Source organism: Pseudomonas sp. LBUM1658 (genome assembly GCF_059716055.1).
This window is the reverse complement of the sequence record NZ_CP166798.1, coordinates 2184405-2299747: the sequence shown is the minus strand read 5'-3', so window position 1 is coordinate 2299747 and position 115343 is coordinate 2184405. Positions and strand designations below refer to the sequence as shown.

99 protein-coding genes, 2 tRNA genes, 3 rRNA genes and 2 pseudogenes (2 of these 106 cut by a window edge) are annotated in these 115343 nt (G+C 59.9%); 48 read left to right on the top strand and 58 right to left on the bottom strand.

Translation table 11 applies throughout. The annotated features are described in order from the left end of the window. From ACA064_RS10505 to ACA064_RS10465, 9 genes are all read right to left on the bottom strand, one after another. Window positions 1–666, bottom strand: partial view of a ribonucleoside triphosphate reductase gene (locus ACA064_RS10505; protein WP_497673290.1) — the 5' portion only. 1350 nt of this gene lie to the left of the window's left edge; the window shows 666 of its 2016 coding nt (coding positions 1–666); its start codon is at window positions 664–666; the stop codon falls past the left edge of the window. A 180-nt stretch (window positions 667–846) separates the two neighbouring features. Further along, window positions 847–1839 carry a GTP 3',8-cyclase MoaA gene (gene moaA, locus ACA064_RS10500; protein WP_497673289.1) on the bottom strand — a complete coding sequence of 331 codons (993 nt, stop codon included), beginning with the start codon at window positions 1837–1839 and terminating at the stop codon, window positions 847–849. Between the two features lie 24 nt (window positions 1840–1863). Further along, window positions 1864–2838, bottom strand: coding sequence for a peptidylprolyl isomerase (locus tag ACA064_RS10495; protein ID WP_497673288.1), 975 nt, complete (start codon window positions 2836–2838; stop codon window positions 1864–1866). Between the two features lie 10 nt (window positions 2839–2848). Continuing rightward, window positions 2849–3529 (bottom strand): respiratory nitrate reductase subunit gamma, encoded by a 681-nt coding sequence (narI, locus tag ACA064_RS10490; protein WP_497673287.1) that lies wholly within the window; start codon window positions 3527–3529, stop codon window positions 2849–2851. Next, entirely contained in the window at window positions 3522–4277 is a 756-nt protein-coding gene (gene narJ / locus ACA064_RS10485) for a nitrate reductase molybdenum cofactor assembly chaperone (RefSeq protein ID WP_497673286.1), read from the bottom strand. Before narJ ends, narI begins: the two co-directional genes overlap by 8 nt. Before the next feature lie 2 nt (window positions 4278–4279). Further along, a complete protein-coding gene (narH, locus tag ACA064_RS10480) occupies window positions 4280–5818 on the bottom strand; it encodes a nitrate reductase subunit beta (RefSeq protein WP_497673285.1) in 1539 nt (512 codons plus the stop codon). A gap of 1 nt (window position 5819) precedes the next feature. Next, window positions 5820–9593, bottom strand: a complete 3774-nt coding sequence (locus tag ACA064_RS10475; protein WP_497673284.1) for a nitrate reductase subunit alpha — start codon at window positions 9591–9593, stop codon at window positions 5820–5822. 69 nt (window positions 9594–9662) lie between these two features. Beyond that, window positions 9663–11084, bottom strand: a complete 1422-nt coding sequence (locus tag ACA064_RS10470) for a NarK family nitrate/nitrite MFS transporter (RefSeq protein ID WP_497673283.1) — start codon at window positions 11082–11084, stop codon at window positions 9663–9665. Continuing rightward, complete coding sequence (locus tag ACA064_RS10465; protein WP_497673282.1) at window positions 11062–12366, bottom strand: MFS transporter; 1305 nt, start codon at window positions 12364–12366, stop codon at window positions 11062–11064. The genes ACA064_RS10470 and ACA064_RS10465 overlap by 23 nt, the downstream gene beginning before the upstream one ends. Before the next feature lie 326 nt (window positions 12367–12692). On the opposite strand from ACA064_RS10465, the gene ACA064_RS10460 reads away from it, so the two are divergent. From ACA064_RS10460 to ACA064_RS10445, 4 genes are all read left to right on the top strand, one after another. Beyond that, complete coding sequence (locus ACA064_RS10460; RefSeq protein ID WP_497673281.1) at window positions 12693–14495, top strand: HAMP domain-containing protein; 1803 nt, start codon at window positions 12693–12695, stop codon at window positions 14493–14495. Beyond that, entirely contained in the window at window positions 14492–15139 is a 648-nt protein-coding gene (narL, locus tag ACA064_RS10455) for a two-component system response regulator NarL (protein ID WP_497673280.1), read from the top strand. Before ACA064_RS10460 ends, narL begins: the two co-directional genes overlap by 4 nt. Before the next feature lie 86 nt (window positions 15140–15225). Next, window positions 15226–15903 carry a Crp/Fnr family transcriptional regulator gene (locus tag ACA064_RS10450; RefSeq protein ID WP_497673279.1) on the top strand — a complete coding sequence of 226 codons (678 nt, stop codon included), beginning with the start codon at window positions 15226–15228 and terminating at the stop codon, window positions 15901–15903. A gap of 86 nt (window positions 15904–15989) precedes the next feature. Beyond that, a complete protein-coding gene (locus ACA064_RS10445) occupies window positions 15990–16400 on the top strand; it encodes a putative zinc-binding protein (protein ID WP_497673278.1) in 411 nt (136 codons plus the stop codon). A 142-nt stretch (window positions 16401–16542) separates the two neighbouring features. Here the strand turns inward: ACA064_RS10445 and ubiT are convergent, their stop codons facing one another. The 7 genes from ubiT to norR all read right to left on the bottom strand — a co-directional run bounded on the left by ubiT (window position 16543) and on the right by norR (window position 23317). Further along, the gene (gene ubiT / locus ACA064_RS10440) at window positions 16543–17013 is read right to left on the bottom strand and encodes a ubiquinone anaerobic biosynthesis accessory factor UbiT (RefSeq protein ID WP_497673277.1); all 471 of its coding nucleotides are present in this window, start codon (window positions 17011–17013) and stop codon (window positions 16543–16545) included. Continuing rightward, on the bottom strand, window positions 17007–17897 hold the full coding sequence (locus ACA064_RS10435; protein WP_497673276.1) for a U32 family peptidase: 891 nt from the start codon (window positions 17895–17897) through the stop codon (window positions 17007–17009). Before ACA064_RS10435 ends, ubiT begins: the two co-directional genes overlap by 7 nt. 10 nt (window positions 17898–17907) lie before the next feature. Next, window positions 17908–18903, bottom strand: coding sequence for a ubiquinone anaerobic biosynthesis protein UbiU (gene ubiU, locus ACA064_RS10430; protein ID WP_497673275.1), 996 nt, complete (start codon window positions 18901–18903; stop codon window positions 17908–17910). A gap of 120 nt (window positions 18904–19023) precedes the next feature. After that, window positions 19024–20259, bottom strand: a complete 1236-nt coding sequence (locus ACA064_RS10425; protein WP_497673274.1) for a molybdopterin molybdotransferase MoeA — start codon at window positions 20257–20259, stop codon at window positions 19024–19026. After that, window positions 20256–20810 carry a molybdenum cofactor biosynthesis protein B gene (gene moaB / locus ACA064_RS10420; protein WP_497673273.1) on the bottom strand — a complete coding sequence of 185 codons (555 nt, stop codon included), beginning with the start codon at window positions 20808–20810 and terminating at the stop codon, window positions 20256–20258. Before moaB ends, ACA064_RS10425 begins: the two co-directional genes overlap by 4 nt. A 230-nt stretch (window positions 20811–21040) precedes the next feature. Next, window positions 21041–21688, bottom strand: coding sequence for a pyridoxamine 5'-phosphate oxidase (gene pdxH / locus ACA064_RS10415; RefSeq protein WP_497673272.1), 648 nt, complete (start codon window positions 21686–21688; stop codon window positions 21041–21043). 99 nt (window positions 21689–21787) lie between these two features. Next, window positions 21788–23317 carry a nitric oxide reductase transcriptional regulator NorR gene (norR, locus tag ACA064_RS10410; protein ID WP_497673271.1) on the bottom strand — a complete coding sequence of 510 codons (1530 nt, stop codon included), beginning with the start codon at window positions 23315–23317 and terminating at the stop codon, window positions 21788–21790. A 152-nt stretch (window positions 23318–23469) separates the two neighbouring features. Between norR and ytfE the strand changes: the two genes are divergently transcribed. Then, window positions 23470–24144 (top strand): iron-sulfur cluster repair protein YtfE, encoded by a 675-nt coding sequence (gene ytfE, locus ACA064_RS10405; RefSeq protein ID WP_497673270.1) that lies wholly within the window; start codon window positions 23470–23472, stop codon window positions 24142–24144. Window positions 24145–24221: 77 nt separating this feature from the next. Here the strand turns inward: ytfE and ACA064_RS10400 are convergent, their stop codons facing one another. Both ACA064_RS10400 and ACA064_RS10395 read right to left on the bottom strand, forming a co-directional pair. Continuing rightward, complete coding sequence (locus ACA064_RS10400) at window positions 24222–24659, bottom strand: hypothetical protein (protein WP_497674214.1); 438 nt, start codon at window positions 24657–24659, stop codon at window positions 24222–24224. Window positions 24660–24687: 28 nt separating this feature from the next. Further along, window positions 24688–25878, bottom strand: a complete 1191-nt coding sequence (locus tag ACA064_RS10395; RefSeq protein ID WP_497673269.1) for an NnrS family protein — start codon at window positions 25876–25878, stop codon at window positions 24688–24690. A gap of 635 nt (window positions 25879–26513) precedes the next feature. Between ACA064_RS10395 and ACA064_RS10390 the strand changes: the two genes are divergently transcribed. Then, window positions 26514–27197, top strand: coding sequence for a Crp/Fnr family transcriptional regulator (locus tag ACA064_RS10390; RefSeq protein WP_497673268.1), 684 nt, complete (start codon window positions 26514–26516; stop codon window positions 27195–27197). A gap of 5 nt (window positions 27198–27202) precedes the next feature. Next, the gene (locus ACA064_RS10385) at window positions 27203–27394 is read left to right on the top strand and encodes a protein DnrP (protein WP_497674213.1); all 192 of its coding nucleotides are present in this window, start codon (window positions 27203–27205) and stop codon (window positions 27392–27394) included. A gap of 55 nt (window positions 27395–27449) precedes the next feature. Here the strand turns inward: ACA064_RS10385 and ACA064_RS10380 are convergent, their stop codons facing one another. The 6 genes from ACA064_RS10380 to ACA064_RS10355 all read right to left on the bottom strand — a co-directional run bounded on the left by ACA064_RS10380 (window position 27450) and on the right by ACA064_RS10355 (window position 33016). Continuing rightward, window positions 27450–29297 carry a nitric oxide reductase activation protein NorD gene (locus ACA064_RS10380; RefSeq protein ID WP_497673267.1) on the bottom strand — a complete coding sequence of 616 codons (1848 nt, stop codon included), beginning with the start codon at window positions 29295–29297 and terminating at the stop codon, window positions 27450–27452. A 78-nt stretch (window positions 29298–29375) separates the two neighbouring features. Next, a complete protein-coding gene (locus ACA064_RS10375) occupies window positions 29376–30806 on the bottom strand; it encodes a cbb3-type cytochrome c oxidase subunit I (protein ID WP_497673266.1) in 1431 nt (476 codons plus the stop codon). Between the two features lie 3 nt (window positions 30807–30809). Continuing rightward, on the bottom strand, window positions 30810–31250 hold the full coding sequence (locus ACA064_RS10370) for a c-type cytochrome (RefSeq protein WP_497673265.1): 441 nt from the start codon (window positions 31248–31250) through the stop codon (window positions 30810–30812). 137 nt (window positions 31251–31387) lie between these two features. Next, on the bottom strand, window positions 31388–31642 hold the full coding sequence (locus ACA064_RS10365) for a cytochrome C oxidase subunit IV family protein (RefSeq protein ID WP_497673264.1): 255 nt from the start codon (window positions 31640–31642) through the stop codon (window positions 31388–31390). An 11-nt stretch (window positions 31643–31653) separates the two neighbouring features. Continuing rightward, window positions 31654–32241, bottom strand: a complete 588-nt coding sequence (locus ACA064_RS10360) for a cytochrome c oxidase subunit 3 (RefSeq protein ID WP_497673263.1) — start codon at window positions 32239–32241, stop codon at window positions 31654–31656. Then, window positions 32225–33016: a CbbQ/NirQ/NorQ/GpvN family protein gene (locus ACA064_RS10355; RefSeq protein WP_497673262.1), complete on the bottom strand. Its 792-nt coding sequence runs from the start codon at window positions 33014–33016 to the stop codon at window positions 32225–32227. The genes ACA064_RS10360 and ACA064_RS10355 overlap by 17 nt, the downstream gene beginning before the upstream one ends. 199 nt (window positions 33017–33215) lie before the next feature. Here ACA064_RS10355 and ACA064_RS10350 point away from each other — a divergent pair, with 199 nt between their 5' ends. From ACA064_RS10350 to ACA064_RS10300, 11 genes are all read left to right on the top strand, one after another. After that, window positions 33216–34907: a cytochrome D1 domain-containing protein gene (locus ACA064_RS10350; RefSeq protein ID WP_497673261.1), complete on the top strand. Its 1692-nt coding sequence runs from the start codon at window positions 33216–33218 to the stop codon at window positions 34905–34907. A 24-nt stretch (window positions 34908–34931) separates the two neighbouring features. Then, window positions 34932–35246: a c-type cytochrome gene (locus ACA064_RS10345; RefSeq protein ID WP_497673260.1), complete on the top strand. Its 315-nt coding sequence runs from the start codon at window positions 34932–34934 to the stop codon at window positions 35244–35246. Window positions 35247–35262: 16 nt separating this feature from the next. Then, window positions 35263–35601 (top strand): c-type cytochrome, encoded by a 339-nt coding sequence (locus tag ACA064_RS10340; RefSeq protein ID WP_497673259.1) that lies wholly within the window; start codon window positions 35263–35265, stop codon window positions 35599–35601. Continuing rightward, on the top strand, window positions 35598–36773 hold the full coding sequence (locus ACA064_RS10335; protein ID WP_497673258.1) for a cytochrome D1 domain-containing protein: 1176 nt from the start codon (window positions 35598–35600) through the stop codon (window positions 36771–36773). Before ACA064_RS10340 ends, ACA064_RS10335 begins: the two co-directional genes overlap by 4 nt. Before the next feature lies 1 nt (window position 36774). Continuing rightward, a complete protein-coding gene (locus ACA064_RS10330; protein ID WP_497673257.1) occupies window positions 36775–37233 on the top strand; it encodes an Lrp/AsnC family transcriptional regulator in 459 nt (152 codons plus the stop codon). Continuing rightward, entirely contained in the window at window positions 37230–37757 is a 528-nt protein-coding gene (gene ahbB / locus ACA064_RS10325; protein ID WP_497673256.1) for a siroheme decarboxylase subunit beta, read from the top strand. The genes ACA064_RS10330 and ahbB (ACA064_RS10325) overlap by 4 nt, the downstream gene beginning before the upstream one ends. Beyond that, window positions 37750–38193 carry an Lrp/AsnC family transcriptional regulator gene (locus ACA064_RS10320; RefSeq protein ID WP_497673255.1) on the top strand — a complete coding sequence of 148 codons (444 nt, stop codon included), beginning with the start codon at window positions 37750–37752 and terminating at the stop codon, window positions 38191–38193. Before ahbB (ACA064_RS10325) ends, ACA064_RS10320 begins: the two co-directional genes overlap by 8 nt. Continuing rightward, complete coding sequence (gene ahbB / locus ACA064_RS10315) at window positions 38168–38671, top strand: siroheme decarboxylase subunit beta (RefSeq protein WP_497673254.1); 504 nt, start codon at window positions 38168–38170, stop codon at window positions 38669–38671. The genes ACA064_RS10320 and ahbB (ACA064_RS10315) overlap by 26 nt, the downstream gene beginning before the upstream one ends. Window positions 38672–38697: 26 nt before the next feature. Beyond that, the gene (gene nirJ / locus ACA064_RS10310; protein ID WP_497673253.1) at window positions 38698–39876 is read left to right on the top strand and encodes a heme d1 biosynthesis radical SAM protein NirJ; all 1179 of its coding nucleotides are present in this window, start codon (window positions 38698–38700) and stop codon (window positions 39874–39876) included. Window positions 39877–39946: 70 nt separating this feature from the next. Then, the gene (cobA, locus tag ACA064_RS10305; protein WP_497673252.1) at window positions 39947–40786 is read left to right on the top strand and encodes a uroporphyrinogen-III C-methyltransferase; all 840 of its coding nucleotides are present in this window, start codon (window positions 39947–39949) and stop codon (window positions 40784–40786) included. Next, complete coding sequence (locus ACA064_RS10300) at window positions 40783–42276, top strand: cytochrome D1 domain-containing protein (RefSeq protein WP_497673251.1); 1494 nt, start codon at window positions 40783–40785, stop codon at window positions 42274–42276. Before cobA ends, ACA064_RS10300 begins: the two co-directional genes overlap by 4 nt. An 897-nt stretch (window positions 42277–43173) precedes the next feature. Here ACA064_RS10300 and ACA064_RS10295 read toward each other — a convergent pair. The 5 genes from ACA064_RS10295 to ACA064_RS10275 are packed head-to-tail and all read right to left on the bottom strand — an operon-like array spanning window position 43174 to window position 46178. Further along, window positions 43174–43314, bottom strand: coding sequence for a hypothetical protein (locus tag ACA064_RS10295; RefSeq protein WP_497673250.1), 141 nt, complete (start codon window positions 43312–43314; stop codon window positions 43174–43176). Beyond that, window positions 43299–43910 carry a hypothetical protein gene (locus ACA064_RS10290; protein WP_497673249.1) on the bottom strand — a complete coding sequence of 204 codons (612 nt, stop codon included), beginning with the start codon at window positions 43908–43910 and terminating at the stop codon, window positions 43299–43301. The genes ACA064_RS10295 and ACA064_RS10290 overlap by 16 nt, the downstream gene beginning before the upstream one ends. Next, window positions 43907–44113, bottom strand: a complete 207-nt coding sequence (locus ACA064_RS10285) for a hypothetical protein (protein WP_497673248.1) — start codon at window positions 44111–44113, stop codon at window positions 43907–43909. The genes ACA064_RS10290 and ACA064_RS10285 overlap by 4 nt, the downstream gene beginning before the upstream one ends. Further along, window positions 44098–44709, bottom strand: coding sequence for a hypothetical protein (locus tag ACA064_RS10280; protein ID WP_497673247.1), 612 nt, complete (start codon window positions 44707–44709; stop codon window positions 44098–44100). The genes ACA064_RS10285 and ACA064_RS10280 overlap by 16 nt, the downstream gene beginning before the upstream one ends. After that, on the bottom strand, window positions 44706–46178 hold the full coding sequence (locus ACA064_RS10275) for a PAAR domain-containing protein (RefSeq protein WP_497673246.1): 1473 nt from the start codon (window positions 46176–46178) through the stop codon (window positions 44706–44708). Before ACA064_RS10275 ends, ACA064_RS10280 begins: the two co-directional genes overlap by 4 nt. Before the next feature lie 848 nt (window positions 46179–47026). Here ACA064_RS10275 and ACA064_RS10270 point away from each other — a divergent pair. Then, window positions 47027–47392 (top strand): DUF6124 family protein, encoded by a 366-nt coding sequence (locus tag ACA064_RS10270; protein ID WP_497673245.1) that lies wholly within the window; start codon window positions 47027–47029, stop codon window positions 47390–47392. 827 nt (window positions 47393–48219) lie between these two features. On the opposite strand, the gene ACA064_RS10265 is transcribed toward ACA064_RS10270, so the two are convergent. The 10 genes from ACA064_RS10265 to ACA064_RS10220 form a co-directional block, all read right to left on the bottom strand. Then, a complete protein-coding gene (locus tag ACA064_RS10265) occupies window positions 48220–48963 on the bottom strand; it encodes an SDR family NAD(P)-dependent oxidoreductase (protein ID WP_497674212.1) in 744 nt (247 codons plus the stop codon). A gap of 128 nt (window positions 48964–49091) precedes the next feature. After that, window positions 49092–49619: a nitrous oxide reductase accessory protein NosL gene (locus tag ACA064_RS10260; protein WP_497674211.1), complete on the bottom strand. Its 528-nt coding sequence runs from the start codon at window positions 49617–49619 to the stop codon at window positions 49092–49094. A gap of 34 nt (window positions 49620–49653) precedes the next feature. Further along, entirely contained in the window at window positions 49654–50484 is an 831-nt protein-coding gene (locus ACA064_RS10255) for an ABC transporter permease (RefSeq protein ID WP_150644955.1), read from the bottom strand. After that, the gene (locus ACA064_RS10250) at window positions 50481–51404 is read right to left on the bottom strand and encodes an ABC transporter ATP-binding protein (protein ID WP_497673244.1); all 924 of its coding nucleotides are present in this window, start codon (window positions 51402–51404) and stop codon (window positions 50481–50483) included. Before ACA064_RS10250 ends, ACA064_RS10255 begins: the two co-directional genes overlap by 4 nt. Continuing rightward, entirely contained in the window at window positions 51401–52711 is a 1311-nt protein-coding gene (locus tag ACA064_RS10245; protein ID WP_497673243.1) for a nitrous oxide reductase family maturation protein NosD, read from the bottom strand. Before ACA064_RS10245 ends, ACA064_RS10250 begins: the two co-directional genes overlap by 4 nt. 28 nt (window positions 52712–52739) lie before the next feature. Continuing rightward, window positions 52740–54659: a TAT-dependent nitrous-oxide reductase gene (gene nosZ / locus ACA064_RS10240; RefSeq protein WP_497673242.1), complete on the bottom strand. Its 1920-nt coding sequence runs from the start codon at window positions 54657–54659 to the stop codon at window positions 52740–52742. Window positions 54660–54713: 54 nt separating this feature from the next. Beyond that, window positions 54714–56897, bottom strand: coding sequence for a transcriptional regulator NosR (gene nosR / locus ACA064_RS10235; protein WP_497673241.1), 2184 nt, complete (start codon window positions 56895–56897; stop codon window positions 54714–54716). A gap of 114 nt (window positions 56898–57011) precedes the next feature. Then, window positions 57012–58400: an oxygen-independent coproporphyrinogen III oxidase gene (gene hemN / locus ACA064_RS10230; protein ID WP_497673240.1), complete on the bottom strand. Its 1389-nt coding sequence runs from the start codon at window positions 58398–58400 to the stop codon at window positions 57012–57014. A gap of 23 nt (window positions 58401–58423) precedes the next feature. After that, on the bottom strand, window positions 58424–59770 hold the full coding sequence (locus ACA064_RS10225; protein WP_497673239.1) for an oxygen-independent coproporphyrinogen III oxidase: 1347 nt from the start codon (window positions 59768–59770) through the stop codon (window positions 58424–58426). Between the two features lie 107 nt (window positions 59771–59877). Next, window positions 59878–60321 carry a CopD family copper resistance protein gene (locus ACA064_RS10220; RefSeq protein WP_497673238.1) on the bottom strand — a complete coding sequence of 148 codons (444 nt, stop codon included), beginning with the start codon at window positions 60319–60321 and terminating at the stop codon, window positions 59878–59880. A 561-nt stretch (window positions 60322–60882) separates the two neighbouring features. Here ACA064_RS10220 and ACA064_RS10215 point away from each other — a divergent pair. Continuing rightward, window positions 60883–61578 (top strand): N-acetyltransferase, encoded by a 696-nt coding sequence (locus tag ACA064_RS10215; RefSeq protein ID WP_497673237.1) that lies wholly within the window; start codon window positions 60883–60885, stop codon window positions 61576–61578. 80 nt (window positions 61579–61658) lie between these two features. On the opposite strand, the gene ACA064_RS10210 is transcribed toward ACA064_RS10215, so the two are convergent. Both ACA064_RS10210 and ACA064_RS10205 read right to left on the bottom strand, forming a co-directional pair. Further along, the gene (locus tag ACA064_RS10210; RefSeq protein WP_497673236.1) at window positions 61659–62294 is read right to left on the bottom strand and encodes a response regulator transcription factor; all 636 of its coding nucleotides are present in this window, start codon (window positions 62292–62294) and stop codon (window positions 61659–61661) included. Between the two features lie 4 nt (window positions 62295–62298). Beyond that, window positions 62299–64575: a PAS domain-containing sensor histidine kinase gene (locus ACA064_RS10205; protein ID WP_497673235.1), complete on the bottom strand. Its 2277-nt coding sequence runs from the start codon at window positions 64573–64575 to the stop codon at window positions 62299–62301. A gap of 220 nt (window positions 64576–64795) precedes the next feature. On the opposite strand from ACA064_RS10205, the gene ACA064_RS10200 reads away from it, so the two are divergent. The 10 genes from ACA064_RS10200 to ACA064_RS10155 all read left to right on the top strand — a co-directional run bounded on the left by ACA064_RS10200 (window position 64796) and on the right by ACA064_RS10155 (window position 78246). Beyond that, window positions 64796–66418, top strand: coding sequence for an acyl-CoA synthetase (locus ACA064_RS10200; RefSeq protein WP_497673234.1), 1623 nt, complete (start codon window positions 64796–64798; stop codon window positions 66416–66418). A gap of 128 nt (window positions 66419–66546) precedes the next feature. Next, window positions 66547–66873, top strand: coding sequence for a DUF485 domain-containing protein (locus ACA064_RS10195; RefSeq protein WP_497673233.1), 327 nt, complete (start codon window positions 66547–66549; stop codon window positions 66871–66873). Further along, window positions 66873–68543, top strand: a complete 1671-nt coding sequence (locus ACA064_RS10190; protein WP_497673232.1) for a cation acetate symporter — start codon at window positions 66873–66875, stop codon at window positions 68541–68543. Before ACA064_RS10195 ends, ACA064_RS10190 begins: the two co-directional genes overlap by 1 nt. Before the next feature lie 68 nt (window positions 68544–68611). Continuing rightward, entirely contained in the window at window positions 68612–70384 is a 1773-nt protein-coding gene (locus ACA064_RS10185; protein ID WP_497673231.1) for an acyl-CoA dehydrogenase C-terminal domain-containing protein, read from the top strand. A gap of 178 nt (window positions 70385–70562) precedes the next feature. Then, window positions 70563–71831, top strand: a complete 1269-nt coding sequence (locus tag ACA064_RS10180; protein ID WP_497673230.1) for an OprD family porin — start codon at window positions 70563–70565, stop codon at window positions 71829–71831. A gap of 187 nt (window positions 71832–72018) precedes the next feature. Further along, window positions 72019–72540, top strand: a complete 522-nt coding sequence (gene phaR / locus ACA064_RS10175) for a polyhydroxyalkanoate synthesis repressor PhaR (RefSeq protein WP_497673229.1) — start codon at window positions 72019–72021, stop codon at window positions 72538–72540. Between the two features lie 592 nt (window positions 72541–73132). Beyond that, entirely contained in the window at window positions 73133–74002 is an 870-nt protein-coding gene (locus tag ACA064_RS10170; protein ID WP_497673228.1) for a c-type cytochrome, read from the top strand. Between the two features lie 15 nt (window positions 74003–74017). Further along, window positions 74018–75388, top strand: coding sequence for a cbb3-type cytochrome c oxidase subunit I (locus ACA064_RS10165; protein WP_497673227.1), 1371 nt, complete (start codon window positions 74018–74020; stop codon window positions 75386–75388). Beyond that, entirely contained in the window at window positions 75388–76218 is an 831-nt protein-coding gene (locus tag ACA064_RS10160; protein ID WP_497673226.1) for a CbbQ/NirQ/NorQ/GpvN family protein, read from the top strand. Before ACA064_RS10165 ends, ACA064_RS10160 begins: the two co-directional genes overlap by 1 nt. Further along, a complete protein-coding gene (locus ACA064_RS10155; protein WP_497673225.1) occupies window positions 76219–78246 on the top strand; it encodes a nitric oxide reductase activation protein NorD in 2028 nt (675 codons plus the stop codon). An 88-nt stretch (window positions 78247–78334) separates the two neighbouring features. Here the strand turns inward: ACA064_RS10155 and phaP are convergent, their stop codons facing one another. Further along, the gene (gene phaP / locus ACA064_RS10150; RefSeq protein ID WP_497673224.1) at window positions 78335–78922 is read right to left on the bottom strand and encodes a TIGR01841 family phasin; all 588 of its coding nucleotides are present in this window, start codon (window positions 78920–78922) and stop codon (window positions 78335–78337) included. 251 nt (window positions 78923–79173) lie between these two features. On the opposite strand from phaP, the gene ACA064_RS10145 reads away from it, so the two are divergent. Further along, complete coding sequence (locus tag ACA064_RS10145) at window positions 79174–82209, top strand: DUF3141 domain-containing protein (RefSeq protein WP_497673223.1); 3036 nt, start codon at window positions 79174–79176, stop codon at window positions 82207–82209. Window positions 82210–82232: 23 nt separating this feature from the next. Here the strand turns inward: ACA064_RS10145 and ACA064_RS10140 are convergent, their stop codons facing one another. Then, on the bottom strand, window positions 82233–83276 hold the full coding sequence (locus ACA064_RS10140) for an AraC family transcriptional regulator (protein WP_497673222.1): 1044 nt from the start codon (window positions 83274–83276) through the stop codon (window positions 82233–82235). A gap of 266 nt (window positions 83277–83542) precedes the next feature. Here ACA064_RS10140 and phbB point away from each other — a divergent pair, with 266 nt between their 5' ends. From phbB to phaC, 3 genes are all read left to right on the top strand, one after another. Further along, window positions 83543–84289: an acetoacetyl-CoA reductase gene (gene phbB, locus ACA064_RS10135; protein WP_150645161.1), complete on the top strand. Its 747-nt coding sequence runs from the start codon at window positions 83543–83545 to the stop codon at window positions 84287–84289. Between the two features lie 73 nt (window positions 84290–84362). Continuing rightward, a complete protein-coding gene (locus tag ACA064_RS10130; protein ID WP_497673221.1) occupies window positions 84363–85541 on the top strand; it encodes an acetyl-CoA C-acetyltransferase in 1179 nt (392 codons plus the stop codon). Between the two features lie 163 nt (window positions 85542–85704). After that, a complete protein-coding gene (gene phaC / locus ACA064_RS10125; protein ID WP_497673220.1) occupies window positions 85705–87414 on the top strand; it encodes a class I poly(R)-hydroxyalkanoic acid synthase in 1710 nt (569 codons plus the stop codon). Between the two features lie 224 nt (window positions 87415–87638). Here phaC and ACA064_RS10120 read toward each other — a convergent pair whose 3' ends face one another. Together ACA064_RS10120 and ACA064_RS10115 are read right to left on the bottom strand one after the other, a co-directional pair. Next, window positions 87639–88073, bottom strand: a complete 435-nt coding sequence (locus ACA064_RS10120; protein WP_497673219.1) for a DUF1810 domain-containing protein — start codon at window positions 88071–88073, stop codon at window positions 87639–87641. A gap of 28 nt (window positions 88074–88101) precedes the next feature. After that, complete coding sequence (locus tag ACA064_RS10115; RefSeq protein WP_497673218.1) at window positions 88102–88923, bottom strand: aldo/keto reductase; 822 nt, start codon at window positions 88921–88923, stop codon at window positions 88102–88104. A 188-nt stretch (window positions 88924–89111) separates the two neighbouring features. Here ACA064_RS10115 and ACA064_RS10110 point away from each other — a divergent pair, with 188 nt between their 5' ends. The 6 genes and pseudogenes from ACA064_RS10110 (at window position 89112) to ACA064_RS10085 (ending at window position 96005) form a co-directional block, all read left to right on the top strand. After that, the gene (locus tag ACA064_RS10110; protein WP_497673217.1) at window positions 89112–89525 is read left to right on the top strand and encodes a DoxX family protein; all 414 of its coding nucleotides are present in this window, start codon (window positions 89112–89114) and stop codon (window positions 89523–89525) included. Between the two features lie 367 nt (window positions 89526–89892). Then, entirely contained in the window at window positions 89893–90408 is a 516-nt protein-coding gene (locus tag ACA064_RS10105) for an HvfX family Cu-binding RiPP maturation protein (protein WP_497673216.1), read from the top strand. Window positions 90409–90454: 46 nt separating this feature from the next. Next, window positions 90455–91075 carry a glutathione S-transferase family protein gene (locus tag ACA064_RS10100; protein ID WP_497673215.1) on the top strand — a complete coding sequence of 207 codons (621 nt, stop codon included), beginning with the start codon at window positions 90455–90457 and terminating at the stop codon, window positions 91073–91075. A 313-nt stretch (window positions 91076–91388) separates the two neighbouring features. Then, a pseudogene (locus tag ACA064_RS10095) lies at window positions 91389–91529 on the top strand (zinc-ribbon domain-containing protein); the annotation flags it as partial. A gap of 123 nt (window positions 91530–91652) precedes the next feature. Then, window positions 91653–94838, top strand: coding sequence for an adenylate/guanylate cyclase domain-containing protein (locus tag ACA064_RS10090; RefSeq protein ID WP_497674210.1), 3186 nt, complete (start codon window positions 91653–91655; stop codon window positions 94836–94838). Between the two features lie 117 nt (window positions 94839–94955). Further along, the gene (locus ACA064_RS10085) at window positions 94956–96005 is read left to right on the top strand and encodes a patatin-like phospholipase family protein (RefSeq protein ID WP_497673214.1); all 1050 of its coding nucleotides are present in this window, start codon (window positions 94956–94958) and stop codon (window positions 96003–96005) included. Window positions 96006–96253: 248 nt separating this feature from the next. Here the strand turns inward: ACA064_RS10085 and ACA064_RS10080 are convergent, their stop codons facing one another. From ACA064_RS10080 to ACA064_RS10065, 4 genes and pseudogenes are all read right to left on the bottom strand, one after another. After that, window positions 96254–96469: a hypothetical protein gene (locus ACA064_RS10080; protein WP_497673213.1), complete on the bottom strand. Its 216-nt coding sequence runs from the start codon at window positions 96467–96469 to the stop codon at window positions 96254–96256. 54 nt (window positions 96470–96523) lie between these two features. Next, window positions 96524–96787 carry a DUF2790 domain-containing protein gene (locus ACA064_RS10075; protein ID WP_497673212.1) on the bottom strand — a complete coding sequence of 88 codons (264 nt, stop codon included), beginning with the start codon at window positions 96785–96787 and terminating at the stop codon, window positions 96524–96526. Window positions 96788–97139: 352 nt separating this feature from the next. Then, window positions 97140–97379 (bottom strand): annotated as a pseudogene (locus tag ACA064_RS10070) (acetamidase/formamidase family protein); the annotation flags it as partial. Between the two features lie 45 nt (window positions 97380–97424). Then, the gene (locus tag ACA064_RS10065) at window positions 97425–97898 is read right to left on the bottom strand and encodes an Lrp/AsnC family transcriptional regulator (RefSeq protein WP_150645577.1); all 474 of its coding nucleotides are present in this window, start codon (window positions 97896–97898) and stop codon (window positions 97425–97427) included. A gap of 123 nt (window positions 97899–98021) precedes the next feature. On the opposite strand from ACA064_RS10065, the gene ACA064_RS10060 reads away from it, so the two are divergent. Continuing rightward, window positions 98022–99365, top strand: coding sequence for a methionine gamma-lyase (locus ACA064_RS10060; protein ID WP_497673211.1), 1344 nt, complete (start codon window positions 98022–98024; stop codon window positions 99363–99365). Here ACA064_RS10060 and rrf read toward each other — a convergent pair. From rrf to ACA064_RS10015, 9 genes are all read right to left on the bottom strand, one after another. Beyond that, window positions 99366–99481 (bottom strand): 5S ribosomal RNA (rrf, locus tag ACA064_RS10055). It lies immediately after the preceding gene. Window positions 99482–99641: 160 nt separating this feature from the next. Beyond that, window positions 99642–102533, bottom strand: a 23S ribosomal RNA gene (locus ACA064_RS10050). 227 nt (window positions 102534–102760) lie between these two features. Further along, window positions 102761–102836, bottom strand: a tRNA-Ala gene (locus ACA064_RS10045). Between the two features lie 30 nt (window positions 102837–102866). After that, window positions 102867–102943, bottom strand: a tRNA-Ile gene (locus ACA064_RS10040). An 81-nt stretch (window positions 102944–103024) separates the two neighbouring features. After that, window positions 103025–104563 (bottom strand): 16S ribosomal RNA (locus ACA064_RS10035). The 16S, 23S and 5S rRNA genes sit together here with 2 tRNA genes alongside, the layout of an rRNA operon. A 692-nt stretch (window positions 104564–105255) precedes the next feature. After that, window positions 105256–105654, bottom strand: coding sequence for a hypothetical protein (locus ACA064_RS10030; protein WP_497673210.1), 399 nt, complete (start codon window positions 105652–105654; stop codon window positions 105256–105258). Between the two features lie 107 nt (window positions 105655–105761). Beyond that, window positions 105762–106517 (bottom strand): PAS domain-containing protein, encoded by a 756-nt coding sequence (locus ACA064_RS10025; protein WP_497673209.1) that lies wholly within the window; start codon window positions 106515–106517, stop codon window positions 105762–105764. Further along, window positions 106517–107176, bottom strand: coding sequence for a response regulator (locus tag ACA064_RS10020; protein ID WP_497673208.1), 660 nt, complete (start codon window positions 107174–107176; stop codon window positions 106517–106519). Before ACA064_RS10020 ends, ACA064_RS10025 begins: the two co-directional genes overlap by 1 nt. Further along, the gene (locus ACA064_RS10015; protein WP_497673207.1) at window positions 107145–108221 is read right to left on the bottom strand and encodes a sensor histidine kinase; all 1077 of its coding nucleotides are present in this window, start codon (window positions 108219–108221) and stop codon (window positions 107145–107147) included. Before ACA064_RS10015 ends, ACA064_RS10020 begins: the two co-directional genes overlap by 32 nt. Before the next feature lie 361 nt (window positions 108222–108582). Between ACA064_RS10015 and ACA064_RS10010 the strand changes: the two genes are divergently transcribed. The 7 genes in view from ACA064_RS10010 to ACA064_RS09980 are tightly spaced (at most 52 nt apart) and all read left to right on the top strand, a layout consistent with a single transcriptional unit that may run on beyond the window. After that, a complete protein-coding gene (locus ACA064_RS10010) occupies window positions 108583–109116 on the top strand; it encodes a dimethylamine monooxygenase subunit DmmA family protein (RefSeq protein WP_497673206.1) in 534 nt (177 codons plus the stop codon). Then, complete coding sequence (locus tag ACA064_RS10005; protein WP_497673205.1) at window positions 109113–110054, top strand: PDR/VanB family oxidoreductase; 942 nt, start codon at window positions 109113–109115, stop codon at window positions 110052–110054. Before ACA064_RS10010 ends, ACA064_RS10005 begins: the two co-directional genes overlap by 4 nt. Before the next feature lie 9 nt (window positions 110055–110063). Continuing rightward, the gene (locus tag ACA064_RS10000; RefSeq protein ID WP_497673204.1) at window positions 110064–111077 is read left to right on the top strand and encodes a heme-dependent oxidative N-demethylase family protein; all 1014 of its coding nucleotides are present in this window, start codon (window positions 110064–110066) and stop codon (window positions 111075–111077) included. Between the two features lie 31 nt (window positions 111078–111108). Continuing rightward, entirely contained in the window at window positions 111109–112239 is a 1131-nt protein-coding gene (locus ACA064_RS09995) for an aminomethyl transferase family protein (protein WP_497673203.1), read from the top strand. A 33-nt stretch (window positions 112240–112272) separates the two neighbouring features. After that, complete coding sequence (purU, locus tag ACA064_RS09990; protein WP_497673202.1) at window positions 112273–113139, top strand: formyltetrahydrofolate deformylase; 867 nt, start codon at window positions 112273–112275, stop codon at window positions 113137–113139. A gap of 52 nt (window positions 113140–113191) precedes the next feature. Next, the gene (locus ACA064_RS09985) at window positions 113192–114559 is read left to right on the top strand and encodes a trimethylamine monooxygenase (protein ID WP_497673201.1); all 1368 of its coding nucleotides are present in this window, start codon (window positions 113192–113194) and stop codon (window positions 114557–114559) included. A 45-nt stretch (window positions 114560–114604) separates the two neighbouring features. Then, on the top strand, window positions 114605–115343 hold the 5' end (the start) of the coding sequence (locus tag ACA064_RS09980) for a trimethylamine N-oxide demethylase (RefSeq protein ID WP_497673200.1). It continues 1604 nt past the right edge of the window; the window shows 739 of its 2343 coding nt (coding positions 1–739); the start codon lies at window positions 114605–114607; its stop codon lies beyond the right edge, outside the window.

The following is a 115343-nucleotide window of genomic DNA, read 5'->3' as shown; positions in this document are numbered from 1 at the left end:
CAGGGTGCCGAGGAAATTCACCATCTGCCCCAGGGCGCTGCTCAGGTGCTTCGGCGGGCCGGCTTCGACGCGCCCGGGAACCCCGTTCAGGCCCTCGTGCAACAGGGTGCGCAGCGACCAACCGGCACAGTAACCGGCGAGCATGTCCAGATCGTGCACATGCAAATCCGCTTCGCGGTGAGCCTGGCCGATCGCCTCGCTGTAGACCTCGTCCAGCCAATAGTTGGCGGTGACCTTGCCCGACACGTTCAGCACCAGTCCGCCCAAGGAATAACCCTGGTTGGCATTCGCCTGGACCCGCCAGTCATCACGGTCCAGGTACTCGTTCATCGAAGTCGCTACTTCGACCATGGTCCGGCGGTCACGGCGCAAGCGACCATGCTGTTCGCGGTAGACAATGTAAGCGCGCATGGCGAGGAAATAGCCGGCATCCATCAGCACCCGTTCGACCCGATCCTGGATCTGCTCGACATTCACTCGCGCCAGCCCTTCCAGACGGGCCAGTACCGCGTTGAGCAACCCCTCGGCCTCGGGTTCGGCGAATTCGCCGGTGGCCTTGCCGGCGGCGATCAACGCCTGGCGGATCTTGTCCGCATCAAAGGCAACCAGACTGCCATCGCGCTTGTGCAAGCGGTTACACCCTACTGAGATCAGCGTGCTCTGCATTTGGTCTCCAGACACTACATATAGATGTTTTAAAAGCTATAAACACAACATGCAGTAAAGACTACGGACAATGCACCGATCTGCAATTGATCGACGTCAAGAATTCGCGGACAAAAAAACCGCCCGAAGGCGGCAAAGGGAAATCATTGGAACGCCGGGGTTTTGCGGACCGCGTCCGGCTCAACCGCCACTGACACTCATGAACCGCAAGATCTGCACCGCCCCTTCCGGATTGAAATCGTGGCGCAATGGCTTGCCGCGCAAGGCCTTTTGCACTGCGTTGATCAGCGGTTGGTCATCCAGCGGGTAACGCCGCAGCAAGCCGCGCAAATCCAGCGAGTCTTCCTGCCCCAGGCACAGCAGCAACCGCCCTTCAACGGTCATCCGTATCCGGTTGCAGCTGCCGCAGAAGTTGTGGCTGTTGGGTGAAATGAAACCGATCCGGGTATCCGGATGGCGTTCCAGGCGCACATATCGCGCAGGTCCGCCGCTGCTCTCGGTGCTGTCGAGCAAGCCATGACGGCTGGCGATCAGCGCCCGCACTTCGTCACTGGAGCAAAACGACTCGCCCCGGGAACGCCCGACGTCGCCCAAGGGCATTTCTTCGATAAAGCTGATGTCGATCTTTTGCTCGATGGCGTACTGCACCAATGCAGGGACTTCATCGAAGTTGCGGCCTTTCATCACCACACAATTGAGTTTGATCCGCTCAAAGCCGGCACCGCGCGCTGCTTCGATGCCGCCTAGCACTTGATCGAGATCGCCGTTGCGGGTGATCGCGCGAAACTTCTGGCCGTCCAGGCTATCGAGGCTGATGTTCATCCGCTTGACTCCGGCTTCGACCAACGGCCGGGCCAGACGACCCAGCTGCGAGCCGTTGCTGGTCATCACCAGTTCGCGCAATCCCGGCAAGGCGGCGATGCTGCGGCACAGCCCGACGATACCCGGGCGGATCAGTGGCTCGCCTCCGGTCAGGCGGATCTTGCGCACCCCGAGGCCGACGAACAGCGTCGCCAAACGCTGCAGTTCTTCGAGCGTAAGGACCTGCTGACGCGGCAGGAAGGTCATGTTTTTCGCCATGCAATACACACAGCGAAAATCACAACGATCGGTCACCGACATCCGCAGATAATCGATCTGCCGCCCAAAACCATCCTGCATCACAGCGTTCATCACATCTCCCGATTTGCCAAAGGGTCACTGCACCAGCGGTGAGTCGGCGCCCTGCAAGTGGATACCGCGAATATCCGCGGCACCGATCAGGGTTTGCAGGTATTGCACCAGGGCTTTCTGCCAGACGCCCTGCTGCAACTGCGTACGAATCGCCGTCGACACCACCTCATAGGGCAGCGGCATGCCTTCGATGCGCTGATCGACGCTGACCACATGCCAGCCGTAACGGCTTTCCAGGGGTTTACTGGCCACTCCCGGCGCCAGGGTGAACAGCTGACGTTCCAGCTCGGGCACGGTCTGGCCCTTGCTGATCTGCCCCAGGGAGCCGCCTTGGGCCTTCGATGGACAAGCCGAGTAGTTCAGCGCCAGCTGGGAAAAGCTGCCGGGGAAATCCGTCAGGCGCTGCAGCAGGACTTCGGCCTGATCGTGGGCCAGGCCGCGGGCCTCGGCATCCTCCGGGTCACACTCGAGCAGAATGTGCCGGATCGCCAGCAACGGCGCACTGTGAAAGCGTGCGCGATTGTTTTCGTAGTAACGAAGACTGGTCTCCTCGTCGCACTGCGGGACCAGTACCTCCTGTTCAAGCAACAACCGGGTGGCCGCCTCCTCTTCGTTCTCACCGGCAGCAATCTGCAACGACAGGCCGAGTTCGGCGATTCGCTGCTGCAACAACTCGCGGATCACCAGCGCCCGGGCGGCCAGATAGACCGCCTCTTCGCGGCTTTCGGCCGGGTGATATTGCAGCTCCAGGGCCATGGCCTCAGGGCTGATCGATACCTCGTTGACGCTGATGATCGGCCACTCCTGCTCGCTGCTGGCGATCAGTTGCGCCGCAGCGCCGTCGCCAGTTGCCGCAGGTTCAACCGGCAGCGCTTCAAACTGCACTGCCCCTTGCGGCGCGATGTCGACCACTTCTGGCGCTACAGACTCCGCTTTTTTTGAAGAACCGCAGCCACCGCTGCCCCCTTTACCGCCGCCACATCCACATCCACCTGACATGATTGTCTCCTCAGATTTTCTGCCGAACGATTTGATAACGCCGTCCCAGGTACCAGATCGGTGCACTGACCATGTGTACAAGACGGGTGAAGGGGAACAGCACAAACAGGGTCAAGCCGAGAAACACGTGCAGCTTGTAGATCAAGCCGACCGGCGCGATGGCCGCTGCTGCTTCCACCGGACGCAACAGCACAGTGTTCTGCGCCCAATCGGCGAGCATCACCATCACCGAGCCGTCCATATGGCCGGTGGATGCGACGATGGTCAGCAGACCGAGCAGCAACTGCGCCAGCAGTACCAGCAGCACCACAATGTCCGAAGTACTGGAAGTGGCGCGGACCCGAGGGTCGCTCAGCCGCCGGTTGACCAGCATCAGCAGGCCGACCAGGCACAGCAGGCCGAATAAGCCGCCGGAGACCATCGCCATTAGCTGCTTGTTCTCGGTGCTGATCACATGGTGATAGATCGACGCCGGGGTCAGCAGGCCAACGAAGTGCCCGGCCAGCACAAACAAAATGCCGATATGGAAGAAGTTGCTCGCCACGCGCATCCCGCGCTGGTTGAGCATCTGGCTGGAACCAGCCTTCCAGGTGTACTGCGACAGATCGAAGCGCGCCCAGCTGCCGATCAGGCAAACCGCCAGAGCGACGTAGGGATAGACCCCGAATAACAACAGGTTCCATTTAGACATTGCCTACCTCCTTGGCTGGCACGGCGGCCGGCCCATCTTGCTGAAAATCCACCCAGTGCAACGGCACCGGGCTTTCCTCGCGGGCCTTGCCCGGGGCGCTTGGCAGCGAACTGCAGCGGTCCTGCTGTTCGGCCTGGAGAAAGTCCACGGCCTCCTCTTCCCAGATCTTGTCGAGGGCTTCGAGGGAGTCGTCGCGAGGTTCCGCGGCGACCTGTGCCCGCAGGTCGGCCACCGCTTGATGAGGCTCGGCCCCGGCGATCTGCAACAGCGCCCGGAAGCAGCTGGCGTATGCACTTTCGCGCTCCTCCAGACGTGCCGCGAGCAAGGCCAGCAGATGCGAAACATCCGCCAGGCCCTCGCGGGCCTCGAGGTCTTCGCGGGTGGAGAGGAACTCCAGGTACAGCGGGATATAGTCCGGCAGCTCCTTGACGCCGATGGCAAACCCGGCCTCTTCGTACTGCGCCATCATGTCGACCATCGCCTGGCCACGGTCGCGGGACTCACCATGGACATGCTCGAACAACAGCAGCGACAGCGAGCGCCCGCGGCCGAACAGCGCACCGTAGTGCTCCTGCCCGTCCATCAGGTCATTGGCGCAGATCAGCTCGAGCAACTCGAACAACGCGCCGCGTTGCGTTGGGCTGATTTCCCGGGACTGGATAATCGCCTGCTCCAGTTCGTCGCGACCGGCGATCAAGGTCTCGGTCGGGTAATCGAGCAGCAGCGAAATCACTTTGAGAATGCGCATGCTCATTCCTCCCACATCTTGACGGTTTTCGCGATGTCGCGGCGGTTGGCTTTCTTGGCGCCGAACATGTTGTTGTCGGAGCTGCCGCTACAGCCGCTGCCGAAACTGAAACCGCAGCCAGAGCGTTCGGCAAAGGCGTCGCTCATGGCGTCTTCACGGTGGGCGCTGGGCACCACGAAACGGTCTTCATAGTTGGCGATTGCCAGGTAGCGATACATCTCTTCGACCTGGGCCACGCTCAAGCCGACATCCTCCAGCACTTGCAGATCCTGGACGCCGTCGACTTGCTGGGAACGTTTGTAGGCGCGCATCGCCAGCAAGCGTTTGAGCGCACGTTTCACCGGTTTTTCATCGCCCGCGGTCAGCAGGTTGGCCAGATAACGCAGCGGAATCCGCAGGCTGTCGACATCCGGGATGACCCCGTTCATGCCCACGGTACCGGCGGTGGCGGCATTCTGGATCGGCGACAGTGGCGGCACGTACCAGACCATCGGCAAGGTGCGGTATTCCGGGTGCAACGGCAGTGCCAGCTTCCAGTCCACGGCCATTTTGTAGACCGGCGAACGTTGTGCGGAATCGATCACCGACTGCGGTACACCGTCGGCCAGGGCCTGGCGAATCACCGCCGGGTCATTTGGATCGAGGAAGATCTCCAGTTGTTTCTCATACAGATCCTGCTCGTTGGGGGTGCTCGCCACTTCGCTGATGCGGTCGGCGTCATATAGCAGCACACCGAGGTAGCGAATCCGCCCGACACAGGTTTCCGCGCAAACGGTCGGCATCCCGGCTTCGATACGCGGGTAGCAGAAGATGCACTTCTCGGATTTGCCGCTTTTCCAGTTGAAGTAGATCTTCTTGTACGGGCAGCCGCTGATGCACATCCGCCAGCCGCGGCATTTTTCCTGGTCGATCAGGACAATCCCGTCTTCCTCGCGCTTGTAGATCGCCCCGCTCGGGCAGGCCGCTGCGCAAGTCGGGTTGAGGCAGTGCTCGCACAGACGCGGCAAATACATCATGAAAGTATTTTCATACTCGCCGTAGATGTCGGCCTGGATCTTGTCGAAGTTCTTGTCCTTGCGGCGCTTGGCGAATTCGGTGCCGAGGATTTCTTCCCAGTTCGGGCCCCACTCGATTTTTTCCATGCGCTTGCCAGAGATCAGCGAGCGCGGCCGTGCGGTCGGCTGGTGTTCGCCCAGCGGCGCGGTGTGCAGATGCTGGTAGTCGAAGTCGAACGGTTCGTAGTAATCGTCGAGACTCGGCAGGTCCGGGTTGGCGAAAATATTCGCCAACACGCGGAATTTGCCGCCGATGCGCGGGTTGATCGTGCCGTTGGCATTGCGGATCCAGCCGCCTTTCCACTTGTCCTGGTTTTCCCATTCTTTCGGGTAACCGATCCCGGGTTTCGATTCGACGTTGTTGAACCAGGCGTATTCCATGCCTTCGCGGCTAGTCCAGACGTTCTTGCAGGTGATTGAGCAAGTGTGGCAACCGATGCACTTGTCCAGGTTCAGAACCATGCCGATCTGTGAGCGAATCTTCATCTCAGTTCTCCTCAATATCGGTCGGCAGGGGACGCGGCAGGTCATCGCCTGTCGAACCATCGAGCCAGTCGACTTTGGCCATCTTGCGCACCACGACGAATTCATCGCGGTTGCAACCGACCGTGCCGTAATAGTTGAAACCGTAGGCCTGCTGGGCGTAGCCGCCGATCATGTGGGTCGGTTTGAGCACCACGCGGGTGACCGAGTTGTGATGGCCGCCACGGGTCTTGGTGGTTTCCGAACCGGGCACGTTCACGATCCGTTCCTGGGCGTGGTACATCATCACCATGCCGTCCTTGACCCGCTGGCTGACCACCGCCCGGGCGGTCAGTGCACCGTTAATGTTGAAGCACTCGATCCAGTCGTTGTCCTCGATGCCGGCGCGTTTCGCGTCGTTCTCCGAGAGCCAGACAATCGGCCCGCCACGGCTGAGGGTGAGCATCAGCAGGTTGTCGCTGTAGGTGCTGTGGATGCCCCATTTCTGGTGCGGGGTGATCCAGTTCAGGACGATTTCGATCTCGCCGTTGCTGCGCTTGCCTTTCACGCCTTCGATGGTGCGGGTGTTGACCGGTGGCCGATAACTCATCAGCTGCTCGCCGAACGCCTGCATCCACGGGTGATCCTGGTAGAACTGCTGGCGACCGGTGATGGTGCGCCATGGGATCCCTTCGTGAACGTTGGTGTAGCCGGCGTTGTAGCTGACGTGATCGTCTTCCAGGCCCGACCAGGTCGGACTGGAAATGATCTTGCGCGGCTGTGCCTGGATGTCGCGGAAACGAATCGCTTCGTGGGCCTTGGACAGCGCCAGGTGGCTGTGGTCGATGCCGGTGAATTCCGACAGCGCGGCCCAGGCCTTGACGGCGACCTGGCCATTGGTTTCCGGCGCCAGGGACAGAATCACTTCAGCAGCATCGATTGCCGTGTCGATTTTCGGCCGGCCCTGGCTGATGCCAGCGTCGCCTTCATGGTGGTTGAGTTCACCGAGGAATTTCACTTCGTCGTCGGTGTTCCAGTTGATGCCCTTGCCGCCGTTGCCGTGTTTTTCCAGCATTGGCCCAAGGGAGGAGAACTGCTTGTAGATATTCGGGTAATCACGCTCCACCACATGCAGGTTCGGCGCGTTCTTGCCTGGCTCCGGTGCCACGCCGGCGCTTTTCCAGTCGGTGCCGCCAAATGGTTGGGCCAGTTCGCCGACGCTGTCGTGCATCAACGGGATGGTCACCAGATCCTGTTCAACCCCCAGGTGCCCGACCGCCATGCTGGAGAAGGCCTTGGCGATACCTTTGTAGATTTCCCAGTCGGAACGCGATTCCCAGGCCGGATCGATGGCCGCCGACAATGGGTGAATGAACGGGTGCATGTCCGAGGTGTTCATGTCGTCTTTTTCGTACCAGGTCGCCGTCGGCAACACGATGTCCGAATAGACGCAGGTCGAAGACATGCGGAAGTCCAGCGTGGTCACCAGATCGAGCTTGCCGATGGCGCCCTCCTCGACCCATTCGGCTTCTTGCGGCTTGCAATCACCAACCTTGCCGATGTCTTCGTTCATCACACCGTTCTTGGTGCCGAGCAGGTACTTGAGCATGTACTCGTGGCCTTTGCCCGAGGAGCCCAGCAGGTTGGAACGCCAGATAAACATGTTGCGCGGGAAGTTCACCGGGCTGTCCGGCTGTTCGCAGGAGAAGCGCAGGGAACCGTCCTGCAACGACTTGACCACGTAGTCCTTGGGGTCCATGCCGGCGGCGGCGGCATCGCGGCAGATATGCAGCGGGTTGGTATTGAGTTGCGGTGCGCTGGGCAACCAGCCGGCACGTTCGGCGCGGATGTTGTAGTCCAGGGCATGCTCGGGGAACTGGCTTTTGTCGGCCAGAGGCGAGAGCACGTCGTGCATGCTCATTTTCTCATGGCGCCATTGCGAGCTATGGGCATAGAAGAAGCTGGTGCCGTTCATTTGACGTGGCGGACGGTTCCAGTCCAGGCCGAACGCCAGTGGCAGCCAGCCGCATTGCGGACGGAGTTTTTCCTGCCCGACGTAGTGCGCCCAACCGCCACCGGTCTGGCCGACACAACCGCAGAGCATGAGCATGTTGATCAGCCCGCGGTAATTCATGTCCATGTGGTACCAGTGGTTCATCGCCGCGCCGACGATGATCATCGAGCGCCCCTTGGTCTTGTCGGCGTTATCAGCGAACTCACGGGCGATCTGGATGGCTTTCTCACGGCTGACGCCGGTGATCTGCTCCTGCCAGGCCGGGGTGCCGGGTACGCTGGCGTCGTTGTAATCCTTGGCGACGTTAGCGCCACCCAGGCCACGATCGATCGCCAGGTTGGCTGCCGACAGGTCGAACACGGTGGCGACTTTCGCCACGCTGCCGTCTGCCAGCACCACGTTGTGCACCGGTACGCGACGGTATTGCACGGCGTCGCCAGCGACGTGCTGGAAATGCTCGTGGGACTCGCCGGCAAAATACGGGAAGGCCACTTCGGCGACGTCGTCACCGATCAGGCTCAGCTTCAGATCGATCTCACGGCCTTCGCCGCCTTCACGGGGAAGAATGTTCCACTTGCCCTTCTCGCCCCAGCGATAACCGATGGAACCCTGGGGTGAAACCAGTTCACCGCTGACATCCAGGGCGATGGTTTTCCATTCCGGGTTGTTTTCCTGGCCGAGGTTATCGGTCAGGTCACTGGCACGCAGGAACCGATCCGGCTGGTAACCGGCACCGGGTGCCTTGTCGACCATTTGCTTGAGCAGCACCAGCACCGGCAAATCGGTGAAGCGCTTGGCGTAGTCGGTGAAATAGGCGCTCGGCTTGTCCAGGTGGAATTCTTTGAAGATCACATGGTTGAACGCCTGGGCCAGCGCCGCATCGGTGCCCTGCTTGGGGTTGAGCCACAGATCGGTGAGCTTGGCCACTTCCGAGTAGTCCGGAGTAATGGCGACGGTCTTGGTGCCCTTGTAGCGGACTTCGGTGAAAAAGTGCGCATCGGGGGTCCGGGTCTGCGGAACGTTGGAGCCCCAGGCAATGATGTAGTTGGAGTTGTACCAGTCGGCCGATTCCGGCACGTCGGTCTGCTCGCCCCAGACCATGGGCGATGCCGGTGGCAAGTCGCAGTACCAGTCATAAAAGCTCAGGCAGGCGCCGCCGATCAGCGACAGGTAACGCGAACCCGCGGCGTAGCTGACCATCGACATGGCCGGAATCGGCGAGAAGCCGACGATCCGGTCAGGGCCGTATTGCTTGATGGTGTAGACGTTGGAAGCGGCGATGATCTCGTTGACTTCCTCCCAGTTGGAACGAATGAAGCCACCCATACCGCGCTTGCTTTTATAGGAGTCGGCCTTGACCTTGTCCTCGACGATGCTGGCCCAGGCTTCCACCGGTGCCATGGTCTTGCGCGCGTCACGCCAGAGCTTGAGCAGCGGCTTGCGGATTTTCGGGTACTTGAGCCGGTTGGCGCTGTAGATGTACCAGCTGTAACTGGCACCACGGGGACAGCCACGGGGCTCATGGTTCGGCAGATCGTTACGGGTACGCGGGTAGTCGGTCTGCTGGGTTTCCCAGGTAATCAAACCGTTCTTGACGTAGATTTTCCAGGAGCAGGAACCGGTGCAGTTCACCCCATGGGTGGAGCGCACGATCTTGTCGTACTGCCAGCGGGAACGGTAGACGTTCTCCCAATCGCGGGACTCTTTGCGGGTTTCTCCATGCCCTTCGGAGAACTCGCCTTGCTTGCGATTGAAAAACCGCAACTGATCCAGTAAATGACTCACGGTGTATACCTCTCAGGCTTTGTCGCGGAGTCTGTGCCCCGCCCACGCAATAGTTGGATTCGGGTCGGCTTAGCAGGGTGTCGCGGCGCCTTTGCGCGCGTACCACCACCAGGTCACCACGATGCAGCTCAGGTAAAAGCCGACGAACATGTAGAAGGCCATCTCCGGGCCGCCGGTCAGGGCCATCGAAGTGCCGAAGGATTTGGGAATGAAGAACGCGCCGAAGGCACCCATCGCCGAGCTGAAGCCGAGCACTGCGGCCGACTCCTTGCCGGCGTTCTTCAGGGCTTGTTCACGAATGGCCGGCGATTGCCCGGCAGACTCTTTTTCATGCTGGGTGCGGAAGATCACCGGGATCATCCGGAAGGTGGAGCCGTTGCCGATGCCCGTGGTCACGAACAGCAGCATGAACATGCCGAGGTAGCCGTAGAAGTTGCCGGGTTCACCGTTCTGCGGCAGAACGCCGTGGCCGCTTTCTGGTAGAAAGTGCATCACCCCGAAGACCATCACGATCATCGCCACGAAGTTCCACAAGGTCACCTTGGCGCCGCCGAGCTTGTCCGCCAGCCAGCCGCCCAATGGACGCACCAGAGCACCGACCAGCGGGCCGAGGAAGGCAAACTTAAGGGCGATGACGTCCGGGAATGAGGTCTTGATCAGCAGCGGAAAGGCCGCGGAAAAGCCGATGAACGAACCGAAGGTCGCCAGGTACAACCAGCACATCAGCCAGTTGTGCTTGCGCTTGAAGATCACCGCCTGTTCGCCGAACGAGGCGCGGGCGCTGGAGAGGTCGTTCATGCCGAACCAGGCAATCAGCGTCACCGCGACAATGAACGGCACCCAGATGAACCCGGCGTTCTGCAGCCACAACTGACCACCATCCGGCAGCACTTGCGGCGATCCGCCCATGAAGCCGAACACACCGAAGGTAATCACCAGCGGCACACAGAACTGCATCACCGAGACGCCCAGGTTACCCAGCCCGGCATTCAGGCCAAGGGCCGTACCCTGCTGGGACTTGGGATAGAAGAAGCTGATGTTGGACATGCTCGAGGCGAAGTTGCCGCCGCCAAAACCGCAGAGCAAGGCAATCAGCACGAACACGCTATAAGAGGTGCTCGGGTCCTGTACCGCGAAGCCCATCCAGATCGATGGCAGCAACAGCGACGCGGTGCTCAGAGCGGTCCAGCGGCGGCCACCGAAGATCGGCACCATGAACGAATAGAAAATCCGCAAGGTCGCCCCGGACAACCCCGGCAACGCCGCCAGCCAGAACAACTGGTCGGTGGTGAAGCTGAAGCCGATGGCGTTCAAGCGCACAATCACCGTGCTCCAGACCATCCACACGGCAAAGGCCAGCAACAGCGCGGGAATGGAAATCCACAGGTTGCGCGTGGCGGTCTGTTTGCCGCTACGCCCCCAGAACGCTGGGTCTTCCGGGCGCCAGTCATGAATGACCGGGCCTGAATCAGGCTTTTGCAGAACGGACATGTTCTTCTCCTAGGGCAATGCTGGAAATCGGGGAAGGGGTCAGCAGCGGCTCTTTACCAAACACCGGGCTTTTGCGAATTTCGCTGAAGTACATCCAGGTGAGGGAGACCCAGACCACGCCGTACATCAACATGAAGCAGGAGGAGCGCACGCCGGTCAGGTCCACCAGGGCGCCGAACAGAATCGGTAAGATGAAACCGCCGAGGCCGCCGGCGAGGCCGACGATGCCGGACACCGCACCCATGTTTTTCGGGTAGTCGTTGGCGATGTATTTGAAAACCGAGGCTTTGCCGAAGGCGAAGGCGATGCCCATGATGAACAGCAGCACGGTGAACAGCGTGGCGTTCAGGCCGATATGGAAATCCATCGGGCCATTGATGGTCTGCACTTGCAGTTGGGTCTGGGGATAGGAGAGCAAGAACAGGCAGACCCAGCTCACCCACAACACCCACCAGGTCACGCTCTGCGCACCCCAGCGATCCGACATCCAGCCGCCGACGGCGCGCAGCACGCCGCCGGGCAGGGAAAAACAGGCCGCCAACAGCGCTGCGCTTTGCAGGTTGAAGCCGTATTCCTGCACGTAGTACTTGGTCATCCACAAGGCCAGACCGACGTAGCCACCGAAGACGATCGAGTAGTACTGGCAGTAGCGCCACACCGCCGGATCCTTCAGTGCGCTCAGTTGCTCACGCAAGCTGGCGCCGGTAGCACTGCGATGCCCTTTGTTTTCTGTGGTCAGGAACCAGAACAGCAGCGCGGTGATGAACAGGATCGCGCTGAAGACTTTCGGTACCAGCTGCCAGCTGCCGGCGGCGATCAGCGCCGGGGCGAGAAATTTGGTCACCGCCGCACCGGCATTACCGGCGCCGAAGATGCCCATGGCGAAGCCCTGGTTCTGCTTGTCGAACCATTTGGCGACGTAGGCAATCCCCACTGAAAACGAACCGCCGGCCAGGCCGACGAATAAGCCCAGTACCAGGAACTGCCAGTAGGCGGTGGCGTGGCTGATCAGGTACAGCGGCGCCACGCAGGCCAGCATCAGCAGGCAGAACACGCTGCGCCCGCCGAAGCGATCGGTCAGCAGGCCCAGCGGCAAACGCACCAGCGAGCCGGTCAGCACCGGGGTCGCGGCCAGCAGCCCGAACTGGGTTTCATTGAGCTGGAGAAGCTCCTTGATCGGCACGCCGAGCACGGCAAACATCATCCAGACCATAAAGCACACGGTGAAGGCCAGGGTACTCATACCCAGCACCAGACCTTGTTGTACGCGCGGTTCGGCCACAATGTTCTCCAGTCAGTTAGCCATGGCCGCAGACTAGAGAGGCGCCCCCTGCAAAAACTTGATCCACGTCAACGAAGCCCAAGGCGGTATAGGCCTATGCTGGCCCTGTCTACCTCTAAGGTGGTAGTCCTGAAAACCAGAAAAACCCTTTATTTATCAATGTATTAATCTTGTTTGCCGAAGCTTTTACTGACACGGAGCGGCCGACAACTCTTTAGAGGTAGTGCGCCCGGGATCGGCTGCAAAACCATTGCTCGCCTTAATCTGGAGCTGCACATGCTCTGCTTGCGCAACAACTTCCTGCTTATTGCACCGGATCGACACTGATGCTGAATTGGCTGCGCAGCTCCCTGCCCGCTCGCGCCGGGCTCGCGGTGATCCTGATCGCCGTGCTGGCGCTCGCCAGCTCGATGAGCGCCGGGCTGATCGCCTGGTTCAGCCAGGGCGACGCGGCCGCGATCAACACCGCCGGCTCCGTGCGCATGGAGACCTACCACCTGAGCTGGAAGCTGGCCTCGGGGGCAACCGCCGAAGAAATCGCCAGCGTCACCCAGAGTTTGCAGCAGCGACTCAACAGCCAGTCGCTCAAGGCGGTGCTGGAAGACGGCCCGAACACCTCGCTGCAGGCCAGCTACCAGCACATCCAGCAGCGCTGGAACGATGATTTGCGCCCGGCGCTGGAGCGCGGCGATTCGGCGCTGTTTCAGGCCAGAGCCCTGCCCTTCGTCGAACAACTGAACCAGTTCGTCAGCCTGTTGCAGCAACAAAGCGAACACAAACAAGGCTGGCAGCAGGCGATCCAGGGCATGGCCCTGTTCACCACCATGATCATTCTGCTGATCGGCTTGTACGAGTTGCAGAACGGCGTGGTCATGCCCCTGAAAGAGTTGGTGGATGCCACCCAGCGCTTTCGTGTTGGCGATTTCAAAGTGCGGGTCAACCATCGTTCGCAAGATGAGCTGGGGCAGCTGGCGCTGAGTTTTAACGCCATGGCCGAGACGATCGAAGACTCGCACCGCACCCTCGAGAGTCAGGTTCAGCAAAAGACCCTGAACCTGCAACAGGCCAATGCCGCCCTTGAGCTGCTGTATCAAAGCAGCCGCAGCCTGGCCACCCGCCTGGCCAATGCCGAAGGGCTGGACGAGTTGATCCGGCGCTTCCAGCAGCGCCTGCCGGGCCTGCGCCTGTTACTGTGCCTGCAAGGACAACTGCAGGCCCCGGCCCAGCAATTGCTCTCCCTGCATGGCGAGAACAGCCGCGAGGTCTGCGCCAGCAGCGAATGCGCTACTTGCGAGAAGCACCACAAAGCCAGCCCGCAAACCTTCAGCATCAGCAATCAGGGCAATGAACTGGGTGAGCTCAAGGCGCATTTTGTCGACGGTCATCAGGCGCAAACCTGGGAAACCGAACTGATCCAGGCGTTGGCCAACCTGATCGGCACCTCGCTCTCGCTCAAGCGCCAGCGCGAACAGGATCATCGTCTGCTGCTGCTTGAAGAGCGCACCATCATCGCCCGGGAACTGCACGACTCACTGGCCCAGGCGCTGTCTTACATGAAGCTGCAAGTCAGCCGCATGCAGACCCTGATGCGCCGTGGCGAACCGGTGGAAACCCTGGAAACCGTCACCGCCGAACTGCGCGAAGGGCTGAACAATGCCTACCGCCAATTGCGTGAACTGCTGACCACCTTTCGCCTGCAGATTCACGACGCGGGGCTGGTGCAGGAGCTCAAGGACACCGCCCAGGAGTTCTCCCGCCGGGGCGATTTCCAGGTGCACCTGCACGTCGATACGCTGGCCTTCGAGCTGTCGGCCAGCGAGCAAATCCATATTCTGCAAATCACCCGCGAGGCGCTCTCCAATTGCCTGCGCCACGCCCATGCGCAAAACGCCTGGCTGCAACTGCGTCAGGACGGCGAAACCGTCAGGCTCTCGATCGAAGATGACGGCCGGGGATTTGGCGGCGATGTCGACCAACGCGAACACCATGGCTTGAACATCATGAGTGAGCGTGCTCGCAGCCTGCGTGGGCAGCTGCAGATAGTTTCCCGGACGCCCCAGGGCACCCTCGTCCAACTGGAATTTCAGCCGGAGTTTCTCGGCCAGCAAACACAAGGTAGCGTGTCATGACCACTCCCCTGCAACACAGAATCCTGCTGGTAGACGATCATCCGATGATGCGTCACGGCATCCGCCAGATGCTCGAACTGGAAGAGGATTTCCTGATCGTCGGTGAAGCCGGTAACGGCGAAGAAGCACTGAGCCTCATCGAACCGCTGCAGCCGGACCTGGTGCTGCTCGATAACAACATGCCGCAGATGAATGGCCTGGAAACCCTGCGCCACTTGCGAGCCATGAACTACCGGGGAAAAGTGCTGCTGTTCACCGTGTCGGACGCCGAAGACGATATTCGCGATGCGCTGCGTCTGGACGCCGACGGCTATCTGCTCAAGGACATGGAGCCCGAATTGTTGATTCAGTACATCCACGATGCCCTGAACGGCGCACTGGTGATCAGCCCCGGCCTGACCCAGGTCATGGCCCAGGCCCTGCGTTCGCCGCCACGGCTGGCGGTGGTCGAACTGACCGAGCGCGAGCGCCAGGTGCTGAAAACCATTGCCAGCGGTTTCAGCAACAAAGTCATCGGGCACAAGCTCGGTATCACCGAAGGCACGGTCAAGGTTCATGTGAAAAACCTGCTGCACAAACTCGGTTTGCGTTCACGGGTAGAGGCTGCAGTGTGGGCCATGGAGCATCTGCGCAGTGCGAACTGACAGGCATCCCTCTTTCGAGGTAGACCGGCGGAGGCATAGGCCTCGCGGTCCGCACTCTCTACTATGATCGTCAGCGGAGGTACGCCATGCTGACCCACCCTTCCATCGTTTTAATCTTGCGCCGGCACCACCTGTTCAGCCAATTGCCGGAAAAGGTCTTCCAGGACGTCTGCGCCCTGGCCAATCTGAAGCGCCTGAGCTGTCACGCCACACTCATGCATCAAGGCGATCCGGCCAAGCGTTTTTTCCTGCTGGTCAGCGGTCAGATCAAGCTGCACCGGGTCACCGGTGAAGGCCAGGAAAATCTGGTGGAGATCATCCACGCCGGACAAACCTTCGCCGAAGCCTTGCTGTTCAGTCAGGCCCGGCTCTACCCGGTGAGTGCCACGGCGCTGAAGGACAGTGTGCTGGTCAGTATCGAAGGCGCTCACTACCGCAGCGCCCTGGAGGACCAGCCGAAAATCTGCCTGGCGATCCTCGCGAGCATGAGCATTCACTTGCACCAGCGACTCAAGGACATCGATACCCTGACCCTCGCCAACGCCAGCCGCCGGGTCATCAACTTCCTGTTCCAGGAACGCGATCCCGTCAGCGGGCATATTGTCCTGCAGGTATCCAAACGCCTGGTCGCCTCGAAACTGGGGATTCAGCCGGAAACCTTCTCGCGGATATTGCATCGCCTGGTCGAAGGCGGCCTGATCGCGATGGAGCGGCGCAATATCAGCATCCTCGCCGAAGAGGACCTGGCCGCTTACCAGCAGTAGCCGGGCGACCTACAGCCTTGACCATGGTCAAGGCGCGATGCAGCCAGCCACGCACACTGACAGAGTCCGCTCTGTGGAGAACCCTCATGTCCGATTCGAACCTGCCTCTGGTCTACTCCTGTTCCGGTTGCTCGAACGTCGCGCAGCTGGCCAACACCCTGGCCCTGCGCCTGGATCGCGCCGGTCTGGCGGAAATGTCATGCATCGTCGGGGTCGGCGGGCATGTTGCATCGCTGGTCAATAAAGCGCGCTCGGGACGCCTGATCCTCGCGCTGGACGGCTGCCCGCTGCAGTGCGTCGAAGGCTGTCTGAACCAGCACGACCTGCACGCCGATGTACACCTGATTCTGAGCGAGCATGGACTGCGCAAGCGCTATGGCGAGGACTGCAGCGAGGAGCAGAGTGATGAGTTGTTTGAAGAGGTCAGGCGGTTGATTGGTGGGGAGGATCTGGAGGAGGAACAGCAAGCTGTTTATGCCGCTTCGACACAGGCCTGAGCTTGGCATGAATACTGTGCCGGCCGCCAAAAGATCGCAGCCTTCGGCAGCTCCTACACCGATCCGGTTCACCCCCAATATTGCGGGTGCTCACCGTACTGTAGGAGCTGCCGGAGGCTGCGATCTTTTGATCTTAATAGGGCTACCCCGCCGCCAACCCCTTCCCCGCCCGCTCCAGATTACGCCACAGCCAAACAGGCAATACATCCGGATCAAGGCTGTCGATCAGATTCTTCAACCCCAGCCCCAGCTCAGTATCACCCTCGATCACCAGACGCCGACGAAAAAACAGCGTATCGGGATCTTCCTGGCGACTGGCCAGAAGCAAAAACTCCCGCCAATTGCCGCTGATAGTCACCTGCGCCTGAGCATGCTCGGCGATCTGCAAACCGTTATGCCCCAGAGTCAGATACCAGGACAGGCCCAGGTCGGGAATCCGCAGGCACAGCCAGCGCCCGCGCAACAGCTCGAAGCCGCCATCACGCAACGGCTCGGCGAGGCAGCGATTGAGCCCCTGCTGCAATGCCAGGCGCTGCACCGCAAAGGGTACCCGGCGTACCAGCGGCAACAGCCGGTCGGCACCTTTCAACAGCCATTTTTTTCGGTTCAACACAGGCCGACCTCCTCGACTCGCAGCATGCCGGCCTGGCCATGCCAGTAACCATTGCAACCTTCGACGAACAGCGGCGGCGTCTCGCCCAGACGCACCCGTTGAAACGCCGCGACCACCTCGGCCATGCCCTGGGCACGCGGACTCAGGCGCAAAATATCGGCACCGCAGGCCACCAGCCCGGAATAATCCGCCAGCAGATTGGTCACCTCGGCGGACATCGTCTGGATGCCGTTCAAGGTGAACAGTGGCTGGCCTTCCTGACTGGTCAGGGCCATGCCGTCGGGGTAGTTGATGCAGCAAAACTGACAGTCATCCTTCGGCCGGTTTTCCGCCCGGGCGGTGAAGCAGCGCGCAGAATAGGCCAGGGGCAAATGCCCATAAGCAAAAATCTCGACCTCCGGCACCGTACGACCCAGTTCGCGCACCTGCTCGATCACATCGGCAATCAGCGCCGCCGAACATTCCACCGGCGGCACCCAGCGAGTCATTCCACTGTCCATCAACTGGCTCAGCGAGTGACCGTTGTACAAATTCAATGCCGGGCCACCGACAAAAGGCAATTTACGTTCGGCCATCAGCTGCACCGCGCCCATGTCGTTGGCCTCCACCAGCAACTGGCCGTTGTCACACAGACGGCGCAGGCTGGAGAGTTCGGACGCCGCTTCGATCAGTGTCAGGCTGGAAAGCACCAGCTGCGCCTGACTGCACTGTTGCAGCTCGCGACCCAGGCCAAGCCACTGATCCAGGGAAAACGCCCGGCGTTTCGAGCACACGGTCTCCCCCAGATAAATCACATCCAGGGGCAAGGCCGACATCTCGGCGTAAAAGTTGCTGAGTTGCTGTTTGTCCCAGTAAAACAGGACCGGTCCCAGACTGAGCTTCATGTCCCGTCCCTCATTGCCATGATCGATGATAAGCACCCAGAGTGGTCTGGCTGCCTTCGGACAAGCCGGCCAGCACTTGACGCCATTCATCCTTGACCCGAAAACTGCCGGGCGAGCCGCGATGGGCATCCAGGGCGGCGCGCCAGACGCGGGTGACTTGTTCCACATAGGCCGGGCTGCGCTGGCGACCCTCGATTTTCACTGCTGCGACGCCGATCGCCGCCAGTTCCGGCAGCAGGTCCAGGGTGTCGAGGCTGGTGGGTTCTTCCAGTGCATGAAAGCGCTTGCCATCGACCAGGAAACGACCCTTGCACAGGGTCGGATACCCGGCCGGTTCGTCCGGGGTGTAGCGGTCGATCAGCACCTCACTGAGGCGCGCAGTCAAACCTTGAGCGTCCTCGCTCCAGCGCACCGCCTTGGCCGGCGAACAGACGCCACAGAGGTTCGGCGATTCGCCGGTGATGTAGGAGGAAAGATGGCAACGCCCTTCGGCCATGATGCACAAGCTGCCGAAGCCGAAGACTTCAATCGGTACCGGGCTGCTGGCGGCGACATGGCGCACCTGGGCCAACGACAGCACCCGCGGCAACACGGCGCGGCGAATACCGTAGCGCTGCGCATAGAAACCCAACGCCGCGGCATGGGTCGCCGAGCCCTGGACAGACAAGTGCAAGGCCAGTTTCGGGAATCGCTGACTGGCGTAGTTGAGCACTCCAGGGTCGGCGGCGATCAGCGCATCAACACCGAAATCGGCGGCGCGATCGACCGCTCGTTGCCAGCGCTCCCAGCCTTTGGGCTGAGGGTAGGTGTTGACTGCGACATAGAGTTTGCGTTGATGTTGGCGAATGAACGCGACTGCGGCGTCGAACTGTTTGTCGTCCATATTCAACCCGGCGAAATGCCGGGCATTGGTGTCATCACGAAAACCGACGTAGACGGCATCGGCGCCTTGGCGTACTGCCGCCTTGAGCGCAGGCAGGTTCCCTGCCGGGCAGACCAGTTGCATGGGTAATCCTCATCAAAGAACTCGTCTCGACCATCGGTAGACAGCTGTCGCGCACGAGCGAAAATCCGCTGCCAGTCTAGCGAGACGGACAGCCACGACCTTGACGGCAATCAATTGCGCTCAATGCATCAACTCGGCAAAGGACAGGAACCTGACCTTGTCGTGCTGGAGCACTCGCTGCTCGCACTCGACCACCGCAAGCCCGTCGGCCCAGCAGGCGGCGGTCAACATCGCCGAGCTTTGCTGAGGGTGCAGCTCCACGCGCAATTGCCCGTCGGCGCCCGGGCTCAGTCTGGCTCGCAGGTACTGCCGACGCTTGTTGCGCTGCAGCCAGTCGAACCCCGCCGGCACGGTCAATGGCACCGGCAGCACCTCTTCAACCCCCTGGGCCCTGAGCAGGAACGGACGCACCACCACCAGGGCGGTGACCAGCGCCGCCGACGGATTGCCCGGCATGCCGATCCAGGGTTTGCCGACCACCTCGCCAAAGGCCAGGGGTTTGCCCGGCTGGATCGCCAGCCGCCAGAAGTCCAGGCTACCGAGTTCCTCGATCGCCTGTTTGAGATGGTCTTCCTCGCCCACCGATACGCCGCCGGAGGTCAGCAGCAAATCACATTCAGAAGAGGCCAGGGTCAAGGCATCGCGGCTGGCCGCCAATTCATCGGCCATGACCCCGTAGTCATGCACCTCGACGCCCCAGCCGCGCAACAATGCGGCGAGACAGTAACGATTGCTGTTGTAAATCTGCCCCGGCGCCAATGGCTCGCCCGGCTCACGCAATTCATCGCCACTGCTGAGCAGGCACACCCGCAGCGCTCGATAGACCTCGACCTGCGCCACCCCTGCCCCGGCCAGTAGCCCTAGTTCCTGTGCGCGCAAGCGCTTGCCGGCCTTGAGCAGCAGATGCCCGCGACGGACCTCTTCGCCCTCCTTGCGCACATGCTCGCCAACGCTTGCCGGCGGACACCAGACGCGTTCGCCCTCGACCCGGCAACGCTCTTGCGGGACCATGGTATCGGCACCCGGTGGCAGCGGCGCGCCAGTAAAGATTCGCACCGACTGCTGCGCCTGCAACGCTAAAACTTCGCCATCCCCCGCGGCAATCCGCCCCACCACCGACAGATAACCTCCCGCCTGGGGTAGATCAGCCGCCTTGAATGCGTAGCCGTCCATGGCACTGTTGTCCCATGCCGGCAGGTTTACCGGCGAATGAATGTCCGCCGCCAGCACCCGTCCCAGGCATTGCTCCAGGGGGATTTTTTGCACTGGAGGAGGTGGTGGTGCCTGCTCCAGCAGCCGGGCAATGGCTTCGTCTACCGGCATCAGTTTGCCGCTGTCGCACACAGGGACGCTCATGAGCGTGCCTCGCAGGCGTCGATGACCTGCTGCGCCTGCGGCTTCAAATGCGGAGCGAAATTGCACGGGCCGGTGCGACTGTCCAGCTGTTCCAGGAGGATCTTGTTCCAGGCGGTTCGGCATGCGCCTGGCGAGCCCGGCACGCAGCACACCAGCACGCCGTTACTCATACCGGCCAGTGCCCGGGACTGGAGGCTGGACATGCCGATTTCCGCCAGGGAGACCTGGCGGAACAGTTCGCCAAAACCTTCGACATGCTTGTCCAGCAACGGCAGGACCGCTTGCGGGGTATTGTCGCGAGAGGTGAAACCGGTGCCGCCGGTCATCAACACGACTTGCACCTGAGGGTCGGCGATCCAGTGGGAGAGTTTTGCGCGGATCTGATAAATATCGTCCTTGACCAGATCACGATCGATCAGCACATGCCCTGCGGTTTGCAGCAGGTCTGTCAGCGTCTGTCCGGAAGTATCGGTATCGACAGTACGCGTATCGCTGATGGTCAGCACGGCGATGTTCAGAGGTTGAAAATTGCGTTGCGCAAGATGGGCCATATCCAAGCCTTCCTGTTGATAAGGGTATGGCCCAGCGTGAACCGGAATGTGGATGGAGCCTATTCCTCCGAGGAGGTACCTCCACCGGGGCAATAGGTTGATGTGTAGGAGCGAGCTTGCTCGCGATGGACTCAAGGGCGGCGCGTTTATTCAGAAAACACGCGTTATCGTTGACGTCCATCGCGAGCAAGCTCGCTCCTACATAGGGCAAGCCCATAAGGTTTTTATCCTCAAGGCGCCAACCGATTACGCTGCCACCCCCCCTTGCTCAACCGGTAATCAAAACGATCATGCAAGCGGTCGGGGCGCCCTTGCCAGAACTCCAGTCGTTCCGGACGCAAACAGTAGCCACCCCAGTCCTCCGGGCGCGGCAGGGTCTGGCCGACGAAGCGTTGCCCGGTTGCCGTCAGCAAGGATTCCAGCTCTGCGCGGCTGGCCACCGGGCGGCTTTGCGGCGAAGCCCAGGCGCCGAGGCGACTGGCCAGGGGGCGGGAGTTGAAGTATTCATCCGAGAGCTGTGGGTCGAGCCTGGACACCTGGCCCTCGATACGCACCTGACGTTCCAGGGCCGGCCAGAAAAAGGTCATGGCCGCATGGGGATTGCCGGCCATGTCTTGCCCTTTGTCACTCTGGTAATTACAAAAAAAAGTGAAGCCTTCATCGCTCAAGCCCTTGAGTAGCAGGATCCGGCAATGGGGGTGCCCCTGGCTGTCGACTGTCGCCAGCGCCATGCTGTTGGCCTCGACCGGCGCGCTCTCGGTGTCGCGGGCCAGTTGCAGCCACTGGCGGAACAAGGCCAGTGGATCGTCCAGCGTCAAATCATCCTGCAAGCCATCCAGGGTGTAATTGCGGCGCATATCAGCCAGGGAAAGGGGCATGGCGGTGATCTCCGGTAGGTACACCTCAGTGTGCGAGCCACTGCGCGACGCCACCTTGACCAACATCAACTCGCAGCTTAATGATGCGCCGTCTACCCGCTATTTGAGCCGCAGGCGTCGGGCCAGTTTGTGCAGGTTGCTTGGATCGATTTCCAGCAGCCGCGCGGCGCTGGCCCAGTTCTCTCCGGACAGGCTCAAGGCGTGGAGGATTTTCTTGCGCTGGTAATCGTCGACGGCTTCGCCCAAGGGCTGGAACGGCAGGTCAGAGACTTCGTCCATTGGCAGTTCGGCAATCAGACCCGGCGCACCGATCGCGCTGTCGAGATCCAGCAGCTCAGCCTCGAGGGTCATGATCTGGCTGCGACTGGTGCCGCGGCTCAGCTGCTTCAACGCAGCTCGACTGATCACATGTTCCAGTTCCCGCACATTGCCCGGCCAGGCATAACCCAGCAGCGCCCGCTCGGCCGCCGGCGACAGGCGCAAACCGCGCAGACCGAGGCGCGCCCGATTGAGTTCAAGGAAGTGCCCGGCGAGCATCAACACATCATTGCCGCGCTCGCGCAGGGGCGGAATCGGCACCGGATACACCGAGAGACGGTGATACAGGTCGGCGCGAAACAGGCCGTCGCGGATGCTGTCCGGCAGATGGCGGTTGGTCGCGGCAATGATTCGCACATCGACATGCAACGGTTTGTCGGCACCCAGGCGCTGGATCTCACCGTTTTGCAGGGTGCGCAGCAATTTGGCCTGCACCGCCAGCGGCAGCTCGCCGACCTCGTCGAGAAACAGCGTGCCGCCATTGGCCGCGTCGAAACGTCCGGCACGATCGCTGGTGGCTCCGGAGAATGCTCCTTTGACGTGCCCGAACAACTCGCTCTCCGCCAGCGACTCCGGCAAGGCGGCGCAGTTGACGTGCACCAGGGGCTTGTGACGACGCCGCGAAAGACGGTGCAAGCGCCGGGCGAACAGTTCTTTGCCGACCCCGGTCTCACCCAGCAGCAATACCGGCAGCTCGGAGTCGGCCAACACCTCCAGCTCATTGAGTAACTGGTGCAGCACCTCGCTCTGACCGAGAATCTCGCCTTCTTCCGCCGGCATCCGCACGTCCTGAGTATCGCTGCGGGACAAGCGCAGACTGCGGTTCTCCTGTTCGAGCCGGGTCACCCGCACGGCGGCCTCGATCTGCAAGGTACAACGCTTGAGCTCTTCGCGCGCATGGCTGTCGAAGGTCCCGGCATGCAGCGCGTCAAGTGTGATCGCCCCCCAGATCCGCCCTTCCACATACAGGCTCACGCCCATGCAGTCATGCACCGGCAGCGGTTCGCCGACATGGCTGTCGAGCAAGCCGTCATAGGGATCCGGCAGGCGGCTGTCGGGTTCGAACCAGGTCGGCTCGCGCGAGGCCATGATCGCCGCCAGTCGCGGGTGCTGGGCGATGACAAAGCGCCGTCCCAGCGCTTCGTGAACCAGTCCCACCGTCGCCACCGGCCGCAGGCTGTCGTCATTCAGGCGCAGCAATCCCACCGCGCCACTGTTGAAGTATTCGCGCAGGGTCTGGACCAGACGTTGCAATCGCACCGCATTGGGCAGCTCGACGATCAAGTCGGCGGCCAGGCTTTCACGCAGCATGGTAGTAATTACCCTCTATGGTTGTATTCACCCTAAGCTGTCAGGGTCATCATCACCACAACAATAAATTAATCGAACATTTTCAATAGCTTAAATATGGCATGCGGGATGCAATAGGACCGGGGAACCTGTGAAATATAAAAGGAACCCCGATGAGCCTGAACCTTCTGGAACAAAGTCTCGGCCAATTGGCCTGCGACATCCCCGGCGCCACCCGGACTTTTCACGCATTCAATCTGGACTTCTGTTGCGGCGGGCAGAAAAGCCTGCGCGAAGCCGCTCTTGGCAAAGGCCTCGATCCGCTGCTGATTGCCGATGCCCTGCACGCCCTGCAAGACGCCGGTGAAACCCAGCACGACTGGCGCAACGAACCCGAAGAGCTGCTGATTGCCCACCTCCTGGCGCGCTACCACGCCCGTCACCGCGAGCAGCTGCCGGAACTGATCCGTCTGGCCCGCCGTGTCGAGCAGGTGCATGGTGCGCGCGACAGCTGCCCCAATGGCCTGGCCGACCACCTGCAGGACATGCAGCAGGAACTCGAAGGCCACATGCTCAAGGAAGAACAAGTGCTCTTCCCGATGATTCAACAGGGCATGGGCCCGCAGGCCTCGCCACCGATCCGGGTGCTGCGTTTTGAACATGATCAACATGGCGAAGCCCTGGAGAGACTGCTCGCCCTGACCAACAACATCACCCCGCCTGTCGATGCCTGCAACACTTGGCGCGCGCTCTACCGTGGGTTGCTGGAGTTCCGCGACGATCTGATGCAGCACATCCATCTGGAAAACAACGTACTGTTCGTCAAGGCCATCAGCCCTCGCGATTGATCGCTTGGCGGTCACTCAAAACCCGCGTCAGCCAACCGGTTGACGCGGGTTTTTTATGGAGCTGGACGAACCGGGTGTCAGCCGTGCCAATAAAACATGGCCTTGGCCAGGATCACGATTACCAGCATGTGCCCAAGGATGCTGCGGCGAATCCAGGTGGCGCGGGTCGGGGTCAGCCGTGCGTTTGTGAGCAGGTACGCCAGCAACAGGTAATGGCCGATGATGCTCAAGGCCAGAACGATCTTCAGGCTCAATAGCGTGCCGAAACTGCTCGCCAGTGGCTGACTCAAGGCTGCGCGGTGCTGCCACGCCAGGCCAATGCCGGCGCCGTACAACAGCAACACCACGCCATGCAGTACCTTGCGCGAGCGCACCGCTATCGCCTGATCCGCCGGCAGTTGCGCAGCTTGTGCCAGTTGCTGGCGCGCGGAGTGCCAGATGAACACTTCGAAAAACAGCGTGCCGATAAAGGCGATCGCAGCCAGCAAGTGAGTGACCAGCAAAATGGGATAGATCACCGGCAGCCTCCGTTAATTCGCCTGCTCATCCTGGATGGCCGTCAACCCGGCTTCGCAGCAACATCGGCCCGTAGCGCCAGACATACAGGGCGAACGCCACCGCCCAGCACCCAGCGGCCAGCCACAACCCAAGGGCCGGCAAGAACATGACCAGCAGCACCCGGCTCAGACACGCCAGGTTCAGCAGGATGAACGCCAGGGTCATCCCCGGCGGTGGTTCCAGCGGACGGCCGGTATGGCCCAGGCTGACCCGGGCGATCATCGCCAGAATCAAGCCGCCCATGGCCCCGATCGTCAGGCTATGCACCGCCAGACTGGGATTCAGCGGCACACCGAAATGCCACAGCGCCATGCCCAGGCAGGCCACGGCCAACCAGCCATAGGCCAGGTGCAGCGACCACAGCAACGGCACTCGCCAGAGCGCCCGATCATGCCAGCGAACCAGGCGCACCAGATGCCCCGCCGCCAACACAGCGAACAACAGGCCGACCACTAAATTGGGGGAAAGCGCGGGGCCTGCGGCATACAACAGTGCCACCAGCGCCGAGCCCACCAGCAGCAGGCTATCCAGCCAGGGCCAGGGCGCTACGCTATCGACCCGGCCGAGGCCGCGCTGGGTGAAAAACGGTATGACCCGCCCGCCGATCAAGCCCATCATCGCCGCCGCCAGCCAGATGCCGGTCAATACGCTTTGACGCTGCCAGGCTTCATTGCCTGGAAGCAGGCCATACACCGACAAGCCGTCAGCTACGGCCAGCAGCAGCAACACCGCGACAATCGGGTAGTTACGTTTCTGCCGCACCTTCCACAGGGTGAAGCCCATGAGCCCTGCCACCGCCAGCGGAAACGCCAATTCCAGAACCGCCAGCAGCGGCCACGGCGCATTCGCCAGCCAGGCCAGACGCGCGCCCAGCCACAGCAACGCCAGCACCGCCAGCGGCTTGCCGCTGATGCCGGGGCGTCCGCTCCAGGTCTGTACGGCGGTCAGCAAGAAGCCGGCGATAATTGCCAGGGCAAAGCCGAACAACAGCTCATGCCGATGCCAGGCCAGCCATCCGCCTGCCGGTTGCCAGCCAGTGATCGCGCCACTGAAGGCCGCCACCCAGAGTGGTACAGCCAGCAACGCCAAGAGGCAGCCCGCCAGGAAAAACGGCCGAAAGGCCAGACGTAACAGCGGCATAATCGCCATCGCGGTACGGCGGTCAAGTACTTGCATAAAACCACTCCTTTACCTTGCTGCCGGAGGATAAATCCCGGTCCGATCATCGGGTATTACCGATGCATTGCATTTGTCACAGATCAAGCTTGCAGACGGCCTTGGGTTAACTTGGCTGTCGGTAGTCGAACTATGGTGTGCAAGGGGCGTGCCCTGATGCCGATTTAGGATCAAGCGCTGAATTTTTGGTGAGGTCTCTGCAGGAGCGAGCTTGCTCGCGATGGACTCAAGGGCGGCGCGTTTATTCAGACAACACGCGTTATCGTTAACGTCCATCGCGAGCAAGCTCGCTCCTACAAAGGGTTTGCCCCCTCACCACAAGATGTGATCCAGCAGGGTACAAATGACCATTCAGTGGTTATTTGTACCCCAATCCCGCTGGTCTTTATTACCACTCCCTCCCACAACCCCCGCAAATACAGCCCTCCAGGCATGGCCCGAGTCTTGCTCCTCCATCAGCACTCTTATCGCCAATTTCGATCCCTCGCTAACCCGGAGTCGTCATGAAAAAAGTCATCCAGCCCCTGGCATGGTTTGTAGTGTTAACCTCAATAGTGGCCGTGGCCAGTGGCGTCTCTCTAGGACTCGTTTGACTGTTTAGCCGATCCCCTCCCCAGCCATCAGGATGAATTTTTATGGTGTTTCATCGCGTCCATCACCAGATTCTGCGCAGTCATCATTTATTCGAGCCGCTGAATGAAGAGCAACTCGATGAGTTGATGAGTACCAGTCACTTGCTGAGCATCGACAAGGGCGTGCCGCTGTTCCGCCAGGGCGAACCAGCCGACTCGTTCTATTTCGTGATAGCCGGTGCGGTGAAGATTTACCGGCTGACGCCCGACGGCCAGGAAAAGGTCTTTGAAGTCATCGGCGATCGGCAAACCTTCGCCGAGGCGATGATGCTGATGGACACCCCCAACTATGTGGCGTCGGCCGAAGCGATCTGTCCGACTCAGCTCTACCGGATATCCAACAACACTTACATGCGCCTGCTGCAGAGCAATAGTCGACTGACTTTCGCCCTGCTCGGCAAGCTGTGCGTGCGCCTGCATCAGCGGGTCAACGAGATCGAAACCCTGTCGCTGAAAAACGCCACCCACCGGGTCGTGCGTTATCTGCTGACGCAGTTGGTGCGTCAGCAAACCGTTGACAGCCAGTTCGAACTGCCAATGGCCAAGCAATTGATTGCCGGGCATCTGTCGATCCAGCCGGAGACGCTCTCGCGGATCATCCGTCGCTTGATCGATGAAAAAATCATCACTCAGGACGGCCGCCAGATCACCATTCTTGATCGCCTGCGGCTGGAACAGTTCGAGTGAGCGTCATGCCCATCTGCCTGTATTGCCAACACGCCAACCCTTCCCTGCAAGCCGAATGCAGCCAGTGCGGCATGCCCCTGCCGACACTGGCTCAACACGCCGAAGAACGCCGGCTGCGCCGATTCAAGTGGTTCTGCGTCGGCCTGTCGATCTTCTGCTTCGCGATGTTCTTCTGGTTGCCGCGCAGCATCTCCTGAGCGGCACCCCCTCCCTTCAAACCCGAAACATGGCCCCCCCTTGCGGGGAGCTCCTTCAAGGCTGAGTCAACTGGCGGTATAACTGCGGCAAGCGCAGGGGTAGTTGATCCGGCTGGCGGATCAGGGTGTAGCCATTGGCTCCGAACATATACGGCAGGTAATCACCGGCCTCGCGATCAATGGTGATACAGAACGGCGTCAACCCCTGGCGACGTGCCTCCAATACCGCTTCACGGGTGTCTTCCACACCGTAGCGTCCCTCATACAGATCCAGGTCGTTGGGCTTGCCGTCGGTCAGCAGCAGCAACAGCTTGCGCCGCCGCTTGCAACCGCTCAGCAGGTGCGTGGCCTGGCGAATGGCGGCGCCCATACGGGTGTAGTAACCCGGCTTCAGTCCCTGAATACGTCCTCGGGTCGTGTCGTCATAGCGCTGGCTGAAGGACTTCAATTCCTGCATGCGCACCTGGTGGCGGCGCAGCGAGGAGAAGCCGTACAGGGCGAAATCATCGCCCAGCATCGACAGCGTTTCGCCGAACAGCAGCAGGCTGTCGCTGATCACGTCGATCACTCGATGCTCGTCGTCGATATGGGCGTCGGTCGACATCGAAAGGTCCGCCAGCAACAGGCACGCCAGGTCGCGATGGGTCTGGCGCTGCTCCATGAACAGACCGCGTTCGGCGCACTGGCCGTGCTGGCGTTCAACGTGAAAATCCAGCCAGGCTTGCATGTCCAGCTCTGACCCCTGGGGTTGCTGACGCAACCATTGGCGATCGTTGCGCAGGTGCTCGAACTGACGCCGCAAACGGTGCGCTGAAGCCTTCAGCCTTGGTGGCAGCGGCTTCGGCTCGCTATCGCGCGGCACCATCATTTGCAGGTTGACGAAAGCCTCCTGCATGGTCTGTTTGCGATAGTCCCACTCCGGCAACTTGAGGCCCTCGCCCAGGGGAATATCGTCGACATCGGCCGGCGGCAAATCCAGGTGCAGCTTCAGGCCACCACCCTTGCGCAGGCGAGTGCGCGACAGGGTCAATTCGTCCAGGTCGTCGGCGACTCGCGCGGCGTCCGGGTCTTCACTGTCATCCGTCCAGCGATCCAGATCGACGTGTTCGGTCCAGCTGAAGAGGTTCTCCAGCCGCACTATCAGCAGTCCACCTTTACTGGTGCTTTCATCGATCCGCTTGGCGCGCTTGCGCCCGCCTTTCTGCTCGCCGGGGGGTGTGGCCAGATGATCTTCCGAATCTTGCGACTCTTCGAGATCCCCGGCCTGGGGGCTGGCGAGGTGTAGCGGCGGATACAACCACAGCGGCAGCGGCCAGGCCGCCCGTTCGCTGCGGGGAAAATGCTCGACACTGCCGGGCTCGCGCAGGGCCTGGCGCAACGCCCGTTCCAGCGCCGCTTCACCGCCACTCAATGAGGCCGGATCCGGGCGTAACTGCAGATGGGCATCGACCAGCCGCTCGTAACGCGAACGCAACGCCGGATAACGTTGCAAGAGCATTTGGGTCCAGCGCTGATTGTCCCGGCCCCAGTGGCGCATCTGCCCGGCCTGGGCTGCCAGCAGCGCCAGCCAGCGATACAGCTCTTGATTCAAGGTGGCATCCGGGTAGACCGCGAGGCTCGATGGCAGGCGAAGGTTATTCTCGTCACACCAGGCCAACGGCACTTGTTTGCAGGTCCCGGCGATCTGCTGCAGCATGTTGCGGCGCAGTAACAGATCGCGATCGCTGGCGGCTTCCACGCCGACTCCGCTGGCGCCGCCCATGGCGCGAAACAACAGCGCCAGCGGTCGCTGCTGGTTGATCAGTTCGACCCGGGCCTCGGGAAAGTCCGGGCTGGCGCGGCGGGTGATAAAGCGATGCCAGACACTGCCGACCCACTCTTCCAGTTCGACGGTAAAGGCCATGGTTTTTTTCCTCTGAAAACCAATGTAAAACGGCCCGCTGTACCAGCCGGGCCGTCCTCCTCTAGAGTGTTTCCTGACTCACGAGCGAACGGCGGAGGCGCTCGCATCAGCGATCGTCACAGGCACACGCCGCTTGAAGCTGAACAGGTAGCAGATCAGCCCTGCGAAGAAACCGAGACCGGCGCCCAGACGGGCCCAGAACAGCACTTGCAGATGATCGACAGTGGCCATGAACGGCAACGCAACCCCATCGACCGGCCAGCGTTGCAGGTAGATCTGCACGACACCAGCGGCGGTAAGCAACAGCGTGATCATCACCATCGACAGGGTCATCAACCAGAAGCCCCAGATCTCGAGTTGCTGCGAACGCTCGTCCGCTGCCTCGCCGAGCCCGCGCAGTTTCGGCATGGCGTAGCTGATCAAGGTCATCACGATCATCGCGTAAGCACCGTAGAAGGCCAGGTGACCGTGAGCCGCCGTCAACTGCGAACCATGGGTGTAGTAGTTGACCGGTGCCAGGGTATGCAGGAAGCCCCAGACGCCAGCGCCGAAGAACGCCGTAACTGTGGTGCCCTTGGCCCACAGCGTGGCCGCGCGGTTCGGATGGTCCCGGCGACGATTTTTCACCATGCTGAAGGCGAATATCACCATGGCCAGGAAGGGCAGCGGCTCCAGTGCCGAGAAGATCGAACCGACCCACAACCAGACCTCAGGCGCACCGATCCAGAAGAAGTGGTGACCGGTACCGATGATCCCCGTTATCAGCGCCATGGCGATGATCACGTAGAGCCATTTTTCCACGACCTCCCGGTCCACACCGGTGATCTTGATCAGTACGAAGGCCAGCATCGAACCCATGATCAGTTCCCACACGCCTTCTACCCAAAGATGCACCACCCACCACCAGTAGAACTTGTCGCGGGCGAGGTTGCCGGGGTTGTAGAAGGAGAACAGGAAGAACACCGCGAGTCCGATCAGCCCGGTCATCATGACCATGCTGACGGTGGTCTTGCGACCTTTGAGCAGCGTCATGCCGATGTTGTAGAGGAAGCCGAGGCAGACCACCACAATGCCCATCTTGGAGATGGTCGGCTGCTCCAGGAACTCCCGACCCATGGTCGGCAGCAGCTCATTATGAGTCATCTTCGCCAGGCCCGCATAAGGCACCAGCAGATAACCGAGAATCGTCAGCACACCAGCGGCGGCGAATACCCAGAACAGGATGATCGCCAGCTTCGGACTGTGCAGTTCGCGGTCGGCCTCTTCCGGAATCAGGTAGTAGGCAGCACCCATGAAGCCGAACAATATCCAGACGATCAGCAGGTTGGTATGCACCATCCGCGCCACGTTGAAGGGGATGATCGGGAACAGAAAGTCCCCTATCACGTATTGCAGGCCCATGATCAAACCGAACAGTATCTGGCCGAGAAACAGCATCAGGGCAAACACGAAGTAGGGTTTGGCGACGGCTTGCGAGGCGAATTTCAGATGCGGATTAGCAATGCTCATCACTCAGCCCTCCTTGTTTGGCGGCCAGCCATTGGTATTGATGTTCGACGTCCATTTGAGGAACTCGGCGATGTCATTCACCTCCTGTTCGCTCAGATTGAATTGCGGCATCGCGCGCCGGCCTGGTATGCCCAGTGGCTGCATTTTCATCCAGGCATGCAGGAAAGGTTTGAAACCCTCTTCCCCGCCGCGCCGTTTGAACACGTTGCCCAGCTCAGGCGCAAAGTACGCACCCTCGCCCAGTAGTGTGTGGCAGCCGATACAGTTGTTGTGCTCCCAGACCGTCTTGCCGCGAATCACTGATTCGCTCAATAGCGTTTCATTGCTGCGTTCCGGAAAGGTCTTCTCGGTGTGATAGGTCAAGGCCAGGAATATCAGGAAGAAGAACACGCTTCCTCCGAAGTAAATATTCCTGGCCATACCTTTAGTGAAGGTCTCTGACATGGTCGCTTCCTCATTGCTTGGCCTGTCCATTCTAGGAAGCGAAGGGTCGAAACCTGCTTGATGGCGATCAAGAAACGCCGATGGTTTTAGTCGGGTATAAATTTCGGGGGGGATCAAATGCGGGGGCGGGCAAGCTCCTACAGAGATGCCAACGTCACCCCCACCACCACCGCCAAAGCCACCGCCCAGCTCAACATCAACCGGCGCCACAAACGCGGGGCGTGGCGCATTTCCATGAAGCCATCGGCGATCAGCCAGGCCTTGCCGACGGCCACCAGCAAAATGGTAATGGACAACAGCATGGTGCCGCCGGCATTCCCCAGCAGCACGGTGCAGACGCTTAACGCGGCCAGCGCCGCCCAGCAGGCGAGCAGAACCCTGGAAACGGACATGAGCAACCTCGTTAATTCAGAACGTAGACCAGCGGAAACAGCACCACCCAGATCAGATCGACCATGTGCCAATAGAGCACGCCGGATTCCAGTCCGCTGCGGTTCTCGGCGCTGTACAGGCGACGCCGGCAGCGCAGCGCCAGCCAGCCGAGAATGAACATCCCGAGCAGGACGTGAAGAAAGTGAAAACCGGTGAGGATCCAGTACAGGGAGAAAAAGGTGTTGTGCTCCATGTCCAGGCCGCTGGCAACCAGATGCACGTATTCAGTGAGCTTCAACACCACGTAGACACTGGCGGCCAGCAAGGCCGCCAGCAAATACCAGGCGCCGTGGCGGGCCCGGGATTGCCTGACCTGTTCCTGGGCCAGCGCGGCGAATAGCCCGGCCGTCAGCAGACTCAAGGTCATCTCCAGCCCGGTGGAGCTGTCGAGCAGCTGCCGGCTCTCGCTGAACATCTGCGGGTACAGCGCCTGGGTCACCGCGAAGGCGAGGATCAGGATCGCGAACACTGATAGTTCGGCGAGGATGAAAAACCACATCGCCAGATCGCCCGGCAAATGACCGGGCGAAGCAACCCTGACTTCAGCTGAAGTGGACATCGACCACATCCATCAGCGCCGCAACGGTCAGCGGATCATCAGTCAAGGGTTCGGCCAGACAAGCCATGCAGGCCTCACGCGGGTTCATTCCGGAGCGAATCATTCGTGCAGTGAAAATCAGCAAGCGAGTCGATGCGACCTCTTCCAGATCATGTTGATCCAGGCGCCGCAGGGCTTGTCCGAGCCTGACCACTTGAGCTGCCAGCGCGAGGTCCACCTGGGCCTCTCTGGCGACAATGCGCTCTTCATCGGCCACTGGTGGATAGCCGAAACGCATGGCCACGAAACGCTGGCGAGTACTGGGTTTGAGGCCCTTGAGCAGGTTCTGGTAACCGGGGTTATAGGACACCACCAACATGAACGACGGCGGTGCCTGCAGCACTTCACCGGTACGTTCCAGATACAGCTCGCGACGATCATCGGCCAGCGGATGCAGGACCACCGCGGTGTCCTGGCGCGCTTCGACCACTTCGTCGAGGTAACAGATCCCGCCTTCACGCACCGCGCGGGTCAACGGCCCGTCCTGCCACCAGGTGCCCTGGGCACCGATCAGATGGCGGCCGATCAGGTCGGCGGCGCTCAGGTCGTCGTGGCAGGCCACGGTATACAGCGGCAGTTTCAGCCGATGGGCCATGTGCTGGACGAAACGGGTCTTGCCGCAGCCGGTAGGCCCTTTGATCAGCACTGGCATGCCGTGGCGCCAGGCTTGCTCGAACAGCGCCTCTTCATTGTTCAGCGGTTGGTAGAAAGGTTCGCGGGAATGATTACGGTCCATTGGGATACCTGGTTCAACAGCGGGAATGCAGACCACGCTACGGGTGCCTGCGACAACCTGGCAAGGGGGATGGCCGGCAAACTTGATCGCCGTCAAGCGGTATTGGCCGGCTCGGGCATAGCCTTGCACCGCACTAAGAACCTGCGCTCTGTACTGCCGTTTCAGTACATCTCAAAGGTCTTGCCTGAGGAGAAATGGAATGCTGATCAGCAATAGAAAAACGTTTGCTCTGACCATCGCCACCCTATGTTCGGCACTGGCTCTGGCGGTGAGTCATGCCGCCAGAGCCGAGGATCCTGCCGCTGCTGCAGCCACCCCAGCCATGGTCAAAACCGCGGGAGCGCCCGACATGGGCCAGGCCGAGTTCGACTCATCCAAGGAAATCTATTTCCAGCGTTGCGCCGGCTGTCACGGCGTACTGCGCAAGGGCGCCACTGGCAAGCCGCTGACCCCGGACATCACGCAAGGCCGCGGCCAGCCTTATCTGGAAGCCTTGATCACGTATGGCTCGGCGGCCGGTATGCCGAACTGGGGCACATCCAATATTCTGACCAAGGATCAGATCACCTCGATGGCCAAGTTCGTTCAGCACACTCCGCCGACGCCACCGGAATGGGGCATGGCCGAGACGCTGAAAACCTGGAAAGTGGTGATCAAACCCGAGGACCGGCCGAAGAAACAGCTGAGCAAACTCAATCTGCAAAACCTGTTTTCGGTGACCCTGCGCGATGACGGCAAGATTGCCCTGATCGACGGCGACAGCAAGAAAATCGTCAAACTCATCGACACCGGTTACGCGGTGCACATCTCCCGGATTTCTGCCTCCGGTCGCTACCTGCTAGTCATCGGTCGAGACGCCAAGATCGACATGATCGACCTGTGGCCGCTGGAGCCGACCAAGGTCGCGGAGATCAAGGTGGGCATCGAAGCCCGCTCGGTAGAAACCTCCAAGTTCAAGGGCTACGAAGACAAGTACACCATCGCCGGGTCGTACTGGCCGCCGCAGTTCACCATCATGGATGGCGAAACCCTCGAGCCCAAGCAGATCGTCTCGACTCGCGGGATGACCGTCGACAAGCAGGACTACCATCCCGAACCCCGGGTCGCGGCGATCATCGCCTCCCACGAATGGCCGGAGTTCATCGTCAACGTCAAGGAAACCGGCAAGGTCATGCTGGTCAATTACCAGGACATCAAAAACCTTACCGTTACTTACATCGATGCCGCGCCATTCCTGCATGACGGCGGCTGGGACAGTACCCACCGCTACTTCATGACCGCCGCCAACAACTCCAACAAAGTCGCAGTGATCGACTCCAAGGAGCGCAAATTGACCGCGTTGGTCGAGGTCGGAAAAACCCCTCACCCGGGTCGCGGCGCCAACTTCACTCACCCTAAATACGGTCCGGTCTGGGCTACCAGCCACCTGGGCGATGCCGGCATTTCGCTGATCGGCACCGACCCGGTGAAACATGCGCAATACGCCTGGAAACAGGTCGACTCGCTCAAGGGTCAGGGCGGCGGTTCACTGTTTATCAAAACCCATCCCAAGTCCCGTCACCTGTACGTCGACACCACCCTCAACCCGGACGCCAAGCTCAGCCAGTCGGTAGCGGTGTTCGACATCGACAAGCTCGACGCCGGTTACACCGTACTGCCGATCGCCGAGTACGCCGGAATCAAGAAAGGCGCGATGCGCGTCGTGCAGCCGGAATACAACAAAGCGGGCGATGAAGTCTGGTTCTCCGTCTGGAGCGGCCAGGAAGAAGAGTCGGCACTGGTAGTGATCGACGACAAGACCCTCAAGCTCAAATCGGTCATCAAGGACAAACGGCTGATTACCCCGACAGGGAAGTTCAACGTTTACAACACGCAACACGATATCTATTGAGCTCCATCAACACGAGAACCCCTGATGAAAATTATTCTGATCCCCATGCTCGCCCTGACCGGTGCACTGATGCTGCAACCGGCCCTGGCCGAAGACGGCCCGACTCTGTTCAAAAGCAAACCCTGCGCCGCCTGCCACTCCATCGACACCAAAGTAGTCGGCCCGGCGCTTAAAGACGTTGCTGCCAAGAACAAGGGCGTAGCCGGAGCCCAGGAAACCCTGGCCAAACACATCAAGGAAGGCACACAGGGCAATTGGGGCCCGATGCCAATGCCAGCGAACCCGGTCACTGAAGACGAAGCGAAAATTCTCGCTGCGTGGGTCCTGACTCTTAAATAACACCCTGGAGGACGTCATGAAACTTTATCGACAGGTTGTGATTGTGGCGTCCCTCCTCCTGATTTTTAGTGCAACTGCGCTTGCCGTGGTTGCCGCGCCTGACAGCAAACGTCAGGCACAACTCGAACACCTGCTGGCCCAGGACTGTGGCGCCTGCCATGGCTTGCGCATGACCGGCGGGCTTGGCCCGGCCCTGACCCGTGAAGCGCTGGCCGGCAAATCCACCGACAGTCTGATTGCCACCGTCACCCAGGGTCGACCTGGAACTGCCATGCCCGGCTGGGGCCCGTTGCTCAGCCCCGGCGACATTCGCTGGCTGGTCGACCTTCTTCTCCAAGGATATTCAGCACCATGATCCGTTCAATCCTGTTGTCAGCGGCGACCGGCCTGTTGTTGTCGGCCTGCGCCCAGCCCCCCTTGCGGGGCACTGGCGATCTGGGCGTGGTGGTGGAACGCGCCACCGGCAGCCTGCAGATTATCGAAAGCGACACCCATACTGCCCTGGCCCGGATCGAGGGTTTCGGCGACCTCTCCCATGCCTCGGTGGTGTTCTCCCGCGACCAACGCTATGCCTATGTATTCGGCCGTGACGGCGGGCTGAGCAAGGTCGACCTGCTGACCCAGCGCATCGACCAGCGGGTGATCCAGGGTGGCAACAGCATCGGTGGCGCCATCAGCCAGGACGGCAAGCTGATCGCCGTGTCCAACTATGTGCCCGGCGGGGTCAAGGTGTTCGATGCCGTCACCCTGCAACAGGTGGCCGATATTCCCGCCACGGCCCTGGCCGATGGCAAACATTCGCGGGTGGTCGGTCTGGTGGATGCGCCCGGGCAACGTTTCGTGTTCAGCCTGTTCGATACCGGCGAGATCTGGAGCGCCGATTTCAGCCAGGGCAACACCCCGAAGATCAGCCGTTTCACCGGCATCGGCGAGCAACCCTACGACGCCCTGATCACCCCGGACGGCCGCTACTACATGGCCGGGCTGTTCGGTGAAGACGGCATGGCGCAACTCGATCTCTGGCATCCGGAGCGCGGGGTGCAGCGGGTCCTCGGTGACTACGGTCGCGGCCAGGCAAAACTGCCGGTGTACAAGATGCCCCATCTGGAAGGCTGGGCGGTCGCCGACAACCAGGCATTCGTGCCCGCCGTCGGACGGCACCAGGTGTTGGTGATGGATTCGCGCAACTGGAAGCAGACCGCGGCCATCGCGGTGGCCGGCCAGCCGATATTCGTCACGGCGCGGCCGGACGGTCGGCAGCTGTGGGTGAATTTCGCCTATCCGGACAATGATCGAGTGCAGGTCATCGACACCGAGACCCACGCGATAGTCGCGGACCTGAAACCGGGTCCGGCGGTGCTGCATATGGAGTTCACCTCCCGCGGCGACCAGCTGTGGCTGTCGTTGCGCGACGGCGAGCAGATTCAGGTCTGGGACCCGTACCACCTGAAACTGCTGACCACCCTGCCCGCCACCAAACCGAGCGGGATATTCTTCAGCAGCCGCGCGCAGAAGATGGGGTATTGAAATGAAACTCGACCCCCTCAGCCGCCGCCTGATCGACCGCTTCCAGCATGGCATGCCGCTGTGCCCGGAACCTTACAAGGACATGGCGCACACCCTGGGTTGCACCGAAGCCGAAGTGATCGCCTGCCTGCAACACCTGGAACTGGCCGGCACCCTGTCACGGATCGGCCCGGTGTTCGAACACAGCCGCGCCGGCGCCAGCACCCTCGCCGCCCTGGCCGTGCCCGCCGATCGCCTGCAACAGGTGGCCGCCCGGGTCAGCCAGTATCCCGAGGTCAATCACAACTATGCCCGCGAACATCACTACAACCTGTGGTTCGTGCTGACCGGTCCCGATCGCCCGCACATCGAGCGAATTCTCGACGAACTGGAGCAAGACACCGGCCTCACGCCGCTGGATCTGCCGATGCTCACCGCTTACCGCATCGACCTGGGCTTTGCCCTGGGAGAACGCCCATGAAACCTGGATTGAACCCAAAACAAACACTGGCGCTGCGCCGGCACCTGGAAGCCGGGTTGCCGCGGGTATCGCGCCCCTATCAGGACCTCGCCGATCGGATAAAGGCCGACGAAAATCAGGTGCTCGAACAAATGCGCCTGTGGAACGAGCAAGGCATGTTCCGCCGCATGGGCCTGGTGCTCAACCATCGCGCGCTGGGTTTTGCCGCCAACGCCATGCTAGTGCTGGATATTCCGGACGCGCTGATCGATGAAGTCGGCCAACGGCTGGGACGCGCGCCCGGCATTACCCTCTGCTACCAACGGCCACGGCGCCTGCCGGATTGGCGATACAACCTTTTCTGCATGATTCACGGTCGGCAACGGGATCGGGTCGAGGCGCAGATCCAGGCATTGCTCGAAGAACATCTGCTGAGCGATCTGCCCCATCAACTGCTGTTCAGCACCCAGGTGTTCAAACAGTGCGGCGGCCGTTTTGCCCCGCCGTCGACAGATGCATCGACAGGAGCGCCGGGCCATGGATGATCTGGACCGCCGGCTGATCAACCGCTTGCAACTGGGCCTGCCGCTGGTGCGCCATCCCTGGCAAGTGCTGGCCGCGGAACTCGATAGCAGCAGCCGCGAATTGCTCGACCGCCTGCATGATTTGCTCGAGGACGGCGTCCTCACGCGCTTCGGCCCGATGTTCGATATCGAGCGCCTCGGCGGCGCATTCACCCTGGCCGCGCTGGCGGTCCCGGAAGAGCGTTTTGAGGAAGTCGCCGAACAGCTGCATGGCATGCCTGAAGTGGCCCACAACTACCGTCGCGAACACGCCTGGAACATGTGGTTCGTCCTCGGCTGCCCGACCGCACAAGGCATCGACGAGACCCTGCAACGGATCGAACGCCTGACCGGCCTGGTGCCGCTCAACCTGCCGAAAGAGGAGACGTACCATGTCGGCTTGTACTTCCCGGTCTGAAGATCCCCTGGCCTTGCGCCTGATCGCGCTGACCCAGGCCGGCCTGCCCTTGCTCGACGACCCCTGGGCCTGGCTCGCCGAACAGCTTGGGCTGAGCGTCGGATCGACCCTGGACCTGCTCAAGCGGCTACAGGCCGAAGGCGCCATCCGCCGTATCGCCGCCGTACCCAACCACTATCGCCTCGGCTATCGCCACAACGGCATGACGGTCTGGGATGTGAGAGACGCCGACATGCCGCGTCTCGGCGCGCTGATCGGCGCGCAATCCTTTGTCAGCCACTGTTATCGCCGGCCGCGCCGCAGCGCCTGGCGCTACAACCTGTTCGCCATGGTTCATGGCCGCAGTAGCGACGAGATCGACAGCTATCGCGAGCACCTGCGCTTCTTGCTGGGCGACGCCTGTGCTGCCGATGAAATGCTGGTAAGCAGCCGCATCCTGAAAAAAACCGGTCTGCGTCTACCGCCCCCTTTACGCTGAACAAGCGCGCACTCAAGGAGAGTTGCATGTTGAGGATCAGCCATTACCTGCGTGCCCTCGCAGGCCAGAGTCCCGCCACTCGAACCAGCCCGCCGGGCAGCACCCGGCCACCGGTGGTGATCTGGAATCTGCTCAGGCGTTGCAACCTGACCTGCAAACACTGCTACGCCACCTCTGCCGACAGTGTCTTTCGCGACGAACTGGACACCCCTGCCGCACTGAAAGTGATCGACGACCTGCACGACGCCGGGGTGCGGGTATTGATCCTGTCCGGTGGCGAACCGCTGTTGCGCGAAGACCTGTTCCAGCTCAGCGACTACGCCAGGAGCAAGGGCTTCTTCGTCGCCCTGTCGAGCAACGGAACGCTGATCAATCAGCAGAATATTGCGCAGATCAGCGCGGCGAATTTCGATTATGTCGGGATCAGCATCGACGGACTGGAAGAAACCCATGACGCGTTCCGCCAGCTCAAGGGCAGCTTCGCCAGCTCCATGCAGGCGATCCGGCTGTGCCGGGAACAAGGCATCCGCGTCGGGCTGCGCACCACCCTCACCCAGGAGAACCATGGGCAGCTTCCCCAGCTGCTGGCGCTGATGCGCGAATACGACGTGCAGAAGTTCTATCTGTCGCACCTCAACTACAGCGGTCGCGGCAAACGCAGCCGCAAACTCGACGCCCGGCAACAGATGAGCCGCGAGGCCATGACGCTGATCTTCGAGCGCGCCTGGGAGGACATCGAACAGGGGCGCGACAGCGATTTTGTCAGTGGCAACAACGATGCCGACGCCATTCTGCTGCTGCAATGGGTCGGCCAGCGCCTGCCCGAGCATTACGCCCGGCTGGAACAGATGCTCCGTGACTGGGGCGGCAACGCTTCGGGCAGCGGCATCGCCAACATCGACAACACCGGCGAAGTGCACCCGGACACCTACTGGTGGCAGCACTCGGTGGGCAATGTCCGGCAGACGCCGTTCCGCACCCTGTGGCTGGAGCAACCCGATGCCTTGCTGCAGCAGCTGCGCAAGCACCCACGGGCCGTCGGCGGGCGCTGCGGGCAATGCCGCTGGCTGAGCATCTGCAACGGCAATACCCGTACCCGGGCCTGGGCCGAAGGTGATCTCTGGGGGCAGGATCCGGGTTGCCACCTCACTGATGAGGAAATCGGCTTGCAGCCGTCACTGACCATTCCTTGCACCATGAGCTGAATAGCCTGGCTGGCAAACCATCTGACACAGGATGGGGCCGGTAAACCTGATGAAGAACCAAGGAAGTCTCATGCAACCATCGACTGTTTTACCTGCCGCTCTCGAGTCCCCGTTCAGACCGGGCGAAGTCGCTCTGGTCGGCGCCGGTCCCGGCGATCCACGCTTGCTGACCTTGCGCGCCTGGAGCCTGTTGATGCAGGCCGACGCCGTGGTCTATGACCGGCTGATCAGCGCCGAACTGCTGACATTGATCCCCCTCACCTGCGCCCGGCATTACGTCGGCAAGGCCAGCGGCTGCCACAGCCTGCCCCAGGAACAAATCAACGAGTTGCTCGCCGATCTTGCCGATCAGGGGCAGCGGGTGGTGCGGCTCAAGGGCGGCGATCCGTTCATTTTCGGCCGTGGCGCCGAGGAGCTGGAGTATTTGCTGGCGCGCGGCGTTGACTGCCAGGTGGTCCCGGGCATTACTGCCGCCGCAGGTTGCACCGCCTACGCCGGGATTCCGCTGACCCACCGTGACCTGGTGAATTCCTGCCGTTTCATCACTGGCCATTTACAGGCCGATGGTGAGTTGCAACTGCCCTGGAGCAGCCTGGCAGACGATAGCCAGACCCTGGTGTTTTACATGGGGCTATCGAACCTTGCAGTCATCTCCCGGCGCTTGATCGAGGCCGGTATGCCTGCCGATACACCGGCGGCGCTGATCAGCAACGGCGCCCGCCCCGACCAGCAGGTTATCCGCGGCACCCTGCAGCGCCTGCCAGGCATGGCGCTCGACTGTCCCCAAGGCATTCCGACGCTGACCGTGATCGGTAAAGTGGTCGATCTGTTCGCCGCACAGCAGCTGGAATACCCGGCGCGGCTATACCCCGCCCGGCTGCGGCAGCAGGCCCGCAAGGTGGCGATATGAAGTGCATGCTCCTTGCCCCGTTGTTATGGCTGGGTACGGCCTATGGGGCAGTCTCTGGCGTCGCGGTTGACCAGGCCGCGCAGGATTATCAGCAACACTGCCAGAGCTGCCATGGCGTCAACCGCCTCGGCGGCGCGGGGCCGGCCTTGCTACCGGAGAGCCTCAGCCGGATCAAGCCCGACGAAATTCGCCGGACAATCCAGAACGGTCGCCCGGCCAGCCAGATGGCCGCGTACGCCAGCGTACTCGATCCGGCGCAGATCGACGGGCTGGTGAACTACCTTCAGCAACCGCCCGCCACCCCGCCCACCTGGAACGACGAGCAGATTCGCGGCAGTCACAGCCTGCTCGCCGATGTCTCGAAGTTGCCCGTCACGTCCCAGCATGGCGCCGATCCGCTGAACCTGTTCGTGGTGGTGGAAGCCGGCAATCATCACATCAACATCCTCGACGGCGATCGTTTTGAAGTGCTGGCGCGTTTTGCTTCGCACTTTGCCGTGCATGGCGGGCCGAAGTTCTCGCCGGACGGGCGCTTCGTCTACTTCGCCTCCCGCGACGGCTGGATCAGCCTGTATGACCTGCACAACCTCAAGCTGATCGCCGAGGTGCGCGCCGGGATCAACACCCGCAACCTGGCGGTGAGCAAGGATGGCCGCTGGGTTCTGGTGGGCAACTACTTGCCCGGCAGCCTGGTGGTGCTCGACGCCCGCGACCTGTCGCTGGTCAAGACCATCCCGACCGTCGGCCTGGACGGCAAGACCTCGCGGGTCAGTGCGGTCTACACCGCGCCGCCGCGCGACAGCTTCATCGTCGCGCTCAAGGACGTGAAGGAAGTCTGGGAGTTGTCCTACGCCGGCAAAGCGGACTTCGAACCGCGACGGATCGCGGCCCAGGATTACCTGGATGACTTCTCCTTCTCACCCGACTACCGACAGTTGCTGGCCACTTCACGCAAGGCCCAGGGCGGCCAGGTGATCGACCTCGACAGCGGCAAGGTAGTCACCGACATTCCACTGCCAGGCATGCCGCACCTGGGCTCGGGCACCTACTGGAAACGCGACGGTCAGTGGGTGTTCGCCACACCGAATATCAGCAAGGGACTGATCTCGGTAATCGACTTCAAGACCTGGAAACTGATCAAGGAAATTCCGACCCTGGGCCCGGGTTTCTTTATGCGCAGTCACGTCAATTCACGATACGCCTGGACCGACGTGTTCTTCGGCCCCGACAACGATGCGATCCACCTGATCGACAAACAGACCCTGGAAATCGCCCGCACCCTGCGACCAATGCCCGGCAAGACCGCCGCCCACGTCGAGTTCACCCGCGACGGCCGTTACCTGCTGCTGAGCATCTGGGACACCGATGGTGCGCTGATCGTTTACGACAGCAGCACACTCAAGGAGATCAAGCGCATCCCGATGAATAAGCCTTCGGGCAAGTACAATGTGGGTAATAAGATCGAGTTTGCTGAAGGGACTTCGCATTAGGGCTGTGGGAGCGGCTTGTCCCAATGCCGGTCAGTTAAGGAAAGGATTCGCCGAACACAATGCCTGTGGGGGGCTTGCCCCCGCTCGGCTGCGAAGCAGTCGTAAAACCGGCTGATGCGTTCTACCTGACATACCGCGGATACAGGTTTTAGGGCCGCTTCGCGACCCAGCGGGGGCAAGCCCCCTCGCCACAAATGCACGCCAGACTAAAGATTTACGTTAACTGACCGGCATTGGGACAAGCTTGTTCGGCGTTGATCACAATGTCGTGGGCTGATGCTAATCATGTGTGGGCGCGGGATTTTTCTGACAGGTTTTCGGGGTTGCTTTGGCGCAGGCCGGCGGCTAATCTTCGCGGGTCGCTGCAAAATCAGTGATCGGGTGTGGTAGCCCGGATACTTCATAGACCCAGAACGCCGCAGGGCGTTTTTTTGTGCTGGCTGCTTTGTGGCGGCTGTGCATGGGAGGCTTCGGCCTGCCGGGTTCCTATGACCGGTCTACCACCCCGTGTACAGTCGCCTCCTTAACTCGCAAAAAGCCTGTGGGAGCGTGGCTTGCCCGCGAAGAACGATTACGCGCAATTTCTGAAAAGTAGTGTTCGCTTCGCAGGCAAGCCACATTGGATTTGGACACATCCGTAAGAGATAGGCCGGCTGCCAGGCCGCCATCGCAGGCAAGTCGGATCGCCGCACCGCAGCTTCCACATTTGATTTGGGTACATCCGCAGGAGACAGGCCGGCCGGTCGGCCGCCTTGCTTTTGCTTTGGCTTTTGATCTGGCTTTTGATCTACCCGCCCCTTCGGAAGGCCGAGTGGAGGTGTTCATCAGAGGACTGGCGTGCAGCGCCCCTCGGCGATGCCCCCTGATGAATACCGGAATCAGGTAGCGATCAGTGTGCTACAGCCGCTCATCAAACCGCGCTGCGGCCTTGAGCACGAAGGGCATGCGCTGTTGGAGATCGGCCAGGTTGGCCATGGGGTTGTTGCCGAAGCCAATGGTGCGTCCATCATCAAGGCGCCGGGTCAAGGCTTCACCCATGGCGTGGCCAGTGCCAGCGTGATGAGGTAACGCTCCTCTGTAGGGCGCTTAACGTCCCTGAAGCGATTAACCACCAGCATCGCTTGATACTGGTTGCCCGCTTGCCAATAAGACGTCCCGCCTTTATTCACGTCGCGCAATTGGGCACGCCATTGCGGCGTGTCGGCAAAGGGTGGATCGTCCTTGACGCGGATTGGTATCCAGCCGCCTTTGCGCCATTGCTCCTGTAAATCCAGCAGGATTTTGAGCGTATCGTCGAGCAACAACGGCTCGATTTGCGGGGACATCCGTACACTGTAGATCAGCTCATCATGGTAAATAACCGTAAAGAAGCGGGCCAGTGGGGTCACGAACCCGTATTGCGGGTCAGTGAAACGCAGACGGGCATCAGACTTGGGAATGTTGAACGAAACCTGCCCGGGAATGGCTGGACCAATGGCTGCACTGGAGCGTTGGCGCATGGACTCGTAAGGCTCGCCAATCACCAGTGCGATTTCCTTTTCCGATTGCACTTCAATAGCCCCCCACGCAAGGAGTGCGAAAACGACTAGCCCGACCCCGCCACGTCGCCAGCCCCCCTGTGCGAGCCAACTCATCGTACACCCCCACCTGCGGCGACATCCCGAATCGCCTGTTCGATCCGGTGGCGATTGCCGTTTCGCAGCAGCTCGTCAAACTGCGCCGCGGACATGAGCACAAAGGCCATGCGCTGCTGGATGTCGGACAGATCGGCCATGGGGTTATTGCTGAAACCAATGGTGCGTCCGTCATCGAGGCGCAGGATCATGGCTTCACCCATGGCGTGGCCAGTGCCAGCTTGATGAGGTAACGCTCCTCTGTAGGGCGCTTATCGTCCCTGAAGCGATTAACCACCAGCATCGCTTGATACTGGTTGCCCGCTTGCCAATAAGACGTTCCGCCTTTATTCACGTCGCGCAATTGGGCACGCCATTGCGGCGTGTCGGCAAAGGGTGGATCGTCCTTGACGCGGATTGGTATCCAGCCGCCTTTGCGCCATTGCTCCTGTAAATCCAGCAGGATTTTGAGCGTATCGTCGAGCAACAACGGCTCGATTTGCGGGGACATCCGTACACTGTAGATCAGCTCATCATGGTAAATAACCGTAAAGAAGCGGGCCAGTGGGGTCACGAACCCGTATTGCGGGTCAGTGAAACGCAGACGGGCATCAGACTTGGGAATGTTGAACGAAACCTGCCCGGGAATGGCTGGACCAATGGCTGCACTGGAGCGTTGGCGCATGGACTCGTAAGGCTCGCCAATCACCAGTGCGATTTCCTTTTCCGATTGCACTTCAATAGCCCCCCACGCAAGGAGTGCGAAAACGACTAGCCCGACCCCGCCACGTCGCCAGCCCCCCTGTGCGAGCCAACTCATCGTACGCCCCCACCTGCGGCGACATCCCGAATCGCCTGTTCGATCCGGTGGCGATTGCCGTTTCGCAGCAGCTCGTCAAACTGCGCCGCGGACATGAGCACAAAGGCCATGCGCTGCTGGATGTCGGACAGGTCGGCCATGGGGTTATTGCTGAAGCCAATGGTGCGTCCATCATCGACAGGACGGCACTGGCTGGCCAGTGTCAGTTCGATGGCTTGAGCGATGCCTGACGGGATGTCTGTGACGTAGGAGACGTGGTTGCCGCGCAGCAGAGCGACCAATTTCAAGTTGCTGTACATCGCCGGTTGCAAGATGTTGACCTGTTCGTGCGTAGCAAGAGACTTAACACTTTCGGCGATATTGCCAGCCTCAATGGCCTCGAAGGCTTTCAGGATTTCCTTGTGGTTAGTGCCGAACTCCAGCTTTTCCTGCGCGACCGGCCACAGTACCGGGTGCTGGTCATGCCCATAAATGTTTTTGCGTGAAGGCAGACAGGTTCCCAGCGCCTCCAACCCACGCTCCTTGTAAAAAACATGCAGCGGAAATATATCCAGAAACAGCGTGGTATTGCCCATGGCCAGCATCTCGTACACGTACTGGTACAGCCGCTGCGCATAGGACAGCGATTCGTCGTTGCGCCCGAGGTCGATGCTCGGCACTGGGTTGTTGCGCTGCGCTTGCTCGTAGTCGCGTTGCGCTTGCTCAAACTCCCGCAGTTTCGCCTGCCTGTCTCGCTCACTGCGGCTGAGCAAGCCAAAGAACCCTTTCCTGGCACTATTCTTCAGGTGCTGTCCCGCTTCATATTCAGCCTGAATCTTATCGATCGAATCAGCGGCGTGCAGCAGGCCACAACCGACCTGTTTCGAGGCAAAGGCGGCGAGGCCCGCCCATTGGAAACGCTGATCCTCAAGCCATAACCCGGCGTAGGCGGCATTGATCGCGCGATTCCGCGCCTTGGGGTCGGCGATCAGCGTGCCGCCCGGCGCCACGATGGCTTCGGCTCGTTGCTGGTAGCCGCGCCAGAGGTTCTCGCAGATCAGCCCCGACAGTTCGCTGAAGGTCGGTGTGCGCTGGCTCGGCGCCGGAGTGAAACCGGAAGGGCGCGGCTCGGCTACCGATTGACGGGCTGAGGTCGCAGCGGCGGGTTGAGCGGCGGTTCGGGCACGCGGCGCGACGTCACCACCGTCGATTACCTGGCACCTGAGGGTCTGGTTGGCAATCAGGCGCGGCGGCGGGTCGCACTTGCACCTGCAGAGGTCGCCGTCCAGGGCTGCGTGGCGTCCATCCAGCAGGTCGACCAGGTGCGGGCCGTCGCAGGCAATCTCCCCGGTACTGTCGCATTCCGGGCAATAGACCTCATCGCCTTCGCGGGCCATGGCCAGGCCATTGATAGTGCTGCACTCCCAGCCGGTGCGCACGGTGCCGTCGACGGTGGTTTTAGCCCCGACGGTGATGTGATAACGCCTCATGCGGTCTACGTCCTTGTTTTATTTGCAGGGACGAACACGCTAGGTAAGGCGATGGGGGAGGTAAATCAGACGCTTCTTTGTCTGGTGTAGGCCGATTCTGCAATCAGGCAGCCAATGGGCAGTGATTTGTCATTTGAGCAGATAGCTCCGGCGGGTTGACCGCATCATCCGAGCGCGACCCATTGTGGCGAGGGAGCTTGCTCCCGTTCGGCCGCGAAGCGGTCGTAATCCGGTTATCGCGTTCTATCTGAATACTCGCGGTGGCTGATTTCAGGTTCGCTTCGCAACCCAGCGGGAGCAAGCTCTCATGGAACAAATTACAACTAGCTGATTTTTAAGAATAAAAAAATATCTATTGAAACCAGCTATCTCGTGGGCGCCGCCCCTAGTTCCCTGCGCGACAGCGCAGCGTCGAAGACGCGGCGGCCACTCCCTCGCCACAGGTTTGGTGTTCGGCGAATCCTTTCCTTAACTGACTGGCATTAGGGCAAGCTTGTTCGGCGTTGATTACAATATCGTGGGCTGAGGCGGATCATGTGTGAGAGCTGGATTTTTCTGACAGCTTTCCGGGGTTGCTTTGGTGCAGGCCGGCAGCTAATCTTTGCAGGTCGCTGCAAAATCAGCGAACGGGTTTAGCGACCCGAACAGGTGTAGGCGCAACAGCGCCCCAGACTTCATTGCAGGCGTTTTTTTATGCCCGCGATATCGTGTCATGGCGGCTGTGCGTGGGAGACCTTCGGGTCTGCCGGGCTCCTATACCCCCGGTTCGCTAACCTGCGTACAGCTGCCACCCTTACTTGTTTAGCGACAGGTCACGGTGGTTCCAACTTCGGTATAGGAGCTTCACCATGCACAAGGTCACTCCCAATCCCCCTGAAATCCCCAATGTTTCCCCCTACGAATCCCTCGATTCCAGAAAACTCCACCAGGCCGCCCAGCGTGCTGTCGATCACTACCTGCCGCCCCCGTTCGACAAGTCCCGACTCGCTGACGCTCGTCCACTGAACATCTTCGCCGTCGTCCCCGGTCTCAACACCGAAACGCTATTGGCCAACGCCTCCGAGACGCTAGCCAGCGCCAATGTCCTGGCCAGCGACCTGGCATTCAATGTCGAAGGCTCGTACCGCAATGTGGCGCTGGCGATTCAGCAGATAATCGAGCTGGGCCAGTTGTTGGTAAACGAGGCGTTGGAGCAAGTGGCTCCAGCAGGTTGACCGCGTCAGTCGAGCGCACAAAAAAGCCTGTGGGAGCGTGGCTTGCCCGCGAAGAACGATGACGCGCAATGTCTGGAAAACTGCGGTGTTCGTTTCGCGGGCAAGCCACATTGGATTTTGGGTACATCTGCAAGTGATAGGCCGGCTGCCAGGCCGCCATCGCGAGCAAGCTCGCTCCCACAGTTGATCTGTATACATCCGCTAGAGATAGGCCGGCTGTCAGGCCGCTTTCGCGAGCAAGCCCGCTCCCACAATGGGTCTGTGTACATCCGCGGGAGATAGGCCGGCTGTCAGGCCGCCTTCGCAGGCAAGCCAGCTCCCACAATGGATCTGTGTACATCCGCGCGAGATAGGCCGGCCGGTCGGCCGCCTCGCTTTTGCTTTTGCTTTTGCTTTTGCTTTTGATCTACCCGCCCCTTCGGAAGGCCGAGTGGAGGTATTCATCAGGGGGGTGGCGCGAAGCGCCGTCAGCGCAGCTGACTCCGCCGCGGCGCGGCGCCCCATGATGGACACCGGAGCGAGGGAACACCGAGCCTTAGCGAGGTGCCGTACGCCGGGGCGAGACCTTTGGTTACTTTGGGGCGTTTGCCAAAGTGACACGCCGTAAGGGCGGAACCATAAGTGGCCGTTACCGCAGAAATGGATATGTCCGCTCTCAAGAGATAGGTCGGCTGCCAGGCCGCCATCGCGAGCAGGATCGCTCCCACATTTGATTTGGGTACAGCCGTGAGAGATAGGTCGGCTGTCAGGCCGTCTTCGCAGGCAAGCCAGCTCCCACAGTTGATCTATGTACATCCGCGAGAACCAGGCCGGCCGCACCTGCAATTTCAACCCAAGGTGTACCCGCTATCCACCTTCCAGTCCTGCCCATAAACACCCCGTGCACCTTGGGACAGCTGAAAGACAATCACGTTAGCCACCGCCGCAGCGTCGAGGAAATGACCGGGCAGCAAGCGTTTGGTCAGGTTGTCGGCGAGGTCATCCAGCTGTTGCTCACTCAAGCCCAGGTTGTCCCACATGGCTGTGGCTGTCGGCCCTGGCGAGACCAGATTGATGCGCACATCAAAGGGCGCGAACTCCACCGCCAGAGTCCGCACCTGCGCCGCCAGCGCGGCCTTGCTGGCGATCCAGGCGGCCAGCCCGGGAAAGCTCGAACCGCTCAGGAAGCTTCCGACAAATACTACCGAAGCCGAGTTGGCCAGTTCGCCGCGCAACGCCGCCAGGGTATTCAACGCCCCGGCACCGTTGACCGCCCACTGGCGCTGGAAGGCTGCCATATCCAGGCTGTCGGCCATCTCCGCGATTCCGGCGTTGGGCACCAGATAGTCCACTGGCCCCAGCGCCGCGGCACGTCCGGCGAGACCGCGCAGGTCCTCCTGGCAAGTGACATCCCCTGCATGCCAGTGCAAACGATCGCCGTGGATCTGTTGCAAGGCCGGCAGCTCGCCTGGAGAGCGTGACATCGCCAGCACCTTGGCGCCTCGGGACAATAGCGCCGCACACACGGCCAGGCCAATCCCGGAACTGGCACCCGTGATCACCGCCAAGCGATCCTGAAACTCGGTTTTCATCATTTGCTCCTGGGCATCGCGGATGCCAAGCACTGGGGACATAACAGACCCCTATCTTTGAGCAGATGAAGAAATACCGACTTGACGGCGATCAGATTTTCTCGACTCAGTTTCGACCGATCAGCCGATCAATGAGTCATGTGCGCCATGGCGGTTTGCTGCTGGAGCAGCTTGCGATCGATTTCGTAGAAGCGCAGTACGCGCCCGCCCTTGTCAGCGGCGAGTTGTTCCGCGGCCTGCTGCTGGGAGAACGACGCCAGCACCACGCCCATTGAGCCTTTGAGCTGGGTGCCGATCACATAAAAAGCATTTTTCGCATCAATCAGGTGGGAGTCATCTGGCGAGTCCCAAGAGCTGCGGCCCATATCATGGACATAGAGCCTGGCATTGCCATGATGGTTTTCCGGCTGCAACCACCAACCGAGCATTTCCGCGGTGGAGCAGAATTTCTTGACCCCGGCCGGCTCGACCACTTCGCCCTTGGGCCCGGGAAATTCGTCGATGATCATCCCGCAGACATGGCATTCATCGCTGGGGTGGAAGGCCGACGCAGCGTCGCTGTAGGTGGCTTGTACGGGCTTGTCGCAGGCTGCCAGCAGCAGACAGACCAGCAGACCGGCCAGTGCCCGCGCCGTATTCGGATAACGCCTGTTCATCATCAAATGCTCCAGAAATGTCAAAAGTTGAAATTCATGTCGACCGTCGACGAAACAGCAGGTAGGCCAGCCCCAGGGGCGCCGCGACCCACAGCGCCAGGCACAGCCAGAGCATCGAGCCCGGCATCGGCAGGTCGCTGCCCAGTGCCAGCACGCCAACGCCATTGGCGCTGGACTCGAAACCGGAAAGATTGATCAGCCGATAGACGTCGGCGGGATTGAGCAACAACAGCCAGGGCAGCAGTTTCGGGCTGAACTGCCCTTCGCTGAGCACCAGCAGTGCCAGCATGGCCAGATCGAACACCAGCACGAAGAAGAACCACACCCCCAGTGCCAGGCCGGCCGCGGTGGATTTCTCCGCCGATACGCTGCTCAGCACATAGGCCAGGCCGAGAAAGCCCCAGCCGAGCAAGGTCGAGGACAGCATGAAGCGACCAAAGGCCCAGAGCAGCAGACTCAGTTCGACGTCATCGACCAGCACGGCGATCGCCAGCATCGCGCAGCCGAAGCCGATCAGCGTCGCCAGGGCCAGGATCAAGCCATGGCCAACGAACTTGCCAAGCAGGATCTGCCCGCGTCCAAGAGGATAGGTCAACAACAGCAACAAGGTGCCGCTTTCGTCCTCGCCGACTATCGCGTCATAGGCCAGCAACAAGGCAATCAGCGGCATCAGGAAGGTTGCCAGGCTGGCCAGGCTGGCGATGGTCGCCGGTATCGAGGTGAAGCCCAACTGCCCGGAGGCAGCCGCACCCAGCCAGGCGATGCCGATGGCCAGCACCGCGAATAACAGGCTGATCGCCAGCAACCAGCGGTTGCGCAAACCGTCACTGAATTCTTTGCGGGCCATGTTCCAGATCGGCTTCATAACGCGCCCTCGGTCGCTGCCACAGCGGCGCGGCCCATGTAATAGCGGTAAATATCTTCCAGGGACGGCGGGTGGATTTCCACGTCTGCCGGGCTGTCTTCTGCCAAGAGCTGGCGCAACAACCCGAGCTTGCTACCATTGAGGGCGGCCACCTGAAGACCTTCTACTCCCCAGCGTTGGGTGACATGCCCAGCGTTGTTCCAGCGCTCCTGCAATTGCCCGGCGCGCTTGAGCCCGCAGGTGCGAATCAGCGTCGGCAGACCTGCCTCCTCCCGCAGGCTGGCCAGGCTGCCGAGGGCCAGCAGCCGGCCCTGGGTCAGAATCGCTGCGCGGTTGATATGTGTCTCGACCCCCGGCAGTACGTGGGAGCAGAGAATGATGCTGGTGCCTTGTCCGCGCAGGCGGTCGAGCAAGCGATAAAGGTCCTGGGTAGCGATCGGGTCAAGGCCGACGGTCGGCTCGTCGAGCAACAGCAGACGCGGCTCGCCGAGCAAGGCTTGAGCCAGTCCCAGGCGTTGGCGCATGCCCTTGGAGTAGGTCTTGACCCGACGCTGCGCCGCGCCCGCGAGGCCGACTTCTTCGAGCAAGCTGTCGACCTGGGTGAAGGATGCACCCTTGAGCCGGGCGAAATGGCGCAAGGTCTCCAGACCGCTGAGCTGCGGGTAGAAGGTCACATTCTCCGGCAAGTAGCCGAGTAGTCGCCGCACCTGCGGATCGCTGGGCTGCCGGCCGAACACCCTGACCTGCCCTGCGCTGGCCTGGAGCAGGCCGAGTATCAGTTTCATGCTGGTGGTCTTGCCCGCGCCGTTATGCCCGAACAGGCCCAGCACCTCACCTTGCGCCAGACTCAGGTTCAGTTCATGCAGAACTGTGGTGTGCCCGTAGCGCTGGCTGACGCCTTCGATTTCGACGACATTCATGACACGGGCTCCTTGATCGGGGATTGAGTGGGGGCTTTCATCAGCGGATGGCTGTCCATCACTCCCGGCGATTTCATCACCGGAAAGGCTCGTTGCACCCAGCGCAGCAACTCGATCCCGGGGCTGTTCATCAGCAGCCGGACCTGCGGGTACAGCCACAGCAGGCGGTCGACGTTGTCGTTGGGTTCATAGGCGACATCGCCCAGGCCATCGTCGTTGCGATCCCAGCCCAGGTAGTCGCTCCAGTAATTGCCGCGGCCATCCACCGACCATTCCTGTAAGCGGGTGGCGACGTATTTGACCTGGCGCTGGTTGCCGACAAAAGCGTTGTCGGCGATGCGGTTGTCTTCGGAGCCGGCGGTGAGGTGAATGCCCACGGCGCTGCCCTCGAAGTGGTTGTGTTCGATGCTGTTGAACAGCGAGTTGTAAATGAACAGTGCCTTGCCCTCGGCGCCGCTGATCATGCTGTCGCCGGTCGAGCCGCCGTCGCGCACGTCAGTGACGATGTTGTCGCGCAAGGTCGAATAGGTGATGTAGTTCATCAGGATGCCGTAGTTCTGATCCTGTTCGGAGCGATTGCCGATCACCGTCAGCTTGCGGCTTTGCATCAAGGCATAGCCGGTGCGGGTGCGGCGGGTGGTGTTGCCGAGCAGTTGGTTGTCGTTGGCAAACATGTAGTGCACGCCGTAGCGCAGGTCTTCCAGGGTATTGCCCTGCAGCAGGTTGCCGTTCGAGGTGTCGATGTAGATGCCGTCGCGGGTGTCGCGAACATGGTTGCCGATGACGCGGGCGCCGTGCACCGCATACAGATGGATGCCGTTGCCGCGGTCCTGGGAGCGCATCGCCGGATCGCCCTGGATGCTGTTGTCGATCAGGCTCACATCCGGGGTTCCATCGACCCAGATACCGAACCCCTGGCCTTGCATCCGGTTGCCCTTGATCTGCGCACCATGGGCCTTGGGCAGGATGAACAGCGCAGCGTTCATGGCCGTCATGTCGTGCCCCCAATCGACAAAGGTACAGCCCTCGATCGTTACGTCGGGCGCGCTGATGATCAAGCCGTTGCCCTGGCCCTGGCCCTGAAACACCGCACCGGGTTCACAGATAATCTGCATCGGCTGATCGACGCTGAACGAGCCAGGATATTCCCCGGCAGGCAAGCGCCAGCGTTGCTCGCCGTCGGCCTGCAACGGCAGCGCGGTGATGGGTTGCACCACCGCCCCGGCACTGCCCGAGAGCACCAGCAGTACCAGCGCAATGGACTTTATCCGGGATCCGCGAACCGGTTTTTCCTTGATATTGGCCATTGAACCTGTACCTCCGCAGTGACGACCGTCAGACGCGCTCGACTTTCATGCGGCCGACCATTTCCATGTGCAGCGCATGGCAGAACCAGCTGCAGTAGTACCAGTGCAGGCCGGGCTGGTCGGCGATGAAGGTAATCGAGGAAGTCTGCTGTGGGCTGATTTCCATGCTCACACCGTGGTTGGTCATGACAAAACCGTGGGTCACGTCTTCAATCTGGTCGATGTTGGTGATGGTCACGGTGACCTCATCGCCCTGTTTGACGGTGAATTCCGGCATGCCGTAGGCCGGGGCCATCGAAGTCATGTATACCCGGACTTTCTTGCCGTCGCGGATGACCTTGTTGTCGGTTTCCAGCTTGATCCCGTCCTTGGCTGCAATGGCCACGGTTTCGGCGAAAAACGGGTCGTTGCGGTCCCAGATCTTCTTGGTCCTGATCTGGTCGCGACGGGCCATGATGCAATCGTGGGGTTCGGCGAAGGCCGGGCCGTCGTGCACCAGTTTCATTTCTTCGCCGGAGATATCGATCAACTGATCGTTTTCCGGGTGCAGCGGGCCGGTCGGCAGGAAGCGGTCCTTGGAGAACTTGCTGAGGACCATCAGCCATTTCCCGTCGGCCTCGCTGGTTTCGGTCAGCGAAGCGTGGTTGTGACCCGGCTGGTACTGCACGTCGAGTTTCTGCTTGATGTAATTGACCTTCTCGCCGGTGTAGGCGCGAACGGCTTCTTCCACGTTCCACTTCACCACCTGGCTGTCGATGAACAATGTGGTGTAGGCACAACCGCGGCCATCGTAGGTAGTGTGCAGCGGACCCAGACCCAGTTCAGGCTCGCCGACCACCGCGTCACGCGGCTCCTTGAGTTTGTCGTCGAACAGATCGTCCAGCTTGGCGGTGGCGATGATGGTGCAGGTCGGCGAAAGCTTGCCGGCGGCGATGAAGTACTTGCCATCAGGCGTCATATTGATGCCATGCGGGTTCTTCGGCACGGGGATGTAACGGGTGAATTCGCTGTCCTTGCCCTCGGTTTTACGACCGTCGACCACCGGCACTTTCGAATCGCCCACGGTGATGAACTTGCCGGCCTTGATCGCTGCCTCGATGCGCTGAATATTGAATACCACCACCCAGTCGCGCTCGTTGCGCATCATGCCGCCCAGGTCGTAGGCCTTCTCCGAGTTGTAGCAGGTCGAAGCCGCATACTTGCCGGTGTAGTCGGCGTCGGTGTTATCCAGGTTGCCGTCGACTATGACCTGGAACGCCATCTCCATTTTCTCGGCATCGATGGCGTTGAACAGGGTGTAGCTGTTCTTGTCCAGCAGGTCGAAGGTGCTGCCGTCGTTAGGGTGCGGAATGACGAACTCGGCATTGGCGAACACGTACTTGGTGTGCGGCATTTTCTGCAGGCGCAGACCGTGCACGGCCTGCACGTTCGGTACGGTGAGCATCTTGTCGCATTTCATGACATCCAGGCGGATGCGCGCGACCCGGCTGTTGGCCTTGTCGTTGATGAACAGGTATTTGCCATCGTACTTGCCATCGGTCATGGACAAATGCGGGTGGTGGCAGTCGCCGTTCTGGAACCGCGCACTATCGCCCATGATCCGCTTGCTTTCGTTGGTCAGGCCCCAGCCGGTGGCGGAGTCGACGTTGAACACCGGAATGCGCAACAGCTCGCGCATCGACGGGATGCCCATGACCCGCACTTCACCCTGGTGACCGCCACTCCAGAAACCGTAGTACTCGTCCAGATCGCCCGGCCCCACGTGGATCTTCGATTTCGACTCCTTGGCCGCTGCCGCCCAGGATTCACGGGTGAATACTGCGCCACCGATGGCCGTGGCACCGGCCAGCACCGCACCGGTCACCGCGCTGGTGCCGAGGAAGCCGCGTCGGCTCAGACCAGCAGGTTCCGCTGCTTGAGCTGGTTTTTTGGATTCTGTGTCGTTCATGAGGTGCTCCTTGAAGGAATAAAAACAGTCACTGCGGACGTGCGCTCGCGGGGTTCATTCAAGAGCCGTCACTTCCACGACAGGTATGAGTTGCGCGCTCACCGGTGCAGCCTTGCCACGTTTTTTCTTGCGCTTGTTGATCAGCGGTGGGCATTTGTGATCGTTGTTAAAGGTCATCTGGCAATCGAGGCAGTAGTGGCACTCGTTGGCATTGATCCGGCCATCGGGATGAATCGCCTGGATCTCGCATTCCTTGGCACAGAGTTGGCAGGGGTCTCCGCACTCCTTGCGCCGTTTGAGCCAGTCGAACAGCCGCAGCTTGGTGGGAATCGCCAGCGCCGCGCCCAATGGGCAGATGTAGCGGCAATAGACCTTGCGGGTGAAGATATTGATGATCAGCAGCGCCACCGCGTAGAGCACGAACCACCACTGGCGGTCGAACCTGAGGGTGATGGCGGTCTTGAAGGGTTCCACTTCAGCGAACAGTTCGGCAGTGGTCATCGACTCCAGGGAGACGCCGAACAGCGCCAGCAGGATGATGTACTTGATCGCCCACAGCCGCTCATGGACCGCGAACGGCAATTCGTACTGGGGAATTTTCAGCTTGCGCGCGGCTTCGTTGATCAACTCCTGCAAGGCGCCGAACGGGCACAGCCAGCCGCAGAACACGCCGCGGCCCCAGAGCAGGATGCTCGCGGCGGTGAACACCCAGAGCATGAAGATCAGCGGATCGGTGAGAAACAGTTCCCAGCGGAAGTTCTCGAACAGGGCATGGACGAACGTCAGCACGTTGACCACCGACAGTTGCCCCAGGGCGTACCAGCCGATGAACACCACGGTAAACATCAGGTAGCCACGGCGCAGCCAGTGCAGAAACTGTGGCCGGCGGGTGAATTTGTCCTGCAGGAACAGGATCGTCGTCAGCAGTAGCAGCGCCGCCCCGAGCACGATGATCTGGAACTGTTTCTGATACCAGATAGTCACCCACATCGGCCGGTTGGCTTCTTCGATGGCCGCCAGTTCTTCGGCAGTGGGCAATGGCCGTTCCAGGTAGGGCTCGGGCATTTGGTAAAGCAGTTCGAAGCTGCTGAAGGTGCCACTGACCGGGCCGGTCTGACGTCGCACCAGCAACTCCAGGGACCAGGCTGCTCCCGGATCGAACCGGGCCGGTTCGCGAACGATGAAAATCGACATTTCATTGAACTCGGGGATGCCCTTGGCAAACACGTCGTCGAGCCGTTGATGGTCCATGTCGCGAAAGCTGATGACGTTGCCGAACTGGCGCAGTTGCACCCGGTCGAAGATCCCGCCGCGCACATAACCCGAACCTTTATAGGAAAACAGCCCGCGCCCCAGCACGGCGATGGCCTGCTCGCCCGGCTTGAGATCCTGCATGAGAAAACGGTACTGATTGTCCCCCAGCAGGTTGCGACCGATGGTCGGCGGATTCAGGTCGGCGACGTAGAGTTCGATAAAGGTTTCATCGACTTGTTCGGCACTGGCGCTGTCGATGCCTTCGGCCTCGGTGCCCTTGAACGCTGCGTCGACCTGGCCGCGGGTCAGGTTCAAGCGGCGGATCGCGCCGTTGCCGGTCAGTTGCTCCCAGGTAGCGGGCTCGAAAAGGTCCTTGCGCACGGTGGCGGGTTTCTGCGCCATGCCGGCCGCGTCCTCGATCAGTTTGAGCGATACGGCCACCTCATGGGCAGCACGCATGATCACCTCATTGACCACCATCGCCGTGACGGTCGCGCCCGCGATCGCATCCACGGTGACCGCGTTCGGGTCGCTGGAATGGCCGACGACCACCCGCTGGCTGACCTTGATGTCCTTGTATTTGGCGCTGAAGGCGTGAAGTTTTGCTTCGGGAATCCCGATCAGCAGAATCGGTTCGTGGTGCTCGAGGACATAGGCGTCCTGAATCACCCCCGCAGGGTCGAGGATCACCTGGGTATTGATCGGCTTGCCCGAGTAGGCCGGAATATCGACCACATCCAGGCTCTGGAACACATACCCGATGACCTTGCCGGCCGCCGACAGTGTGCGCACCTTGAACTTGCCTTCAGGGGCGGATACCGAATCGGTCTGCGGGAGGATTTTCTCGATGCGCTGCTGCTCGATGTCGCCGTAGGATTTGGCCTGCACGACACCGAAGGTGACGAACATCAGCGCCAGCATCACCACCAGCCCGATGCTCCAGGAGCGCAGGTTGCGAGGTATCGAGGGCTGAGGGGTGTTCATGGGCACTGACTTCAAAGACGGGTTCATGCGGCCATGTTAGGGAGCGTTGCGCCCCCTGCCCTTGATTGAAATCAACTCAAACCTTTTTAGCCCCGCGCAGCCCGCTACGCCCCATCAAACGGTGCGGGAAAACTGGCCTTTCTGCTCGCCACCCAGATAAGCGTCAAACGCCATCGCGGCACTGCGCATCATCAAATGCCCCTGGGGCAATAACACCAGGGCGTCGTGGTGAATCTCCAGCAGGCCATCACGAACATGCTCGTCAAGCTGCGCCAGCGCATCGGCAAAGTACTCGGTAAAGCAGATGCCATGCCGCGCTTCGAACTTGCCGAAATCGATTCGCCCGTGGCACATCAGGTCGCTGATCACCTCGCGGCGCAGCAGGTCGTCGGCGTTCAACCGGTAACCCCGGTGCACCGGCAGCAAGCCTTGATTCAGGCGCGCGTAGTACTGGGAAAGCTCCTTGACGCTCTGGCTGTAGCTGTCGCCGACCTTGCCGATCGAAGACACCCCAAGGCCGATCAGATCGCAGTCGGCATGGGTCGAGTAGCCCTGGAAGTTGCGTTGCAGGGTGCCATTGGCGCGGGCCAGGGCCAGTTCGTCGTCCGGCAAGGCGAAGTGATCCATGCCGATATAGACATAACCGGCCGCGGTCAGCCGGCGGATGGTCAGTTCGAGCAATTCCAGCTTGCGCTCCGGTGGCGGCATGTCTTCCAGCCGGATCAAGCGTTGTGCGCGCACCAGTTGTGGCAGATGGGCGTAGCTGTAGGCGGCGATCCGGTCCGGGCGCAGCGCGATGATCTTGCTTAGCGTCACATCGAAACTGGCTACGGTCTGCAACGGCAGGCCGTAGATCAGATCGACGCTGATCGACTTGAATTGAGCCTCGCGAGCAGCGGCGACCAGCGCATAGATCTGTTCTTCGCTTTGCTGACGATTGACTGCCGCCTGCACGTCGGGGTCGAAATCCTGGACGCCGAAGCTCAGGCGATTGAAGCCCAGCTCGCGCAACGATTGAATCTGTTCGGTGCTGATGGTGCGCGGGTCGACTTCGATGGAGAATTCATGGTTATCGCTATCATCCATGTCGAACGCTTGATGCAGGCAATCCATCAGGTCAGCCAGTTGCTCGCTGGTCAGATAGGTCGGGGTGCCACCGCCCAGGTGCAGTTGCGTGAGTTTGCGGCTGCTGTCGAACAACGCTGCCTGCATGAGGATTTCACGCTTGAGGTACGTCAGGTACTCGACGGCGCGGTGGGTTTTCTGGGTGATGATCTTGTTGCAGGCGCAGTAGTAGCAAAGGCTTTTGCAAAACGGGATGTGGATATACACCGACAGTGGCTTGGGCACATCCGCCTGGTTGCTGTCCTGTGCGGCACGCTGATAGTCGTCGACGGCAAACGCCTGATGGAACTGCGGAGCCGTGGGATAGGAGGTATAGCGCGGCCCTGGGCGGTCATATTTTTCGACCAGGGCTCGATCGAACTCAAGCGCAGCATTCATGATTGATCGACTCCTGATTAGAGTTAATGCCGTGCATCGGCCAAATCCTTTCCAAACAAATTGCAGATGGCGTCCACTTCTCTGCGGCCGGCGGGCAGTATGCAAATGAATCGTTCGGACAGCTCGATCAGCCCCTGCCGATTCAATTGCTCGAGCAGTGGCCAGGCTGAAGAAAAGTACTGGCGGAAAATCAGTCCATAGCGGGTTTCGATGGCCTGGATATCCAGTTCCAGGTCGCAGGCCAGGCGTTCCATGACCATTTGCCTGATCTGATCACCTGCTTCACAGCGCCAGCCGCGACAGGTGGGCAATTGGCCCGCGTCCAGTTGCAATTGATAATGCGCCAGATCTTCGGTGTTTTGCGCATATAAATCGTCGATCTGGCTGATGGCCGACAATCCGAAGCCGACATGGTCGCAATAGCCATGGCTGGTAAAGCCCTGACAGTTGCGGCGCAGACGCCCCCGTTCCTGGGCCATCGCCAGGTCATCGTCGGGCCGGACAAACTGCCCCAGGCCGATGTAGTGATAGCCCGCCGCACCCAACTGTTCAAAGCAGGCCTGGCGCATTGCGCTTTTATCGTCCTGGCTGGACAGTTCTCTGGGTTTATCCCCGTGCAGCGGTCGATAACGCTGTGGAGCATCGGCGTAGTCGAAGACCTGGAACCGGTCCGGTTCCAGTTCGATAATAGTCGCCAGTTTCAATGCGAAACTCTCGGGTGTCTGCCATGCATGGCCATAACCCAGGTCAACGTTGATCGATCGAAAGCCGAAGGTGCGAGCGGCATCGATCAGCGAATGGATCGGTGCCGGGTTCTGATAGCAGGAGACTGGCATTTCACTGTCTACGCCGATATCCGGGACGCCGATGCTGACGTGATTGAAGCCCTGGTCGCGGAGCAGGCCCATGGTCGACCAGTCGGTATGGTGAAGATCCACTTCGATACTGTAGTCGCCGCTCTCATGGTCGAGAAAGTTGAAGCGGCTGCGCAGATGACTCATCAACCGTTGCAGGTGGGCAATGGCCGGTGTGCCGCCAGCCAGATGAAATTGCTCGACCCGCTGGTCCGCCCCCAGGTGACAACCAATCAGATCGATCTCGCGCTCCAGGTGCTGAAGGTAGTTGTCGACTTCGTTGCACTTGCAGGAGACGTCGAGCAGGGAGCAGGAGGAAGAGCGCAGGTTGGAGGGCAACTGCACCGTCAGGGACAGCGGACGTTGCTTCTGGCGACTGCTGCGCAAAGCCCGAAGCAGATCCAGAGAGCCGATGCCACCATGAAATTTCTGGATGTCGGCATAGCAGTTGGGGTCGAGCACGCCTTGATCGCGCCGAATGGTCAGCTCGCTGGAGGGGTGAAATAGGTCGAACATGGTGATCTCCGAGACTGGCTCCGGATGATCAGTGTCGGGGTTTAACGCCTTGTGCTCCTTGACTTGCATCAAGCACGGGTGAAGCACTGGCCGGTTGGGTAGCCCCCTCACCACGTCAGGAAGAACATGCCCTTGGCCAACAGCACAATGGCGACCATATGGCAGAACAGACTGCCATGGATGAAGTGCAGGTAGCGGGCATTCATGCGCCCGCTTTTGAACAGATACATGGCGCCGAGGAAATGCAGCAATACGCTGGCGGCGAGCATGATTTTCAGGGTCAGCAAGGTGCCGAAGGACGACGCCAGTGGCGCGGCAAGCGCCGGTAAATAACGTAGCCAGGCCATGCCCAGCCCCGCGCCGAACAACACCAGCAAGACCCAGGGCATCAGGCTGCGGGCCCTGCGGCCGATCCCCTGCTCCACCAGGTGCATCACTCTGGCAGGGACCTGTTTGCGAATGTTTTCCAGAAACAGCACTTCGAAGAACACCGTTCCGATAAAAATCAGCGCGGCGAACAGATGCAAGGTCAATAACAGTGGATAGATCATGGTTTTACCCGCCTTCAACACCGAGTGTGGCGCGATAACGGGCCCGGTCAGCGTGCAACCGGAGACGAAACGCAGGCTATTGTTACGCTTTGACAGTCGGTTCGACCTTGACGCGGATCAACATCGGCCGGATTGCAAGCGCCGTAATTCAAGGCCCCCAGCGGATATGGCGAGTCCTGAAGCCTCCAGTATCAGATCTTTTACATACCTTGAAACAAATAGCCAGTTCGGCCATTGACATTAAATTGCCACGTTGATCTATACCCCTTTAAGAGTCTCCAGCAACCTGGTTCAACCGCTCGTTACTAGGCACGCCAACATGGACGTACGCATATTTTCGAGATCGATGAGTGATGCCACCTGCCGGGCCAGCAGCCATTTGTGGCCAGACCGATGGGCATCCTCACGCAGTCGGTGTACCTGGTTCCCGGATTACTCTGATCAAGCCTTTTTCAGGCCTTGTTTCTGCCCTGTTTCCCAACCCGTCACGCAAGCCTTTGCGCATTGCGCGGTTGCGCCTGACTGCCATTTCATTCCGCCAAGCATCATCCAGGAGTCTCCATGAGCGCACTGCAGCAGCTACGCGAAAGGATCAAACAAAAAGGCCTGCGCCGCACCTTCAATACACTGTGGGAGCGCTATGTGTTCTTTCACTGGGAGCTGCTGTGGATGGAGCGCGACCTGGTCACCCCGGTGCCGCCCTACAAACTCAGACCCTATTCGGGTTTACGCCTGGTCAACATCGATACGAAGAACGCCGATGCGTTCGCCAAGCACTTTGGCGACCGCGTGGAAACCATGCGCGAACTGGCCGCCGAGGGGCATACCGGGCACATGTACCTGGACGAGGAAGGGCATGCCGTCGGCTTCATCTGGGGTAGCAAACGCAACTACCATGACCGCCACTATTACGGCTGCTGGTTCCCGGTCAAGGAAGGCGAGTTCTTCGAGTTCGGTGGCGAGATGACGCGACCTTATTTCGGCACCGCGCTTTCAGTCGATGCCCAGCTCGCCATATGGCAGGCCATGCAAGCGCAAGGTTGTAACAAGGTGGTGGACGTCTGCGAGACGCACAACATCCCGGCGCTCAAACTGCACATCCGCATGGGGTATCACGAGCAAGGTCGGGTCATGCATGTCTATGGCTTGTTCGGGCGCTGGCGTTTCTACCGCGAAACCCACTACAGCGGCTCGCGACTCGAACCCCTGCGCAGACCGGGACGCCCTACTGTCTCTGCATCGGTTCCCACCACCTGAGCAGATCGGTTGAGGATTGATGCCGGCAGCGCCGGCCTCATCGCGATAGCGGTCTATCGGCTGACGAGTTCAGAAAAGGCTCAGCGCAGCTTCAGCGGATCAACCATTTCGGCGACGATGGCCATGCCCACCAGGTCTGGCAGGTTGTCCGCCTGCATGCGTTTCATCACGCGCGAGCGATACAGGTCCACGGTTTTTGCGCTGATCCCCAGTTGCTCGGCGATTTCGCGGGTGGTGTAGCCCTGCACCAACGGCAGCATCACATCGCGCTCGCGGGGCGTCAGGCTTAGCAGACGAGCCTGCAACTGGGCATGGCTCTCGCTGCCCGAGCGGTTTGCGTCGAAGCTGCTGAGCGCCTGTTGCACACTGTCGAGCAACAACTGTTCGTTATAGGGCTTCTCGATGAAGTCATGGGCCCCGGCCTTGAATGCCCGGACCACGATGGGTACGTCGGCGTGCCCGCTGACGAAGATGATCGGCAGCTTCAGCTCCCGCGCGCGCATCTCTTCCTGCACGTTCAACCCGCCCATGCCGGGCATGCGCACATCCAGCAACACGCAGGCATTGAGACGGACATCACAGGCATCGAGGAAAGCCCGGCCACTGGTGAAGGGCAAGGCCTTGAGCCCGACCGACTCGAGCAACCAGACGGTCGAATCGAGCATCCCCTGGTCGTCGTCGACCACATAGACCACCTGCTCTGCCACAGCTGCCATTGCATTACTCCTGTTGTTGTTTTGTGGATCCGGCAAGCGGCAAGCGACAACTCATCAGCAGCCCGACGGGCTGGCGCCGGGCCTGCAACTCGCCGCCGAAGCCTTCGATGATGCTGCGGCTCATCGATAAGCCAAGTCCCAGGCCATCGGCCTTGCTGGTATAGAACGGGGTGAATATGTGCTCCAGCTGAGGCTCGCTGACGCCCGGCCCCTGGTCGACCACACTGATTTCCACACATGCGCCACTGCTCTGCCCTGCGGTGAGGACAATCAGCGAAGGCTGCCCCGGATGCTGCTCGCGGTTGGCGTCGATGGCATTGCGCAACAGGTTGAGCAGTACCTGCTCGAGCAGCACCCGGTCGGCATAAATCGGCGGCAGATTATCCGGCAGGCGCTCCTCGATTACCACTTGGCAATTACTCGCCTCCCAGGCACACAGACGCACCGCCTCACGGGCGACTTCGGCGACGTTGAGTGCCTGCATGCGCCGCTGGCCCTTGCGCAGGAAAGCCCGCAGTCGGCGGATCACCTCCGAGGCATGAGTGGCATGCAGGGTGATGCGTTCCAGGCCTTGGGCCACCTTTTCGGCGGCCTGCGGATTGGTTCCAAGCGTTTGCAAGTAGCGCTGGCTGGCGTTGGCATAGTTGACCACCGCCGCCAGCGGCTGGTTGATTTCGTGGGCGATGCCCGAGGCCAATTCACCCAGAGTCACCAGCCGCGCGGTGTGCGCCAGTTCGTCCTGATGGTGGCGCTGTTGCACTTCGCGCAGTTCACGCTCAGTCATGTCCCGCGCCACCAGTGAGTAATAACGCTCGCCCGCGGCAGAGCGATGCGCCAGCAGGACCAGCGACACCGGCACCGAAGCGCCGCCACCGGGTGGCTGCAGTCGTGCATCGCTGCTCCAGACGCCGTTGCGCTCGGCACTGCTCCAGCCTTCGCGCTGCAGGCGCGTCAGGTCATCGTTGGCGAAGAGTTCGGCCAGGGCCGGCATCGGCTGCTGCTCGTCGAGCCGCAGGGTGCGTCGCGCAGCCGGATTGAGGTAAGTGACCTGGCCTGCGGGATCGATGAACAGCACCGGGTCGGTGTTGGCCTCCACCACTTCGGCCAGCCGTCGCTTGTTCTCCTCGGCCTGGACCCGGGCAGTGATGTCGCGCGAGACGCTGATCACCTCGACCACCGCGCCAGTGTAGGTTTCCCGAATCGCCCGGCTGGCCGTCTCGAACCAGAGGTAATGCCCGGCACGATGACGAATGCGGTAGGTCATGGTGTGATAACCGTCCTGCTCCAGGGCATCGCGCGCGCGCTGGACCAGGCTGGCCAGATCCTGAGCATGGAACAGGCCCTGGGCCATTTGCCCGCGCAACTCTTCAGGCCAGTAGCCAAGCAACGTCCAGGACGCCGGCGAGGCATCGATAAACCGTCCGTCCGGGGTATGCCGGGAAATCAGGTCGGTGGTGTTCTCGATGATCAAGCGGTACAGCCGGCGCGCCTTGGCCGCCTCACGCTCGGCCAGGACCTGGGCGGTGGCTTCCCGACAGCGGGCGAGCACACGGTTGTCCTGGGGGTCGGGAATAAAGGTCCAGATCAATATCTGTGCTTCGAACTGCGCCTCGACCCCATCGATGGCCCGCTGCTGGTCCAGACAGGCACGCACCAGCACCCGGTGATTGACCGGCATGAAGCCCAGCACATCGGTCAGCGGTTTCTCGGCCAGCAGCGCCAACAGCGCCGCATTGAACTCCAGCGGCCGGCCCTGGGCATCGAGCAGCAAACTCGGTTGCGGGTCGTGGCCCAGCAGCGGCGAGCCGCGCAGCATGCCGTTGACGCTGCTCAGCAAAGTCGTCAACAGGTCCTGCACCCAGCCCAGCCAGTCCAGGCTCACGCCCTCGTGCACTTCCACCAGTAGCAATCCCGCCTGCCCCGGCTGCAGCGCCAGATCAAACACCTGGCCATGGCTGATGGCCGCCCGGCGTAGACGACCGGACAGCCAGCAATCGAGCTGGCGCACCTGGGCCAGATCCAGTCGCCCCTCCTCCACCAGACGTTCGAAAAGCAATTGATCGCTGGCCAGCAACGGGTCTCCCAGGCCCGGGGGCAAATGTTGGGCCGCCCCCTCATGGCTATAAATGTGCGCCTGCGGCTGCCAGCTCAAATACACCGCCCGCTGCACCTCGGGGCAATCGAGCAAGGCCCGGCACAAGGCATCGGCCCGGGCGGCGAGAGAAACCCCCTCGCGCTGCAGGCGCAACCAACTGTGCAATCGAACGGGAGTGAGGCTCATCGCGGGTCCACTTTTTCAGGAAAACCAAGCATATACCGGCCTTGGTGGGGATGACTGAATTCATTTAGCCCCCAAAGAATTCAATATAGTATATGTACTATACGACTCAGGTTGTACTTCCATACCTAATGCTGAATGTTATATAAAGCACACCGGACATAAAGTTGACCTCCAGCGAGGCCAGCGATAGAGCTAACAATCAGCCACCGAGTACCCGTACATGTCGATCTTCGAACAAGGGCTAGCCCCTACGGCTGTCAATCATATTGCCTTGTCTCCACTGAGCTTCCTCGAACGCACCGCCAGCGTTTATCCGCACTATCCCGCCGTTATCCATGGTTCGATTCGCCGTACCTGGGCGCAGACCTATACCCGTTGCCGGCGCCTGGCCTCGGCACTGGCCGGTCGCGGCATCGGCAAGGGCGACACGGTGGCGGTGATGCTGCCCAATATCCCGGAGATGCTTGAAGTGCACTTCGGCGTGCCAATGATCGGCGCCGTGCTCAACCCGCTCAACGTGCGCCTGGATGCCGAAGCCATTGCCTTCATGCTGCAGCATGGCGAAGCCAAGGTGCTGATCACCGACCGCGAGTTCTATGATGTCATCCATGCCGCGATCGGCATGCTCGATCACCCGCCGCTGGTGATCGACGTCAACGACCCGGAATACGGTGAAGGTCAGGCTGTCAGTGATCTCGACTATGAAGCGCTGTTGGCTGAAGGTGATCCGCAATTCGCCTGGCAATGGCCGGATGACGAATGGCAGGCCATCTCGCTGAACTACACCTCAGGCACCACCGGCAACCCTAAAGGCGTGGTCTACCACCATCGCGGTGCTTACCTGAACTCTTTGGGCAACCAGATGATCTGGGCCATGGGTAACCATCCGGTGTACCTCTGGACGCTGCCGATGTTCCATTGCAACGGCTGGTGCTATCCATGGACCGTCACTGCGCTGGCGGGTGTGCATGTGTTCCTGCGCCGCGTCGATCCACAGAAAATCCTGACGATGATTCGCGAGCATCAGGTGACTCACCTGTGCGGTGCACCGATCGTGCTCAATGCGCTGGTGAATATGCCGGAATCGGCGAAGGCCGCCATCGATCATCCGGTCAACGCCATGGTTGCAGGCGCCGCGCCGCCGGCCAAAGTGATTGGTGCCGTGGAAGAAATGGGCATCAAGGTGACTCATGTCTACGGCCTGACCGAAGTCTATGGTCCGGTGACCCTCTGCGCCTGGCATGCCGAGTGGGATGAACTGCCTTTGGAAGAGCGGGCGCAAATCAAGTCCCGTCAAGGTGTGCGCTACCCGACGCTGGAAGGCGTAATGGTCGCCGACTCGACAACTCTGGAGCCTGTTCCGCGCGACGGTCTGACCATCGGTGAAATCTTCATGCGCGGCAATACCGTGATGAAGGGCTACCTGAAGAACCCTACCGCCACGGCCGAAGCCTTCGAAGGCGGCTGGTTCCACACCGGCGACCTGGCGGTCTGTCATCCCGACGGTTATGTCGAGATCAAGGACCGGCTCAAGGACATCATCATCTCCGGCGGCGAGAACATCTCCACCATCGAGCTTGAAGGTGTGCTGTACCGCCATCCAGCCGTAATGGAAGCCGCAGTGGTCGCTCGTCCCGATGAGAAGTGGGGCGAAACGCCTTGCGCCTTCATCACGCTGAAGGCCGATCACCAGGACGTCCGCCAGGCCGACATCATCAGTTTCTGCCGCGAACACCTGGCCGGATTCAAGTTGCCGCGCACTGTGGTCTTCACCCAGCTGCCGAAGACCTCGACCGGCAAGATCCAGAAGTTCGTGCTGCGGGAAATGGCCAAAAACCTGTAATCCCGACGACATTCCGTTGCCTCGGCGGCAGGTGTTTTACCTGCCGCTTTGGGGTTGTGCAGGCCGAAATCGGCCAGGCATCCGCCCCGCCCCCAACATCGACAACAAAAACAAAGGTGGAGCCCACAATGAGCGACATTCATTCAACAGATACCCAGCGTTGTGAACGCATCCGGTCCAACCCGAAATTCCTCCAGTTGGTGAAGACTCGTTCACGCCTGGCCTGGTCGCTGAGTGCCGCCGTGCTGGGCACCTACTACGTGTTCATGGCGATAGTGGCCTTTGCTCCGCAGTGGCTGCACGCACCGCTCGCCAGCCAAAGCCTGATGACCGTGGGCATGCCGGTAGGCGCAGCAATCATCGTGTTCTCCTGGCTACTCACCGGTTGGTACGTCTACCGCGCCAACACCCGTTTCGATGCACTGGGCGCGGCAATCCTCGAGGAGAGCAAGTAATGAGCACACTCCACAAGCTGGTCCTCGCGGCCGCGGGCCTGCTGCCCGCCTCCGTGGTACTCGCCGCGCCGACGCTGGGCGCGGTGGAAAAACAACCGCTGAACCTGCATGCCATCGGCATGTTTTTCGTGTTCGTTCTTGGCACCCTGCTGATTACCATGTGGGCTGCGCGCCAAACCAAATCCACCTCGGATTTCTATACCGCTGGCGGTGGCATCACCGGCTTCCAGAACGGTCTGGCGATTGCCGGTGACTACATGTCCGCCGCTACCCTGCTGGGGCTTTCCAGCCTGGTGTTCGCCAAGGGCTACGACGGCTTCATCTATACCATCGGCTTCTTTGTCGGCTGGCCGATCATTACCTTTCTGATGGCCGAGCGTCTGCGCAACCTGGGTCGCTACACCTTCGCCGATATCGTTTCCTATCGCCTGGACCAGAACAAGGTGCGGATCTTCGCCGCGTTCGGTTCGTTGACGGTGGTGTGCTGCTACCTGATCGTGCAGATGGTCGGTGCCGGCCAGTTGATCAAATTGCTGTTCGGTCTCGACTACCCGGTAGCGGTGGTGATCGTCGGCGCGCTGATGCTGGTGTATGTGATCTTCGGCGGCATGATCGCCACCACCTGGGTCCAGATCATCAAGGCCGTGCTGTTGCTTGCCGGCGGTACTACCCTGGCGGTCATGGCCATGTCCCAGTTCGGCTTCAGCTATGAAGTGCTGGCGACCAAAGCCATTGAAGCCCATGCCAGCGGCTGGAACATCATGGGCCCTGGCGCGATGCTCGCCGACCCGATCAACACCGCTTCAATGTCCCTGGGTCTGGTATTCGGCATCGCCGGCCTGCCGCACATCCTGATGCGCTTCTTCACCGTGCCCAACGCCAAGGAAGCGCGTAAATCGGTGTTCTACGCTACCGGTTTCATCGGCTTCTTCTTCCTGGTGGTCTGCACCCTGGGCTTCGCGGCGATGGTTATCATCGGCACCGATCCGCAGTACTACGTCAACGGCGAAGTGGGTGGCACCTTGATTGGTGGCGGCAACATGGTCGCCATGCACCTGGCCAAGGCCGTGGGCGGCAACCTGTTCTTCGGCTTCCTCTCGGCAGTGGCCTTCGCCACTATCCTCGCGGTAGTTTCCGGCCTGGCCCTGGCCGGTGCCTCGGCGATTTCCCACGACCTCTACGCCACCGTCTTCAAAAAAGGCAAAGCCACCGAGAAGCAAGAGATGCGCGTGACCCGCATGGCCACCGTCGCGCTGGGCATCATCGCCATCCTGCTGGGCATCCTGTTCGAGAAGATGAACGTCGCATTCCTGGTCGGCCTGACCTTCGGCATCGCCGCTTCGACCAACTTCCCGGTGCTGATCATGGCCATGTACTGGAAAGGCCTGACCACCAAGGGCGCGATAATCGGCGGTTTCGCCGGTCTGATCTGCGCGCTGGTGTTGGTGATCCTGTCGCCAGCGGTCTGGGTGACCGTACTCGGCCATGCCAAGGCGATCTTCCCTTACGACCACCCGGCGCTGTTCTCCATGCCGCTGGCCTTCCTGGTGATAGTCGTGGTGTCGAAACTCGACCGCAGCGTGCGGGCAGAGAAAGAGCGTGACGCCTACGCCGACCAGTTCGTGCGGGCCCAGACCGGCCTCGGCATAGCCACCGCTTCCAACCATTGATCGACAGGGCACGGTCCGCTCCAGCGGCGCCGTGCCCGTTGCACAACCGTCACAACGAGGTTCACGTTATGCCCCAATTCAACGCCCCACTGCGCGACATGCGCTTTGTCCTGCATGAAGTGTTCGATGCCCCGGCCTTGTGGGCGCGCCTGCCGGCCCTGGCCGACAGCGTCGATGCGGCCACCGCGGATGCGATTCTCGAAGAAGCGGCAAAAGTCACCTCCCACCTGATCGCCCCGCTGAACCGCAGCGGCGACGAGGAAGGCGCCCAGTGGAACGAGGGCCAGGTCAGCACCCCGATCGGTTTCAAGGAGGCTTACGCCACCTACATCGAGGGCGGCTGGGTGGGCCTTTCCGGCAACTCGGAGTTCGGCGGCATGGGCATGCCGAAGATGCTTGCCGTGCAGTTCGAAGAAATGCTCTATGGCGCCAACTCCAGCTTCGCCCTGTATTCGGCATTGAGTTCCGGCGCCTGCCTGGCGATCGATGCCCACGCCAGCGAAGAGCTGAAAAACCTCTACCTGCCGCCGATGTATGAAGGTCGCTGGGCCGGTTCCATGTGCCTGACCGAAGCCCATGCCGGTACCGATCTGGGGATTATCCGCACCCGCGCCGAACCCCAGGCCGACGGCAGCTTCAATATCACCGGCAGCAAGATCTTCATCACCGGTGGCGAGCAGGACCTGACCGAAAACATCATTCATCTGGTGCTGGCCAAGCTGCCGGATGCGCCAGCGGGTCCCAAAGGCATCTCGCTGTTTGTAGTGCCCAAGGTATTGATCAACGCCGACGGCTCCCTGGGCAATGCCAATGCCGTGACCTGCGGTTCGATCGAACACAAGATGGGCATCAAGGCCTCGTCCACCTGCGTGATGAACTTCGACGGTGCCAGCGGTTGGCTGGTCGGCGAAGCCAACAGAGGCCTGGCGGCGATGTTCACCATGATGAACTACGAACGTCTGTCCATCGGTATTCAGGGCATCGGCTGCGCCGAAGCGTCCTACCAGAGCGCTGTCGCCTACGCTCGCGAACGCATTCAGAGCCGCGCCCCCACCGGTGCGATCGCCAAAGACAAGATCGCCGACCCGATCATCGTCCACCCGGATGTGCGTCGCATGCTGCTCAGCATGAAAGCCATGACCGAAGGTGGTCGCGCCTTTGCCAGCTATGTCGGGCAGCAGCTGGACCTGGCCAAGTTTTCCGACGATGGGCAAGAACGCGACAGCGCCCAAACCCTGGTCGCGCTGCTCACTCCGATTGCCAAGGCGTTTTTTACCGACTCTGGCCTGGAAAGCTGCATCAACGGCCAGCAGGTGTTCGGCGGCCATGGCTACATCCGCGAATGGGGCCAGGAACAGTTGGTCCGCGATGTGCGCATTGCGCAGATCTACGAAGGCACCAACGGCATTCAGGCGCTGGACTTGCTCGGGCGCAAAGTGCTCGCCGATAACGGCGCCGCTCTGCGTCAGTTCACCGGCGAGATCCGCGCGTTCGCCGGCCAGCCCGATGCCCCCTACTCCCAGCCACTGCTCGACGCCGTACAGCGTCTGGAAAACCTCAGCGACTGGCTGCAGGACCAGGCCGCGACCAACCGCAACGAAATCGGCGCCGCTTCGGTGGAGTATCTGCACCTGTTCGGTTACGTCGCGTATGCCTGGCTCTGGGCACGCATGGCGCAGGTGGCCGAGAAAAAACGCAGTGAAGACGAAGCCTTCTATGGCGCGAAAATCGCCACCGCCGACTTCTACTTTAGTCGTCTGCTGCCACGCGTACTCACTCTGGAACAATGCATCCGGGCTGGCAGTGCGTCGTTGTATGGCCTGAGCGCCGAACAGTTCTGACGATTGAACCGCACGCGGCGCCAGCTCCTCTCTTTTCGGTGTCCGCGTTTTTTATCGATAGGCCCTCGCCCGTTTGGCGAGGGCAGCTTTAAAGCACTTCCAGGCATCCCCCGAATATCGAGCCCTGAAGCTCGATGCGGGAACCGCTACTCCATAATAAAAACAAAGGGGCTCCACCATGGACCGTAACACCCGCACACTCGTTACCCGTCTGCTGCTGGCCGGCGGCGTCGTCGGCCTCTGCGCACCGGCTAGCGCCGAATTCATCAAGGACAGCAAGGCCAGCCTGGAGCTGCGCAACTTCTACTTCAATCGCGACTATCGCCAGGACAACGCAGCCCAGTCCAAGCAAGAGGAATGGGCTCAGGGTTTCCTGCTGCGCTACGAGTCGGGCTTCACCGAAGGCTTGGTGGGAGTCGGTTTCGACGCCATCGGCCTGGTCGGGGTAAAACTTGACTCCAGCCCCGATCGGGCCGGTTCCGGTTTGCTCAAACGCCACCGCGATACTTCCAAGGGTGCCCAGGACGAGTACGGTGAACTGGGGCTGACCGCCAAGTTGCGTGCCTCCAAGAGCGTGCTGAAACTCGGCACCTTGCAGCCCAAGGTACCGACCATTCTGGCCAACGACTCGCGGTTGTTGCCACAGACCTTCAAAGGCGGCCAGCTGAATTCGCTGGAACTCGAGGGCCTGACCCTGGATGCCGGCCGGTTGACCCAGGTCAACCAGCGCGATTCCTCGGACTATCAGGACATGGCCATCACCACCACGGGCGTGAAGAACATCCGCACCCGCCATACCACCAGCGACAGATTCGATTTCGCCGGCCTGAACTACAAGTGGAACAGCAACCTCAATACCGGCTACAGCTACGGCCATCTGGACAATATCTATAGCCAGCATATGGTCAACCTGACTTATGTATTGCCGGTGACCCAGGGTCAGTCGTTCAAGACCGACCTGCGCTTCGCCCGCTCCACCGACGATGGCGGCAGCAACGTCGACAACCGGGCCCTGGGTGCGATGTTCACCTACAACCTCGGTGGTCACGCCCTCGGTCTCGGCTATCAGGGCATGAGCGGTGACACCGGCTTCGCCTACGTCAATGGCAGCGATGCGTTCCTGGTGAACTTCGTGCAGATCGGCGACTTCGCCAGCAAGGACGAAACATCCTGGCAGGCCCGCTACGACTACAACTTTGCCGCGATTGGCATCCCCGGTCTGACCTTCATGACCCGCTACATCAAAGGCTCCGATATCGACCTGGGCAATAATCGCCCCGAGGGCAAGGAGTGGGAGCGAGATACCGACATCGGTTACGTCGTCCAGGGCGGTCCGTTGAAAAACGTCGGGGTGAAATGGCGCAACGCCACGGTCCGCTCGACCAACTTTGGCAGCGACCTGGATGAAAACCGCCTGATCGTCAGCTATACCTTGCCTATCTGGTAAGCGCACTTCTCGTCCCGACAAGGGAGCCCGCGTAGCTGACTTCAAGCCTCGCGGGTTGCACCCTTATACTGCTCTCGGAAAGCAGCTGAAAATCCTGTGCCCCCCTCTCTCCCGCAACACCGCTCAGCCCTCGTGGTCATAGTAGGTTAAGATGCCTGTAAATCAGGCTCGCTGTGAGTAGCCCCGCATGACAGATAACAGTCGGACCACCCGTCTGATCAAGAAATACCCGAATCGCCGTCTATATGACACGCACACCAGCAGTCATTTGACCCTTGCGGATATACGCCAACTGGTGGTCGATAAAATCCCGTTCGAGGTAGTCGACGCCAAGACCGGCGAAGATCTGACCCGAAGTATTTTGCTGCAGGTAATTCTGGAAGCCGAAAGTGGCGGTGAGCCGATCTTCTCCATTGAGATGCTCATGGGGATCATCCAGTTCTACGGCCCGTACCAGGGCGTCCTCGGCAGCTACCTGGATAAAAGCATCCAGACGGTCATCGACGTCCAGTCGCAAACCGGCGCGCAGTCCTCCGAGGCCTGGAGCGAGTTCATGCACAAGCAGGCGCCGGTCATGCAGGATTTGATGCGCCAGTATGTCGACCAGTCCAAAGCGCTCTACCTGAACACTCAGAATCTCTTCGGCCTGTTCGGCGGCCCACCCGGCCAGCCAGGAGCCGGTGGCGGACCGAAAAAAGACGATAAGTAAGTCATCCTGACTAATATATGTAGGAGCGAGCTTGCTCGCTCCTACAGGGTTATTATTCTTTTTTATTAATATCTCGACAATTCCCTCCCCCGCGATTATTTCGATTCCACCTGTTAAATAGACAATACAACAGGTTCAACTTCGTCCATTTTCTTGACAGTTATGCAAAGCCTACTACTCTCAAGTCCACTCAACTTGACGAACTTAACCGCGACACTAAAACTTGCGGAGTCAGGTGTCGTCGTTAATATTTATAGCGCCTGTTCGCATTTGCGCCGAAGTAAAGGCCGATGGTGACTGGCCGCCATCGGGGCCAGACGACCTGCTCTACGTGGCGGCAGGCGCGCTGCATGAAAGGCGTGCCGTGGCGGACTGGACTGAGTTGCTCCCGCTCTTTCGAGCGCATTAACCCAGCGTTCAGAGCGATTCGCCAGGAACTTTCCAACTGCACTTTCACCCCGGGAGGCAGCCGTGCAAAAGGTCTTGAAGATAACCAGCTTCGCAGTTCTCGCGCTGATGGTCGGCGCGGTCGTCTATGCCGGAGTTATCGGCATCACCTATTGGACCGGCATCGGCGTATAGAGAGTTCGCAATGAACAAACGTCAAACACGCTCGTTCGCGCTGATATCGACGGCCATCGCCGCGGTGGTGTTTCTTGGCCTGACGGTCGACAGTCACCGGCAGTTTCCGACACTGACCAATGCCGAGCAGATCACCCCGCAAGTCACCCGCGGCAAGGATGTCTGGCACGACTACAATTGCATCAACTGCCACACTTTGTTCGGTGAGGGCGCCTATTACGCCCCGGACCTGACGAAGATCTCCCAGCAGCGCGGCGCCCCCTACCTTACCGCCTTCCTCAAGGATCCCTCGAAGTTCTACGACGAGCAGCGCCATCGCCGACTGATGCCGAACCTGAATATGGCCGACGGTGAAATCGCCGACTTGATCGCGTTCCTCGACTGGGTGAGCAAGGTCGACAATCAGGGCTGGCCACCACGACCGATTCTGGTGACCGGCGCGTCGATCCCCGGCATGGACCTTACAGTGGCCCAGCAAAATGTTTCCGAGGCCAAGGAGTCTGTCGGCCAACTGCCACCGGCGGCCCGCCCGGTTTCCGGCAAGGAAGACCCGATCGCCCTGGGCGAGGCCCTGTTTCGCACGGCATCGCCGGTGTGCAGCGCTTGCCACTCCATCGCTCCGGGCGTCAACCTGGCCGGGCCAACCCTCGCCGGACTGGCCAGCCGGGCGAAACAAGTCATCGCCTCCCCCGACTACAAAGGCAACGCCAAAGACGCCGAAGGCTTCATCCGCGAATCCATTGTCACGCCGAGCGCTTACCTGCATCCGGGCGCCATGTTCTCTGCCAATGGCATGTCTTTCATGCCGGACACCTTCGGCAAATCGCTGACGCCCGAACAGATCGATCAACTGGTCGCCTATCTGGCTTCCTTCCAGTAACTGCAGGGGATGACCATGCGCTACAGATCTCAATCCGTCGCCTACTGGTATTTCGCCGTTGCCATGGTGCTGTTCGGCCTGCAACTGGTGTTCGGCCTGCTCTCGGCAGCGAAGTATCTGGGGCCGGACCCACTGCTGAACTGGCTGCCATTCGATGTGACCAAGGCCATCCACACCAACCTGTTGATCGTCTGGGTGCTGACCGGGTTCATGGGCGCTACCTATTGGATGGTGCCGGACGAATCCCGCGGCGAATTGCACAGCACCCGACTGGCCTACATCCAGCTCGGGTTGTGGACAGCCATGGGCGTCACCGCCGTCCTTGGCTACCTGTTCGGTTATGGCACCGGTAACAAGTTGCTCGAACAACCGCTGCCCCACAAGATCGTGATCGTGATCTGCATGCTGATGTTCCTCTACAACATCGGCATGACGATCAAGAAAGCCGGGCGTTTCACCGCCACCGAAGGGGTACTGCTGCTGGGCCTGGCGAGCGCCGCCGTGCTCTATCTGCCGGCGTTGCTGCATTACGAGAACTACATCGTGTCGATCTACTACCGCTGGTGGACGATCCATCTGTGGGTCGAAGGCGTCTGGGAGATGATCCAGGGTGGCTTTCTCGCCTATCTGCTGATCAGGTTGTCCGGCGCTGACCGCGAGGTGATGGAAAAGTGGCTGTACGTCATTGTCGGCCTGGTGTTCATCGCCGGTATCCTTGGCACGGCACACCATTATTACTGGATCGGTGTACCTCATTACTGGCTGCCGCTTGGCGGTTTCTTCAGCGCGCTGGAACCGGTGGCGCTGATCGGCATGGCAATCTATGCCTACAACGCGATGCGCCGCTCCGGCCTCTCTCACCCCAACAAACTGGCATTGCACTGGACCATCGGCAGCGCGGTGTTCACCATGTTCGGCGCCGGCCTGCTGGGTCTGGCCCACACCTTCCCTGACGTCAACAAGTGGACCCACGGCACCCTGATCACTGCCATGCACGGCCACGCGGCCTTCTATGGGGCCTATGCCATGATCATCCTGGCGATGATCACTTATGCTCTGCCGAGCATGACTCGTCGTCCCGTGGAGGACAGCGCTATCGGTTACTGGGCGTTCTGGCTGCAGCTGGGAGGAATGTTCGGCATGACCCTGTCATTCGCCACCGCGGGCATCGCTCAGGTCTACCTCGAGCGCATCCTCGGCATGGGTTATCTGGACGTGCAGCTGAAGATCCAGGTGCACTTCCTGATGCTGGTCGCCACTGGGTCGATGTTCTCTCTGGGTGTCGGGTTGTTCATCTTCGACTTCTTCCGGCATGCACCGGATTTCAGTATCGCTGAAGCCGACCCGGACACAGTCACGCCCCAAGCGTCAAGCGCAGGCTTGTGATGGAACCCTCGCTGACGCAGCAGCGCCTGGCCGGCACGCAACCCGCATTGCGGGAAGCGGAGCCGTATTACCAGTCTTCGGGCGACGAGGTGGCGATCTTCGAACAATGCCATGCCCGGCAATTGGCGATCATGCTCAAAGGGCCGACCGGCTGCGGCAAGACCCGCTTCGTCGAACACATGGCCTGGCGCCTCAAGCGCCCGCTGATCACCATCTCCTGTCACGACGACCTGAGTGCCAGCGACCTGGTCGGGCGTTTTCTGATCGGTCACGAAGGCACCCATTGGGCGGAGGGTCCACTGACCCGCGCGGTGCGCGAAGGCGCGATTTGTTATCTGGACGAGGTGGTTGAAGCACGGCAGGACACCATTGTCGTCCTGCACCCGCTGACCGACCACCGACGTATTCTGCCGCTGGACAAGATCGGGCAGATCCTCGACGCCTCGCCGCACTTCCAACTGGTGGTGTCCTACAACCCCGGCTACCAACGCATCCTCAAGGATTTGAAGCCGAGCACCCGACAGCGCTTCGTGGCCCTGGATTTTGACTTCCCGCCGGCCGATCGCGAGATCGCCATCGTCATCCATGAAGGCGCAACCGACTACGCCACCGCCCACGCCCTGGTGACGCTCGCTCATCGCTTGCGCGCCTTGCAGGACCGCGGGCTGGCGGAGGTTCCGAGCACTCGTTTGTTGATCGCCACTGCCCGCCTGATCGCCAGCGGCATTGCCGCCCCCGCCGCGTGCCGGGCTGCGCTGATCTCACCGCTGTCCGATGATGCGGTGCTGGTCGCTGCCATGCGCGACCTGGTCGATCTGACGTTTATCTAAATGGCCGAAGCCGAGGACCTGATCACCGATGTCGCGCGGCATGCCACGGTGTATGCCCAGGCGTTGTGGCGCCGTCACCAGGGCCCCGCGGCCCACGGAAAAATGCTCACCCTGAGGGATGTCGCGCCACGCCTCGACTTGCTGATCAAAGCAGTGTTCGGCAGTCATTATCCGCTGCGCATCGCGCAACCGCCGTCACCGCCCACGCTGCTGAAAAAGCTTTTTGTGCCCGAGGAAAAACCTTGCCAGCACAGCGCCGTCCCGGCTACCGATGGCGTGCATATCTGGTTGCCGGGGCAACTGGACGATGATGATGGGGCATTCGCCCTGGAACGCTACCGGACCCTCGCCTTGCAACAGGCGATGCGCGCCCGGCGTGGCAGTGCCGCGGCGATGTCCGCCATTGACAACCCGCTGCAGCGCAGCCTCTATCTGCTCCTCGAAGCCTGGGCTGCCGACACTGATCTGGTCCGCCAGTTGCCCGGGCTGGCGGCGTCGATCCATGGGCTGCGCAAGCATGCCTTGGCCACCCGCCCGCCCCTCGACGTTTTCCCCAGCCAGCGCCGCCCCCTGGAAAGTTTCCTTCGTGTGCTGCTGCGCAGCGAATGCGCTCAGGCTCTGGAGGGCTTGCCGATACCTGCGACAACGGCCGACTCGCTGCGCCAGTCAGCAACCCTTGCAGCACATCTGTTGCCGTTCGACGAACCGCAACGGCCTGGCGCCCATCGGTTATTGCTCGATGCCTGGACCGGCGATCTGCGCTCACCGACAACGCATCTGGAACTGCCGGGCTTGGCGGGCGAAATCGACAGCGCCGATGCCCTGCCGCGCAGTGCCCGCCTCCCGCGCCGGCCCAATGTGCGCGAGGCCAGCGCAGACGAAGACGAAGACGAAGATCGGCAACCCGGTCTGTGGATGGTGCAACCGGCCCAACCGCTGGAACATGCTGAAGACCCCATGGGCATGCAGCGCCCTGCAGACCGGGACGCGGAAATTCCCGCGGCTGATTTTGCCGACTCTCTATCGGAGTTGAACCAAGCCCGACTGGTGGTCACGCCAGGCCAGCCAAAGGAAGTGCTGCTCTGCGACGACCCACCACAAAATCGCGTTCGACGTGGTGGGCAGAACCCGGCAAACGGCCCGATCAACTACCCCGAATGGGATTACCGCAGCCAGGCCTACCGCGATCCAGGCGCCACCCTGCAACTGTGTGCCGCCCAGCAGGGACCGCAGCAATGGGTCGAGCAAACCCTGAAAACTCACCGCTCGATGCTTGATGCCATCCGCCAGCAATTCGAAAGGTTGCGCGCCCGCCGCGTCAGGCTGTGCAAACAATTGGAGGGCGACGATATCGATCTGGAAGCCTATATCGACGGCTGCGCCGAAGCCCGTGCCGGCCTGAGCATGCCCCAGGCGTTGTATCAAACCCAGCGCCGGACCCGGCGCGACATGGCGATCATGTTGCTGATCGACATCAGTGGCTCCACCGACGGCTGGATCTCCCACAATCGGCGAATCATCGACGTCGAACGCGAAGCATTGCTGCTGGTCTGTCTGGCGCTGGAGAGCATGGGCGAACCTTATAGCGTGCTGGCGTTTTCCGGCGAAGGGCCGCAGAGGGTCACGATACGGACGCTCAAGGCATTTGATGAGTGTTACAGCAACGAAATCGGTCGGCGCATTGCCGCACTCGAACCGGAACGCTACACCCGGGCGGGTGCCGCCATCCGTCACGCCAGCACGTTGTTGATGCAGGAAGCCGCCAGCCACCGCCTGCTATTGCTGATCTCCGACGGCAAACCTAATGATCTTGATCAGTATGAAGGTCGCTATGGTGTGGAAGACATGCGCCAGGCCGTGACCGAAGCCAAACTGCAAGGCATCTATCCCTTCTGTTTGACCATCGACTGCCAGGCGGCGAACTACCTGCCAGCAGTCTTCGGCGCACGGCAATATGCCTTGCTGCCCAGACCGGAGCTGTTGCCCGGTGTGCTACTGGAGTGGATCAAGCGGCTGGTATCGGCCTGATACCAGGGGCGAGTGTCATCCGCCAGGCAAAAAAAACCGCAGGCGATGGAGTATCCATCGCCTGCGGCTGGGTCATGCTTGACGCGTGTTACTTGTTGCCGCTAGCGGTTTTGGTTGATTCTGTAGCGGCTTTGCCGGCTGCAGCGGTCGCTTCGGTAGCTGTTTTGGTCGCTGCGTCGAAGTTGCTCTGGGCTACGTCAGCAGCCTGTTTTACAGCTTTCTGGGCGCTTTCAAAGGCAGTACCGGCATTGGCCAGCGACGACTTGAATGCAGCCACAACTGGCTCGGAACCGGCTGGAGCATTTTTGCTGATCGCTTCAACGAACTCTTCAACCTGCTTGGTACCCGCAGCGACCTGAGTTTCGGTCAGTTTGCTGATTTCCGACTGGGTGCCGACGATCAGCGCTTGTACCTGGCGGTTGAATTCGGCCAGACGTTCGGCTTGCACATTAGGCTGGGTGAAAGAAGCCTGCAGCTCTGCGAAACCTTGTGCATCCTTTACTGCCAGCAGTTTGCGGACACCGTCGAAGTTTTCTTCAGTGGCGGTGCGCAATGCCTGGAATTGCAGCTGGCTGAGCTGTTCAACGCTGGCGAAAACTTTGCCGCTGATTTGCTGCAGCAGGTCGAGGTTGGCTTTCTGAGCGCTTTGCAGTTTTTCCGAATTAAAAAAAGTCATGCTGAAACTCCTGATTCTGGAAGGCCGACGTGGGCCTGAAGGCGCGATAGCGATCCTGCCGGTCATCGCGTTAGCCTTGATATTGCAGTGCACAAAAGCATTTGGCAATCTTTTTTTTGTGCACTGCAAAATAATCTTTGCTCCTCCCCCCTCTATTAGCTATAAACTCCAACACATCGAACGGCCAGCCGTGCCTCCTTGAAAAAGAGCGCAGGTGGGTCGCTTCCCATGTACGGCGTCAGGAGAACACTATGGGCCAGCAAGATATTGTTGCATCGCAAGATGAAGGGCTTTCCTCACAGCTCGGACTGTTTCAACACCTGAGCCATCTGCAGCGCCTCAATACCCAGAACGTCCTTGAAGCCGTGCAGCAGCGCCAGGCAAAAACCTTCGCGCCTTTAAGCCAGGGTCAACTCAGACAGCCCACGCCTGCGGACTGGCAGGAATACTTCATCGACCTCAGCCAACGCAGCTTGCTGTTCTTCGACACCTTGCGTCAGCGCGGCGACAATACCCTGGCCCACGAACGCGCCGGGTACCCGTTGCTGCTCAAGTTCAATCATGAAACGTTGATCGCCGGCACCGACCTGCCGCGCCCGGTCAATTACTCGCTGTTGCGAATCCTTCCCGGGCCTGATCAAAAGATCGGCCACAACGGCCCGCCAGTGATCATCATTGATCCACGGGGCGGCCACGGCTCGGGTATCGGCGGCTTCAAGCAGGATTCGGTCATCGGCGAAAGCCTCAGAGCCGGCCATCCGACCTATTTCATCTCGTTCAGTCATGCACCTGTACCCGGACAAACCCTGGCGGATATCAGCGAAGCCCAGGCCCGGTTCATCGAACTGGTCAGCACCCTGCATCCCGACAGCGGCAAGCCTGTGATCATCGGCAACTGCCAGGCCGGTTGGGCGCTGATGGGGTTGGCGGCAACTCGCCCGGAACTGCCGGGCCTGATCATCGTCAATGGCGCGCCTTTATCCTACTGGGCCGGGGTCAATGGACGCAATCCGATGCGTTATACCGGCGGCCTGTTGGGTGGCGGCTGGATGACTCGCCTGGGCAGCGACCTGGGCAATGACCGTTTCGACGGTACCTGGCTGGTCAGCAACTTCGAGAGCCTGGACCCGGCCAACACCTATTGGGGCAAGTACTACCAGCTGTTCACCCAGGTCGACAGCGAGGCCGCGCGCTTCCTTGACTTCGAACGCTGGTGGGGCAGCCCGACCCTGCTCAACGGCGAAGAAATCGAGATGATCGTCGACGACCTGTTCATCGGCAACCAGCTGTCCGGCGGCCTGGGTCGCAAGAGCAGCGGGCTCGACCTGAAACGGATTCAAGTACCGGTGGTGGTGTTCTGCTCCTACGGGGACAACATCACCCCTCCGCAACAGGCGCTGAACTGGATCACTGATGTCTATCCAAGCGATCTCGCGTTGCACGACGCCGGGCGCACTATCGTCTATCTGCGGCACGCCAGCATCGGCCATCTGGGGATCTTCGTTTCCGGCAAGGTTGCCCGGCGCGAACACCGTGAATTGCTCGGTGCGGTCGAGGCGATCAATGCCTTGCCGTCCGGGCTGTATGAACTGCTGATCGACGATCTGCCTGCCCCGTCAGGTGCCGCAGCAGACGCGAAATATCGCGTGCGTTTCGAAGCGAGAAAAATTGCTGATATCCATGCTGACAGCGCGCCAGCGCGAGATGACGATCGCGAATTCGCGCTGGTAGAGCGCGCCTCGCAAATCAACAGCACACTTTACGACACTTTTGTTCGTCCATGGCTGCGCCAGCTGATCAACGAGCCGGCTGCCGAAGTGCTGCGCAGGGCCCATCCCTTCCATCAGCAACAGGTGCTGTGGAGCAGCATGAATCCGGCACTTTGGTGGCTGGCAGACAGCGCCGACAAGGTGCGCAGTGAACGTCGCCCCGCAAGCAAGACCAACCCGTTACTGGCTTGGCAGACACTGTTCTCCAACCAGATACAGGACACCCTGAACGCTTATCGCGATGTGCGTGACGCTACTCAGGAGCTGTGTTTCTACGGCATTTATGGCGCATTGAGCAAACTTGGCGGCAACCCGCCCGCCCGAAATGTCCAGGAACATGCAGACCTGCAAGACAAGGCCTTGATCGAACGCCTGCAAACGGCGCTGCCCGAAGGTGGTCCATTACAAGCCTTGGTGCGGATTCTGTTTTTGCTCGCCCGCAACAGCGATAAGGTGGGCAAGGAAAGTATCGAGAAACTGATCCAGCAGGTGCATGTGCTGGTCCAGGATTACAGCGCCGAGCCAGCCGCCCTTCGCGAAGCCATACGCCTGCAGAACCTGCTGGTGTTTGCCCACCCGCAAGAAAGCTTGCGCACCCTGCCCCTGCTGCTTCCAGACGCAGAGTCGCGCCAGCAGGTGCTCGCAGCTGTCGGGCTGTTAATGCCTGATCTACTGACTACCGGCGCTGAAGGCGAATGCTGGCACGAACTGCATGCGCTGCTCGAAGTGCCTCTGCCGGGCTTCAGCCTGAACCAACCGCCCAGTGAAGCCGATGTCCCACAGGCACCCGCAACGACACCGAAACAGGCATCGCTAAAGCCAGCGCCGATTGTGGCGGCGCCGCCAGCAGAGGTCATTGCGCCAAAGGTCGAACAAACAGCACCTGTTGCACCTACCGTAGCGCCTGTCAAAGCCAAAACCAGTAAACCGAAGACTCAGCAAGCCAAGGCCAGCACCACACCAGCCGTCAAAACACCGGCCAAGACATCGCCGGTCGCCGTAACGCCACCAGCAGTAGCGGAGCCTGCCCCGGCCAAAAACCCTCCGGCCGCGACATCGCCGGTCGCTGTAACGCCACCAGCAGTAGCCGCGCCTGCCCCGGCTAAAAACCCTCCGGCCACGACATCACCGGTCGCTGTAACGCCACCAGCAGTAGCCGCGCCTGCCCCGGCTAAAAACCCTCCGGCCGCGACATCGCCGGTCGCTGTAACACCACCAGCAGTAGCCGCGCCTGCCCCGGCCAAAAACCCTCCGGCCGCGACATCGCCGGTCGCTGCAACGCCACCAGCAGTAGCCGCGCCTGCCCCGGCTAAAAACCCTCCGGCCGCGACATCACCGGTCGCTGCAACGCCACCAGCAGTAGCCGCGCCTGCCCCGGCCAAAAACTCTCCGGCCGCGACATCACCGGTCGCTGCAACGCCAGCACCAGTAGCGGTGCCTGCCCCGGCCACCCCGGTTACAACGCCAACACCCGGCAAAGGCAAAGGTAAAAAAGCCGCCAAAAGGACCAAGTCATAATGATCCCCCGCGCCGGTGCTGGGTCAGACCGGCACTGCTTGCCTCATCCCAAACGCCGACTCGTCGGCTCGATACTGACCAGGGGTCATGCCGAACCAGCGGGTGCAGGCCTTGTGGAAACTGCTGTGATCATGGAAGCCGAGCAGGTAAGTCACATGCTTCATATTGAAATGGGAATGCCGCAGGTAGAAGTCGGCCAACTGCCGACGCACATCGTTCAGGACATCCTTGAATTGCGTGCCATCCTTCTCGAGTGCCCGTTGCAGCGTTCGTTTGCTGATGCTCAGCGCAGCCGCAATCGATTCCATATCACACTGGCCCCCCTGCCCCTGACTCAGGCGCTCGGTGATCAGCGCACGAATCCTGCACACGAAGGTGAAGCCGTACAACAGCTCAAGCTGAGCTTCGGCAAAACTGTCATGGAGCATGGCCAACTTCTCGTTGGCCATGCCCAACGGACGCAGAAGCTCCTGGCCATCGAACAGGATGCTGTCATAGGCCGCCCCGAAACGCACCTCGCAGCCAAACAGCCGCTGATGCTCGGTGATGTCTTCCGGTTCGGGATAGGCGAACTCTACACTCAGCGGTTGCGGCGATTTGCCTCCGGTCAGCCACCGACAGTAACCCAGCAGCGAAGCAAGGCTGGCATCGGTGTACTGCCGCGGCTTGATCGAACCGCGTTGCTGATGATCAAGCGCGGCCAGGCGGAAATGTTGCTGCTCCTGGACAAAAAACAGGCTGAACCCCGTGCCGATCAACGGGCTGAAACGAACCAGGCGTTCGAGGGCCTTTTTCAGGTTCAAGCTGGACATCATGGTGTAGCCGACGATCTGGAAAATACCCGGATGGAAGTTCTCGTAGGCCTTCAAACCAATGTTCGGATCGCCGGAGGCCTGAGCCGCCAGATCCCATAGATGATAGATAGCGCTTCGCTCGCAGAACGATCCCGGTGTGTCCGCAAGGTTTATATCAACTCCAGCCCCCTGGCACAGACTGGCGACATCCAGTCCCTGGCCCGAAAGCGTATTCGCCAGCACGCTGGCATAGCCCGAACTCATTCTATACATAGTGTCCTCAATGACCTGTGGAACCGAACATCCTGTCCGGAGCCATTATTGACCTGTGTGCAGTGAATATAAACCATGTGGAACTTTTGTGAACTATTCGTTCGGCGTCATGTCTTGCGGCGCAGTATCGGTACGGAGTGTTTCATTTTTTTGTCAGCAGCTCATGGCACCGTTGGACACCAATCAGTCACCTACAAACACTTCCTCCCTTCCCGCCAATACCGAACAATCCCACACATCCCGCAACGCAAATAAAAGGAACGAGTATGAAGTCGGTTGGTCGTATTGCATTGGTAACGGGTGGTATGGGTGGCATTGGCACAGCAATCAGCCAACGTCTGTTCAAGGAAGGCTTCAAAGTAATTGTCGGCTGCAGTGCAAATTCGAGTCGCAAAGATGCCTGGATGGCAACTCAACTGGCAGCTGGCTATCAATTCGAATGCGTCGAAACCGACATCACCGACTGGGAATCGACCCGCAAGGCCTTTGAGCTGGTACGGGAACATCACGGGGCGATCGACGTACTGGTCAACAATGCTGGCATCACGCGTGACGCGTCCTTCCGCAAGCTCACCCCGGAAGACTGGAACACGGTGATCGGGACCAACCTGAACAGCTTGTTCAACACCTCCAAGCAAGTCATTGAAGGCATGCTGTCCAAGGGCTGGGGGCGGATCATCAACATCTCGTCGATCAACGGCCAGCGTGGCCAGTTCGGTCAGACCAACTACTCGGCAGCCAAGGCCGGCATCCATGGTTTCACCATGGCACTGGCACGGGAAGTTTCCGGCAAGGGCGTAACCGTCAACACCGTCTCCCCGGGCTACATCCAGACCGACATGACTGCGGCAATCCGCAAAGACATTCTGGACGGCATGATTGCCGGCATTCCGGTCGGCCGTCTTGGTCAGCCTGAAGAAATCGCTTCGATCGTGGCCTGGCTGGCCAGCGATGAATCCGCGTACAGCACCGGTGCCGACTTCTCGGTAAACGGCGGCATGAACATGCAGTAACCCCACCAGGGCATGGATGCCCTGGATCCTGTTCGACGAATCTTGTCTTTTCAATGAGTCAATGAGGTCACGCATGAACGAAGTCGTAATCCTTGCCGCTACTCGTACCGCCATCGGCAGTTTTCAAGGCGCATTGGCCGCGATTCCCGCGACCGAACTGGGTGCTGCAGTGATTCGCCGTCTGCTGGAGCAGACGGGTATCGACGCTGCGCAAATCGATGAAGTCATCCTCGGCCAGGTACTGACTGCCGGCGCCGGGCAAAATCCGGCACGCCAGACCGCGATCAAGGCCGGTTTGCCACATACCACCCCTGCCCTGACCCTGAACAAGGTCTGCGGCTCCGGTCTCAAGGCGGTCCAGCTCGCAGTCCAGGCAATACGTTGCGGCGACGCCGAGTTGATCATCGCTGGCGGCCAGGAAAACATGAGCCTGTCCCCCTATGTTCTGCCCAAGGCCCGCACCGGTCTGCGCATGGGCCATGCGCAACTGCAGGACACCATGATCCAGGATGGCCTGTGGGATGCCTTCAACGATTACCACATGGGCATCACTGCCGAGAACCTGGCGCAGAAGTACGAGATCACTCGTGAAGCACAGGATGCCTTCTCTGCCGCCTCGCAACAGAAAGCTGCCGCCGCCATCGAGGGCGGGCGTTTCCAGAGCGAGATCACCCCGATCCTGATTCCTCAGCGCAAAGGCGAACCGCTGGTCTTCGACACCGACGAACAGCCGCGTGTCGACAGCACCGCAGATGCCTTGGCGAAACTCAAGCCGGCATTCAAGAAAGACGGCAGCGTCACCGCCGGCAACTCTTCGACGCTCAACGATGGTGCTGCCGTGCTGCTGCTGGCCAGCGCCGCTAAAGCACAAGAGCTGGGCCTTCCGGTACTGGCACGCATCAAAGCCTATGCCAGCGCCGGTGTTGACCCGTCGATCATGGGCATCGGCCCGGTCCCGGCTACCCGTCTGACCTTGCAAAAGGCCGGCTGGAGCATCGACGACCTGGACCTGATCGAAGCCAATGAAGCCTTCGCCGCCCAATCGCTGGCAGTTGGCAAAGAGTTGGGTTGGGACACCGACAAAGTCAACGTCAACGGCGGCGCAATCGCCCTGGGCCATCCGATCGGCGCGTCAGGGGCACGGATCCTCGTGTCGCTGGTACACGAACTGATCCGCCGCGACGGCAAGAAGGGTCTGGCGACCTTGTGCATTGGTGGCGGTCAAGGCGTCGGCCTGGCTATTGAGCGCTAGTCGACACCCCATCATCAGCCAACTGCGCGGGGCGTGGGATCCTCGCTCCGCGCAGCAGGCTGGCGTCAACAGCACTGCCCTCCTTACCTACTGTCGCTGTGCCGAACTGCTGCACAGCGCGGCTTTTTTTCTGCCTGGCTCATCTGCGTGGGCACGGAGCTCTATGGACAACAACGCGCAAACCTTCAACACCTATTGGTCGGGCCAGGTTCCCTTCGTTGCCTCTTTTGCGGTGCAACAATTGCGTCTGTGGGTCAGCACCAATCCCTGGTTTTCCGGGCACGATCACAACGCCTGGTTCGACTTGCCGGGTGAAACCCTGGAAACCCTCCAGACCGACTACCAGTTTCAATGGGGCCAACTCGGCCAGCAGCTGCTGACGGGCAAACCCTTCAGCTTCGATGATCGACGTTTTGCCAGCGGCAACTGGAGCGAACCATTTTTTGGCTCCCTCGCCGCCTTTTACCTGCTCAACTCCAGCTTTATGTTGAAACTGCTCGAAAAACTGCTGATCAATGATCAGAAGCCGCGCCAGCGCCTGCGCTATCTGGTCGAGCAAGCCATCGCTGCCAGTGCACCGAGCAATTACCTGACCAGCAATCCTGATGCGCTCCAGCGAATAGTTGAAACCCAGGGTACCAGCCTGCTCACCGGTCTGTTGCACATGGCCAGCGACATGAAAGAAGGCAAGATGCGCCAGTGCGATAGCGGCGCCTTCAAGGTTGGCGTCGATCTGGCCAACACCCCCGGCGAAGTGGTGTTCGAGAATGAGCTGTTCCAGCTGATTCAGTACTACCCGCAAAGCGAAACCCAGTACCTGCGCCCGGTGTTCGTGGTACCGCCGTCGATCAACAAGTACTACATTCTTGACCTGCGCCCGGACAACTCGATGGTCCGCCATCTGCTGGAACAGGGACATCCGGTGTTCATGATGTCATGGCGCAACTTTGACGAAGAGACCGCCGGCACTACCTGGGAAGACCTGATTCAGAACGGGATAATCAAGGCCCTGCAAGTGACTCGGGAAATCAGTGGTGAACCGCGCCCCAATTGCGTGGGTTTCTGCATTGGTGGCACGCTGTTGAGCACTGCACTGGCAGTACTGGCGGCACGCGGCGACAAAGAGATCGCCAGCGTGAGCCTGTTGACCACCTTCCTCGACTACCTCGATACCGGCCCGATCGATATCTTCGTCGACGAGAAAATGGTCGCCTACCGTGAGCGCACCATCGGCGGCAAGAACGGCCCCATCGGCCTGTTCAAGGGCGAGGACATGGGCAACACCTTCTCCCTGCTGCGCCCCAACGATCTGTGGTGGAACTACAACGTCGACAAATACCTCAAGGGGCAAAAACCAATGCCGCTTGACCTGCTGTTCTGGAACAACGACAGCACCAACCTTCCAGGTCCGATGTACTGCTGGTACCTGCGCCACACCTACCTGCAGAACGACTTGAAATCAGGCGAGCTGGAGTGCGCTGGAGTCAAGGTGGATCTGAGTGCGATTGACGCGCCCGCCTACTTCCTCGCCACCCATGACGATCACATCGTTCCGTGGAGAAGCGCTTTTGCCGGGACCAACCTGCTTTCCGGGAACAAGCGTTTCGTGCTGGGTGCTTCCGGTCATATCGCCGGGGTGATCAATCCACCTGCCAAAGAGAAACGTCATTACTGGACCAACAATCGGGCCACGAAAAACCCCGACACCTGGTTCAAGAATGCCGAACAGCATCCTGGTAGCTGGTGGAATGACTGGTTCGCCTGGCTGGCTGGGCACGCCGGCGAGCGTCAGCCCGCGGTGAAGCAGGTCGGCAATGACAATTACCCGCCTCTGGAACCGGCCCCAGGCCGTTATGTAATGAATCAGGCCTAGGTTTTGCTGAACCGTGCCCGATAATCACTTGGGGTGACACCCGGCCTTGCCGACTTCGTCGGCAAGGCTGTCTCAAGATTATTCCCCTCAACACCTCCTGTTTCGCTGCAAGTCCCCACCTCCTGCTCGCCTATCCCTGGAAACTATCGCGTCATAGCGTGGAGTGGCACGCCCGTGAATCTGCCATTGCGCAAAGCCTGCCCGGACGCCGGACAATCGATCCGCTAGACCAGCGACAGCGTGCGCTGATCGGCATGACCGGCGAAATACTGGTCCAGAGCGGTACGGAAAATATTACCGTCAGCCGCCACTAGATCGAACAAGGTCATGCTGGAATGGAACTTCATATGATCCGGCGTTCCGAATATCGACTGGATCGAAGCCCCCTGCAATTGCGTCACCAGCCGAGTGCAACTCTCCAGGCGTGGCCCCAGCAGCGAATGTTGCAAATACGCGGCGGCCTCATCCAAAGAAGCAATGGCGAAATACTTGGACATGTCGCTGTGCCCCAGCCCGGCGTACTGCGGAAAGACAAACCACATCCAGTGACTGCGCTTGTGACCGTTGCGCAGCTCCTCCTGTACTCGGGCAAAAACCGGGTTCTGCGCTTGCACGAAACGCTGTAGAGAAAATGGGTCAACGCTGTCGGTGCTTCTCATTTCGGCACACCTCAGGCTGTGGGTGGATTCAGACCATCGCCAATGGATGCTTGCGTTTGGGTACGCAGAACACTCGGTCGATCGCCTGCAAGTCTTCCGCGTCGAGCGTCAATCCGGCCGCCGCGGCATTGCGCCGGACATGCTCGAGCTTGACGGCTTTGGGGATGGCAATCACTCCTTGCTGGCGCAGCACCCAGGCCAGCGCCACCTGGGCCGTGGTCACACCATGGAGATTGGCGATGTGTTGGAGCGTTGGGCTGTTCAGCAGTTCTCCACCTTGGGCAATCGGGCAGTACGCCATCAGCGGCAGGTTGTGCTGCTGCCACCAGGGCAGCAGGTCGAATTCAATGCCGCGCTGTTCGATGTTGTAGAGCACCTGATTGGTCGCGCAGGCCGGCGAGGCCAGTTCCTGCAGGTCCGCCACGTCGAAATTGGAGACGCCCCAACGCCTGATCTTGCCTGATTCGCGCAAGCGCTCGAAGGCCTCGACCGTTTCCTCAAGGGGATACTGGCCGCGCCAATGCAGCAGGTACAGATCGAGATGATCAGTACCCAGGCGTTTCAGACTGGCCTCGCATGCGAGAGGGACGCCTTTGCGACTGGCATGGTGCGGGTAGACTTTACTGACCAGAAACACCCGATCCCGCTGGCCACGAATCGCTTCGCCGACCACTTCCTCCGCACCGCCCTCGGCATACATTTCCGCCGTATCGATCAGGTTCATGCCTAGATCGATGCCCAATTGTAACGCTGCCACTTCGTGGGCGCGTTGCTGCGAATCTTCACCCATGCGCCAGGTTCCCTGGCCGATGACAGGGACCGATACTCCGGCCAGATCGAGCATTCGCATGACTATCTCCTGCAGGCATTCGCTGACTATTCATGTGGCAGTGATTAAGCCAAGAGGTTCAATTCCAGGTATGACTACGCACCATTCAGGAGCAGATTAACCATCAGCTGCTAGTGTTAAGCCTACGCGCAAGGCCTCCTGACCAGTCTTGCTTGCGCCTCCTCTCTAATGGCCACAGGTGGAACACCATGCGATATACCCTGTTCGAGAATCAGAGAAACGAGATCATTCTGCTCGCGCGCATTCTGTTGATGATTCTGTTCATCATGTCCGGCTGGAGCAAGATGACCCACTTCGACGGTACGGTTGGCTACATGACTTCACTCGGCGCGCCCTTGCCCATGGTCGCTGCAGCCATTGCAGTGATCATGGAGTTCTTTGCCGCGATCCTGATCGTCCTCGGCTTCTACACCCGCCCGCTGGCCTTTCTCTTTGCCCTGTTCGTACTCGGTACCGCGGTGATCGGGCATCACTTCTGGACCATGGCCGAGCCCGAACGGGCGGCCAACACTATTCAGTACTTCAAGAACCTGAGCATCATGGGCGGCATGCTGTTGCTGGCCGTTACCGGTGCGGGCAGGTATTCGATTGATGGCCGATAGCGCTTGTCACTCGAAACAGTCCCGCATCGGCGGCATTCGCTGAGCCGCCGATGCGGGGCTTGATGCTGAAGAAGATCACCCTAGGGTTGTTCCTCTTTCCATAGAGAAACCGAGCCTGCCTCGCCGCTCATTGGAAGCCGAATCCTGCACGAAAACGTTACTGAGGTCCGTGGGGTAGCCAAAGATATAGCCGGCTGTATGTATCTCATTGTGTACAGCTGCCATCGCGACACATCCGCTCCACTTTAACTCCCTCGACAGACACATGCCGGATACACCGGCAGGGTCAACTACGCCTATCGGTTGGTACAGCCGGCCGCAACGCGCCCCGCACTTCCCCGTCACTGATTCAACGGAGTTCAAGCACATGCACACCAACCTCTCATCTGCCTTGAAGGGACTACACTTTAACCTTGATCGAGTTGGCAGCTGGATCGCACCACTCAGCCTGCGGGTCTTTCTGGCTTGGGAATTTTTCGAGTCGGGATTGGAAAAGTGGAACGGTGAAAACTGGTTCGCTGACATCCAGAGCGCTTTTCCCTTTCCCTTCAACCATGTTCCGGCTGCGGTGAACTGGGAGCTGTCGCTGTGGGCAGAGCTGATCTGCGCTATCGCCCTGCTGGTGGGTCTGGGAACACGCTTTTCGGCACTGGTCCTGATGGTGGTCACGGTGGTCGCGACCGCCGCCGTTCACTGGCCAGCCGATTGGTCGACCTTGAGCGAGCTGGCCCAGGGTTATTCCATCAGCAACAAAGGTCACGGCAACTTCAAACTGCCCTTGATCTATCTCGCAGCACTGCTGCCGCTACTGTTCTCGGGCGCCGGCAAGCTGAGCCTGGATGCGCTGCTGGAACGTTGCAGCTGGAGTCGGCAAACACGCTGAAGCGGCTGCATTTCGATAATGCCCCATTGATTCTGGAGCATACGCTATGAGCCTCATACTCTACGGATTTGATGGCAGCACTTATGTGCGTGTGGTGAAAATGCTGCTCGAAGAAAAAGGCGCCGAGTACCAACAGGTGCAGGTGAACGTGCTCAAGGGCGAGCCACACCAGCCCGAGCATCTGCTCCGCCACCCGTTCGGCAAAGTGCCGGTGATAGAACATGACGGTTTTCGCGTCATCGAAACCGGCGCCATTACCGAATATCTGAACGAGGTCCTGCCGGGGCCCTCACTGTTGCCCGACAATGCCAAGGATCGCGCCCGGGCCCGCATGGCCATGGGGATTTACGACTCCTACGGTTATGGCTCGCTGGTTGCGGTCTTTGGCTATCACCTGTTTCCCGATTTCATCGGCGGCCAGAACGACAACGCCCGACAGGAAGGAATCAATAACTCGCGCCTGGTACTGCAAGAGCTGATGAAACTCAAGGGCAGCGATCCTTTCATCGCTGGACAGACTCAGTCCCTCGCCGACTTCTATCTGGCGTCGGCCTGCGCCTACCTGTCGTTCACCCCCGATGCGGCAGAGGTGTTCAACGTGGACGGATTCAGCGCCTGGTGGGAACGGGTACAGGCATTGCCCTGCTTCAAGGCTACGGCGCCGTAACCCGTTGCGGGTGTACACGGTCGGCGTAGGAGCTGCCGATAGGCTGCGATCTTTTCTGCCGACACCACCATCATGAAGATCAAAAGATCGCAGCCTGCGGTAGCTCGAGGAGGACATCACAGGCCTTCATCAGTAAGAGAATTTTACTTCTCGATACAACGATACAAACGTATCTTTGAAACGGGGGGTTACAAGGCTGTCTGAACCTGCTGGCCCAATGACTTCAATCTGTCTTTTGCCAGATCGATGTCACGCTTTCCCGTCTTTTGAGTGGTCTACTTGAACGCGTGCAAAAGGGAAGAGGTCGTATCGTATGCGCTGCGCAAACTGCGGACTCGAGAATCCCTCCGGGGCCAGCTTCTGTGAAGCGTGCGGCGCCAGGCTGTCTTGCAGCTGTCCGCGCTGTGGCCACGAGGCGGGCCTTTCCGCCAAATTCTGTAGTGAATGCGGCGCACCGCTAACCGATGCGCCTGCCGCGCCATCACCGCGCCCCCTGCCTGTTTCAGAGCCTTCTCCAGCGCCCATTCATTACACGCCCCACTACCTTGCCGAGCGCATCCGCGCCGAACAGGCGGCCATGGAAGCCCGGGGCGAGACTGCCGGCGAACGCAAGACCATCACGGCGCTGTTTGCCGACATGGCCGGCTCCATGGCGCTGATCCACGACCTCGATCCGGAAGAGGCCCAGCGCCTGATCGAGCCCGTCATCGCGCTGATGATGGAAGCCGTCCACTACTACGAAGGCTACGTGGCCAAGACGCTGGGCGATGGCATCCTCGCGTTATTCGGCGCCCCCATCGCCCATGAAGACCACCCGCAGCGGGCGCTGTATGCGGCACTGCGCATGCAGGAGGCGATACACCGACATGGCGACCGTATTCGTCTGGAGAAAGGCATTCCGCTGCAAATCCGCGTCGGCATCCACACCGGAGAGGTCGTCGTGCGTTCGATCCGCACGGACAATTTGCACACCGATTACGATCCGGTCGGGCACACGATCCACATTGCGTCCCGGATGGAGGGAATCGCCGCGCCATCGTCGATCCTGGTGAGCGAGTCCACCCACAAGCTGGCGGAGGGCTATTTCGAGTTCAGGACTCTGGGGGCCACCCAGGTCAAAGGCATTCCCGATCCGCTTGTCGTGTATGAGGTGCAGGGTGTCGGCGCGCTGCGCACGCGCCTGCAACTGGCGGCACATCGCGGGCTGGCCAGGTTCGTCGGCCGCCAGGTCGAGCTGGACCACCTGCATCAGGCGCTCGATCAGGCCAAAGCGGGCCACGGGCAGGTTGTCGCAGTGGCAGGCGAGGCCGGGGTCGGGAAGTCGCGGCTGTTCCATGAGTTCAAGGAACGCTCGCGGAGCGGCTGTCTGGTGCTGGAGACGTACTCGGTGTCGCACGGCAAGGCCTTTGCCTATTTTCCGCTCATCGAGCTTCTGAAAAGCTATTTTCAGATCACTGCCCTGGACGACGAGCGGCGGTGCCGGGAAAAGGTCATGGGCAAGACCCTGACGCTTGAGCGCAGCTTCGAGGAGCTCGTGCCCTACCTGCTCTATCTGCTGGGTATTGGCGAACGCAGTTCGGCGCTCGCGGAAATGGATCCTCAGATCCGGCGCGATCGCATCTTCGACGCGATTACGCAACTTCTGGTGCGCGAGAGTCGCGATCAGCCGATCGAACTGCTGTTCGAGGACCTGCAATGGCTGGACCGCGAGACCGAAGCATTCCTCGCGTGCCTCATCGACCGCGTGGCGAGTGCTCCGATCCTGCTCCTCGTGAACTACCGGCCCGAGTATCAGCCTGTGTGGACGCACGCGGGCCATTGCAGCCAGCTGCGGCTCGAACCGCTGGGCCCGGCCGAAGCCCAGGGACTGCTCGCGGCCCTGCTTGGGGACGATCCCACCCTCGTCCCCCTCAAACAGCTCATCCTGGAGAAGACGGAGGGCAACCCTTTCTTCATGGAGGAAGTGGTCCAAACGCTGGTCGAGGAGAAATCGCTGCTCGGCGAACCCGGCCGTTACCGGATCGAGCAGACTCCGGCTGCGCTGCATATTCCCACCACCGTGCAGGGTGTGCTCGCCGCCCGTATCGACCGGCTCCCCGTTGCGCAGAAGGAATTGCTGCAGACGCTCGCCGTCATCGGCAAGGAGTTTGCGTTCAGTCTGATCCAACGCATCTATGATGGACGGGGCGCTCGGATGGACGACGATTTGCGCGATCTGCTGGCCCGACTGGAGGCCGCGGAGTTCATTTACCAGCGGCCCGCATTTCCGGAGGTGGAGTATTCGTTCAAGCATGCGCTGACCCAGGAGGTCGCGGGCCACTCGCTACTCACGGAGCGGCGTAGCGCACTGCATGAACGCACAGCGCAGGCCATCGAGGCACTGTTCCCCACCCGCATCGCGGATTACTGCAGCGAACTGGCGCACCACTACAGGCTGAGCGGCAATGTCCCGAAGGCCGTGGAATACCTGCACCGTACCGGGCAACAGGCCCTCCAGCATTGCGCCCATCTCGATGCGGTGCGGCACCTCGGCGCGGCGCTGGAATTGCTCGAGCATTTGCCCGACACGCCCGCGCGTGCTCATCAGGAACTGACGTTGCTGCTCTGCCTGGGGCCGGCCTTGATGGCCGTGCGAGGCTATGGTGTGCCCGAGGTGGCGGCCACCTACACCCGTGCTCTGGCGCTATGCGAGCAAGTAGGCGACGACTCGCTTTTCCCTGCGCTGATGGGGCTGCGGATGTACTACCAGTTGCGTGCGCAATACTCAACTGCATGCGAACTGGGTGAACGATTGCTCAGTGTTGCGCAAACTGCGCAGAATCCGGACTTGCTCGTGGGAGCCCATGCGGCACTCGGGGCGACATTGCTTTTACAGGGGGATCTGCGCAATGCCCTTGAACACCAGGAGCGGGTGCGTGTCCTCTACAACCCGGACCGTCATCGCACACATGCCATTACGTACGGCATAGACCCGGGCTACGCCCTGACACATTCGGCCTGGTGCCTTTGGTTCTTGGGTTTGCCCGATCAGGCAAGCACGCGCAGCCGGGATGCCCTTGCTCTGGCCAATAAGATTTGCGACCCGTTCAGCCTGGCCTTCACCCTGTCTGCTACGTCGATACTGGGACAGTTTCGGCACGACGTACAACTTGCCGAAGAGTGTGCTGATGCCGCCATCAAGCTTTCACTCGAACGAGGGTTTCCGTTTTATTTGGCGTGGGGGACTATTCTCCAGGGTTGGGCTCGCGCCGAGCAGGGAAACCTGGACGAGGGAATCGCTCAGATAACCAAAGGTATCGCCACTTACCAAGCAGCCGGAGCAGAGCTTGCATGCTCTTATTTTCTTTCCCTGCTGGCCGCAGCTCACGGGCGCGCCGGGCAACCGCAGGCAGGATTGGATGCCGTGACCGACGCTCTGGCTATGGTGAACAGAACAGGCGAGCACTTTTACGAAGCAGAACTGTACCGGCTCAAGGGAGCTCTTACCCTCCAATGTCCGGGCGAAGACAGACAGGATTCTTCCGTGCAGCAGGAAGCGCAAGTATGTTTTCAAAAGGCGATCTCGGTCGCTCGACAACAAGGGGCAAAGTCTCTCGAGCTACGAGCCACAGTGAGCCTTGCTCAGCTATGGGAAACACGAGACAAGGAGGCGGCCAGGCAAATGCTGGCCGACATCTATAGCTTCTTCACCGAAGGCTTCGACAGCGTTGATTTGCTACAAGCCAAGGCGCTGCTCGATGCATGGGCACCAAGCGGGGGGTGAACGATCGATGACGCATGGCGCGCAATGGAGCATCGGCGTGTCGTCGGTCAGCGCGTGACGGGGCGAAGCGCCGCAACAAGTTCCCGATTCGGCTCAGCACCGGTGAGGAGACCAAGAATGACCACGAAGAACGGAAAGCCTCGGGGCAGTGATGAGCGTAAGCCGGTCGCGCTGGCTTTGCAGGGCGGCGGGATGCACGGTGCGTTCACCTGGGGCGTACTCGATCGGTTGCTCGAGGACGGCAGGCTTGCCATTGAAGGGGTGAGCGCAACCAGTGCCGGCGCGATGAATGCTGCCGTGCTGGCCTACGGCATGCTGCAGGGTGACGAGGCCGGCGCGCGCCAGGCGCTGCACGATTTCTGGCACGCCGTGGCGCAGTCCGCCGAGCGTCATAACCCGTTGCGCTGGACGCCATGGCTGAAAGGGACGCACAGCTTCGGGCTGGACCATTCGCCCATGTATGCGTTTGCGGACATGGCACTTCGTATCTTCTCGCCATACCAGTTCAATCGCCACAACTTGAATCCGCTGCGGGAGGTGCTGGAGAGGCAGGTAGATTTCGCCGCGTTGCGAAAGCAATGCCCATTCCACCTCTATCTGTGCGCGACCAATGTCGAGACGGGGAAGATACGCATATTCTCCGGCGAGGACGTCTGCGCCGAAGCGGTGCTAGCTTCGGCCTGTGTGCCGACATTGTTCCAGGCGATCACGATAGACGGGCAGAACTACTGGGATGGCGGCTATATGGGAAACCCGGCCATTTTCCCGTTGATCTACCACTGCAATACTCGCGATGTGGTGATCGTCCACATCAACCCGCTCGTCCGCCCGGGCGTGCCTATTACAGCTGCCGACATCCTCAATCGCATCAGTGAAATCAGCTTCAACTCGTCGCTGATGCGTGAGATGCGCACCATCGCCTTTGTCACCGATCTCATCCAGCAAGGCAAGGTCGATCGCGACGAGATGAAGGAGATGCTGATCCACTCCATTCGGGCCGACGAGGCGATGTGCGCGCTCAGCGTGTCCAGCAAGTACAACGCGAACTGGGACTTCCTTTGCGGATTGCGCGACAACGGACGACGCGAGGCCGAGGCGTGGCTCACGGAGAACTACCGGAATATTGGCGAACGGTCGAGTATCGACATCCGAAAGGAATTTCTTTGAACGCCGCCATGAGACGGGAAAAGGTGGCTGGCGATCTTGACCGGCCGTGGGGCTGGCGACACTAACACGTCCCCTTGCCGGGTGTGTAGAGGACTTGCACCTCCAAGTCACCAGCGTGGCCACCACAACCAAGCTGGTTGCGCTTACGCGCAACGCGCCATGCCTGGCGCACACATAAAAAACCCGGCTTTCGCCGGGTTATCTGTTTCAGGAGCAATCAGCATTCGACTGTCGAGCGTCCAGGCATTTCAAACCTGGCCCTGGCTCTCCAGCTGCATACCCAGCGGAGTCCTGCTGAAGCCGTTCTCTGCCAGCGCCGGTAATGCCCCCCTGCCCGCCAATGGCGTCAGCTGGAAACAGATGCCGCTGTCACAGCGATGGTTTTCACTGGCGGCATTGGCATGGACCGCAGCACCGGCCAGGGAAAATACGATTGAGGTCAAATAGCTTTTAAGGTTTTTCATGGGATTCATCCTGGTTTCAAAGCAAGGCTGGAAGAGATATCAGCGGCGGGAGAATCAACCCCCTTCGTGGCAGGTATCAGCGAATTTGCTGTAGTCCAGAACCTGCGTCAGCCCCTGGGAATCCAGGTAGGTGATGCGAGCATTCACCACCCCGCAGGACGGTCCTGCGTCCTGGGTCATCGACAGGACTTTCTGGATATCCAGGTGCGTGCCATAGGAATAGGTCTGAGCTTTGACGGTGGTTTGCGCCTGTGCCGATATCGCGCAGATGTTCAGTGCGGCAAACAGGCCGGCGACGTAGATGACTTTCAAGTTCATGGTCATTCCTCGGGTCTTCAATGGGTTGATCTCTCAATAGAGCCGAGGCGTGTCGCATTGCCTCTTTGGAGCCTATTGAATGCCCTTGAGGTATCCCGAATGTGTCGAAAATAGCCGTCGGTTAAATCGCCAGGTATCCAGGTGGCGTCTGGATACACGCAGATACATCCCGCCGGGAAAAACCTGCTTTGCGCCGCTGTTTGTACGCAAATCTCTTGATCGGGTTTTCCCAGCGCAGGATGTTGAATCAGCAAAACGGCGGCAGATCAGTAAAGATCCACCGCCGTAGCTTCATGCTCTGTTACTGGTAGCTATCGCCGTTAAGCAATGGCCTTCAGGCTGTTGCTTTCCCTTACAACTGATACTTCTCACGCACCAGATGGCCGATACCCATGCGATCGAGGATGTCCAACGGACAGAGAAACGTCACGCGGACCGTGCCCGGCAGCCGGCTGATTTCAATGGAGCCATTGATGGTGGCGCGGTTGAGCACCTCGTCGTAGGGCAACCCGGTCACCGCTGCGGCGCGACGCAAACCGTTTTCAGTGGCGACGTTGAGGTTTACCCCACTGCCGATAAAGGTGATCGGACCGTAGCCAGGAGCAACTCTTTGGTTCGAGGAAACGCTGACCCACTGTCAGTGGTCAGGTATTGGAATAAATCTGGACTGTTTTACCGACTTGAATGAGAAGCTCGAATATATCTCCTTCACTCCGGGCAATGTTTGCAGAACCTCTCGTGCAAACTCGCCAAATGACTCGAGGTCCTTGGCCACCACTTCAAGCAAGAAATCATATCGCCCGGAAACGTTATGACAGGTAACAATCTCGGGAATTTCCAACAGCCTTTTTTCAAAGTGCCGTGCATTGTCTTTCGAGTGCGAGCTCATCATCACACTGACGAATGCAGTGACCCCATACCCCAGTTCTTTCGGTGAAAGAATCGCTTGATATCCGGTAATGGCGCCTCGTTCTTCCAGCATCTTTATCCGCCTCCAGCAGGGAGAGGTGGTCAAGGAGACGCTGTCGGCCAGCTCGGCCACGGTCAATCTGGCATTGCCTTGCAAGGCGGCGAGTAAAGCTCTATCGGTTCGATCCAGAGTCGTTGGCATATTTTGCCTTAGATAGTCGTACTTTCTTGTTTTTGACCCAATAAATCATCTGATTCATGGCTTAATTGGAATTTTAATCTTGGATTTTTAGCATAGCATTATTGAAAATCCAGGAGCATCGCCATGAATCATAAAAACAAGGACCTTGGCTTTTCCACTCGCGCGATTCATCACGGTTACGATCCGCTGGACAATAAAGGTGCGCTGGTTCCACCGATCTATCTCACCGCGACCTTTGCTTTTCCTTCTGCGGAGTATGGCGCCGGCTGCTTTAGCGGCGAAGAAAACGGACATTTCTACACGCGCATTTCAAACCCGACCCTGGCCTTGCTCGAGTCGAGAATGGCGACACTGGAAGGTGGCGAGGCCGCAGTAGCCTTTGGCTCTGGCATGGGGGCTATCGCAGCGACACTCTGGACACTGCTCAGACCCGGAGACGAGATACTGGCCAATCGTACGTTGTACGGCTGTACCTTCGCCTTCCTGAACCATGGTATTGGCGAATTCGGAATTAAAGTCCGCCATGTGGATATGTCGAACCTGGCTGAACTGAGGGATGCCATAACTCCAGCGACCCGGATGATTTACTTCGAATCCCCTTCCAACCCGAACATGCAACTGGTCGATATCCAGGCCGTGTCCACCCTGGCGCGGCAACACACTGATATCACAGTGGTCGTTGATAACACCTACTGTTCGCCGTATTTACAGCGACCTCTGGAACTGGGCGCCGACGTAGTCGTGCATTCCGCGACCAAGTACCTCAGCGGGCACGGAGATATCACGGCGGGCATCGCCATCTCCAGCAAAGCGCTGGCGGATCGGATTCGTCTTGAGGGCCTGAAGGATTTGACCGGTGCCGTGATGTCTCCGCAGGATGCGTTCCTGCTGATGCGCGGATTGAAGACCCTGGCGTTGCGCATGGACCGACACTGTAGCAATGCTCAACGCATTGCCGAGTATCTGCAATGTCATCCTGCTGTCGAGTGGGTGGCCTATCCTGGACTGAGCTCCTTCGCCCAGTACGAGCTGGCCTCACGCCAGATGAAGCTGCCTGGCGGAATGATTGCGTTTGAACTCAAGGGCGGTATCGAGACCGGCAGGAAGTTCATGAACGCACTTAACCTGTTCAGCAGAGCCGTCAGCCTCGGCGACGCCGAATCCCTGGCGCAACACCCGGCGAGCATGACCCACTCGACCTACACCCCAGAGGAGCGTGCGCACCATGGCATCTCCGAAGGATTGGTGCGCCTGTCGGTCGGACTCGAAGACATCAGCGATCTGCTGGCTGATATCAGACAGGCATTGGAAGCAGCTACAAGCTACAAGCTTCAAGCCGCAAGCGAGGTCCGCGCCGGACACAAAACCGCTTCTCTCTTCCCGCTTGCCGCTGACAGCTTGCCGCTGGCGCGCAGCGCAAAAACAAAACCCCTACCTGCATACGCAGATAGGGGTTTCGGAATTTAATCTTGACGATGACCTACTCTCACATGGGGAAACCCCACACTACCATCGGCGATGCATCGTTTCACTGCTGAGTTCGGGATGGGATCAGGTGGTTCCAATGCTCTATGGTCGTCAAGAAATTCGGTAGCCGGGTCGTGGGCCTTTTCAGGTTCACGCTCCAGCGAATGGGTATGTGATAGCTTGGTGTTTTGTGAGTATCTCGAACTTTCGGTTCGTTTCGTCTTCACACACCGCAATCTGGTGCCCTTTCAGGCCAACAAATTGCTTGGGTGTTATATGGTCAAGCCTCACGGGCAATTAGTATTGGTTAGCTCAACGCCTCACAGCGCTTACACACCCAACCTATCAACGTCGTAGTCTTCGACGGCCCTTCAGGGGACTCAAGGTCCCAGTGAGATCTCATCTTGAGGCTAGTTTCCCGCTTAGATGCTTTCAGCGGTTATCTATTCCGAACATAGCTACCCGGCAATGCCACTGGCGTGACAACCGGAACACCAGAGGTTCGTCCACTCCGGTCCTCTCGTACTAGGAGCAGCCCCTCTCAAATCTCAAACGTCCACGGCAGATAGGGACCGAACTGTCTCACGACGTTCTAAACCCAGCTCGCGTACCACTTTAAATGGCGAACAGCCATACCCTTGGGACCGGCTTCAGCCCCAGGATGTGATGAGCCGACATCGAGGTGCCAAACACCGCCGTCGATATGAACTCTTGGGCGGTATCAGCCTGTTATCCCCGGAGTACCTTTTATCCGTTGAGCGATGGCCCTTCCATACAGAACCACCGGATCACTAAGACCTACTTTCGTACCTGCTCGACGTGTCTGTCTCGCAGTCAAGCGCGCTTTTGCCTTTATACTCTACGACCGATTTCCGACCGGTCTGAGCGCACCTTCGTACTCCTCCGTTACTCTTTAGGAGGAGACCGCCCCAGTCAAACTACCCACCATACACTGTCCTCGATCCGGATAACGGACCTGAGTTAGAACCTCAAAGTTGCCAGGGTGGTATTTCAAGGTTGGCTCCACGCGAACTGGCGTCCACGCTTCAAAGCCTCCCACCTATCCTACACAAGCAAATTCAAAGTCCAGTGCAAAGCTATAGTAAAGGTTCACGGGGTCTTTCCGTCTAGCCGCGGATACACTGCATCTTCACAGCGATTTCAATTTCACTGAGTCTCGGGTGGAGACAGCGCCGCCATCGTTACGCCATTCGTGCAGGTCGGAACTTACCCGACAAGGAATTTCGCTACCTTAGGACCGTTATAGTTACGGCCGCCGTTTACCGGGGCTTCGATCAAGAGCTTCGCGTTAGCTAACCCCATCAATTAACCTTCCGGCACCGGGCAGGCGTCACACCCTATACGTCCACTTTCGTGTTTGCAGAGTGCTGTGTTTTTAATAAACAGTCGCAGCGGCCTGGTATCTTCGACCGGCATGGGCTTACGCAGTAAATGCTTCACCCTCACCGGCGCACCTTCTCCCGAAGTTACGGTGCCATTTTGCCTAGTTCCTTCACCCGAGTTCTCTCAAGCGCCTTGGTATTCTCTACCCAACCACCTGTGTCGGTTTGGGGTACGGTTCCTGGTTACCTGAAGCTTAGAAGCTTTTCTTGGAAGCATGGCATCAACCACTTCGTGTTCTAAAAGAACACTCGTCATCAGCTCTCGGCCTTAGACTCCCGGATTTACCTAAGAGTCCAGCCTACCACCTTAAACTTGGACAACCAACGCCAAGCTGGCCTAGCCTTCTCCGTCCCTCCATCGCAATAACCAGAAGTACAGGAATATTAACCTGTTTTCCATCGACTACGCTTTTCAGCCTCGCCTTAGGGACCGACTAACCCTGCGTCGATTAACGTTGCGCAGGAAACCTTGGTCTTTCGGCGTGGGTGTTTTTCACACCCATTATCGTTACTCATGTCAGCATTCGCACTTCTGATACCTCCAGCAAGCTTCTCAACTCACCTTCACAGGCTTACAGAACGCTCCTCTACCGCATCACCTAAGTGATACCCGTAGCTTCGGTGTATGGTTTGAGCCCCGTTAAATCTTCCGCGCAGGCCGACTCGACTAGTGAGCTATTACGCTTTCTTTAAAGGGTGGCTGCTTCTAAGCCAACCTCCTAGCTGTCTAAGCCTTCCCACATCGTTTCCCACTTAACCATAACTTTGGGACCTTAGCTGACGGTCTGGGTTGTTTCCCTTTTCACGACGGACGTTAGCACCCGCCGTGTGTCTCCCATGCTCGGCACTTGTAGGTATTCGGAGTTTGCATCGGTTTGGTAAATCGGGATGATCCCCTAGCCGAAACAGTGCTCTACCCCCTACAGTGATACATGAGGCGCTACCTAAATAGCTTTCGAGGAGAACCAGCTATCTCCGAGCTTGATTAGCCTTTCACTCCGATCCACAGGTCATCCGCTAACTTTTCAACGGTAGTCGGTTCGGTCCTCCAGTTAGTGTTACCCAACCTTCAACCTGCCCATGGATAGATCGCCCGGTTTCGGGTCTATTCCCAGCGACTAGACGCCCTATTAAGACTCGCTTTCGCTACGCCTCCCCTATTCGGTTAAGCTCGCCACTGAAAATAAGTCGCTGACCCATTATACAAAAGGTACGCAGTCACCCAACAAAGTGGGCTCCCACTGCTTGTACGCATACGGTTTCAGGATCTATTTCACTCCCCTCTCCGGGGTTCTTTTCGCCTTTCCCTCACGGTACTAGTTCACTATCGGTCAGTCAGTAGTATTTAGCCTTGGAGGATGGTCCCCCCATATTCAGACAAGGTTTCTCGTGCCCCGTCCTACTCGATTTCATGACCAAGAGATTTTCGCGTACAGGGCTATCACCCACTATGGCCGCACTTTCCAGAGCGTTCCGCTAATCTCAAAGCCACTTAAGGGCTAGTCCCCGTTCGCTCGCCACTACTAAGGGAATCTCGGTTGATTTCTTTTCCTCAGGGTACTTAGATGTTTCAGTTCCCCTGGTTCGCTTCTTACGCCTATGTATTCAGCGTAAGATACCTAACTTATGTTAGGTGGGTTCCCCCATTCAGACATCTCCGGATCAAAGTCTGTTTGCCGACTCCCCGAAGCTTTTCGCAGGCTACCACGTCTTTCATCGCCTCTGACTGCCAAGGCATCCACCGTATGCGCTTCTTCACTTGACCATATAACCCCAAGCAATCTGGTTATACTGTGAAGACGACATTCGCCGAAAATTCGCAATTTAACTCACAAATTTTACCTTAGCCTGTAACAACACCAGTGAAAGTGTTGTCCAGTCTATCTTTCTATCACATACCCAAATTTTTAAAGAACGATCTAATCAAAGACTAGAAATCAATATTCACATTGGAATATTCATTTCTAAACTCTAACGGTACGAAGCAGTAAGTGGTGGAGCCAAACGGGATCGAACCGTTGACCTCCTGCGTGCAAGGCAGGCGCTCTCCCAGCTGAGCTATGGCCCCGTATTTCTACAGGCGTGTCCCACACAAAATTGGTGGGTCTGGGCAGATTCGAACTGCCGACCTCACCCTTATCAGGGGTGCGCTCTAACCAACTGAGCTACAGACCCAATTTCGGGCTGCTTCTATCGTCTTCTTCAATGAATCAAGCAATTCGTGTGGGAACTTATGGAGCAGCTGATGTCGTCGATTAAGGAGGTGATCCAGCCGCAGGTTCCCCTACGGCTACCTTGTTACGACTTCACCCCAGTCATGAATCACACCGTGGTAACCGTCCTCCCGAAGGTTAGACTAGCTACTTCTGGTGCAACCCACTCCCATGGTGTGACGGGCGGTGTGTACAAGGCCCGGGAACGTATTCACCGCGACATTCTGATTCGCGATTACTAGCGATTCCGACTTCACGCAGTCGAGTTGCAGACTGCGATCCGGACTACGATCGGTTTTCTGGGATTAGCTCCACCTCGCGGCTTGGCAACCCTCTGTACCGACCATTGTAGCACGTGTGTAGCCCAGGCCGTAAGGGCCATGATGACTTGACGTCATCCCCACCTTCCTCCGGTTTGTCACCGGCAGTCTCCTTAGAGTGCCCACCTTAACGTGCTGGTAACTAAGGACAAGGGTTGCGCTCGTTACGGGACTTAACCCAACATCTCACGACACGAGCTGACGACAGCCATGCAGCACCTGTCTCAATGTTCCCGAAGGCACTCCGCCATCTCTGGCAGATTCATTGGATGTCAAGGCCTGGTAAGGTTCTTCGCGTTGCTTCGAATTAAACCACATGCTCCACCGCTTGTGCGGGCCCCCGTCAATTCATTTGAGTTTTAACCTTGCGGCCGTACTCCCCAGGCGGTCAACTTAATGCGTTAGCTGCGCCACTAAGAGCTCAAGGCTCCCAACGGCTAGTTGACATCGTTTACGGCGTGGACTACCAGGGTATCTAATCCTGTTTGCTCCCCACGCTTTCGCACCTCAGTGTCAGTATCAGTCCAGGTGGTCGCCTTCGCCACTGGTGTTCCTTCCTATATCTACGCATTTCACCGCTACACAGGAAATTCCACCACCCTCTACCATACTCTAGCTCGACAGTTTTGAATGCAGTTCCCAGGTTGAGCCCGGGGATTTCACATCCAACTTAACGAACCACCTACGCGCGCTTTACGCCCAGTAATTCCGATTAACGCTTGCACCCTCTGTATTACCGCGGCTGCTGGCACAGAGTTAGCCGGTGCTTATTCTGTCGGTAACGTCAAGACCATCACGTATTAGGTAACGGCCCTTCCTCCCAACTTAAAGTGCTTTACAATCCGAAGACCTTCTTCACACACGCGGCATGGCTGGATCAGGCTTTCGCCCATTGTCCAATATTCCCCACTGCTGCCTCCCGTAGGAGTCTGGACCGTGTCTCAGTTCCAGTGTGACTGATCATCCTCTCAGACCAGTTACGGATCGTCGCCTTGGTGAGCCATTACCCCACCAACTAGCTAATCCGACCTAGGCTCATCTGATAGCGCAAGGCCCGAAGGTCCCCTGCTTTCTCCCGTAGGACGTATGCGGTATTAGCGTCCGTTTCCGAACGTTATCCCCCACTACCAGGCAGATTCCTAGGCATTACTCACCCGTCCGCCGCTCGCCACCAGGTACAAGTACCCGTGCTGCCGCTCGACTTGCATGTGTTAGGCCTGCCGCCAGCGTTCAATCTGAGCCATGATCAAACTCTTCAGTTCAAACATCTTTGGGTTTTTAGAAAACCCTAAATTTAGCTCAGCAATCGTTGGTTACATCTTTGATTTCTCGCGGAGTAACTTGTGATGCTGATAATCTTGTTGACTATCAGTCTGACTCCACAAGCACCCACACGAATTGCTTGATTCAGTTGTTAAAGAGCGGTTGGTTAAGATCTTTCGTCTCAACCGAGGCGCGCATTTTACGCTTTCCTCTGCTGCTGTCAAGCGGTTATTTTCAGAAGTTTTCAAAGTTTCCTTTGTAACTTCAACCACTTGGCGCTTCCGATCACTCGTTAGCGGGAGGCGAATTCTACAGCGTTACTCGCTGCTGTCAACACCTGTTTTACACCGCTTTCGATCGAGTGGATCGAACCGTTGATAACGTCAAACCAACCGACCTTATCAACTCCTTCTGGGCTTCGATGAACTGAAGCAACTCGCTGCCGAAAACTGCGTAACTCTTTGTTTACCAAGGAGTTTTCCGTTTCGACTGCGCCGGAAGTGGGGCGAATTATAGACTTCCAGGATCTGCCGTCAAGCCCTAATTAAGGCTTTCTATCGATAAGCCTGAAAAAGCCCGAAAAGCGCCGGTTTTTGCTCCTTCTATATAGAAGAGCAATCAGCTTGGAGCAACCCATCACTCAAACCGGCGACCGCCGACCGCCGACCGCCGACCGCGGCGTCATAGAGGATTACCCATAGGAACAGATCAACGACAGGAATTGATTCTCCACGCTGGTGCCATGAGTCTCTGTTTCATCCCACAGAATCAGTTCGCCGTTGTAATAAGCAAAATAGGCCGTTGCCTGGGCACTGTGTTGCCTGGCCTTGCCACACACAGCGAGGTCCTGCCCGCTTTGATCGACGGCCGTTCCGTAAAGCGGCTCAAAATCCCAGCCCTTCCCTTCCAATCCTGTCAGAGCCTTGGCTCGCGCCAGACTCTTGTCCTTTTCAGAGACCCCGACTTTCACCCGCGTCGCAGGTTTGCCTTTCGCCGCGATGGGTACGGCACTCTCGGGCACTGGATGTTCGCCACTGACGCAGCCCAAAATGAGCGAGAACGCCAAGCCGAGTCCTGCAAACATTTTCATCGTCGTACCACCGTCAGCCAATAGTTCTGCAACGTAGCACGAGCCCGCTCGCAGACAGCTGACATAGCTCAGGTGCGTTACAGATAGCGTTTAACTGTACCTTCGCCCTAAATGACGATCTCAAAAATCGCACCCTCGATACCCAGTAATTCACGACTGTCCGAATAGATGCCCACACCCTTTTCCCAAACGTTCTTGATGCTGTTGTTCGCACACCGGATCCGGTAACGAAGCTCGTACGGCTGGTGTCGGGACAAGGCATATTGAACCTCGCGCCAGACGTAATCGGCGTCGTCCGGATGAATCAGGCTGTTGTAGGTGCAGTCGTGACTGTCCATCAGCCGCTCGGCGGCATAACCAGTCAATTGCAGACAGCCGGCGCTGACGAACTCCATCGTCCAGTCGCGGTTGTTGCGACCGCGATAGATCAGCCCGGGCATGCTGTCGAGCAGGCTCAGAGCGCTGCGTTGACTGGCCTGCAAGACAATCTCGCGACGCTTGTGCGCGGTGATGTCATTGACCACCAGATAGAACCGCAAGTCGCGGCGCTTGAGGCTGATATCGAACCAGCGCAGGTCGCCCTGCGGATGCACGAATCGCAGGCGTTGACTAAAGGAGATATCCGGCCGACGGCGCAATTCATAGAGCGCCTGTCGCCATAGGGAACGATCTTCCTGATGTACATAATCGACGATGTTGCGCCCCTCGCCCGGCGCCTCCATCAAGTCGCTCCAGGCGCTGTTGAAATGCACAATCTCGCCGTTGTCCTTGAGTTCAAGCAAGGCGATAGGGAATGCGTCCAGTGGTTGCGGTGCCTGCCGGCCAAACACCGACTCAGGGGTTGAAGCACGTTCCTGCGCCATTAGTGACGCTCCTTTGTTCTCAATGACGCGACCTTGTGCACCCAGGCCGCCAGCTCCAGTCGCGAACGCAAGTTGAGCTTTTGCAGCAGATTCTTCACGTAGATCTTCACCGTGCCGTCGCTGATGCCCAACTCGCGGCCGATCTGCTTGTTGCTCATGCCCGAGGCGATCAACGCCAGGGTCTGCCCTTCGCGATCGGTCAGGCTGTCGTCTTCAATCTTATCCAGCGGTGCCGCGGTTTCGCCTTGTCCGGCCAGCAGCGAGACCAGGCAATCATCCAGCACGATCGCGCCTTTGCTGCAATTGCGCATATACGCCAGCAGCGCCTCAGGCTCGGTCTCCTTCAACACATAACCGCTCGCGCCGAGGCGCAAGGCCGTCAGCAACTCGGCGCGATCCATCGAGGCGGTCAATACGACAATCTGGCATTCGAGCCCCAGCTGTTTCATCTCGTCGAGCACCTGCAAACCGCTCAAACCCGGCATGTGCAGGTCCAGCAGTACCAGCTTGGGGGTCAGCTGTACGGCCAGGTTGATCCCTTCCCTGCCGCTGGCAGCCTGGCCAACCACATCGAAGTCGTCGCTGGCGGCAAACAGTTGCGCCAGTCCTTTGCGAAACAAGGGATGGTCATCGATCAACAATAAGGTCGTGCTGTTCATCGAAGCGCCTCTGCGGGTCATGATTATTCTGGATAAGGCTCAAGTGCACGCGAGCACCATGGGGTCGAATGGTTTCGATCGACAACTGCGCACCGATGGTCGCTGCACGTTCACGAATGATCGCCAGTCCATAGTGGTTTTCTTCCACCGACGCCGGGCTCAAACCGATCCCGTCGTCTTCGACGGTCACCGTAATCTCGCCCTGGGCCTGACGCAGTTCGATCCGTACTTGCCGGGCGTGGGAATGCCGGACCACATTGGCCAGTGCCTCGCGAACGATCTGCAGAATTTGCAGTTCGGTTTCCGGGTACAGCGCATTCTCGGCCAGACGATTGTCCAGCTCGAAAACGATGATGCAGCGTCGAGAAAACTCAGCCACAGAGTCCGCCAGGGCCTGACGCAGCGAACGGCCATCCATGGTCAAGCGTGCGCTGGTGATCAATTCGCGTACCTGGCGCTGCAAATGACTCAAGCCGCCGCGCAACTCGGCGAGCAATGGCGCGGCCTGTTCCGGCTCGCGCAATTTGCCTTGCATCAGGCTGGCCTGGAACGACAGATAGCCCAATTGCTGTGCCACCGAATCATGCAGTTCACGGGCCAGCGCACCGTGCTGGAACGTCGCCTCCCGACATTGCTGCTCACGCTTGTGCCGCAGCAACTGCACGGTCACGCCCAACACCCGCGCTGCCTCCCCGAGCAACCCATGAAACCCGCGACTGGCAGCGCGCGGCGTGTCCAGCAGCAATACCCCACGCCTGCCGGGCGGGATACCGGGCAAACCACTCAGCAGTCGATAACGTCCGCGGTCCAGGCACGCCGTACAGCGCGATGGCAGAGCAGTCACGCTGCCGTCGCGCCACGGGCAGCTCGTGGCCTCATCGCAAGGATTGAGCATGGCTCGTCGGGCGGGCCCAAAGTCTTCGCCAGTCAACAACAAGCCGAGCTTGCTGCCGGGGTTCAGGGCTTCGAATCGATCAAGAAAATCTGACAAGGCATCGTCCGCGTCGGCCAGGCGCAGCGGCAGTTCGGCGAGCAATGCCCGCACGCTGTCTACCTGCCGTGGCCGCGAGCGCAGCAGCCACTGCCTCCACCCGCCGGGTCGCATTCGTACTCTCAATGATATCCGCCTGCCTTTTTGAAAACCCTGGCATTAGCCGAGCAACTTCCATGCCTTGCCGGTTATCGCCGACGGACTACCCCCAAAGAGCTATCTCTTTTTCCGGATTGAAAGGTAATTCCTTTCGGGAAACTATCTTCCCCAACAGGAAACAACGATTCCGAATCTGAACCCGGCAGACGCCGACAAACCAGCGCACGACGTCGAGGCTTGATGCCCGGCTTGCGCACCAGATCGGGACACTTATTCCCTCGACGATATTGAAACGCTGGACTCCAGGAGGCTTGCCATGACTGAGACACCAAGCGCTGCGCCGTACAGGCCCCAGAGTGTGTCGGTGTACCGCGAACCGACGCTGCGCTCCGAGGCGCTGCAGCACATTCTGGTGACGCAAACCGCGACAGCCCCGGCGCTTGGGTCACTGATCCAGCGCTTCGATCAGCCGGGGCGGCCTACTCCCCGGGTGCTCTGCGCCGCGGTGGACGACTTCGAGCGCCAGTTGAAAGCCTTGCTCGATGCCGCCGCGGTCGGCACCCGGCTGTATGTCCTGGGCGATGAAGCCTTCCTTTGGCGCATCCACGGCCTGGCCTGCACCGCCGGAATGCACAGTGAAGAAATCGACCTGATCCAATCCGGGCCGGTGCTGCGCAGGGTGTTTTGCGTGCACTGCGGCTGCGTTCAGGACAGCGGCGCTCAAGCAGAAGTCTGCTGCGTCAAATGCCGGGTCCGGCTGGGTGTGCGCGAACATTTTTCCCAGCGACTGGGCGCCTACCTGGGGGTCTGCGAAAACCCCGATCAACCGTTTGCGCAGGCTCAAGCATGAGCGCGGCGCTGGAGGTACAGATCGCCGATGCAAGGTTGCTGACACCGGTGATTCGCGAGTTCACCTTGGTCAGCCGCAGTGGCCGCTTGCCGGGTTTTTCCTCGGGTAGCCATGTCCAGGTCCATTTGCCCTTGGCCGAGCGCCATTTGCGCAATGCGTATTCGCTGATCAGCGACCCGGCCGACACCCGCCACTATCGCATCGCCGTGCGCTTGCAGGAGGACTCGCGGGGCGGTTCGCGCTATCTGCATCAGCAGGTGAAGGTCGGCGACAGATTGTGCATCTCGCCCCCGGCCAACCTGTTCGCCCTGCATTCCATCGCGCGCCAGCACATCCTGATTGCCGGCGGCATCGGCATCACACCGTTCATGGCCTACATCAGCGCGCTGGAACAGCGCGGTGCCGACTTCGAATTGCATTACGCCTACCGCAAACACCTGACCGATGCCTATGCCGACGAACTCCAGCAACGCCTGGGCTCGCGCCTGCATCGCTATGACGGCAGTAACGGCGTGGCCCTCGATCTCACGGCGATCCTCAGCGGCCGGCCACTGGGCAGTCATGTCTACGTCTGCGGCCCGCAGCGGCTGTTGCTTGGGGTTCGGGAACAGGCCAAGGCCCTTGGCTGGCCGCCGGGGCGGGTCCATTGGGAAGCCTTCAGCGGCGCGGAACCGGGGCTGCCCTTCAGCCTGGAACTGGCGCGCAGCGGGCGGCGGATTCAGGTGAGCGCCGAGCAAAGCCTGCTCGAAGCCCTGGAATCGGCGGGCCTGGAAATTCCCAACCTGTGCCGCGGCGGGGTCTGCGGGCAATGCGTCACCCGCCACCTCAAAGGCGATATCGAACACCGCGACAACATTCTGAGCAGCACCGAGCAGGCCGAATTTCTCATGCCCTGCGTTTCACGCGGCTGCGGTTCTGCCGTTTTGCTGGACCTTTAGGAGTCGACCATGACCGTTAAATTCAGCCCTCTGGAAAGCTACCGGGACACCTTCAGCTTTCGCAACAGCCCGACGGCCATCGAGCGCTTTCCGTATCCGTTCACCGAAGACAGCTACATGTACTCGGTGAACATCGAGCCGGCACGCGCCAGGGAACCGGGGTCGGTTTATCAGCACTGGTTCGATATCGACGAGCACTACCTGTCGGAAATGGCCGAGCGCGCGCTGGTTCTGGACAAGGATCCAAGCCGCTACCTGGTAATGCCCCATATGCAGGAAGCATCCTGGGATGCCTTGCAGATGTTTATGGAACATCTGGCCGCCGACTACCCGCAGTGGTTCGAACTGAGCTGCGACGGCAACCGCTGGCACTGGCGCAACAAGGCGCTGGGCATCGATCAGGCGTTTGTCTTCGGCGACGCCTCGAGCCTGCCCTGCGAGCCGCTGGAGTTCATCACCCGTCAGGTCCAGGGCGACATCGCCCTGCTCGATCAGCGTGACGATGACCTGTTTATGGACGCCGGCATGGTTACCAGCCCGGCCGACTGGTCGCTGGCCTTCGATGCCGGCATGAGCTTCAAACAGTGGCATTCGCCAGTACCCATGGCCAACCAGATGGGCGTGTTCGACCGGGCACTGAAGTACCTGCTCAACGTTAAGGTCGACCAACCGGTGCGCCGCTTGAACTGGACGCTGACCATCAATCCACGGCTGGACTCCTCCCCCGAGACCTACCACGAATGGGGCGCCGAACGCGGCAGCATCACCGATGAAAACGTCGGCCAGCTGGTGCACCTGCGTGTGGAGCTGCAATTCATGGCCCGCCTGCCCCGCAGCAACGGCCTGATGTTCAGCATCCGCACCTACCTGATCAGCATGAACGAACTGGTCAGCCATCCCGGCTGGGGCTGTCGCCTGCACCGGGTGTTGCGGGACTTGCCCGAGCCGATCGCCGAATACAAGGGCATGACCCGTTATCGGCAGACCCTGGTTAATTGGCTTAGCCAATTCGACCCAGCCTGAACCACCACCTATTCAGATAAGGAATCACCTTATGGCCAACTCCTGGCGTATTTCCGCACTGACCGAACGCCACCGCGCGCTCGGCTCACAGCTTGAAGACTGGAACGGCATGGGCACCGCCTGGACCTACGCCACCGACCTCGCCGACCATCATCAGGCGATCCGCACCCGCGCCGGTCTGATGGATGTTTCGGGGCTGAAAAAAGTCCACTACGTCGGGCCTCACGCCGAAAGCCTGCTGCAATGGGCGACCACCCGTGACATCGCCAAGCTCTATCCGGGCAAGTCGGTGTATGCCTCGATGCTCGATGACGACGGCAAATTCATCGATGACTGCATCGTCTACCGCACCGGCCCCAACGCCTTCATGGTGGTGCACGGTGCGGGCACCGGCTACGAGATGCTGGTCCGCTCGGCTCAGGGCCGGCAGGTCGCAGTGCTGTTCGATGACGACCTGCACGACCTGTCGCTGCAAGGGCCCGTGGCCGTGGACTTCCTCGCCGAACACGTCCCGGGTATTCGTCAACTTCCGTACTTCCATCACCTGCAGACCAAGCTGTTCGGCCGTCCGGTGATGATCTCCCGCACCGGCTACACCGGCGAGCGCGGCTACGAAATTTTCTGCAAGGCTGCCGATGCGCCGCAGCTGTGGGACGAAATCCTCGAACAGGGTGCGGGCATGGGCATCATCCCCTGCGCCTTTACCGCCCTGGACTGGCTGCGGGTCGAAAGCTCGCTGATGTTCTTCCCCTACGACAACTCGCAGATGTACCCCTTTGCCGATCAAAAGGCTGGCGACACCCTGTGGGAGCTCGGCCTGGATTTCACCGTGTCCCCAGAGAAGCGCGACTTTCGCGGTGCCGATGAGCACCGTCGTCTGCGCGGCCAGGAACGCTTCAAGATCGCCGGCATCCTGCTCGAAGGCACCCGCGCCGCCGACGCCGGAGACACCCTGTGGCAGGCCGGCAAACAGGTCGGCGTGATCACCTGCGGTATGTATTCGCGCCTGAGCAAACGCTCCATGGCCATTGCCCGCATGGACGCCGACTGCGCCGCCCCCGGTTTTGCCCTGCAGATGCGAGGCAGCCTCGAGGTCGCGGCCATCACCCACGCCTTGCCGTTCGATGACCCGGAAAAAACCAAACGCACTGCCAAAGGCTGATCGACAGCACCACGCACTCCAAAGGAGACCTCGATGGACACGCCAAACCAACACTACATCCTGAAGATCAGCTGCCCCGCCGCTTCCGGCATTGTTGCCGCCGTCACCTCCTGGCTGGCCGGGCAAGCGTGCTACATCAGCGAGCTGTCGCAGTTCGACGATGAGTTCACCGGACGCTTTTTCATGCGCGCGGTGTTTCGCTTCAACAAAGGCGTGGTCGGCGACATCGCGCCACTGCGCCTGGGCATGAACGAGTTGGCCGGCGGTTTCGACATGCAGTGTCAACTGTTCAGTTCCGCGCAGCCGACCCGCGTGCTGCTGATGGTCAGCAAATTCGACCACTGCCTGACCGACCTGCTGTATCGCCATCGCAAGGGCGAAATGGACATGCAGATCACCGCCATCGTCTCCAACCACCTGGACCTGCGGCCAATGGCCGAACGTGAAGGGATTCGCTTCATCTACCTGCCGGTCAACAAGGACAGCAAGTCCCGCCAGGAAGCCGAACTGCTGCGCATCGTCGAAGAAACCGAGACTGACCTGGTGGTACTCGCCCGCTATATGCAGATCCTCTCCGACGACCTGTGCAAGCAGCTGTCCGGCCGGGCGATCAACATCCATCACTCGTTTCTCCCCGGTTTCAAGGGCGCCAAGCCCTACCACCAGGCCTACGAGCGCGGCGTGAAACTGATCGGCGCCACCGCCCACTACGTCACCTCGGACCTCGACGAAGGCCCGATCATCGAGCAGGAAATCCAGCGCGTCGATCACACCTACCTGCCCGATGCGCTGGTCGCCATCGGCCGCGACACAGAAACCGTGGCGCTTTCCAAAGCCCTGAAATACCACCTGGAACACCGGGTGTTCATCAACCAGGACAAGACGGTGATTTTTCGCTGAGCGAGCCGTTTTTCCGATCCACAGCCACGAGACACAGCCACGAGACAAGACCATGACCTCACGCGTAGCAATCATCGGCGCCGGCCCTTGCGGCATGGCTCAACTGCGGGCATTTCAATCGGCCAGGGACCAGGGAACGCCCATCCCGGAACTGGTTTGCTACGAAAAACAGCAAGACTGGGGAGGCATGTGGAATTACACCTGGCGCACCGGCCTGGATGAAAACGGCGAACCGGTCCACGGCAGCATGTACCGCTATTTGTGGTCCAACGGCCCGAAAGAGTGCCTGGAGTTCGCCGACTACAGCTTCGAGGAGCATTTTGGCCGCCCCATCGGCTCCTATCCGCCACGGGAAGTACTGTGGGACTACATCAAGGGACGCGTCGAAAAAGCCGGGGTTCGCGACTACATCCGTTTCAACAATGTGGTGCGCCAGGTCACCTACAACGAAGAGACTCGCCGCTTTACGGTAGTCGCCCACGACCACGGCAGCGATAGCCAGACCTCGGAAGAGTTCGACTACGTGATCAACGCCTGCGGGCACTTTTCGACGCCGAAGATGCCGTATTTTCCCGGTTTCGAGCAGTTCGGCGGGCGCATCCTGCATGCCCATGATTTCCGCGATGCGCTGGAGTTCAAGGGCAAGGATTTGCTGATCGTCGGCAGCAGCTATTCCGCCGAAGACATCGGCTCCCAGTGCTACAAGTACGGCGCCCGCAGCATCACCAGTTGCTACCGCACCGCGCCGATGGGCTATGACTGGCCGGCCAATTGGGAAGAAAAGCCGCTGCTGCAGCGTCTGGAAAAGAACCGCGCGTACTTTATCGACCGCACCCACAAGCACATCGATGCGGTGATCCTCTGCACCGGCTACAAGCATCACTTTCCGTTTCTGCCGGACGAGCTGTGCCTCAAGACCGACAACCGACTGTGGCCGATGAACCTGTATAAGGGCATTTTCTGGCAGCCCAACCCGCAGCTGATCTACCTCGGCATGCAAGACCAGTGGTACTCGTTCAACATGTTCGATGCCCAGGCCTGGTACGCCCGTGACGTGATCCTGCAACGCATCGCCCTGCCCGACCAGAAGCAAAGGGCCGCCGATATTCTGGAATGGCACGCCCGCGAACAGCAGCTTGAAACCAACCAGCAGATGTTCGAATACCAGGGCGCCTATATCCAGCAACTAGTGGACGCCACCGACTACCCGAACTTCGATATCGCCGCGGTCAACGACACCTTCCTGCACTGGAAGCACGACAAGGCGCACAACATCATGGGTTACCGCGACAAGTCCTACCGCTCGCTGATGACCGGCACTCAGTCGCCGCCCCATCACACACCATGGCTCGAAGCGCTGGACGATTCCATGGCAGCGTACCTGGGTGAAGAACCCACGGCCGTCAAGTCGGTCGGTTGAGCCTGCACTCATGACGACAGCACTGAAAACCATAGGAGCATCGACATGAATGCACCGCGTGTTTCGAACCCGTGGGAGCCGGGGCTGTTCGCCCGGGCTCCGGCGCTGGAACGCTATCGGGTGGCTGCTGGCGGGTTGACGCTGATCGCCCTGGAAGTCGGCGATACCCTGCAAGTGATCGACGTCGAAGGGCTGCAACGCTGCGAACTGCTGGCCTTCGACAGCCTTGGACGCTCTGCACTGGCGGCGCTGGGGCTGGTTGCCGCGCCGGCTTGCCGCTTTATCGCCACGCAGATGTCCGAGGCCAACCTGCAGGCACGCCGCATTGCCCAAGGGCTGAGCAAGCGCGGAGTCGAGCCTTTTCCTCTTCCAGGCGCAGCCACGCTGTGGGATGAGCAGTCACCAGCCGGCTACAGCCGCAGTTTCATTGCCAGCGAAACGCTGCTGATCATCGTTGCAGCGCCGAGCGAGCCGATCTCGGTTGATCGGCAATACACCGCCAGCGAGTTGCGGGTGGTGGTCCAGCGGGCCAATCCTTCACCGCTGCTGGTCCCGCCGCTGCCCGAGCCTCTAGGTGAGCTGCTGGATGAGTTCACGATCCGCGCCGGAACCGCCCACAGCTATACGGTGGACAAAGGTCAGTACATCCAGGTGCTGGACGTCGCCGGGCGCCAATGCTCGGATTTCGTCTCCCTGAATCGCCGGGCCCTCGATCAGCGGCAAGAGCTGGAGCTGGATCAGACCGTCACCCGCACTCTCAACGGCAATGCCTATCCGGCACCGG

Bases quoted from the DNA above. Each gene is read 5' to 3' on its own strand.
- moaA (WP_497673289.1), bottom strand. From the start codon at position 1,839: ATGAACGCTGTGATGCAGGATGGTTTTGGGCGGCAGATCGATTATCTG.
- ACA064_RS10495 (WP_497673288.1), bottom strand. From the start codon at position 2,838: ATGTCAGGTGGATGTGGATGTGGCGGCGGTAAAGGGGGCAGCGGTGGC.
- narI (WP_497673287.1), bottom strand. From the start codon at position 3,529: ATGTCTAAATGGAACCTGTTGTTATTCGGGGTCTATCCCTACGTCGCT.
- narJ (WP_497673286.1), bottom strand. From the start codon at position 4,277: ATGCGCATTCTCAAAGTGATTTCGCTGCTGCTCGATTACCCGACCGAG.
- narH (WP_497673285.1), bottom strand. From the start codon at position 5,818: ATGAAGATTCGCTCACAGATCGGCATGGTTCTGAACCTGGACAAGTGC.
- ACA064_RS10470 (WP_497673283.1), bottom strand. From the start codon at position 11,084: ATGTCCGTTCTGCAAAAGCCTGATTCAGGCCCGGTCATTCATGACTGG.
- ACA064_RS10460 (WP_497673281.1), top strand. From the start codon at position 12,693: ATGCTGAATTGGCTGCGCAGCTCCCTGCCCGCTCGCGCCGGGCTCGCG.
- narL (WP_497673280.1), top strand. From the start codon at position 14,492: ATGACCACTCCCCTGCAACACAGAATCCTGCTGGTAGACGATCATCCG.
- ACA064_RS10450 (WP_497673279.1), top strand. From the start codon at position 15,226: ATGCTGACCCACCCTTCCATCGTTTTAATCTTGCGCCGGCACCACCTG.
- ACA064_RS10445 (WP_497673278.1), top strand. From the start codon at position 15,990: ATGTCCGATTCGAACCTGCCTCTGGTCTACTCCTGTTCCGGTTGCTCG.
- ACA064_RS10435 (WP_497673276.1), bottom strand. From the start codon at position 17,897: ATGAAGCTCAGTCTGGGACCGGTCCTGTTTTACTGGGACAAACAGCAA.
- ubiU (WP_497673275.1), bottom strand. From the start codon at position 18,903: ATGCAACTGGTCTGCCCGGCAGGGAACCTGCCTGCGCTCAAGGCGGCA.
- ACA064_RS10425 (WP_497673274.1), bottom strand. From the start codon at position 20,259: ATGAGCGTCCCTGTGTGCGACAGCGGCAAACTGATGCCGGTAGACGAA.
- moaB (WP_497673273.1), bottom strand. From the start codon at position 20,810: ATGGCCCATCTTGCGCAACGCAATTTTCAACCTCTGAACATCGCCGTG.
- pdxH (WP_497673272.1), bottom strand. From the start codon at position 21,688: ATGCCCCTTTCCCTGGCTGATATGCGCCGCAATTACACCCTGGATGGC.
- norR (WP_497673271.1), bottom strand. From the start codon at position 23,317: ATGCTGCGTGAAAGCCTGGCCGCCGACTTGATCGTCGAGCTGCCCAAT.
- ytfE (WP_497673270.1), top strand. From the start codon at position 23,470: ATGAGCCTGAACCTTCTGGAACAAAGTCTCGGCCAATTGGCCTGCGAC.
- ACA064_RS10395 (WP_497673269.1), bottom strand. From the start codon at position 25,878: ATGCAAGTACTTGACCGCCGTACCGCGATGGCGATTATGCCGCTGTTA.
- ACA064_RS10390 (WP_497673268.1), top strand. From the start codon at position 26,514: ATGGTGTTTCATCGCGTCCATCACCAGATTCTGCGCAGTCATCATTTA.
- ACA064_RS10385 (WP_497674213.1), top strand. From the start codon at position 27,203: ATGCCCATCTGCCTGTATTGCCAACACGCCAACCCTTCCCTGCAAGCC.
- ACA064_RS10380 (WP_497673267.1), bottom strand. From the start codon at position 29,297: ATGGCCTTTACCGTCGAACTGGAAGAGTGGGTCGGCAGTGTCTGGCAT.
- ACA064_RS10375 (WP_497673266.1), bottom strand. From the start codon at position 30,806: ATGAGCATTGCTAATCCGCATCTGAAATTCGCCTCGCAAGCCGTCGCC.
- ACA064_RS10370 (WP_497673265.1), bottom strand. From the start codon at position 31,250: ATGTCAGAGACCTTCACTAAAGGTATGGCCAGGAATATTTACTTCGGA.
- ACA064_RS10365 (WP_497673264.1), bottom strand. From the start codon at position 31,642: ATGTCCGTTTCCAGGGTTCTGCTCGCCTGCTGGGCGGCGCTGGCCGCG.
- ACA064_RS10360 (WP_497673263.1), bottom strand. From the start codon at position 32,241: ATGTCCACTTCAGCTGAAGTCAGGGTTGCTTCGCCCGGTCATTTGCCG.
- ACA064_RS10355 (WP_497673262.1), bottom strand. From the start codon at position 33,016: ATGGACCGTAATCATTCCCGCGAACCTTTCTACCAACCGCTGAACAAT.
- ACA064_RS10350 (WP_497673261.1), top strand. From the start codon at position 33,216: ATGCTGATCAGCAATAGAAAAACGTTTGCTCTGACCATCGCCACCCTA.
- ACA064_RS10345 (WP_497673260.1), top strand. From the start codon at position 34,932: ATGAAAATTATTCTGATCCCCATGCTCGCCCTGACCGGTGCACTGATG.
- ACA064_RS10340 (WP_497673259.1), top strand. From the start codon at position 35,263: ATGAAACTTTATCGACAGGTTGTGATTGTGGCGTCCCTCCTCCTGATT.
- ACA064_RS10335 (WP_497673258.1), top strand. From the start codon at position 35,598: ATGATCCGTTCAATCCTGTTGTCAGCGGCGACCGGCCTGTTGTTGTCG.
- ACA064_RS10330 (WP_497673257.1), top strand. From the start codon at position 36,775: ATGAAACTCGACCCCCTCAGCCGCCGCCTGATCGACCGCTTCCAGCAT.
- ahbB (WP_497673256.1), top strand. From the start codon at position 37,230: ATGAAACCTGGATTGAACCCAAAACAAACACTGGCGCTGCGCCGGCAC.
- ACA064_RS10320 (WP_497673255.1), top strand. From the start codon at position 37,750: ATGGATGATCTGGACCGCCGGCTGATCAACCGCTTGCAACTGGGCCTG.
- ahbB (WP_497673254.1), top strand. From the start codon at position 38,168: ATGTCGGCTTGTACTTCCCGGTCTGAAGATCCCCTGGCCTTGCGCCTG.
- nirJ (WP_497673253.1), top strand. From the start codon at position 38,698: ATGTTGAGGATCAGCCATTACCTGCGTGCCCTCGCAGGCCAGAGTCCC.
- cobA (WP_497673252.1), top strand. From the start codon at position 39,947: ATGCAACCATCGACTGTTTTACCTGCCGCTCTCGAGTCCCCGTTCAGA.
- ACA064_RS10300 (WP_497673251.1), top strand. From the start codon at position 40,783: ATGAAGTGCATGCTCCTTGCCCCGTTGTTATGGCTGGGTACGGCCTAT.
- ACA064_RS10295 (WP_497673250.1), bottom strand. From the start codon at position 43,314: ATGGGTGAAGCCTTGACCCGGCGCCTTGATGATGGACGCACCATTGGC.
- ACA064_RS10290 (WP_497673249.1), bottom strand. From the start codon at position 43,910: ATGAGTTGGCTCGCACAGGGGGGCTGGCGACGTGGCGGGGTCGGGCTA.
- ACA064_RS10285 (WP_497673248.1), bottom strand. From the start codon at position 44,113: ATGGGTGAAGCCATGATCCTGCGCCTCGATGACGGACGCACCATTGGT.
- ACA064_RS10280 (WP_497673247.1), bottom strand. From the start codon at position 44,709: ATGAGTTGGCTCGCACAGGGGGGCTGGCGACGTGGCGGGGTCGGGCTA.
- ACA064_RS10275 (WP_497673246.1), bottom strand. From the start codon at position 46,178: ATGAGGCGTTATCACATCACCGTCGGGGCTAAAACCACCGTCGACGGC.
- ACA064_RS10270 (WP_497673245.1), top strand. From the start codon at position 47,027: ATGCACAAGGTCACTCCCAATCCCCCTGAAATCCCCAATGTTTCCCCC.
- ACA064_RS10265 (WP_497674212.1), bottom strand. From the start codon at position 48,963: ATGAAAACCGAGTTTCAGGATCGCTTGGCGGTGATCACGGGTGCCAGT.
- ACA064_RS10260 (WP_497674211.1), bottom strand. From the start codon at position 49,619: ATGAACAGGCGTTATCCGAATACGGCGCGGGCACTGGCCGGTCTGCTG.
- ACA064_RS10255 (WP_150644955.1), bottom strand. From the start codon at position 50,484: ATGAAGCCGATCTGGAACATGGCCCGCAAAGAATTCAGTGACGGTTTG.
- ACA064_RS10250 (WP_497673244.1), bottom strand. From the start codon at position 51,404: ATGAATGTCGTCGAAATCGAAGGCGTCAGCCAGCGCTACGGGCACACC.
- ACA064_RS10245 (WP_497673243.1), bottom strand. From the start codon at position 52,711: ATGGCCAATATCAAGGAAAAACCGGTTCGCGGATCCCGGATAAAGTCC.
- nosZ (WP_497673242.1), bottom strand. From the start codon at position 54,659: ATGAACGACACAGAATCCAAAAAACCAGCTCAAGCAGCGGAACCTGCT.
- nosR (WP_497673241.1), bottom strand. From the start codon at position 56,897: ATGAACACCCCTCAGCCCTCGATACCTCGCAACCTGCGCTCCTGGAGC.
- hemN (WP_497673240.1), bottom strand. From the start codon at position 58,400: ATGAATGCTGCGCTTGAGTTCGATCGAGCCCTGGTCGAAAAATATGAC.
- ACA064_RS10225 (WP_497673239.1), bottom strand. From the start codon at position 59,770: ATGTTCGACCTATTTCACCCCTCCAGCGAGCTGACCATTCGGCGCGAT.
- ACA064_RS10220 (WP_497673238.1), bottom strand. From the start codon at position 60,321: ATGATCTATCCACTGTTATTGACCTTGCATCTGTTCGCCGCGCTGATT.
- ACA064_RS10215 (WP_497673237.1), top strand. From the start codon at position 60,883: ATGAGCGCACTGCAGCAGCTACGCGAAAGGATCAAACAAAAAGGCCTG.
- ACA064_RS10210 (WP_497673236.1), bottom strand. From the start codon at position 62,294: ATGGCAGCTGTGGCAGAGCAGGTGGTCTATGTGGTCGACGACGACCAG.
- ACA064_RS10205 (WP_497673235.1), bottom strand. From the start codon at position 64,575: ATGAGCCTCACTCCCGTTCGATTGCACAGTTGGTTGCGCCTGCAGCGC.
- ACA064_RS10200 (WP_497673234.1), top strand. From the start codon at position 64,796: ATGTCGATCTTCGAACAAGGGCTAGCCCCTACGGCTGTCAATCATATT.
- ACA064_RS10195 (WP_497673233.1), top strand. From the start codon at position 66,547: ATGAGCGACATTCATTCAACAGATACCCAGCGTTGTGAACGCATCCGG.
- ACA064_RS10190 (WP_497673232.1), top strand. From the start codon at position 66,873: ATGAGCACACTCCACAAGCTGGTCCTCGCGGCCGCGGGCCTGCTGCCC.
- ACA064_RS10185 (WP_497673231.1), top strand. From the start codon at position 68,612: ATGCCCCAATTCAACGCCCCACTGCGCGACATGCGCTTTGTCCTGCAT.
- ACA064_RS10180 (WP_497673230.1), top strand. From the start codon at position 70,563: ATGGACCGTAACACCCGCACACTCGTTACCCGTCTGCTGCTGGCCGGC.
- phaR (WP_497673229.1), top strand. From the start codon at position 72,019: ATGACAGATAACAGTCGGACCACCCGTCTGATCAAGAAATACCCGAAT.
- ACA064_RS10170 (WP_497673228.1), top strand. From the start codon at position 73,133: ATGAACAAACGTCAAACACGCTCGTTCGCGCTGATATCGACGGCCATC.
- ACA064_RS10165 (WP_497673227.1), top strand. From the start codon at position 74,018: ATGCGCTACAGATCTCAATCCGTCGCCTACTGGTATTTCGCCGTTGCC.
- ACA064_RS10160 (WP_497673226.1), top strand. From the start codon at position 75,388: ATGGAACCCTCGCTGACGCAGCAGCGCCTGGCCGGCACGCAACCCGCA.
- ACA064_RS10155 (WP_497673225.1), top strand. From the start codon at position 76,219: ATGGCCGAAGCCGAGGACCTGATCACCGATGTCGCGCGGCATGCCACG.
- phaP (WP_497673224.1), bottom strand. From the start codon at position 78,922: ATGACTTTTTTTAATTCGGAAAAACTGCAAAGCGCTCAGAAAGCCAAC.
- ACA064_RS10145 (WP_497673223.1), top strand. From the start codon at position 79,174: ATGGGCCAGCAAGATATTGTTGCATCGCAAGATGAAGGGCTTTCCTCA.
- ACA064_RS10140 (WP_497673222.1), bottom strand. From the start codon at position 83,276: ATGTATAGAATGAGTTCGGGCTATGCCAGCGTGCTGGCGAATACGCTT.
- phbB (WP_150645161.1), top strand. From the start codon at position 83,543: ATGAAGTCGGTTGGTCGTATTGCATTGGTAACGGGTGGTATGGGTGGC.
- ACA064_RS10130 (WP_497673221.1), top strand. From the start codon at position 84,363: ATGAACGAAGTCGTAATCCTTGCCGCTACTCGTACCGCCATCGGCAGT.
- phaC (WP_497673220.1), top strand. From the start codon at position 85,705: ATGGACAACAACGCGCAAACCTTCAACACCTATTGGTCGGGCCAGGTT.
- ACA064_RS10120 (WP_497673219.1), bottom strand. From the start codon at position 88,073: ATGAGAAGCACCGACAGCGTTGACCCATTTTCTCTACAGCGTTTCGTG.
- ACA064_RS10115 (WP_497673218.1), bottom strand. From the start codon at position 88,923: ATGCGAATGCTCGATCTGGCCGGAGTATCGGTCCCTGTCATCGGCCAG.
- ACA064_RS10110 (WP_497673217.1), top strand. From the start codon at position 89,112: ATGCGATATACCCTGTTCGAGAATCAGAGAAACGAGATCATTCTGCTC.
- ACA064_RS10105 (WP_497673216.1), top strand. From the start codon at position 89,893: ATGCACACCAACCTCTCATCTGCCTTGAAGGGACTACACTTTAACCTT.
- ACA064_RS10100 (WP_497673215.1), top strand. From the start codon at position 90,455: ATGAGCCTCATACTCTACGGATTTGATGGCAGCACTTATGTGCGTGTG.
- ACA064_RS10090 (WP_497674210.1), top strand. From the start codon at position 91,653: ATGGAAGCCCGGGGCGAGACTGCCGGCGAACGCAAGACCATCACGGCG.
- ACA064_RS10085 (WP_497673214.1), top strand. From the start codon at position 94,956: ATGACCACGAAGAACGGAAAGCCTCGGGGCAGTGATGAGCGTAAGCCG.
- ACA064_RS10080 (WP_497673213.1), bottom strand. From the start codon at position 96,469: ATGAAAAACCTTAAAAGCTATTTGACCTCAATCGTATTTTCCCTGGCC.
- ACA064_RS10075 (WP_497673212.1), bottom strand. From the start codon at position 96,787: ATGAACTTGAAAGTCATCTACGTCGCCGGCCTGTTTGCCGCACTGAAC.
- ACA064_RS10065 (WP_150645577.1), bottom strand. From the start codon at position 97,898: ATGCCAACGACTCTGGATCGAACCGATAGAGCTTTACTCGCCGCCTTG.
- ACA064_RS10060 (WP_497673211.1), top strand. From the start codon at position 98,022: ATGAATCATAAAAACAAGGACCTTGGCTTTTCCACTCGCGCGATTCAT.
- ACA064_RS10030 (WP_497673210.1), bottom strand. From the start codon at position 105,654: ATGAAAATGTTTGCAGGACTCGGCTTGGCGTTCTCGCTCATTTTGGGC.
- ACA064_RS10025 (WP_497673209.1), bottom strand. From the start codon at position 106,517: ATGGCGCAGGAACGTGCTTCAACCCCTGAGTCGGTGTTTGGCCGGCAG.
- ACA064_RS10020 (WP_497673208.1), bottom strand. From the start codon at position 107,176: ATGAACAGCACGACCTTATTGTTGATCGATGACCATCCCTTGTTTCGC.
- ACA064_RS10010 (WP_497673206.1), top strand. From the start codon at position 108,583: ATGACTGAGACACCAAGCGCTGCGCCGTACAGGCCCCAGAGTGTGTCG.
- ACA064_RS10005 (WP_497673205.1), top strand. From the start codon at position 109,113: ATGAGCGCGGCGCTGGAGGTACAGATCGCCGATGCAAGGTTGCTGACA.
- ACA064_RS10000 (WP_497673204.1), top strand. From the start codon at position 110,064: ATGACCGTTAAATTCAGCCCTCTGGAAAGCTACCGGGACACCTTCAGC.
- ACA064_RS09995 (WP_497673203.1), top strand. From the start codon at position 111,109: ATGGCCAACTCCTGGCGTATTTCCGCACTGACCGAACGCCACCGCGCG.
- purU (WP_497673202.1), top strand. From the start codon at position 112,273: ATGGACACGCCAAACCAACACTACATCCTGAAGATCAGCTGCCCCGCC.
- ACA064_RS09985 (WP_497673201.1), top strand. From the start codon at position 113,192: ATGACCTCACGCGTAGCAATCATCGGCGCCGGCCCTTGCGGCATGGCT.